The organism is Paraburkholderia aromaticivorans (genome assembly GCF_012689525.1).
Taxonomy (GTDB): Bacteria; Pseudomonadota; Gammaproteobacteria; order Burkholderiales; family Burkholderiaceae; genus Paraburkholderia; species Paraburkholderia aromaticivorans_A.
The window spans coordinates 1,554,441-1,669,783 of the sequence record NZ_CP051516.1 but is presented as its reverse complement, the minus strand read 5'-3'; the positions used below and the strand labels follow the sequence as shown (position 1 = coordinate 1,669,783).

Here is a 115,343-nt window from a genome sequence, read left to right as displayed (position 1 = left end):
CGGCTTTGCCGGTGGGCGCCGCGAGTGCGATGCGCAAATCCGCGCGTGTATCGAGCAGGCAGGCAAGCACGCCGACCACGGTGGTGGTCTTGCCGGTGCCAGGTCCCCCGCTGACGATGGTGAGTTGCCCCGACAGCGCCATGACCGCCGCGACGCGTTGCCAGTCGACTTCGTTGTCCTTCGGTGGACCGAAGTAGCGCAGCAGACGCTCGTGCAGTGTTTGGGCGTTCACATTCATGCCGCCGTCTGCGCTGGCGAAATGGCCAGCGCCGGTGCTCACGCTGGCGTTGGAGTTCGTGCCGGTGTTCGCAGCCGCTCCGGCGCGCGCGTCGGCGTTAGCGTCGGTTCCAGCAAGAGATCCCGCGTCAGCACCGCTCCTGCCAGCATCACGCCCACGAGCCTGAGCATCGGCCAATCGCTCGTCACCTAAACCCGCCCCCGCATGCGCCACCAACGCGCGTGCAAGCCGCCTCTCGTAGTCGTAATAGCGCGCCAGATACAACCGCCCTTGCCCATCGACCACCAGCGGCCGCAACGCCGCCGCGCTTTGCGAACCATCACTCGCCATACCGCTGGCGAACAGCGCCGCGCGCACTTCGGCGCTCGATGCCTCGAAGCGTCGCGCCAGCAGCGCAAGCGGCACGCACACGTGGCCTTCGGCCGTCGCGCGGCTCGCGGCGAACGCGCCCCGCGCCGCCCACTTGACCGCCTCGGCCGACGCGCCGCCACGCCGCGCCAGCGCACCGATGCGGCGCGCGAAACCTTCGGCGAGCGCGATACTGAAATCCGCCGGCGCGGGCAAATTCACACCGATGTCGTCGAGCTCAGGCGGCGCCGATGCGCTCTGTTCGAACGTGCTCATGCAACACCCCCGATCATGGCTGCATCGAGCAGCGCGACCAGTTCGAATGCGGGCCGCCGCCTATGCACGCCCGCCGGTCCTTCGGCGTCGCGCCAATGCGGACGCACACCGCGCACGAACAGATACAGATAGCCGCCGATATGCGTGTCGTACGAATAATCGCGCACCCGCGTTTTCAGATAACGATGCAGCGCAACCGTATAAAGCAGCGCCTGCAGGTGATACGCGTGGCTTGCCATGGCCGCTTCGAGCGGCGCGGCGGCGTAGTCGGCAGCGGTATCGCCCAGATGGTTCGACTTCCAGTCGACGATCCAGAAACGCCCGTCGTACTCGACGATCATGTCGATAAATCCTTTGACGAACCCGCGCAACACGCCGGGTTCCAGCGCGACGTCGGGATAGCCATGTTCGATCAGCAGTTCGCGCAACGCAGGGAAATCAAGCGACGGCGCGGCGAACAGAAACTCGAGTTCGTTCAGGCGCCGGCGCGGGTTCAGCTCGGCGAGCGCCATGCCGGGCTGCAGCTCGGCGGTGACCACGTCCCTGAGCAGGTTGTGCATCATCGCGGGCAGACGTGCGGCGAGTTCAGGCACAGCCGGCGCTGGACGCTCGCGCAACGCGCCGCGAATGGCGTCGGTCCATGTATGCGGCTCGGTAAAATCAGCGAGTTCGAACATGCGATGCAAACAATCGCCCGCAGCGGCGCCGCGCGGAAACCCGAGGATGTCGTCTTCGGCGTAGGCCGGAGCCTGCGGCGCGGGCGTCGGCGCGACGACGAGCGCATCGGCAATCTCGTCATGATCGGGACGCACCTCTTCCACCCGCGCGTGCATCTCTTCGCTTTTGCTACCGGCGGCAATCAGCCCGCTGAAACTCGCCATGCGCCACTGATCGCGCAACGGCCTGCGATTGGCTCGCGCCTGCATTCGCGCGCCGCGGTCCTGAAGGCTTTCGAGCGGCATGCGGCGCTGGGGCCTCGGCAGTGCCTGCAGCGTGATCGGGCCACCCGCCAACGCTTGCCAGCGCGCCGACAACGCGGCTTCGTCGGGCGGCTCGGCGAGCCAGTCGCCGAACTCATGGCCGCCGCCGGCCACGAGCCAGTTCAACACGCTGCGGCGCGACTCTTTGGTGGAGCGCGACGACTGATACGTGCCCGCGACCAGATAGCAACGGTACACCGCGCGCGTCAACGCCACGTAGACGAGCCGCGCCCGTTCCGCAGCCTGTTCGCGCACCGCGTAACGCGACGCATGCTCGGCCTCTTCGTCGTCACAACCATAGTGCAGCACCGCGTCGCCCATGTCGTCGTGATACTCGCGCGCATCCGGCAAACCGGACGACGGCGGCTCGCGCAACGCGCCATCGTTCAGGAACGGACAGAACACCACCGCGTATTCGAGCCCTTTCGATTTGTGGACCGTGACGATCTGCACGAGGTTGCGGTCCGACTCGAGCCGCAACTGCGCGTCTTCGCCACCGCCCTGGGTGCGTTGCGCGGCGAGCCAGCGCAAGGTCGGCGCGATACCGGGCTGCGTCGCGGCGCGCGCCTGCACGAGTTCGGCCAGATGGTTCACGTTCGTCAGACGACGTTCGCCATCCGCTGCGGCGACCAGCCGTTGCGCGACGCGCAGCTCACGCATCAGCGTGCGCCACATCACCGCGAAGCCGCGTTCATGCCACAGCGTGCGATAGCGCGAGAAACGTTCGACCCAACCCATCGCGTCGGCGGCGTGCGCGGGATCGTCGGCAACCGATGGGGCGTCGGCGACCTGCTCGAGACGCCACAACGCCGCGGCGTCGAGGCCGAGCCAGTCGGTGGCCAGCGCGGCGCGCAGACGGCGCAGATCGCCGGGCGTATCGACGGCGGCCAGCACGCGTTCGATCTGCTCGGCGTCGAGCGTCGCGAACACCGACGCCTGCGCCAGTTCCACGCTGCCGACTCCCCAGGCAGCCAGCACGCGTTTGATCAGACTGCCCTGCTTGTGCGTTTGCACCAGCACCGCGATGTTGCCCGGCGCGAGCGGCACGTCGCCGATCGTCACCGTACCTTCGCGCGCGCCGCGCAGCAGCCGCACGATCTCGGCGGCGCACGCTTCGCTCGCTTCGCGCTGAGCCTCGCGTTTGGTCAACGCGGCGTCGCCTTGCGGCAAGGTCCAGATACGGAAGTCGCCGGCGCTCGTATCCGGATCGGCGAATGGCGGCCTGCGCCGTTCGCCCGCGCGCACCGGCTGATAGTCGAGGCCATCCAGCACGAATGCCTGGCGGTTGGCTTCGAAGAACCGGTTGCACGCCTCGACGATGGGCGCGGTCGAGCGCTGATTGACGGCCAGCGTGTAGCACGCGGATGCCGCCTCGCGCGCCGCCAGATAGGTATGCAGATCCGCCGCGCGAAAACTGTAGATTGCCTGCTTCGGATCGCCGACCAGAAACAGCGGGCCGGCCGGCGCGAAGATGCGGCTGAAGATCGCGAACTGCAGCGGATCGGTGTCCTGGAACTCGTCGATCAGCGCGGCGGGATAACGCGTGCGCAACGCATCGGCTAACCACGGATGCGCGGCGAGCGCGCGATACAGGTTGGACAGCAGATCGTCGAACGACACTACGCGGCGCGTGCGTTTGCGCGCCACCAGTTCGGCGGGCGCGTAGTCGAGCCAGGTTTGCACAAGCGAGAGCCAGCGCGCGCGTTGCGCGGCTTCTGCCGCGACCACGGCCGCCGCCAGCGCTTCGGCATGCTCGAAGAATGCATGCTCGGGCGGCTCGAACTTGACCTTGGTGGCCTTCTTCAACGCTGAAGCCGTCAGTTTCAACGCGGCCTTCGGCGGCGGCGCGTGGCAATCACCCAGCGCGAAGTACTCGGTCCATGCGGCGATAGCGGCGCTCACATGATCGGGCTTGTGCGACGTCTTGCTCAGACGTTCTTGCGCCTCGGCCAACAACCTGACGATCGCATCGCGCTCTGCATGCCAGAGATCGCAGGCGGCGTCGAAACCGGCCTGCGGATCGGCGCCATTGCCGCTTGCGTCGACCTTGCCCCAGCGCAACTGCGCCAATGGCTTTTTTAAACGACGCGCGAGTTGCTCGTCGAATGAAGCGGGACCCGCACGTTTGGCCACCAGCCACGCGGCGAACGCAGGATGCGCATGCGCCACTGGTTCCACCTGCTCACGCCAGAAGTCAGCCGCCATTTCGAAGCGCAACGCCGCGTCGTCGGCTTCCATTTCGAAGGCGAACGGCATGGCGGCGGCGAACGGCGCCTCCTGCAACGCGCGCTGACAGAATGCGTGGATGGTGTGGATCGCCGCCTGGTCGAAGGTGCGCAGCGCGCGCCGCACCACCTTCAAGGCGGCCTCGCGCTCGATGCCCCGCTCCGGCGCCAGCGTCGTTTCAAAGAGACGGCGGATGAACGGATCCCCGCCGTCGTCATCCATTTCGATGGCGCGGTGCAGTTCGGCGAGACGGCCACGAATGCGCTCGTGCAATTCCGCGGTCGCCGCCTTCGTGAAGGTGACGACGAGAATCTGATCGGCGTTCAGGTTCTTTTCGAGCAGCAGCCGTACGTACAGCGCGCAGATATTCCAGGTCTTGCCGGTGCCCGCCGACGCCTCGATCTGATTTACGCCGTCGAGCGAACAGGCGAAGACATCGAGCTCTTCGGCAACCAGCGCGTAATGCTTCGTGGCTCCGCTCATGACGCGCTCCGCAGATGTTGCATGAGCGGCTTGAACACGATCGCGGCGAGACTGCCGAACGGCTCGTCGAGCGTGAGCGGCGTGCCGCGCAACGCGATGCGCAAGGCGGGGTCGTCGGACTCGCCGCGCACGCGGTCGTTGATCCAGACGCCCTGCGCCGCGGAATCGCTTTCGCTGACTTTGGTCCACGCGCTCTTTGGGAAGAAGCGCAGCGGCAGAGTGCGCCCTGCCTTGAACAACGCGGCGAGCGGCGCCAGTTCGTCGAGCGGCGCGGCGACCGGCGCGAGTTCGAAACTCTCGCCGTTGCCATGCCATACGGTGCGGCGCGGACCGTTCGGCCGCGCGGCGCAATAGACCAGGTGCGCGAGCCATGCCGACAGATAGTCGCGCGCGGTAGGTTTGGCGTAGCGGAAAATCACTTGTCCTGTTTCGGTGAGCAGGTTCAGACTGCCGTGCAGTTGCAGCGGCGTTTCGGCCGCTTGCCTGAGCAGCGCGTCATGCGGGCCGAACAGCGCACCGGCAAGCTCATCGCTTTCGGGCCAACGAGGCACGATGTCGAGCACGAACGGCAAACGCTCGACACCCGAAGCGACCTCGCGACGCACGCTGTCGGCGAGCTGCCGCAACGCGCCGAGCTCACGCGCGCGCCACACCGCGCCGGTCGCGCCGCCCGGCAATTCCGGGCTCGCTGCCGCTACGCGGCGCACGCGTTCGAACACGACATCGTCGTCCGTATCGACGTCGAGCAGCACCGGCAAAAGACGGTCAGCCAATGCGTCGCGCCCCGCGTAATCCAGGTCGAACGGCTCGGTATCGAGCAATTCGCCTTGTGCTTCCGACAACACGATGCCCAGGCGGTCGCGCAACAACGCTCGCGCCGGATGACGCCAGAACCGCACGAATTCGTCGAAGGCAATCGGCGCTGGTTCTTCGGGAGGCAACGGTTGATCGAAGAACGGCGCCGCAGCGGCGTGTGTAGGCGCGGCCAGCAACGTGGCCAGCTCGGCGCGATCGGCGTCGTAGCTGAACAGCCCGGATTGCGATGAGAAATAGTCCGACGCAAACGCCTGCAACGGATGATCGACGACGAACGCATGCCGCGCGCTCTCGACTTCGGCGGGACTCGCGCCCTCGCCCGCCGACACCTGCGCGAGATGGTCGAGCAGTTCATCGACCAGCGCGGCCGGCGGCAACGGCGCGTTATCGCGAATGCTGCGGCCCGTATAAGCGATGAAGAGACGATCGCGCGCGGCAAGCAGCAAGTCGAGGAAAAGATTGCGTTCGTCGTCGCGGCGCTGGCGGTCGCCGGCTTTGCCGAAGGCGGCCATCAGATCGAACTCGTCGGCGCGCGCGAGACTCGGCAACACGCCGTCGTCCATGCCGAGCAGGCAGACGACGCGATACGGCAAGCCGCGCAGACTGGTCAGCGACGAAAACGTCACGCTGCCCCAGGGCACGCCGCCGCGCGCGGGGTCGTCGAGTGCTTCGGTGAGCGCGCCGCGCACCACCGCGGCGGGCATCACGACTTCTTGTGCGCCGGCTTGCATCGCGTCGCCCATCTTGTCGATCGCGTCGCGCACGGCGGCGAGCGAATCGGAGAACTCGACGCCGCCGTCGAAACATTGGGCGAGCGTTTCGAGCAGCAGTTGCGTCCATTCGGAGGGCGTGCGCTCGATCGCGCATTTCGCCGCGAAGCTGTCGATGTCGTCGACGAAACGCGACAGGCGGCCGAGCAGTTCCGCATCCGAACCGTCGGCGCCTTCGACCGGCAGCCAGGCGTCGACCGGTTCGCCGCCGTCCGGCATCGCGTAGCCCAGATACAGACGCGTGAGCGCATCCGCGAACGTATGACGGGCGATCGGCACGTGTTCGCCCGTCGGCTCGACCGGCGCGAGCCCGCGACGCGCGCCGGCTGCGGCCAGCCATTCCTGCGCGGCTTCGAGCGAACTGGCGTCGATACCGTAACGCACGGCGATCGCGTCGACGCGCAGCCATTCGATCAGATCCGGCGCGCCCACGCTGCGCTCGGGCAAGGCCAGCCAATCAAGCAGCAAACGTGCAACCGGATTAGCCTGCGACGGCGGCAATCCCGTAATCCGATACGGAATGCGGCGCGTGTCGCCGGGAGGCGTGGTGCCGAACACGGCGTCGATCAAAGGACCGGCCGCCGCGAGGTCGGACACGGCGACCAGCACGTCGGACGGCTGCAGGTCGTCGAACTCGTCGAACCAGCCTAGCAGACGATCGTGCAGCACTTCGAGCTGCCGCGACAGGCTGTGGCAGACATGGACTTCAATGCCGCTCTCGATCGGCAGTTCGTCAGCGTCGGCCTCGTCACGCAGATCGAGGATGCCGTTCTGCACGGCGGCAAGCCAGCTCGGTTGCGGATTTTCGGTGAAATCGCCGGTCTCGCCAGAAGCGGCGCTTTCGGTCAACTCGTGCAGCATGTGCAACTGCGCCTGGGTCTGGCGACCCCACTCGGCGAGCAGTGGATGGCCGACTTCCTGATAGTCGAGCTGGCCGGCGGCGTCGAGCGCTTCGACGCGCCCCGCGCTGACGACGTCGAACCAGAACTCGCGGCACGGATTCATCACGTACAGCCGCACGTCGACCCAACGCGAGAGCGCGCGCAGCAACGCCACGTGCAACGGCGGCATGGTCGGCAGCGCGAACACGCTGACCGCTTCGGGCCACTGCGCGTTCGAGATCGCCTCAAGATCGAGCGTGCCGATTTCGTCCAGAAAACGATAAGCGGGCGGCAAGGCAGCCGCGGGCATTTGCGCATCGCCCGACAGTTCCGTGAGCACGGCGCGCCACAACGCCGCTTGCCAGCGCTCGTCCTCGCGCGCCGCTTCACTCGCGCCGACAAGGCGCGGACCGGTGTCGCCGGCGGTGCCGCTCGCGAAGATCGAGCCGCCCTTCTGCCATTGCAGGAGCCATTCCGGGCGATAGGTCAGATAGTGGTCGAGCACGGTCGCCACGCGCCGCGCGAGTTCATAGCGCATCGACGCGTCCGCCGCGTCGAGATACGTGCGCAGACGCGGCGACGCATTCCAGGGCAGCGCTTCGTCCACATCGTCCACTTGGCCCAGCAGCCGGTAGCAGCGCCACACGAGCCGGTCCGGCGCGAACGGCGAATGCTTCGGCACCTCGATCACGCCGCCGATCTGCGCCCATAGCCATTGCGCGAGATAACCAAAGTTGACATTCGCGCAGATGCCCTGGCGCGCGGCGATATCCAGCTCGAGCCGGCGCCGCACCGCCGCGCTCGGAACGATCACGGGCTGCGCGGTCCAGGGATCGGACGGCGCTTGTGCCAGGTCGTCGAGCAGCGCACCGACAAGGGTTTCGTAGCGATTCGAGTAGAAGAGCTGGAGCATGGATCCTGAGGCTTGCGGGCGGCACGGGCGGAACGCCCCGAGCCGCGACAGACATTGAAGCGACAGCATAACAAACGCATCCCCAAGGCAGAACCTGGCCGAACGGACGAGGTCAGATCAGCCATAAAATCAGTTAGACTCGACGGCAGTTCGGGTCTGCCCCTTCAACCGCGGTTTTCTTAGTGAATGGAATCCAGGCAGTCGATGCGCTATTCGGTTGAAATAAAAAAATTCCTCTACAGCCAGTACTTTTATGGCGGCCTGCGCATCGCAGTCGGCGTGTCGTTACCGGCGGTACTGTGTCTGATCGTGTTTCACGATCGCGAGCTCGGCTTCACGATCGCGACCGGCGCGCTCGGCGCGTGTGTCGTGGACATGCCGGGCCCGCTCAAGTACAAGCACAACGAAATGCTGGCGTGCACGGTGATCGGCTTCCTGTCCGCGCTCGCCACCGGGCTCGCCACGGTGAACGCGGTGACGCTGTGGTGCACGGTCGTGCCGCTCACCTTCCTGCTGTCTTTGATCGTCGTGTACGGCAACCGCTGGCCGCAGATCAGCTTTGCCACGCTGTTCATGATGATCATGACGCTGGAAGAGCGCTTCACGCCGATGCAGGCGCTCGTCAACGCGTCGTGGATTCTGGTGGGCGGCCTCTGGTACACCTACTGGTCGACCTTCGTGAGCCGCTGGATGATGCATCGCATCGAACAGCAGGCGCTGGCCGAAAGCGTGTTCGCGTGCGCCAACTATCTGCTGGCGCGCGCCGAGTTCTACGACCTCGATAGCGATCTCGACGAGTGTTATCGCAACCTGGTCGACAAGCAGATCACCGCGGTGGAACGTCAGGACGCCGCACGCGACATCGTGCTGCGCAATCTGCCCAGGTTCAAGAGCGGCAAGCTCGAACCGCGCCGCGCCATGCTGTTCAATCTGTTCATCAATACCGTCGATCTGCACGAGCTGTTCGTCGGCGCGCATACCGATTACCCGCTGGTGCGCAGCACGTTCGGCGGCTCCGATCTGCTGGTGTTCTACCGCGATCTGATTCGCAAGGCGGCCGCCGATCTGGAAGAGATCGGGCTTGCGGTGCTGCAAAACCATGCGCCGCGTGGGCGCGTGAACGTCAAGGCGGAATTGCGCGCCATCGAGTTCGAAATCGAACTGATGCGCAAGCAGGATCTGCCGGCAAAAAACCACGAAGCTTATTCGGCGATCTCGTCGACTTTCCGGCGCGTCTGGAGCGCCACGCGTCTGATCGACAAGATGCGCAAGAGCCTCTCGAGCGAACCCAGCACGAGCGAGACCGAATTGCGGCTCGACCAGGCGCTCACGCGTTTCGTGTCGAGCCGGCGCGTGCCGTTCGGGCAGATCTTCTCGAATCTGACCATGGCCTCCCCGAGCTTCCGTCATGCGTTGCGCGTGACGATCGCCGTCGCCGTGGGCTTCTGGCTCGGGCGTCTGCTGCCGCTCACCAACGCCTACTGGATCGTGATGACCACCGTCATCATTCTGAAGCCCGGCTATTCGCTCACCAAACAGCGCAACGGGCAGCGGATCGTTGGCACGCTGATCGGCTGCGCGGCGAGCATCGCGCTGATGATCTTCGTCAAGGAGCCGCACATCCTGCTGGTGGTGATGTTCGCGTCGATGGTGATGAGCTACAGCCTGCTGCTGTTCAATTACACGGCGAGCGTGGTGTTCACCTCGTCGTATGTGCTGCTCATGTTCCACCTGCTCGCGCCGGGCAGCATGCGCATCATCGGCGAGCGCGCGATCGACACCGTGGTGGGCTGCGCAATCGCGATCGCGGCGAGCCACCTGTTCCCGTACTGGGAATATCGATTGATGGGCAAGCTCGTCAACAACATGATCAGCGCGACGCGGCAGTATCTGGAGGCAAGCTGGTGGTGGAGCGGCAAGCCGGCCGCCGCGGTGGTGGCTACCGTGACCGAAGCCGGGGCGCGTGCGCCGGCGGCGGCGATGGCCGATCCGGCGATTGACTTCGGTAAGCCGGTGTTGGCGGCGGCTAGTGGTGGGGCACGCGGTGGCGCAGGCGGTGTTGCAAGCGGTCACGCGAACGTCGGTGCAAGCGGCGGCGCGAACGCCGGTGCAAGCGGCGGCGCGAACGCTGGTGCAAGCGGTCACGCGAACGCTGGCGCAAGCGGCGGCGCGAACGCTGGCGCAAACGGTGTCGCTAACGCGGCGGCTACGGCGTCCGCCGACGCAACAACAAAACCGATTGCCGACGCCGGCGCCAGTGCGGGAACGACCACGGTCAGCAACCCGACCGCGAAGCCGGCCTCCGGCGCCTCCGCTGCCGCAGCAGCGGCGGCGACTGCGCTCGATCGCGACTATCGCTACCGGCTCGCCCGCAAGAACGTTCACGTGGCGTTCGCCAATCTGGGCCAGGCATTTCAGCGCATGATGCTCGAACCGAAGTCCGCGCAGAAGTTCGTGCCGGAGCTCAACGGCCTGCTGGTGCGCAGCCACGTGCTCGCCTCGCAGATCACCGCAGCCGCGCCGCTGCTGCGCACCTCCGCGCAACAGCAGGTCGACGGCGTCTCGCTACAGCCGCTGCAACGCGCGCTGAGCGTCGTGCGCGACAATCTCACCGAAGCTGAAACCGGCACCGCGCCGGCGGCCGATCAAAGCGAGCAGATCAAACTGCTGGGCCGCGAACTCGATGCGATGGTGGTCGAAACGGAGAAGTCGCCGGACTATTCGGCGGATGCCGTGCATGACATGAAATTGCTTGCGCATCAATGCAAGCAGATGCTGTCGGCAGCGGCGCAGATTCGCAAGGATGCGAGCGTGATTCGTCTGCCGGACGAGTGAAATGGCGTCGAGGGCCGACCTTGCGCGTCGCGCGGTCAGCATGCTTTCATGCTTTTTCGGATGTAGCCGCCTGGTGCGTAGCGGCGACTGCGTTTTTGATGTACCGCTAGCTCCGCGTTGCGGCGAGCGCCGCCGACGAGTCGAGCGCTACGCCACCCACGTCGATGTGCATGTCGCTCTACTGAGCCACGCCGCTTGCCGGTTTGGCGGCATTGGCCGCTGCGGCCGCATCCGATGTAATCGACGGCGCCGGTGCATTCTGGCTGTCGAAATCGTGCTTTTCCTTGATGGCGTTATAGAAGAGCGTGGCGATCACCAGCAGCACCGCGACCACGATGAAGACAGCAATGCCAAAGGTCGGGTTCTTCTTGCGCGGCGGTTTGTTCATGAGGCGGGCTCGGTTCGCGAGGCAGTCGCGGATGGTGTCTGGGAAGGCGGCATTCTACGCCCACTGAGCTTGCACACGGCTTGCAGTGGGCGGCCTCAGTGGCATGACGCGCGAGCTTGCCGGAAAGCTTCAACGGCCAACCAGGCGCGCCATACGACTCGCTGTCTGAAGAGCAGCAAACGACGCACCCGCCCCCTTCCACCTACCTCACCACGGCGGGCCGCACCGGCAGCGCCGTCGAATACTTGATCTGCTCCATTGCAAAACTCGAACTCACGTCATACAGCGGCACCGCGGCGATCAACTGCTTGTAGACACGGTCGTAGTCGTCGATATCGGACACCACCACGCGCAGCAGGTAATCGGTCTCGCCGCTCATCCGGTACACCTCCACCACTTCCGGAATCTCCTGCACCGCACGTGTAAAGGTTCGCGCCCACTCCTCCGTGTGCTGATTGGTGCGTACCGCGACGAACACCGTCGTGCCCACGCCGAGTTTGCGCGCGTCGCAAAGCGCGACCTGCGCGCGGATCACGCCCGCCTCTTTCAGACGCTGCAGCCGCTTCCAGCAAGGCGTTTGCGACAGATTCACGCGTTGCGCCAACTCGGCGATCGGCATGGTCGCGTCCTCCTGAAGCAACTCCAGCAGCTTCCGGTCGATGATATCCATTCCCATCATGACACCCCCATAGGAAATTATTCTACTTTTCAGATTCCAAGGGGAATTATATGGAAACTCTTTCTCCAGGCAAACCGGTATAAATATCGCTATCCGAAAATAACCGATGAGCAGCCCTGCCGCTGCCTGACCATCATGAGCCAAGACCTCCGCTCTGCATCCCTCGAACGCCTTCCAGTCCAACGCGTGCAGCCCGTTAAAACGGCTCTGGCGGGCTCTCGTGAACAGGTGGACATGCTGTTGCGCGCCGTGCGCAACGCGCCGCTCGCGCGCCTCTGCGATGCCCTGGACGCGATATTCGACGCCTGCGCCCACTTCCCCGAACCGTCGGATTCGACCTTCTTCGCGCGCAGCATGCGCATCGCGCTCGCCGACGCGGCGGCGAACCCCGATTTACTCACGCCGGCGCAGCGCGAAGGCTCGGTCGAGAAGTACCGGCGTCATCTTCTGGCTGCCGATCCGCACGGCCGTTATGCGATCGCCGCGCTGGTGTGGCTGCCGCAACAGGCGAGCCCCGTGCATGCGCATCACACGTGGTGCGGCTACGCGGTGGTGGACGGCACGCTGAGCGAAACGGTATTCGAATGGAACGGCGCGCAGCATTGCGCGAGCGCCTCGCGTACGCAAGCGCGCAAGCCGGGCGCGGTGTCGTTCGTGCGCGGCGGCCGCGGCGGGATTCATCAGTTGGGTAATCGCAGCGATGCCCCCGCCGTTTCGCTGCATATTTACGGCGTCGCAGGCGCCCAGATCGCGACGCACGTCAACGACATCGTGCGTGCGGCGAATGTGCCGGCGTTGGCCTGAAGCGATACGGCGCGCGTGCCTGACACCGTGCGCCTGACGATCTAGTGATGCGGGGCGGAGGCCTCGCACCCTTCCAAAAAAGCCACGCAGCCTCACGCTCTACCGGTGCTAGGCCAACGCCTCGCGCCTTTCCTCAAACGCCACGCATCGCGTGCGCAATCAACTCTTCCCACCCGCCTCGCCTGCCGTCGGAATCTGCGGCGGAATCGGCGCGCTTTGCCCGGTCGGCGGCGGCGCCGGCCGCGGTTCATGCGACACATCGCGCGCCACCGCAAGCGGCGCATGCACCGCCCGCGCCGCCGACGCCGCCCCGGCCTGCGCATGCTCACGCGCATGCGGAGCGAATCCCGACACTTCGTCGTCCTGCAAAGGCTGCCCTTCGCTATCCTTCGACGACGTGTACACACGCATCTGCGGCACCGGAATCTCGATGCCCGCTTCGTCCATCTTGCGTTTGAGACGCAAATTGAAGGCGCGCGCCACGCTCCACTGCTGCAACGGCCGCGTCTTGATCTGCCCTTTCACGACCATCCAGTTCGGATCGAAACGGTCCAGCCCCCACACCTCGATCGGTCCAAGCATCTCGCGCCGGTAACGGAAGTCGGCCATCAGATCGGCGCCGACTTCGCGAATCAGTTGCGTGATCTGATCGACGTCGGTGGTGAACGACATGCGCACTTCGAATACCGCATACGCGAAGTCGCGCGACAGGTTCTTGACGATCTTGATCTGCGAAAACGGGATCGCGTGAATGGCGCCCTGGCCGTCGCGCAGCCGCACGGTACGGATCGACAGATGCTCGACCGTGCCCGCATGGCCGCCGTCCACGTCGATCCAGTCGCCCACCGAAATCGTATCCTCGATGATGATGAACAGCCCTGTGATCAGATCGGTCACGAGCGACTGCGCGCCGAAGCCGATCGCGAGGCCGATCACGCCGGCACCCGCCAGCAGCGGCGTGACATTGATGCCGAGATTCGCCGCCGTGACGATGCCGGCGATCGTCATGATCGAGACCAGCAGCACGTTGCGCACCAGCGGCAGCATCGTGCGGGCGCGCATGCTCGGCGCGCGCGCCTTGTTGCGCGGCCCGGCGGGATTAAGCGCCTCGGTGATCGCGGTGTCGACCAGAATCCACAGCAGCCAGGCAATGAACACAGTGGCGACGATCGCCGTCACCGCATGCGCGATACCGCGCGCGGCGACGTTTTCCTCGACCACCTCTGCGAGCGACACGCCCCACAAACGGGCCGCGAGTTCGAAGAAGAAAAGCCAGATGAAGAGCGTCAGCAGCGTGCCGAAAAAGCGCAGCAAACGCGTCAGATATGGCGAGCGGCGGCGCGTGCGCGCACTGCGCGGACGCGTCAGACGCAACACGACGGCCGACAGGAAAAACGCCAGCACCAGCAGGGCCGCGGTTACCACCGAAATCTGCAAGACGTTTTCGCTGGAGCCCGAACCGCCGAGCGTAGCGACCACCGAGGCGGTCGCCAGCACCAGCACGGGCACGTGCCACAGCGCGGCGAGCACCTCGAAGGCGTCGGTCGCGGCCTTGTGATTAGTGCGTTGCTCGTAAGGGCGGTTGCGAATCAGATGCGCGACCGGCCGGCGAAACGCGAGCGCGAAATAGCCGGTAAGCACAGCGGCCGTCATGTTGGCCGCTGTCGAAATCAACGCGGCGAGGTTCGAGCCGAGCTGATGCGCGACGTCGTAATTGACAGCGGCGTCGCCGAGCGCGCCGCACACGCCGACCACGAACAGCACGCGCCGTGCATGATCGATCAGCAGGCGCACCGCGATCCGCCGATGCCCCGAGCCGAACAGCGAAAACATGATCAGACAGATCGCCGAAAACACCGCGCCGGCGACGATCGCATAGGCGACCACCATGCCGAGCGTGCGGCCAAGCGCGTCGGGCATGGCGCGCACGAACAGCAACGCGGCCACGAAGGCGATGATCCAGGGTCCGACGCGGCGCAGCGCGAAGATCAGCAGTTCGCGCGTGGTGGGATTCGGCTGCAGTCCCATGACGATGCCGAAGCGCCGGTACAGGCGGTGCTGCACATAGATCAGCGCGCCGGCACATGCGCCCCAGCCGGCCAGCATTGCCGCCATCGAAAACAGAATCCGCCCGAAGCTCTCATGCCCCTGCCCCGAAATGATCGTGTAGAGCTCGTTGCCGGCCGCGTTAAAGCGGCCGCCCCAATAGCGGACCGGCGTGCGGCCCTGATGCACATCGGATTCGAACGACGCGATGCCCGACGCGATCGCGCCGAGCAGACCGGGGCTCGGTTGCGCGGGCGCCGGCGGCGCGACGTTTTTCGAGACGTCGCGCAACTTTTTGAGCTGGGCGACGAGCGCGCTGCGCTGGCGATCGTTGTCGAGCGTGGAGATCACGCTGTCGAGCGAGCGCGCCAATTCCGCCTGACTCGCCGGCGACGGCGCGGACGCCGCCTCCGCCGCCGAAGCGCCTGAAGCGGAGGACGCTGGCGTCGCCGACACCGTCGCGCTGTTGATCAGGCTCTGCAAGGCCGGGATGACAGGCGTGCCGGTGGCCGCGCCGGCGGCAAACGCCTTCGCGGGCAACCAGCCGACGCACAGGATCAGCGCGACAAAGACCGCGGCCGCCCATGCGCCGAGCCGCGCGGCGAGTGGCGGACGCGCGCCGCGGCGGGCATCGCATGCGCTACGGTCAGAAGAAAAATGAAAGGCGGCGTGGGTCGCCGGCTGCTCGCCGTTGGACGGCGCAGCCCCGGACTCAGGCCGCGACGGGCATGACTGCATGGCAATCCGTAAGAAAACGGGAGACGCCAGTGTATCCGCAGTTTTATCGGGAGCGACCGAACTTGCGTAACCGAATGTTAGGACGCTTGCGCGGGCTCAAGCGACGTGGGGACCGCGCGTGGGTCCTGACGTCGCGCTTGCAGCTCCCGCGCGCGGTCCGTTCAGCCTCGTTTCAAGCTCAATAAGCGACCGTTGCGATCTGGCGGATGAAATGACCCTGCTCCAGTTCATCGACGAAAGCAATGGCGTAATCTTCCGCGGAAATGCGGCTATTGCCCTCGGCGTCGGCCAGCAGCGTGTTCGCGCCCGTGCGGAATTTGCCAGTACGCTCGCCCGGCGCGATGATCGCGGCCGGCGCGAAAAAGGTCCAGTCGAGGTCGGTCACGCCGCGGTAGTCGTCGAAGACCTTCCGATGCGCGAGCGCGATAGGCTTGTAGGCGTCAGGAAAACCTTCCGAATCGACCAGTTGCTTGCCCGGCGCCACTTCGAGCGAACCCGCGCCGCCCACCACGACGAGGCGCTTCAGGCCCGCCGCGCGCACGCCTTCGACGAGCGCGTGAGTCGCTTTGTCGAGCGCTGCGAGATCGTCTTGCGGCGGCGCATAGGCGCTCGCCACCACGTCGTGACCGCGCACCGCCGCACCGACACTCGCGGCATCGAGCAGATCAGCTTGCGCCGCTTTCAGGTTCGCCACATCGGTCGGCACGCGCGCCGGATTGCGCGCCAGCGCCGTCACCTGATGCCCACGGCGGGCTGCTTCGGCGGCGATCCGCGAACCAACCATGCCGGTGGCGCCGAACAACGCGATCTTCAATTGTTTGCTCATTTTCACTGCTCCTGTCATTAGCTTATGTGTAACTACATCGATTACATATTACGAGGAAAAAAGAGGGGCTTGAGCCCCCGTTCGTTGAGAAGCGCGTGTTGCGATTGACCGCCACGCGCCCTTCCGTACTGCTTTTTTGCTACGTCACGCGTGCGAGCGCTTCTTGCGTTCGCGCAGCTTCTCGGCACGCACCACGTCAGCCGTGGCATCGGCCAGCGTGCGCGCGCCGAGCGAGGCTTCCATGGCTTGCTGCGCTTCGTCGATGATGCCGCGCAGTACGCCCTGAATGTTGCGCCCGACCATGCACGCCGGATTCGGCTCTTCGCGATGCAACGCGAATAACTGCGCGTCGTCTACCGCACGATACACCTCGAGCAGCGTGATCTGCTCAGGGGCCCGGGCCAGCAGCGCGCCGCCGCCCGCGCCGAGCTGCGAAGTGGTGAGGCCCGCCTCCGCCAGCATGCTCAGAAGCCGCCGGATCAGCGCGGGATTCGTGTTCACGCTGCCCGCGATCATGTCCGACGATAACGGTGCGCCCTCCTGCAACGACAGCAGCGCGAGCACATGCACCGCGAATGCAAACCGGCTACTCGTGTTCACAACAAACCCGCCCGGCGACGACAATGTGTAACCATGGTAATTACATTTAATCGAACTGTCAAACGATGTGGCAATCCCGCCGGCATGTCACTTGTCCATCTGCTTTTGTGCATCGCCCGAATCGCCCGATGACGACGAAGCCGAAGCATTCGCCGACGACGCCGAGCTTTGCGCCGACCATTCCTGGAGCTTGCGCCCCGCCGATTCGAGCCCCTGCCCGGTCAGCGACGCAGCCTTGCCGAGTTGCGCATTGGTGGCGCTCGCCGCGCTTTGCAGATTGGCTTGCGCGGTCGAAGCCAACGCGTTGGGGTCGATATTGATCGTGGGCGCCGAGGCCGATTCGAGGTTCTGCTGCGCGGCGGACTTGGTTGCGTCGACCTGCTGGCCGACGTAGCTGGCTGCCTGATCGAGCTTCTGACCGGCGACCTGGGCCGCGTCGTTGAGCTTGCCGGCAACCTGCCCGGCGGACGCGTCGTTCTTCTGACAGGCGGCGAGGCCGCCGAACACGACGGCCACGAACGCGGCACGGCGCAGCAAGGATGAACGGATGGACGAAATCATGATTGTGTGTGAGCCGCGTCGAGCGGCTTCCGCATGCGAAAACGCGCCAATGATACGCCGTTGCGCTGCACGTGCTCCTTAACGAGCACCTGGAAGCCCGCTGGCTCGAAGCAGCGCCGCGCTCAGCCTTACGCCGGCGCTGAGTTCCACGGGGCCGGACGCGCGCCGTTCGATCGTGTCCATTGCGTGATCCGTCGCGGTTTTGTCAAACGTAGTGGAGTAGACTGCCTGAGCTTAGGTACTTCAATGAGTGAGCGTCAAAGAGCATTCGCTGTGTTCCGTTGATCAATTGGAGGCATACGATGGCGGCAAAGAAGATTCTGTTTCTGACCGGCGACTTCGCCGAGGATTACGAAACGATGGTGCCGTTTCAGGCGCTGCAGGCAGTCGGCCATGTGGTCGACGCAGTCTGCCCGAACAAGAAGGCGGGCGACCGGATCAAGACCGCGATTCACGATTTCGAAGGCGATCAGACCTACACTGAAAAACCCGGCCATCAATTCACGCTCAACGCCACCTTCGACGACGCCGACCCGCGCCAATACGACGCGCTCGCGATCGCCGGCGGCCGCGCGCCGGAGTATCTGCGGCTCAATCACAAGGTGATCGAACTCGTGCGGCAATTCGCCGAAGCCGGCAAGCCGATCGCGGCCATTTGCCACGCCGCGCAACTGCTGGCCGCCGCCGACGTGATCCGCGGCAAACGCATTTCCGCCTACCCGGCCTGCGCGCCCGAAGTGAAGCTGGCGGGCGGTGAATACGCCGACATTCCCGTCGACGCCGCGATCACCGACGCCAATTTCGTCACCGCACCGGCTTGGCCCGCGCATCCCGAGTGGCTGCGCCAATTCCTCGTGCTGCTCGGCACGCGCATCGAACTCTGATCTGTCTGCCTGATCCATCGGCGAGCGCCTTGTCCTTGCGGCAACGCGCGCTCGCCAAAATTCCCCTTATTTGAGACTAGTCCGATAGTTCGTAGCGGAAGGCTTTCCTATAGTCGCGGACTGACTTGGGAGTGTTTTTCTATGGAACTGACCGACTGGATCGTCATTCTCGTCGTCGTGTTGATGGCGATTGCCTTTTTCTGCGGACGCACGCCGGCCAACTGGTCGCGCGAAAACCGCGCGCGTCGTCTGGCAGGCACGCGCATGCTGTTTCAGGCCGCGTGTTCGGTATGGGCTGCGCTGCTGATCGCCGCGCGCGGCCTCTTTGCGCTGGACGGGCTGCTCGGTCTGCGCCCGGCGCCGCTGGAAGCCCTGACGGGCGTTACGATCCTGATAGCCTGCGGCTGCTACTGGTCGATTCGCGGCAGCAAACTGCTCAAACCACGCCGTCTCTTTACCGCGTAACGACTACGGCGTACTGATGCCGGGCCGCGCATCCGCCGCATGCGCGGCGCCGCCACTTCCACTCCTTCGATCGCGATCTTCCGGGCTCGGGCGGGCATCACGAATGGTTTGAACACTCGTCACCACCAGTGGCGCTGGCGCGCCGCCAGCCTGCTTCGCGATCCGCGCTTCGGCTTCAGGCAGCGACAGATAGAACGTCGTGCCCACACCTTCTTTCGACTCCGCCCACACCCGTCCGCCGTGCCGCTCCACCACGCGGCGCACGAGCGCGAGGCCGATGCCCTCGCCCGCCGCCACATTGCCGTGCAAGCGCTGAAACGCGTTGAATAGCCGCGGCAAGGCGACCGCCGGAATCCCCAGGCCGTTGTCCCTCACGTAGAAGATCCGCAGCGAGTGCACGCCCGGCGGCGCCGGTGTCGTACCGATCTCGATTCTGCCTTCCCGCGATGGGTCCAGATAGTTCACCGCGTTGCCGATCAGGTTCGCGAACACCTGCTCCAGCGCGGTGGGGTCGCCCCACACGGCGGGCAATTCGTCCACCCTGACCAGAGCCCGGCGCGCGCGGATCGAACCTTGCATCGCGTCGATGACGCGCGGCACGATATCGCGCACCTCGACCTTCTGCTGCCGATACTCCACCCGGCCGACGCGCGACAGCCGCAACAGCGCGTCGATGATGTGCGAAGCGCGCAGCACCGCCGTCTGCAAATAGTGCAGCGCTTCGCCGATGTCCTCGTCGACCACCCGCTCGATGCGCTGCCGCGTCTCGGCCGCGAGCGACGACTCGCGCACCGCGGCGCGCAGTTCGTCGCACGAGCGAATCAGTTCCTTCGAGAAGCCTTGCAGATTCACCAGCGGCGCACGCAGATCGTGCGACACACTGTAGATAAACATTTCGTTTTCCTGAGTCTGCTGGCGCAAGGTCTCGTTGATCCGCGCCAGTTCGCCGGTGCGGCGCGCAAGATCGGCCCGGAAGCGCGCCTGGATGCGCTCGGCTTCGAGCAGGCGCCGGCTGGTCTCGTGCAAGGTCAGATCGAGGCGCGCGATCTCGTCGCGGCCGGGGCCGATCGGCGCCAGCGGTTCATTGCCCGCGAGGCGCCCGGCGTTGTCGGCGAGGACTGCGAGCCGGCCGCGCACGCCGCGCGTGAACAACCAGACGGCCAGCGCGACGAACAGCAAGGAGCCGAACACAGCCGCGACCACCAGGGTCTGCTGCCGCTCGCGGGCGGCGTCGGCGGCATTCGAACGCAGTGTGTCGAGGCGCCGCTCTTCCGCCTGAAACGCCGCGAGTTGCTGACGAAACCGGTCGAGCACATCGGACGGCGCGAGGTCGCGGAAGCGCGCGAGCACGTCGCGCCGCCGGCCCGAATGCAGCATGTCCTGGATGCGATCCGACCATTGCCGGTAAGCCTGCACCGCCTGACGCACCTGAACCACGCGTTCGACTTGCGCCGGATTGTCGGCGACCAGTTCGGCCAGTTGATCGATCCGCCGGTCGACGTCCATCCACACCGACACCGGCGTGGTGAAACGGGCGTCGTTCGCGAGCACCGCGCCGCGCAGCGCCACCGACTCGCCCAGCACCGGATCGAGGATCGCGGTGGTCTGGCGCAGCACGTCCTGGCTATGGATGGCCCAGCGCTCCGCCTGTGTCGCATCCGACTGCGCCTTGACCAGTCCGGACAATAGCGCCAACTCGAAGAGGGCCGGAATCGCGATCAGCAACAGGCCTTTAGTGGTCAGTCTCATGCGTGCGCATTGGAGGTCGGTGGCCCGGCAGATCATGCTCGGGGACGGGACATTATGTCGGCGATTGTGCAGGAAAACAAAGAGCGCACGCCATCCACCAGGCATGCGCCGCCAGCGTGCACACCAGGCGCGCGCAAACGTCAGGTTTTTGAATTAAACGTAAATCAAATCGAATAATTCGCCCCGCTTTGGGTCGCACCGTCCGTCGCGGAAAACTTATGCACATTAATTGTGCGTTCTCGTGCGAGTTCAGGTGCAGACGGGGCCAACTGCACGTTGCTCAGAGTGGACGCTCACCCCCCATCCCGGTGCCGATTTGCACCTTGCCGACGCGCTACAGCACAAGTTTGGCCCACTTCTTGCATTCATTGCCCGCTTTTTTGGCATAAGCAGGACACATCGATGGAAAGTTTGAAAACCGGCACCGATACCCTCTTCCTTTTGCTCGGTGCCGCCATGGTGCTGGCCATGCACGCAGGGTTCGCGTTTCTTGAACTTGGGACGGTACGCAAAAAGAATCAGGTCAATGCACTGGTCAAGATTCTGGTGGATTTCTCGGTCTCGACGATCGCGTATTTCTTCATCGGCTACACCATCGCGTACGGCGTGCAGTTCTTCGGCAGCGCCGAGTCGCTGGCAGCCCACAACGGCTACGCGCTGGTGCGGTTCTTCTTCCTGCTGACGTTCGCCGCCGCGATTCCCGCGATCGTGTCCGGCGGCATCGCCGAGCGTTCGAAGTTCAACCCGCAACTCTTCGCGACGTTCGTGCTGGTCGGCTTCGTCTATCCGTTCTTCGAAGGGATCGCGTGGAACAACCGGTTCGGCATCCAGGACTGGCTCGCCCATGTGTTCGGCGTGCCGTTCCACGACTTCGCCGGCTCAGTCGTCGTGCACGCGTTCGGCGGCTGGGTCGCGTTGCCGGCCGTGCTGCTGCTGGGCGCCCGTCACGGCCGCTACCATCGCGATGGTGGTATTGCAGCGCATCCGCCTTCGAATATTCCGTTCCTCGCGCTCGGCGCCTGGGTACTGGCGGTCGGCTGGTTCGGCTTTAACGTGATGAGCGCGCAGACCATCGACAAGATCAGCGGCCTCGTCGCCGTCAATTCGCTGATGGCGATGGTCGGCGGCACGCTGACCGCGTGGCTCGCGGGCCGCAACGACCCCGGCTTCACGTACAACGGGCCGCTGGCCGGACTGGTGGCGGTCTGCGCCGGCTCCGACGTGATGCATCCGCTCGGCGCGCTGGTGACGGGCGGCGTCGCCGGGGTGCTGTTCGTTTATATGTTCACCTGCGTGCAGAACCGCTGGCGCATCGACGACGTGCTGGGCGTGTGGCCGTTGCACGGTTTGTGCGGCGCGTGGGGTGGCATCGCGGCAGGCATCTTCGGGCTGCGCGCGCTCGGCGGCCTGGGCGGCGTGTCGTTCGGTGCGCAGCTGGTGGGCACGCTGGGCGGAATCGTCGTGGCCACGCTCGGCGGCACGCTCGTGTACGGTGCGATCCGGCTGACCGTGGGGCTGAGGCTCGATCAGGAAGACGAGTACAACGGCGCCGATCTGTCGATTCATAAGATCTCGGCGACGTCGGAGTGAGGTCCGACCGGGAGCGCCGGCTGGCGCTTCCGGTGCGTGAACGAGTCGCGTCGGCGGCGTGCCAGTCGGATCCGAGTCGGAGCGTCTGTTGGCACTCTCGTCGCGTGAGCGGGTCGCACTGTGGCGTGCCGCTAACGTCAGGTCCGAGTGAAAGAGCATCGGCCGGCACTTTTCGCCGTGCGTGCGCGTCGCGCCGAGGGCTTTCTAAACCCGTCGCGTGAATCTCTTCAGCGCCGGACATGCAGCAATGCATCGGACAGCACATGCCAGCACCCCGTCCGTGACCGCCCCAACCTGTCCCCACATGCACGTGCCGATGTTAGACTTCCGCGCTGGAGATGGCATTCTCCCTTAACCGCCCTCGTGGCTGATGATGCCTGCTTCGTCCGGATGAACGCGGAGGCGGCATCGCGCTCCTCGCTCTGCCCGGTTTGTCGACACTCCGGTTTTGCCAGGCCTCCTCCCATGTATTGGTCCATTCTCGCTGTCGGCATCGGCGGCGCGCTCGGTTCGTTATTCCGCTGGTTTCTGGGCATTCGCCTGAACGGCGTCTTCAGCGGCATGCCGCTTGGCACTTTCGCCGCCAACGTCATTGCCGGCTATGTCATCGGCGTCGCGGTCGCAGGCTTCGCGCGGGCGCCGCAAATCGCGCCCGAATGGCGCCTGTTCGTCATCACCGGCTTGATGGGCGGCCTGTCGACTTTCTCGACTTTTTCAGCGGAAGTGGTGCAGCGCCTGCAGGACGGCCGGCTCGGCTGGGCGGCGGGCGAGATCGTGATTCACGTGGCCGCGTCGCTCCTGATGACCATTCTCGGCATCGCGACCGTGTCGCTGCTGTCGCGCTGAAATCGCGGCGAGCTGCGGCACTCGAGGCGCACGCCCCGCCGCCTCGCTTCGTGAAGTTCAGACATGCCCCTGCCGGCGCGACACGACCCGGTTCCTGCCAGCGCGTTTCGCCGTGTACAGCGCGCGATCCGCGCGTTCGAGCGCCGCACTGATGTCGTCGGTCGATTCCACGCCGCACACGCCGACGAGAACGAGTGAGCAATCGACCAGCGCGACGCGATCCCGCCGACAAGCGCTGACAGTTGCGAGCGCGGCCCAATGCTGGCGACCGCCTCCGGACCCACTACGAACGTCGGACCGCCCCCTACGCAGGTTCGCAAAATCACGCTGGATCAAACCCGCCGCCGTATCCTTGGAATCGATCGCTTCATGTCCGAAGCGCGCGCGTTGACGAATTTCATCGGCAATGCTGCGGCGACATTGGTGGTCGCCAAGTGGACCAGCGAACTGGACCGTTGCGGTCCGTCGAAACGGACGCGAACTAGCGTTGGTCGGCAAGTTGATTCGAATACAAGTCGATCAACCAGTCGATAAAAATGTCGACCCGCCTCGGCTTGGTCCGATTAGGCATATACACGACGGACACAGGGCGGGGATTCGACGGATAGTCTCTCAGCACCTTGTTCAGTCGACCGGATCGCACATGCGGGTCGAGCACAAAGGTACCTCCCTGTATCAGTCCGAGGCCCGCAAGCCCACATGCCACATAGGTATCTGCGTCGTTCACCAGGATCGAACTCTTCAGCGCAACCGAACGGACCTCGTTTCCCTCGAGAAACTCCCAACTTCTGATACGACCTGACTTCAGGGCGTAATTCACGCCGATGTGATTGCCGAGGTCATCCAGGGATAAGGGCTCGCCATGGGCCCGGATATAGTCGGGCGACGCGTAGGTCAGCGTCTTGTAATAGCCCACTGTCTTGGCGACTGCCCCGAGTTCGCTCACCGTTCCCACGCGCACAGCGCAGTCCAGCCCCTCTTCGATCAGATCGGGATGATGATCGGCAATGCTGATGTCCAGTTGAATTTCAGGATTGTTGGCGAAGAAATTCGGTAACTCCGGGATAACGACCGACTTCGCGACTAATGAAGGCATGCTGACGCGGACTATTCCGCTATTGCTTCCTTTGGAAGCCTGAGCGTCGGCGTCCATTTCGTCCAGATCCCGCAGAAGCGCGACGCAACGTTCGTAGTAGCGAATGCCTGCATCTGTCGGCTTGCTTCGACGAGTTGTTCGGATAAGAAGTTTCACGCCCAGGTCCGACTCGAGCGCCTGAACCATACGGGTAACATAGACTGTCGACGTATGCAGGACTTCAGCGGCTCTCGTGAAGTTAGTCGATTCGACCACCTTCACATACGCCTTCATTGCGGAAATCTTGTCCATTGTTTGTTGTCACGTCCTTCTTTGCATGTCGGGATTCGTTATTGGCACGGGGAAGGTCTGCACGGCGGGCATGTACGGATATTTAAGGATCGATTGTCGACCATCCGGACACCGCTGTCGAACGCCCGAATGGGGCCGCGACGCGGTCTGAAACCGCAGAATCCATTGACCATCCGTCTACGCCAGTGAGGTTGCCGGGTAAGGCTCGATCAATTCCGCGAAGCGGTCGGCGAGCGTCTGCCTCGCACGTGCAGGCCAGATCGCGCTGAGTTCGAAACGCGGCAGCGCTGCGCCGTCGATGATCTCGCACAACCTTACTCCGCTAAATTGCAAAGCCCGCACCGAACGCGGCAGCAGCGACACACCGCACCCCGCCGCGACGCACGCGAGCACGGTCAATGACCGGTTCGCGTCCTGCACGATCTCCACCGCGCAATCCGCCTGCCGGAACGCGCTCAGGATGCCGGCGCGAATGTTGGGTAACTGGCCCTGCGGAAACCATACGAGCCCGTGCTGCGCGAGATCGCGTAACGACACACTTGCGCCGGCCTCCAACGGAAACGTCGCCGGCAACACTGCGATCAATTGCTCCCGCGCGATCAGCTTCTCCCGCATCTTGCCCGCGACCGCCACCGGCGTATGCAGCAAGCCGATATCGATCTCCCCTTTCTCGAGCGCACTTGCCTGCTCGGCGTTGCTCATCTCGCGCAGCACCAACTCGACATCCGGCACCGAGGCGCGCAACGCCGCAATCGCGCGCGGCAGCACCTCGAACAGCGCCGCCGACGCGAAACCCACCGTCAGACGCCCTGCCCGTTGCGCGCCGATCTCGCGTGCGCGGTGCGAGGCGGCGTCGATTCTCGCGACGCTCATCCGCACGTCCTCGACGATCGCCAGCCCGGCGGCGGTCAGGTCGGCACCACGCCGCGTCCGGTTGAACAGCTTGACGCCCAGTTCCTTTTCCATGCGTGTGAGCGCCTGACTTAGCGCGGGTTGCGCGATGTTCAGCCGTTCGGCGGCGCGCGTGACGCTGCCCGCATCGGCGACGCAGAGGAAGTACTTCAGGTTGCGCGTGTCCATATTAAAACGATATGAAAAATGATCATTTGCATCATATATCTTTATCCACCCGCTCACTAGAATGGCTCCACGTGCGATGCCGCAAGCAGACCATCGTCACGAACAAATATCAGCCTTGCATGGGACCGGAGTAAGGCGCTAAAGCGCCAACTCTGATCGACAGGAGACAAAGATGAACTGGTACCGCGAAATATCACCGCTGGAAAAACGCACCCTGTGGAGCTGCTTTGCCGGTTGGGCGCTCGACGGCGTGGACACGCAGTTGTTCAGCCTCGTGATCCCGACCTTGCTCGTCACGTGGGGCATCGGCAAAGGCCAGGCCGGCTTGATCGGAGGTGCGACGCTAGTCGCCGGCGCGTTGGGTGGACTGCTTGCAGGCGTGCTGTCGGATCGGTACGGCCGCGTGCGCGCCTTGCAGATCACGGTGGTCTGGTTCTCACTCTTCACCTTTCTCAGCGCCTTCGCGCAGAACTTCGAACAGTTGCTGGTTCTCAAGGCTTTGCAAGGCGTGGGCTTTGGCGGCGAATGGACCGCGGGCGCCGTGCTGTTGAGCGAGACCATGCGCGCGGAGCATCGCGGCAAGGCGATGGGCATTGTGCAGAGCGCGTGGGGTTTTGGCTGGGCGGGCGCAGTGCTTCTGTACACGCTGGTTTTCTCGTTCGTGTCGCCGGATTGGGCGTGGCGCTTGCTGTTCGGCATCGGCGTGATTCCTGCCGGGCTCGTGCTTTATCTGCGCCGTAACGTGGTGGAACCGCCACGAGCCGCCGCGCCGGTGGTGTCGCCGAGACAGGCGCTCCCCGCCGCACGGAATATCTTCGACCGGTCGGTGATCCGCACGACAATCGTGGGCGCGCTGATCGGCGTCGGGGCGCACGGTGGCTATCACGCGATCACGACATGGCTGCCGACTTACCTCAAGACCGAGCGGCATCTGTCGGTGCTCGGCACCGGCGGGTATCTGGCCGTCATCATCACGGCGTTCATCTGCGGCTGCTTCGTGAGTGCGTGGCTCCAGGACCGGATCGGCCGCCGGCTCAACGTGATTCTCTTCGCCGTGTGCTGCATCGCGACGGTCAATCTCTACGTTTTCCTGCCGATGGGCGACACCGCCATGCTGTTCCTCAGCTTTCCGCTGGGCCTCTTTGCAGCCGGCATCCCCGCTACGCTCGGCGCACTGTTCAACGAACTTTACCCGCAAGGTATTCGCGGCACCGGCGTGGGCTTTTGCTACAACTTCGGACGGATCGTCTCGGCAGGTTTTCCGGTGCTGGTCGGACACATGGGCAACTCGATGCCACTCGGCTCGGCGCTCGGCATCGACGCCGGCATTGCCTACGGACTCGTGGTCGTGGCCGCGCTCATGCTGCCGGAAACGAAGAACCGCCGGATCGCGACGGTAGCGGCCAACGCCGCGAGCCGCGCCTAACGGGGATACCCATGATCGACGAACAGATTCAAACGATGCGGACACAGGACACTGCGGTGGCGGACAAGTGGTACCACACCAAAGATCTGCGGATCACTGCCATCGACGCGCACGCCCATGTATTCGTGCGCGGCTTGCCGCTTGCGCAGCAGCGCCGCCACGCGCCGGATTACGACGCAACGGTGGATGCCTACGCCGGTCACTTGCTGTCGAACGGCGTCTCGCACGCCGTGCTCGTGCAACCCAGTTTTCTCGGCACCGACAACTCCTTTTTCCTCGAGGTGGCGAAGCGCTATCCGCGACGTTTTCGCGGGGTGGCGGTCGTGGATTGCGCAGTCACCGATAGCGAGCTTGCACGGTTGAATAGCATGGGCGTGGTGGGTATCCGATTAAATCTCGTCGGCCTGACGCTTCCTCAACTGACTGCACCCGACTGGCAGCGGCTGTTCGCGCGTGTCAACGCGCTCGGCTGGCATGTCGAGGTTCACCGTCAAGCCGTGGACTTGCATGCCGTTGTCGGGCCGCTGCTCGAACAAGGCTGCACAGTCGTCGTGGATCACTTCGGCCGGCCCGATCCGCGCAGCGCCGCCGCCGATCCGGGCTTCAAGTACCTGTTGTCGCTTGCTGCTACCGGACGCGTCTGGGTGAAGCTGTCGGCGGCTTACCGGAGCGCGGTGAACGATGACGGTACAGCGTTGGGCACCGCTCTCGCGAGCCAGCTTCTCGGCGCTTACACGCCCGCGCGACTGGTCTGGGGCAGCGACTGGCCGCATACACAGCATCAGCAGCTCGTCGATTACACCGCTACCCGGCGGGCACTCGATCAATGGGTGCCGGACGCGGCGCAGCGCGAGTCTATTTTGACGAACTCGGCGCGCACGCTTTATCGATTCGAATGAGCGCTCGATCGGGCGGCGGCCAATTCGCCGGAGCGGCGCGGCGGCGACATTGTCGGCCGCAGGGCTGAATCCAAGAGTCCGGCGGCTATTTGCAGAGCATTGCGAGTGGTCAGGCGACCAATCCATGCTCGTGTTAAGGCCGGTCCCGGTCAGCAAAAATTGAACTGAAGCGCGCCTTGCCTACGGTTGAGGCCGCTCGGAACTTGCGCATTGGCCAATGTTCTTTAGCGGTCGTTCGGTCTTCCACCACCCTTCGCTCTTCGCCTGAAGAGCACACCGAATCCAAGCGCGACGAGCAAGGCCACCATCAGACCGGCGCTCATGCCCGTCGCGCCGCGCTTGTCATCCGGACCGGAAGCAGCGGAAGCGACAGCCGGTGAAGCGCTCTGCGTTTCAACCGGCTTCGGGAGCGCTACGCCAGCGGCACTTCCCTGGCGAACAAGAGAGGCCTCCGACGTTGGGGAGGCCTGAGATGCTATAGAGGGAACGGCGTCTGAAATCGGACCGACAGGAGCCATGTCAGTGGATGAAGCCATTGCCGGAGCCTGCGCAGCGCTAGAACTCGCTTCGGCAGACCTGGCCAGCGCCTTCCACTTTGCGAATACCGTATCAATGCAGTGAACGTCCGTGCAGGCGTTCCGCGATTGTCTCCACTGAGCGACTCGTTCGGGTGAGAGCTTTCCACTGCTCAGGAGAGCCTGTTGTTGCGCGGAGATATCGTCGTATTCATTGTTCAGGATGGCGTGGTCGCATATAACGCGTTCAGCCGGTTGTCGCGTGGTTGCACATTGAATATCGCTTGCCCATGCTCCGGTTGGACCAAAAGCCGCCATTGACAGCAGCACTGGCCAAAATCGCTTTAGATACACCGGCCCTCCTTGAATGTCGTTGCCTTGCTAAAAGTGCGGTCGCTCGTGAGCGAAATTCTAGATGCCTGTGACAGCGTCACGAGACCCCCGACAGTGCCGCCGCACGAAGCGGCACTCGGAGCAGATCACCGACTCTGGCTGCAGCCGCTGTTTTCATGCCACGGTTAAAAGAGACTTCGCCTGTTCAAGAAGAGCGTGTGACGCGGCAAACTCATTGCGTCCAGCCATTGTCAGCGCGACTTGACCCGTACGCACAAACAGATCGTCGTCAGATGTCGCGACGGCACTCACCTCGGGACCGAGACGGTCATATCGGCGAAAAAATGAGAGCATTTGCGACGCATCCGATCGCGAGTCCTTAGGACCCGCCTGGGCTAGAATCTCGGCGGCTGCAGCCAGTTGTCGCGTGGCCTGGAGGAATTCAGTACGGTCCATGACACTTGCCCCATGAGTCACCGTGGTCGATTGTTCGAAGAGTTTAGCGCAAGACTTTCCAACGCTGCCGACAGCGGTGGCTTGACGAGGCGATTGAGCTCCATCGTCCGCTTCGAATCCTCTCGCGGCCCCGTTGCGTCGCACACGTTTATGGTCCCTCCTGAGGCATATGGGCCGCTGCCTACACCATCGCCTCTTGACTGACGATTGCCGACCTGACTAGCCCCGCGCTTCACGCAAGTGTTGGCTTTGGAGGCAACATATAAGCTGAAACGTTCGTCTAAACCCAACATCGAGTCGTTCTTTCGCCCGCCCAAACCGGGCATCAACAAGGCGGGCGGCCCGGCTCGAATGGCAGCCCGGAAACTACCCTCTCCGTCGGCACGATCGTTGCAACTATGGCTGCCTCAACGGGAGGTTGCCATCATGTGCGTTTTGCAGGGTTTCGTTAATTCCATTCCGCTGCGTGCGTCTTCACTTGTCGCCGCCGCTGCTATCTCTATTGCGGTGGTCTGCGGCACTGGCATCGCAGCATTTGCTGGGTTGCTGCCCGAGTCGGATGATGTTGCCGTCGCAGTGACTGTGACACCGTTAATCGACATGCAAGTCGACGCTTATGTGCAGCGTGTCGCAACCGCGCATTGAACTGCCAGCCACAAAACAGGCGAGAACGCCGGAGACATGCACTGCTCAATCCGTGCGAGCTACCACGACGTCGGTGTTAGACAGCGGTCAGGAGCGCAGCACTCCTTTCAAGCGTCCCAGCTCAGCGGGTCTCGTATATGACCGATACAGTTCGCCAACTGTGCCGAATGCCAGTGCTGGTTTGAGAGTCGCACCGGGAAGTGCGTTAGTAATCCAGTCAAAGGCATTCATTTCACGTTGAGCAGCATGCACCGCTGCAGTGAGCACAGTGAGGGCTCGCTCTGCGGAGTGCCCACCAAGGTCGACGAAGCAACTCTCAAATGGATGCTTCGTTGTGCTCTCGACGTGTAACGCTGACTTTCGAACGTCCAAATCAACCTCCTTCGCGGATGCCCATCCTGTATATCAACTGAATGTGACAATACATCGCGTTGTCCCGCCAACGATGCGACTCGGCTCGCGCGAGCGTTCCGGATGGGCGCGCTAACCGTCCAGGAGAATGGCACGCTGCAACGCGACGTGAACAGGCGCGCATCCCGTTTTCGAATCCAGTCGCGAGTATTCCCCGTATATGCGGTCAGACCCACGCAATTACGCGTGGCAACTCTGGAGGAGTACACCATGAAATACAGGACTATGTTCGTCGCTGTCGCGCTGTCTGCAGCGGTATCAGGCGCCTTTGCTGCCAGTGACACGGTCACGGTCGGCGGTCAGGCCATGTACCCGAGCAAAGACATCGTAGACAACGCGGTCAACTCGGCCGACCACACCACCCTCGTTGCAGCGGTCAAAGCCGCAGGTCTCGTCGAGACGTTAAAGGGTCCAGGCCCGTTCACGGTGTTTGCGCCAACAAACGAGGCTTTTGCTGCGTTGCCGGCTGGTACGGTCGATACGCTCGTCAAGCCTGAAAACAAGACGATGCTGACCAGCATCCTGACGTATCACGTCATTCCGGGGCGCTACGACTTCCGCAAGCTCGACCAGGCCATCAAGGCTGGAGGCGGCAAGGCGGAACTGAAGACGGTCAATGGAGAAGACCTGACATTCACGGAGAACGGTCCGCACAACATCGTAGTCATGGATGCCAGTGGCCACACTGCCGACATTTCCACCTATGACGTCACCCAGAGCAATGGGGTCATCATGGTCGTAGACAAGGTTTTGATGCCGAAGTAATAGGCCAGGCAATCAGCGTCAGGCGCTCGAATTCAGCATAACGCTGTCATTTTCGGTGCCGGGCCACGACTCACCTGCATGCCTCGCATCTGGACGCAGCCAATGTCTGCCCCGTTTGCGTTGGAGTGACTGCTTGCGATTCGCCGCTGCGCAACCAGTCAGCCTTTTGCGGCATACGAGACTTCGGCGTGGCTAACGCACGCGCCTGCATCAAAGGAGAAATACCATGGAGAAGTTGACGATGAAGGTTCTGTTCGCGCGTGTCGCTGTCGTGTCACTCTGCGCGTGCGCCGCGACGCTTGCGCAGGCTGGCGGGAATGGCAACGGTGGATCTGGCGGTGGTGGTGCTCACGGTGCCGCGACCGCAGGCATGACGTACCACAGTGAGCCCGTCTCGAGCCCCTGGAACCGGGTTCCTGGCGACATGAGCAAGAGCGCGGACACAGCGCATGCGGATATGCCCGGCATGACTCCCGACGACAACGCGGTGCCTAAAAAAACTGTGCAATGAATGCCTGAAAGTTTGCCGGCGCGAGAAGGCTCATTGTCTGCGCGCCCGGCAACATGATCGCAAGGACTCGCTACGTCAGGTGTGGATGCCGCTGCCCGTGGTCGGCTTCGCATACCGAAAATTCGCGGCGCTGCCGGGCCAGAAGAACCCTACCTACGACCAGTCGAAGGCGTAATCGCCGGTTGCGCTCGCCGCTCTGTTCATATCGCCAATTGCCCTGGTGACCGCATGAAGCTTTCGATGAGCCGCAGCAAGTCCGTCTCGTCCGGCCGCGTACCCCATCGGCTGTATCCCGCAACGGATGCAATGGCAAACCAGGAATGCGGCGGAAACCATTCTGCTCGCACTGTCACGCCGCCGATAATGCGCAGTCGCCCCGTATCGCTGAGGAACTCAGCGTGAATCTTTTCGCCGCCGACGGTTTTACTGGCGATTACTGGCGTGGACCGAAGCATAAAGCCCTCCTGCGGTTTCTGGCTGCCAAAAGTGGATGCTCGTGAGCTGGCTCTCCCGAAGAAAACGAACATAGCGTGGGCGTTTGCATCAACCCGTCGAGTCAGCGACAAAGACCTGGGTTTCTGATGACACTGGGTGTTGATAGGCAAGTTGCATGCCGAGCAGAGCAAACGCCCGATAATCGATCTTTTGCCCGATTTGCACTTGCTGTCCGCCTGGTTCGGGAGCAATCGCGTCTGTCGGATGCACGAACGTGAACAACGAGGCACCCGTTCTGTGCTGAACAGCGAGCCTGGGAAATGCAACACAATGACCTCGCACATCCCGCAGCACACTCCGTCGATGTTCGAAACAGACGGCGCGAGACGTGTACTCTTACGATTGAGCCGCCAATTCATTTGTAAAGCCGGCTCTCCGCCGACAATAAATGGCCTACACACGAGCCAACGCATAGAAACCGTGGTCAAGTTGCAGCAGGTCCGAACAACTACATAGCGCCGGAGCCCGGCTCCACGGTGCGGTTTGGAGACATCATGAGCGCAGGCTTTCAACATCCGTTTCTCGCCACTGCAAACAACGTCGGGCGAAGCAAAATCGTCAGCGCCCAGCAGGCCGTCAGACTGATTCGTCCGGGTAACACGGTGGCAACGGGCGGCTTCGTCGGCATTGGCTTTGCAGAAGAAATTGCGGTCGCACTGGAACAGCTGTTCCTCGACTCAGCCGCTGACGATAGCGAGGCCCCTCGAAATCTGACGCTGGTCTACGCGGGCGGTCAGGGCGACGGCGCCCGCAAGGGCCTGAACCACTTTGCCCACCAGGGTCTGGTTCGGCGGGTCATCGGTGGTCACTGGGGGCTCGTTCCGGGGCTTCAACGCCTGGCCGTCGAAGGCCACATCGAGGCGTATAACCTTCCCCAAGGTGTCATCTCCCAGCTGTTTCGCGATATCGCAGCTCATCGGCCCGGTCATTTGTCCACGGTCGGACTCGATACGTTCGTCGACCCGCGCAACGGTGGCGGCAAGCTCAACGCCCGCACAACGGAGGACCTGGTTAGCCTGATATCGGTCAACGGCGCTGACTGCCTCCTTTATAAGACATTTCCGGTCGACGTAGCCATCGTGCGCGGCACCACTGCCGATGCAAACGGTAATGTGACGATGGAAAAGGAAGCGCTGACTCTTGAGTCGCTTGCCATCGCAATGGCCGCGCGTAATTCCGGCGGCATCGTGATAGTTCAGGTCGAGCGCATTGCCGAGTCAGGGACCTTGAATCCACGACAGGTCAAAATACCCGGGATTCTGGTCGATTGCGTTGTGGTCGCAAAACCGGAAAACCACTGGCAAACCTTCGCTGAGGCCTACAGCCCCGGTTTCGCGAGCGAGCTTCGCATTGCGACAAGTTCGATTCCAACCATGGCACTGACTGAACGGAAAGTCATCGCACGGCGCGCTTCGTTCGAACTGATGGCCAATAGCGTCGTCAACCTTGGGATTGGCATGCCGGAAGGGATTGCTAGCGTCGCGAACGAAGAGAAGGTGTGCGACCTTTTCACAATGACAACCGAGCCGGGCGTCATTGGAGGTATCCCGGCCGGGGGTTTGAATTTCGGTGCGGCAACCAATACCGACGCCATCATCGACCAGCCCTACCAGTTCGACTTCTACGACGGCGGTGGCCTGGACATTGCGTTTCTCGGGCTCGCGCAAGTCGACCGGGAAGGCAACCTCAACGTGAGCAAGTTCGGGCCAAAGCTTGCGGGCGCAGGTGGTTTTATCAACATCTCGCAGGCGGCAAAGAAGGTGGTGTTTGTCGGAACGTTCAACGCCGGCAAACTGGAAGTCAATATCAAGGACGGTCGCCTGCAAATTCTTAAGGATGGCCTCTGCCAAAAGTTCGTGGACGCAGTGGAACACCGAACCTTCGGCGGTCGTTACGCCAACGAACGGCAGCAGCCCGTGCTCTACATTACGGAGCGATGCGTCTTTACCCTGACGCCCGACGGACTCGAACTCGTCGAGATTGCACCGGGGGTCGATCTCCAGCGAGACATCCTTTCCCAGATGGGTTTCGCTCCCGTCATCAAATCACCGCCGCGTCTGATGGACGCCCGCATTTTCGACAATAAGCCGATGGGTTTGCGAGCCATGCTGTTAAGGCTGACGCTCAGTGAGCGGTTCAGCTACGACGCCGATAAAAACATGTTGTTTATCAACTTCGAAGGGCACAAGGTCATGACTGTCGACGACGTTGAAGCCGTCAGAGCCGAGGTCGAGCGGGCCCTGTCCGACCTCAAGGTGCGGCCTCACGCAATCGTCAACTATGACAATTTCTCGATAGCGCCCGAAGTCATCGATGCCTATTCTGAAATGGTGACCGGCCTGGTCGCCCGATATTACTCAGACGTGACGCGTTACACGACAAGCAGCTTCCTTCGCATGAAATTGGGGGACGCGCTGCAGCGGCGCAGTGTCGCTACGTACATTTATGAGAGCCCCGAGGAGGCCTCGTCTCACGAGGCACGTTAGCGCATCAGATGGTGAGAGGAAAGCTTTCCTGAATCGCGGACCGGACCTTGACCACCGCGGAATCGCGCATCGAGCTAGTCCGCCATGCAAGTACGATCGGGTAAATCGGGAGTTTTACCGGGCACTCGACAAGCGTCAGCCCGGTCAGTCTGGAAATCGCCAGCGCCGCATGCCTCGGAATGGTCGCGACCGCGCGGGAGCCCTTCAGCAGATGCGGCAGGGAAGCAAAATGGGTCGTTGAGGCGATGACGTTACGCCGTCGACCGAGTGCCGACAGCCCCTCATCCACGATCCCTACTACCCCGCCCGAAGAGACGAGAATGTGTCCTCGCGACACGTATTCATCCAGCGTCAGAGTAGACGCCGCGCGACGTTTCTCATCCAGCAGACATGCGTAATCTCCTTCGCCCACAACCCGCTGGTTGAGCCCTCGGCCGGACGATGCATCCGCGAACAACGCGAGGTCCATTTCGCGATTTGCCAGCGCGTCGCCGACAATCTGACTATGGGTTTGCCGGAAGATGAGCCTCAGTGCCGGTGCGCTCTGCGCCAGGCGTTCAATCAACTGTCGCCCCACCGCAATCTCAAAGTCATCGGACAGCCCGATCGAAACTGAGCGGCCATGAAACGAGGTCGCATCGGGCCAGGCAATAGCGACGGTCTGACGGCATTTGCCGAGCGCTTCGCTCACCAGCGGTTTCAGCTCTTTTGCACGGGATGTCGGCGCAAGGCCCCGTCCAGTACGCACGAACAGAGTGTCGGAGAACACTTCGCGCAGCCGTCCGAGCGCCGCACTCACTGCGGATTGGGTCAGATTGAGGCGAATTGCAGCCCGGCTCGCGCCCCCTTCCTCGAACAAAGCTTCAAAGACCTTGAAGAGGTTCAGGTCGACAGCATCGATATCGATTTCGTTCATATCAGATAGTGGCGATATGCGTTCACACGATTTTACATCCGCGTAAAGATGCAGCATCAACGTTCCTCAAGGAAAACGCCATGTCCACGTCAACAGTCGCCGCGCTGCAAATCGGTTCCTCTGCAGCAGGAAAAGCCCAGACCCTGCAGCACATCCTTTCTTTCGAAGAGCAGATTCGCGCCTCCGGCGCCAAGCTCGTGGTCATGCCTGAGGCGTTGTTGGGCGGCTACCCTAAGGGTGAAATTTTCGGGACTCGTCTTGGCTATCGGTTGCCGGAAGGTCGCGAGGCATTCGCGCGGTACTACGACAACGCCATCGACGTGCCTGGCGAGGAAACTCAAGCGCTCGCTGATCTTTCGGCCAGGTGCGGCGCTTCGATCGTCATCGGCGTGATCGAACGAGGGGGCAACACGCTCTACTGCACCGCGTTGTTCTTCAACCCTGACGACGGCCTGGTGGCGAAACACCGTAAGCTGATGCCGACGGGCACGGAGCGACTCATCTGGGGACAAGGCGACGGATCGACCTTGCCTGTCGTGAAGACCGAAGCCGGCGTGGCCGGGACGGCAATCTGCTGGGAAAATCACATGCCGCTCCTGCGCACGGCGATGTATGCGAAGGGTGTGCAAGTTTGGTGTGCGCCAACGGTGGACGAGCGAGACATCTGGCAGTGCTCGATGCGGCATATCGCTCACGAAGGCAGGTGCTTCGTTATCAGCGCATGTCAGGTGCAAGCTTCGCCGGCACAACTCGGCATAGAAGTGCCGGGGTGGGACGAAAACCGGCCACTTATCAACGGTGGCAGCCTCATCGTGGGCCCTTTGGGCGAAGTTCTGGCAGGTCCGCTCCGTGGCGAGACCGGATTAGTGGTCGCTGAAATCGACACCGATGAACTCGTCCGCGCACGATATGACTTCGACGTCGTGGGCCATTACTCGCGGCCCGACGTGTTCTCGCTGTCCGTCGACGAGCGCGCCAAACGAACTGTGGAGTTCAAGTCGTAGTCGAAATGCTTCCACGTATGCCGGTTGAACGCCGTGCTCATGAATCGAGCCTCCATCCGCCGTAAGCGTTAGTGAGGCTCTTCCCGCCGCCGGTCTTCTTAGTTGTGTGAGCCAGTTGGCTGGAAAGAGTATCGAATCAGCCCGTGTCGCCGCCTGCTACTGGCAACACAGTGCCGGTGATATAACCCGCCTCGTCCGACGCGAGGAACAGAATCGGCGCGGCCTGCTCGTCGATGCTGCCGTAGCGTTTAAAGAAGGTCGATTCAGTGACCTGCTTAACCGCTTCGCCCATCCAGATTTTTTCCTGCTCGCTATCGCCGACCGAGTTACGCGGGACACGTCGCGGAGGCGCATCAGTCCCACCCGGCGCGGTGGCGACCACGCGGATGTTGTGCTCCGCGTATTCCATCGCCAGCGACTGCGTCATCGCGTTGACACCGCCCTTCGCCGCCGAATACGGAACGCGGCGGATACCGCGAGTGGCATTCGAGGACACGTTCACGATAGTCCCGCCTCCGCGCTTGAGCAGGTACGGCAGGACTGCATGGCAGGCGTACAGCGTCGGCATGAGGGAGCGACGGATTTCCGCATCGATCTGTGCGGGCTCGAACTGGGCGAACGGACGCATGCGAATCGCGCCACCCACGCCATTGACCAGAATGTCGATGCCGCCAAAGGTGCGCGCGGCGAAGGCCATCGCCGACGCAGCGCCATCGTACGTCTCAAGGTCAGCGACAAACCCTGCTGTTTCCGCGCCGTGCGCTTCGGCGGCGACTTCCGACACGAAGTCGGCGCGGTCCACGAACAGCACCTTGCCGCCTTCGGCGGCTGCGCGAAGCGCTACCGCGCGACCGATGCCCTGCGCGGCGCCGGTGACCACCATGACCTTGCCAGCGAATCGTTGCGTGCTCATGCTGCCCTCGGTGCTGCGTTAGCGGTGAACTTCTCATAGTGGAAGCTGTTGGGCTTCACACCGTTGTCGTCGAAATGCTTACGCACTGCATCGACCATCGGCGGTGGCCCGCACAGGTACACGTCCACGTCACCATCATTGACGGCCTCCGCCGGCATATGCTGCGTCACCCAACCCTTGCGAGGATGGGTCGACTCCGTGTCGGCCACGACGGTGCTGTAAGTGAAATTCGGCAACTTCGCCACGTAGGTTTCGATTGCATCGACCTGCACGAGGTCGAGGTCTCGCGTTACGCCGTAAATCAGATGCACTTTTTGCTGCGAATTCGTGCGAGCCAGCACTTCAAGCATCGACAGGAACGGTGCGAGGCCCGTGCCGCCCGCGAGGAACAGCAACGGCCGCTCAACCGCGCGCAGATAGAAGCTGCCGAGCGGTCCGGTCAACTCCACCTTGTTGCCTGCCTGCGCGGATTCGAGCCAGGTGCTCATCACACCACCAGAAATTTTCTTGATCAGAAAACTGATTTTCGATTCGCCCGGTGCCGAAGAAAAAGAATATGAACGGTGCTGACCGCTGCCAGGAACGTCGATGTTGACATACTGGCCGGGCAGGAATACCGGCGCGGCCGCCTCCACATCCAGTTCGAGCACGATGGCCGCATCGTTGTGCGCCTCGACCTTCGATACGGTCGCGGCGAACTTGCTTTGCTCAGTCTTGCATGCAGTGGAAGATGCCGGCACCGCAATGACACAATCGCTTTCTGGCACCATCTGGCAGGTGAGCACGAGACCGCCCTCCTTCTCATCCTCGGTCAGCGCATCTTCGATGTAATCGTCGCCCAGGTCGTAGCTTCCGCTCTCGGCGCGGCACTTGCAGGTACCGCACACGCCATCGGAGCAATCCATCGGCAGGTTGATTTTTGCGCGAAAGGCGGCGTCGAGCACCTTTTCGCCCGCCTTGCAGGTAACGAAGCGGGTCACGCCGTCTTCAAAATTCAGTGCAATGTTGTAGCTGGACATCTTGCCTCCTGTACTTCTCATTTCCGCGGTGATTGCGCTCAAACGTGATAGACGTCGAGTACCTGGCGGATGTAGTCGTCCTTCAACACGATGCGCTTGTAGCAAATCAACAGTTCATCGTTGACCTTGCGCAGAGTGACGAACATCGTGCCGAAAAACTGGTCGGTGGTTCTGTAACGGTGGCTGAGCGTGTTGAAGTTGTAGCGCACGTCCACTTCGCTCTCGCGCTCGGCCAGCACTTCCACATTGGTGACGTTGTGACTGGTTCGCGGTTCAGGCATCGAGGCACTGCTGCGCTCGGTCTTGATGCGGAACACACGGTCTTCCAGGCCGCCACGGTCCGGGTAATACATCAGCGAAATCTGACTCTCGTGGTCGTCGGTGAGCTGATCATCGTCATCCCACGCCGGCATCCAGTACGTGACGTCCTCGGTATAGCAGGCAAGCCAGTCGTCCCATTGACGGTCGTCGAGCAGGCGCGCTTCACGGAACAGCACGGCGCAAATTTTCTGGTGATCGAAGCTCATGCCAGGGCCTCCCCTTGTTCCTTTTTGAGTGCGTCGCGCATCACATGGACCCAGTACTCGTGCTGACACACAAACAGGCCCTCGTCTTCACTGCGCTCGCCAGAAATGAGTGGCTTCAGACCCATATTTTTTGCATTCGTGTCGGCCCCTTCGACCCACAGCGGCGCGCCGCGCGACAGGTCGTTCCACATTGCAGTGGTGCCGGCATAGCCCGCCTGGCAGGCACGGAATTCTTCGAGGTCATCCGCGGTGCCCATGCCCGAGACGTTAAAGAAGTCTTCGTACTGGCGGATGCGGGTAGCCCGGTCGGCTGCGCTCTCGCCCTTCGGCGCGAAACAGAAGATGCTGACTTCGGTCTTGTCCACGCTGATCGGACGGACGACGCGAATCTGCGTGCTGAACTGGTCCATCAGGAACACGTTCGGATACAGACAAAGATTCCGGGTCTGGTTGACGATGAAGTCTGCCTTCACCTCGCCCACACGTGCCTTGATTTCGTCCCGGTATTGATAGACCGGTCGCACTTCCGGGTTCATCGTCTTGGTCCACAGCAGGATGTGGCCGTGCTCGAACCCGTACACGCCGGCTACCGACTTGCTCCAGCTGTTCGCATCCACGGCCTTGGTGCCCTCGACCTTGCGCCGGTCCATCGTCGCAGCGTAGTTCCAGTGCACGGTGCTGACGTGGTAGCCGTCGCAGCCGTTCTCCATCTGCATCTTCCAGTTGCCGTCGTAGACGTACGATGAATTGCCGCGCAACACTTCCAGCCCGTCCGGGGCCTGGTCGACGATCTGGTCGATGATGACCCTGGTCTCGCCGAGGTAGTCCTCCAGTGGAATCGCGTCGGCGTTGAGCGTGCCGAACAGGAAGCCGCGATAGCTCTGGAAGCGTGCGACTTTTTTCAGGTCATGCGAGCCGTTGGTATTGAATTGCACCGGGTATTCGGTGGTCTTCACATCTTTCACTTTCAGCAGCTTGCCGGTGTTGGCGAAGCTCCAGCCGTGGAACGGACACGTGAAGGTGCCTTTGTTGCCGTGCTTTTTACGGCACAGCATCGCGCCTTTGTGCGCGCAGGCATTGATGACCGCGTGCAGTTCGCCGCTTTTGTCGCGAGTTACCACGATAGGCTGGCGGCCAATCCAGGTGGTGTAGTAGTCGTTGTTGTTGGGAATCTGGCTTTCATGCGCGAGATAGACCCAGTTGCTCTCGAAAATGTGCTTCATTTCGAGCTCGAACAATTCAGCGTTCGTGAAGATGTCGCGGCGGCAACGGAATACACCGTTTTGCTTGTCGTCCTGAACCGCGGTGTGCAGCAGTTCATCGAGTTGCGAGGCTTTGTCGATAGTTGCAGACATGAGTGCTCTCCTACGCGTGCTCCAGGTCATGGGGCACGCGCATCAGTGTCGAAAGATTCTTGCGAAGGATTGAGCGGCAGCAGTGCTACGACGCAGCGGCCGCGTTCAGAAGTTAGGCGGTAGCAGACACACGCAGGCGATGCACGAGCTGGTTATCCTTGCCCTGAATCAGCGGAGTCAACTCGATGTCGAACGCGATTTCCTTATACGCATCGGTCTTCATTCCCAGCGCAGTGCCGCCGGTCTTTTCAACCACGTGGGGAATCAGATCCTCGCGGGTGGCGTAAGCGAAGTCGTCCCAGATCAACGGATCACCCTCGATGTTGATTTGCGTCGTCAGCTTGCGGGACTTGTCGGAGGAGACGAAGAAGTGCACGTGCGCCGGGCGGTTGCCATGGCGGCCGAGCACGTCCAGCAGTTGCTGGGTCGCGCCATGCGGCGGACAGCCATAGCCGACCGGCATGAGCGTACGGAACTCGTACTTGCCGTCGGAGCCGGTGCTGACCGCTCCGCGCAGATTGAACTCGCTCTGTGCGCCGGTCGGGTCGAAGTGCGAATAGAAGCCTTTCGAATTGGCGTGCCAGCATTCGACCAACGCCCCTGCTACGGGCTTGCCATCCGGGCCGGTTACCGTGCCGCGGATAACCAGTGGGCCGGCATCTTCGTCCGGATTGATATCGATTTTCGACACGCCATCGCGCACGGGCGCACCGGCGACATACAGCGGACCCTCGATGGTACGCGGCGTGCCGCCGGTAATTTCAGCCGCTTTGTCTTCCGCGTCCATGCGGATGTCGAGGTATTTCTCCAGACCGAGACCCGCAGCCAGCAGCGCGGCTTCGCCGTCCTGGCCGAGCTTGTTGAAGTAGTGGACGCCAGCCCAGATTTCGTCGGGCGTTATGTCGAGGTCGTCGATGGCCTTGAACAGGTCGCCCAGCAGACGATTGACAATCTCTTTTGCGCGAGCACCGCCGTCCTGGCTACCCACGTTGGTAGCAGCCTTCAGCAGGTCTTGCACTTCCTTCGTATCGAACACTTTGACGCTCATGTCTGCTCCTGAATCTCTATTTTCTGATGGGGTAAACCCTTGGTTTAGCGCCTGCTTGAATATGCCTGAGAGGTATAATGGGTGCTGAAACAGAGTGTGAATGCAGAATAATGGACGTCGGAAGGCCTCGTCCAACACTGATTTAGTATCGGTCTATATCCATGAGGTATTGAAATGGAACTGCGGCATCTTCGCTATTTCGTCGCCGTGGCCGAGGAACGCAATTTCACGCGCGCGGCACAGCGACTGAACATGGCGCAACCGCCTTTGAGCCGTCAGATTCAGCAGCTCGAAGAGATTCTTGAGGTGCAGCTATTCCAGCGCGACTCGCGCCCGTTGAAGCTCACCGAGACGGGTAAGTTCTTCTATGCTCATGCCGTCCAGTTGCTGGCCCAAACGTCCGAACTCGAATCAATGACGCGGCGCGTGGGCAACATAGAGCGCAGCCTCTCTGTTGGATTCGTGGGCTCGACGTTGTATGGAATGCTGCCCAAAATCATCCGGCGCTTCCGCGATGAAAACACGACCGTCGAACTCAGCCTCCACGAGATGTCGACGATGGACCAGATTCGAGCGCTAAAGGACGGTCAGATCGATGTCGGGTTTGGCCGTATTCGGCACGAGGACGCGAACATCCGTCGGGTGATTCTTCGCGAGGAGAAGATGATTGTTGCCCTCCCGGAGGGCCATCCACTCTCACTAGCCAAGCCCGTCCTCGCTCTCAGCGACCTGGTCAACGAAACGCTGATTATTTTCCCTAAGGCGCCGCGCCCCAGTTATGCAGACCAGGTGCTGTCGGCATTCGAAGACCGCGGCCTCAAGCCTCGCCGGATCTATGAAGTACGGGAGTTGCAGATTGCGCTAGGCCTCGTCGCAGCGGGGGAAGGAATTTCCGTCGTTCCGAGTAGTGTGTACGGCCTGAAGCGAGACGACGTAAGTTACAAGGAACTGGACGACCCCACTCTGGTTTCCCCAATCATCATGAGCATGCGTGCGCTCGACGAGTCGCGCGACATTCGGGAAATGCTTGAACTCATCTATCGGCTGTACGAGGAGGAAAAGATAACCTTTGCGCCCCGTAACGATTCGGGGCGGTGATACCCGCTATACCCCGGAGGTATGGCACTAGACGTCGACGGTGTTGGACAGGCGGTTATTGGGCACGCAATACTTCAGCAACCCCTCCACTCCAACATTCCAGGTATGAACGCCCAAATCACCTCTGTCGAAGCGATTCTGGTTGACCTCCCAACCATTCGCGCGCATCAGCTAGCCATGGCGACGATGCAGCAACAAACCTTAGTGATCGTCCGTCTGCGCTCGAGCGATGGTATCGAGGGCCTAGGCGAAGCGACCACGATTGGCGGTCTGTCGTACGGCGACGAGAGCCCCGAAGGCATCAAGCTGACCATCGACACTTATCTTGCACCGGCGATTGTTGGGCAAGACGCGACCAACATCAACGACGCAATGCTCAAGCTGAACAAGGTTGCTCGGGGCAACCGGTTCGCCAAGTGCGCAATTGAGACGGCTTTGCTGGACGCTCAGGGCAAGCGCCTGGGCGTTCCCGTTTCGACGCTTCTTGGCGGCGCTGTCCGCAAGACGCTTCCGGTCCTGTGGACGCTCGCAAGCGGCGATACCCAACGCGACATCGATGAAGCAGAAACGCTGCTCGCCGAACGTCGCCACAATACTTTCAAGCTGAAGATTGGCCGACGTAGCGTGCGTGATGACGTAGCGCACGTGTCGAAAATCAAAGCCGCGCTCGGCGACCGTGCCAAAGTCACCGTCGACGTGAATCAGGCATGGAACGAGGTTGACGCAGCGCTGGGAATCGAAGCGCTTGAAGCTGCCGGCATTGACCTCATCGAGCAACCCACTCCGCGAGAGCAGCGCGGAGCACTCGCGAGACTTGCATCGCGTTTCATCGTACCTATCATGGCCGACGAAGCAGTGACAGGCCCGGAGGATGCCCTTGAACTTGTGCGCGGCGCCTGTGCGGACGTCTTTGCGCTGAAGATTGCGAAGTCCGGCGGAATCTACGGAATGATGCGTACAGCCGCCATTGCGGATGCAGCCGGCGTGTCCCTGTATGGCGGCACGATGCTCGAAGGCAGCATTGGGTCAATTGCATCGGCACACGGATTCAGCGCTCTCCCCCAACTTGCCTGGGGTACCGAACTATTCGGACCGCTCCTGTTGAAGGACGACATCGTCACTGCGCGCCCCCAGTATCGGGACTTCGACCTTCATCTGCCAGAAGGGCCCGGTCTGGGCTTGCATATCGATGAAGAGAAGCTCGCTTTCTATCGTCGCGACAAAAATAGCTGAGCGCAAAGTCAATCCAGCACCGGGCACATCGACCCATTACGACTATTGTGCTGGCGGACCTGAGAGACCCCTACTTTTTTGAATGAGAAACACATGCTATATCTCGTAAGAATGGATGTACACCTGCCACACGATATGCCGGTGGCTCAGGCTGACGAAATCAAGGCACGAGAAAAAGCGTACTCACAAGAGCTCCAGCACCAGGGCAAGTGGCAGCAACTCCATCGCGTTGTCGGTGAGTATGCGAACTACAGCGTTTTCGATGTCGATTCGCATGACGAACTACACACCATCCTCTCCGGTCTGCCGCTGTTTCCGTATATGACGATGAAGGTGACCTCGCTCGCGCGCCACCCGTCGTCCATCCAACGCCAGCACGCCAGCGGCGGAAAGTAAAAGCGGGGTAATAGCAAGGCGTGGCGATTTCTCCGGCACGCTGCGTGGGCCTGAAAATCGCTACGGATAACGATGGAAAGATACGCGCCACCAAACACGTCTCCGCTTTATTGTGAAATGATACTTTCGGGAGACGGGCAGCCAGAAGATGGGGAAATACTGCGGCGAAAGCCCGGCTTTCACCGCAGTCGGTTGAGTTCAACTTCCGAGTCGTTTCAGACGTGACTGATCGATTCAACCTTCGCTCGGATCATAGGGCGACGCCCGGTTTTCAAGCTTCCATTTCTTCTCAGCTTCCGTATCAGGCCGAGGTGGTCGAATATTGTCGATCAACCACAGTTCTTGCGGCGTTTCGCCAACATGCAACTCGTAGTGGTAGCCTCGATCCTGGACAAATGGCGCGATCGCAGCGTTCGCCTTGAGCAGCCAGGACGCCGTCCACTCGACGTCCTTGGCGATGTGTCTGGCGAAATGGTCCAGTCTGATTCTGACGAAGTCGCCTCGCGGCACGCCCCCCATGTAGAAGGAGTCTTTCGGCTGTTCATGAAACAGAACGCCTACGTAAAAGGGAGGAATGATGTAAATGTCGGTGATTCGCTTTGCCATCTCCTGCTTGTCATCTGCCGTGTAGGCGCCGACCGGATGATAGATATTCCACAAAGGCATTTTTGTCTCCATGCATCGATAGATGCCGCGTTTCTTATGTCAGAACACCCAGGTCTCCTTGCAGGAACAGGATGAACCAGACATGAATGAGGCGGCGGTGTAGATAGCCCAAGAATAGGCTACCGGTTAAAACCTCTCCACCCGTTCTATTGGCGACGGGGAAGGCCGAGTATGCTGCGAGCCTCGTCAGGCGTTGCCACGTCTGCGCCGATGCTTTTAACGATACTGACCGCACGTTTGACCAGCGCTGCGTTGCCTGGCGCCAGTTCGCCTTTGGCAAGATAAAGATTGTCCTCGAGACCGACGCGGACATGTCCGCCGAGAATCACGCTTTGCGCCACCATCGGAAATTGCGCGCGCGAGATGCCGAACGCCGACCAATGGGCGTTCTCGGGCAGATAGCGCTTCATCTGAAGAAGGCTCTCGGTGTCGGCGGACGCTCCCCATGGCACGCCAAGACATAACTGGAACAGCGGCGCCTGCAAAATCCCCTGCGTTTCGATCAGGTGGCGCGCGAGGCGCACATGCCCGAGATCGAATACCTCGATTTCCGGCTTCACACCGGCTTCCTCGATCAAGGTTGCCATTTTGACGAGATGGTCGGGTACGTTGACGAATGCGCGATTGCCGAAGTTCATGGTCGCTACGTCCAGCGTGCAGATTTCCGGACGCAACTCGAGCACATGCTGGACGCGGGCCTCAGGCGTCATCATCGTACTCAATTCACTCCCCCGGTTCGGGTCTTCGTCGCTGGGAACGAAACGTGCACCTGGGCCCGTCGTCAGATTGATCAATATCGGGCACCCACTATCGCGGATACGCGAAACGACTTCTCTGTAGAGCGACAACTCAGTGCTCGGAACGCCAGTCCTGGGGTCCCGTACGTGAATGTGTGCGATGCTCGCACCGGCTTCACATGCAGCAATAGCCTCATTGGCGATTTGCTCGGGCGTCACGGGCACGGCAGAGCTCAGCCGCGGCGTATCGTCGCTTCCAGTGATTGCACAACTGATAATCGTCTTGCTTGTCATAGGGTTCGTTCAAAGGAAAAAAGAATCAAGCGCCACAATCGCGCGCCTTGCCATGTGACCAGCGTCGGGCGCCCGTCGACGGACATGACAAAGAGTGGACGGCGCGCCGAGGTACGTTCAGGCGACCCGCGCGGGGCCGAACGGTGCCGCCCCGACGGGGGCGACCCTGATCAGCTTTTTGTTGACAAATTCGTCGAAGCCCAACTGAGAAAGCTCCCGGCCGAAACCTGAACGCTTGACGCCACCGAACGGCAGTTCCGCCGCCGTGCCGAACGGCTGATTGATGAACACCATGCCGCTGTCGATCTGCGCGGCGACCCGCTCGCCGCGTTCGGTATCCGCGGTGAACACCGACGCACCGAGACCGTACGGCGTGCCGTTGGCGAGCGCAATCGCGGCAGCTTCGTCCTCGACGACGTGGAACGCGGCGACCGGCCCGAACAGTTCTTCGGCGAAGACCGGATTTTGTGGCGAGATGTCGGTCAGAACAGTCGGTTGCAAGTAAAAGCCTGGGCGCTCGACGCGCGTGCCGCCACACACGATGCGTGCACCGTGCGAAGCCGCGCGATCGATCTGCTCAAGCAGCAGCATCAACGCGCGCTCGGACGAAAGCGGAGCGACGGCGGTCGCCGGATCGGCTGGATCGCCCGTCTCGAGCGCTGCCATCCGCTTCGCGAAGCCTTCTAGGAAGGCGTCCCCGCGCGGCTTGCCAACCACGATGATGCGCTTGGAACCCACGCAGCATTGCCCCGCGTTGAGCATGCGGCCCGCGACCGCGCTTTGGATCGCCCAGTCGAGCGGCGCATCCTCGAGCACGATGAGCGGGTCGCTGCCGCCCAGTTCGAGCACGACCTTCTTCAGATTGCGGCCGGCACGCTCGGCGACGGCGGCGCCGGCGCGCTCGCTGCCCGTCAGGGTCACGCCCTGGACGCGCGGGTCGTCGATGACACGGCCGGCCTGCTCGATCGAGATAAACAGATTCGTATATACGCCTTCGGGTGCGCCTGCCTCCTCGAACAGTCGAGCGAAAGCCAACGCCGATTGCGGCACGCTTTCCGCATGCTTGAGCAGCAGGACGTTGCCCACCATCAGTTGCGGCCCGGCTACACGCGCAATCTGGTAGTACGGAAAATTCCACGGCTCGATGCCGAAGAGCACGCCGATTGGTTCGATGTGCACGGCTGCGCCGGGCGCTTCCGCGAGCGGGCGCGGTTGCAGATAGGCCTGCGCATGCTTTGCGTAGTAGTCGAGAATACTCGCCGCCGATTCCACTTCCTTGCGCGCTTCGCCGACGCGTTTGCCCATCTCCAGCGTCAGGTAGCCCGCGTATTCGTCGGCTTTTTCCCGTAACAGCGCAGCCGCCCGCGACACAATGCGCGCCCGGTCGCTAACTGGACGGCGGCGCCAGTCAGTTTCAAAAGCGCGCTGCGCGGCAGCGAGCTTCGCTTCGAGCAACGCGTCGGATATGTCGTCATAGGTGGCGAGCAGTTCGCCGGTAGCAGGATTGATAGTCGTGTACGGCATGAGGTTCTCCGCGGAAAGGTTGGCACTGAGTCATCGCATCAATTTATGTTAACACCGTTATCACCTCCTCCGGTCACCTTTTTTTGACCAGGAATAACCCTCATTGATATTGATGTTAACGGCGTTACTATAGTCACGTACTTTTCAACTGAGGTAGCGAAATGGCAAAGGGATATTGGGTGGCAGCGTATCGAGCGGTCCATGACGCAAGCAAGCTCGCGGCGTACGGCGTCCTCGCGACACAGGTGGTGAAAGCGGCGGGCGGAAAATTCCTGGTGCGAGGCGGCGAGGTCGTTGCGTTCCAGGCGGGTCTCAAGGAACGGACCGTCGTGGTCGAATTCCCGAGCTTCGAACAGGCTCTTGCCACGTTTCAGAGTGAGGCTTATGAGAAAGCGCTGGCTGTACTCGGGGACGGAGCCGAAAGGGACGCGCGCGTCGTCGCAGGTGTCGACGACTGAGACACTTTCAGGAGGCTACCAAGGCCGCCGCCCGTATTGCATGACAGCGCGGGCGCTCTTCACGATGGAGCAGCCAGCATTCCATCAGTGTGACGTCTCTTCAGAACCTGGCGGCCGGGAACGTCGAGGCAGCCAGGCCGCCCCTCCCCGCTCAGCTTTGTTCTTCGAAGGAGACGCTGGTATCCCTACCTCACTCATATGTTATGCTTGTTAACATATAAATTGAAAAACGTCTGAACCTGACGAAATGGAGCAAAAATGGACGAAGCAATTGTTCTGAGTGAACTCAAAGGTCATGTAACGGTTCTTACGATGAATCGTCGCCCACATAACCTGATGGGTCCGACGCTGTATCGCGCGCTACTCGATGAATTCGACGCGGCGGTGAAACGCGGCTCGCGCGCCATCCTGCTGCGCAGCGGTCTGCGGCACTTCTCGGCCGGTGCCGAAGTGTCGCTTTTTCCGGATCGCATCGCCAGGCAAGGCAAAGCGCTGATGGATCCGCTTGAGGTGCTTCGCGGCTTCGAGACACTACCTATCCCGATCGTCGTCGCGGTGAACGGTACATGCCTCGGCGGTGGCTTCGAAGTGGCGCTCGCCTGCGACTTCAGCGTTGTCGCCGAATCGGCCAAGATCGGTTCGGTCGAGGTCGCACTTGGCTTGCATCCGTTACTCGGTGGCATCCAGCGTCAGGTGATGCGAGCCGGTCCAGCACGTGCGAAAGAACTCGCGTTGCTCGGTCGTCGTTACGACGCGGCCACACTCGAACGCTGGGGCCTGATCAATCTCGTTGTGCCCGACGACAAACTCGATGAAGTCGCGCTGTCGGTTGCGCAGGAACTGGCGGCCGGGCCGACCATCGCGCATGCCGCGACCAAGCAGCTCGTGCGAGTCGCAGTCAACGAGGGGGTCGCTGCCGCCGACGAAGCGATGCTGGAACTGCAAAAGCCGATCTGGGCGTCGCAGGATCTCAAACGTGGACTGGAGGCCTTCGATAAGGCTGGCCCGGGTACCGCCATTTTCCAAGGGAACTGACATGGCCGGACCGCTCGAAGGACTGAAGGTCGTCGATTTTTCGCGGGTGCTAGCGGGTCCGCTGTGCGCCCGGACGCTTGCGGATCTCGGTGCAGACGTGATCAAGATCGAGCCGCCGCGGCCCGATGTGTCGCGAGCTGCGTTCCCGAATCGCGACGGCATGTCCGGCTACTACGCGCAGCAGAATAGCGGCAAGCGCAACGTCAGCATCGATCTGAACGCACCGCACGCACGCGAGCTCGTGCTACGCCTGTGCGACGAGGCGGACATCATCGTCGAAAATTTTCGGGCCGGCACGCTCAAGGGGTTCGGACTCGACTACGACACGCTCTCCCGGCGCAATCCAAAACTGGTCTACGTATCGATTACAGGCTATGGTCAGCGCGGCAGCTGGGCGTCGCGCATGGCCTACGCGCCGACTGTGCAGGCCGAAACGGGATTCACGCACAACACGCTGCGCCATTTCGACAGCGCGGGCGACGGCCGCAGGTGGACCGATCCCCTGTCGCACGCGGACGTCTACGCGGGCCTGCAAGCGACGATCGCCGTGCTCGCGGCGGTGCGCAAACGTGAAGTAACCGGACGCGGCCAATACATCGACGTCGCGATGGCGGCCGTGATGCTATCGATCAACGAACGCGCTCACCTTGATCTCGCGGGCATCGATACGGGCGCCGAGCCAGGCATCCTCGGTGCCGCCGACGGCCCGCATTTCGTTGGCCCCGGCGGCGAAGAGTTCGTGGCGGCGCAAAGCATCGTGGGCAGCAATACGTTTCCGAACTATTTGCGCGCCATGCGCCGTATGGACCTTGCACAGGATCCGCGCTTCATTACCGCCGAGCGCCGCCTGCAGAATTACAGCGCACTGCATGCTGTGATCCAGACGTGGATGCTGTCATTCCGCGATCTCAAGACGCTCGATGCGCAGCTCGACGAGGCCAAGATCGCGATGGGCCAGATCCGTACGCTGAAGGAATTCGCCGGGACCGATTGGGCCAAGCAGTGGGGTGCGGTGCACGAGATCCCGGATCGCCGTGGCGGCTCGTATCTCATCCATGGCTATCCATGGCACTTTTCCGACGACGAGCTTGGAATGCGCAGCGCGCCGGCGTTTCGCGGCGAACACAACGAGCAGGTGTTCCGCGAAGTGGGCCTGGCGGATGTCGAAATCCGCAAGGCGGTCGACGCCGGCATTCTGGTCGGCGGGCCCCCACTGTCCGCGAAGGAGATCGACGCCCCTGTTCTTGCGGAAGCACGGTCCGACTAAACGCCTCCACGTGTCGCGGCGCGCTCTCAGTGTATTTCGTACAGAGGCAATCCTGATGCCGCGAATCGGTGTGCGTATCGGTGATGCTGTTCTCGATGTGCATCGATTGACGCGCCGCCGCTTGCGGAACAACTTACGTCGGCTTCTCACCCAACCTCGGCAGCAATCGACATCTCCCTGCGCGCCACGCTGCAAAGCCGAAGCATAAAGTTGGCGGGCATAGCCGGCGTCGATATGGTGAACCCCAACTTTTGTGACCGGCGACCTTTGATAGCAGCAGTCCACCTTGTATTACCGGTATCAATACAACACGTCGGAGGACCGAATGGAAGTGGTGAAGCAAGCCTGTGTAGACGGGTCATCGTCGGATGACAACGCCCTCTTGCGGAAGGCCTACGCTTCGGCGCAATGGAGGATACTGCCGATACTGTTTGGCTTATGGATGCTGGCGTGGGTCGGTCGTTCCAACGTTGCTTTTGCGAAGTTGCAGATGGTCGTGGATCTGCGATTCAGCGAAACGGTATATGGATTGGGCGCCGGGCTCTTCTTCGTCGGCTATGTGCTGTTCGGCGTGCCTACGACCCTGTTGCAAAGGAAGTTCGGTGCACGCGCCGTGCTTGCCGGCATCGCCGGCGGCTGGGGCATGACAAGCGTTGCGATGACGTTCGTTAATAGCGCACCGACGTTCTACGCGTTCAGGTTCCTGCTCGGTGTGTTCGAGGCCGGTTTCTACCCAGGCGTTGTGTTGTACTTCAATGCGTGGTTCCCGGGGAAAAGGCGTACCCGTAATTTCAGCATCTTCCACTCAGGGTCGCTCTTCTCGCCGGTCGCGATTGGCTTGACAGGGGGATTCGTGCTCGATCAATTAAACGGCCTGGCCGGCTTTCAGGGCTGGCGATGGATGTTCTTCACTCAGGCTATCCCTACGATCGTGCTGGCGTGCGTCGCGTTCGTGATACTGCCGGATCTGCCCGGCGGCGCAAAGTGGCTTTCGGCGCGACAGCGTAAGCTCATTGAGGACGATCTCAGGAAGAATGCCGAAACGATGGATGACATCGGCGTAGACGAGCGTCCGCTGCTACTCAACCCCGCTGTCTGGATCCTGAGCGCCGCCTACTTCTGCCTTCTTGCCGCCACGGCGGCACTGTTTTTCTTCTCCCCGACGATACTTCGTGAGGCGGGATTCGGCGGGTACAAAGAGATTGGCCGTGCAGTTGCCGGCGCCTGCATTCTGGGAGCACTGGGCAATGTGCTCATCTGCAGCATCGGGGGCGCCCCGCATCGCCGCCGGCTCTTCTGTGCGCTGGCGTCGCTCTTCACCGCGGCAAGCCTCTCGGCGCTCGTCTTTGTTTGGCACAGTAGTGCCACCGCGACTTTCTTCCTGCTTGTTCTTGGCTTCGCGGGAACGGGGGCTGGTATAACGCTCTTCTGGCAGATGTCTGTCGGCCTGCTCAGCGGTAAGTCGCTGGTGGTTGGCGTGCCGTTAATCAGTTCCGTCGCCAATGTCGCCGGCTTCGTTACGCCCTTTCTGATCGGGTATGTTCGCGACGCAACGGGAACTTATGCGAGTGGATTCATCATGGTGGCCTGTGTCCAGGCACTTGGCGTCGTTGTTCTTCTGTTCGGCGTGCAGCGCATTGTCAGGAGGCAATCGCGCGTTGGAGATATACCGGTTCGAAGCGCAACGTGATTAGTCGATGCCGACGTGGGCGCGGCAGGTGCTCGTGGCAAGTGCCCGCGTTGTGCACCGAAAAGCCGCTCCGGCACTGCGCATCTCTGAGCAGCCCGGCCTGCGATATATTCCGACGCCCCGCCGCGCAACTGAACCGCTAGAATGCGTGTAGCGACACGCGCTCGTTTGGCGCGTGATCCGCGATATTGCGTGCCTCTCTGCGCAGAATTTATAATCATTTCCTTGTTTTGCTCCTCGAACGAAGGTCACGTGAGTCCCAAGTCATCTATCGCGAAGAATGCGGATTACCACCACGGCAATCTGCGCAACGCGCTCATCGAAGCGGGGCGCAGCGCGCTCATGGAGGTATCGGCACAAGACTTGAGCCTGCGTTACCTCGCGCGCATGGTGGGCGTGTCAGAAGCCGCGCCCTCGCGACATTTTGCGGGTATCGACGAACTGCTGGCCACGATCGCGGCGAGCGGTTATCGTGACCTCGCTGCGCTGCGCGTTGCTATCCGTGACAGCGAGGATACGGCGCTTGCCAAAGCGTACCGGATGATGCGGGCGTATGTTGAGTTCGCGCAGCGCCACAATGGGCTGTTCAGTCTGATGATCGGGCCACGCATCGTGGCGCATCAGGCGTATCCAGAACTCGCCGAGGAAAGTAACAGGTCTTTTGGGTTGTTTTCCGAGACGATCGAGGCGCTGGCTATCGAGAGTGGCTGGGCCCACTCCGATCTCAAGCTCGTGACCCATACCGCGTGGAGTATGGAACACGGTCTCGCCACGCTGATCCTGGCGAACCGCGCACCGCGCGCGGACACGAAAGTGGCGATACCGAAGTTGATCGACTTCGTTGTGATGATGCTACTTGGCGCCATCACTGCCGGTCCGGATCATCTCCAGAGCGTGATTCAGCAATGCGCGCTCCTTCAGAAGCCAGTGGTTACGCGCGCAGTTCGAAAGCGCGTAAAAGCGTAGTCGCTGTTGCTGTGGAGAACGCGGCACCTGTGACGCGCTCTGGACTATCGTTCTGAACGTGTACGGAATGCTGATCAATGGTTCAAGGTCAGCAAATGGTGTGCCTTGTCGAGGTGTGCAACGCGAGGGAGTAAAAGCGTTCGACAGTCGCCGCGGGATTGAGCTTTAGCGACGTTGCCGGCCCCGACTGACCCGACAGCTATCCCGCTTCGCTTTCGACAGCCCGTGTCGCAGACCGACCGACAGCACGAAACCAAGCTAACCGGAAGCGCTTTAACGCCCGGGAACCAAAGATCATCTCGGGAAAAGCGGTCGCATCTGCCTGTACAGAAATCTGTATGACGCCAACCGCTCCAGGAGTATTTGACGCCGTTCGTCGTCAGGGAAGAACTCTTGCGATAGCGACTGCGTACGGACGACAACCGGAAAGTCACCGCCAGCGGCGAGCCAGCCTAGACGGGCGGCGCCGAGCGCAGCGACGCATTGTGTATCTAACGGACGGCGTAAGGTTATCCCGAGTGCGTCGACGAGCAATTGTGCCCAAAAGGTGCTGCGTGCGCCTCCGCCTACAAGATTCACCGATGTTTCCTGGGTGCCATCCGCACGCAGGGCATCGAGTCCATCGGAAAAGGCAAACGTGACGCCCTCAAGCAGGGAATAGGCAAGCGTCGCACGGTCCGTTGATTGACTGAAGCCGCAGAACACGCCTTGTGCATATGGGTCATTGTGAGGCGTCCGTTCGCCGGAAAGATACGGCAGGAACAATGGCGCTTTAGCGCGAGCGCTCGCGCTGACACTCTCGACCTCGGCTAACAAAGTAGTTTCGTCAGCCGAAGTCAGCTTGCAAAGCCAACGGACACAGCTAGCCGCAGACAACACGACGCTTGTTCGGTGCCATCTGTCTGGAATCGCATGGCACAGCGCGTGAAGTCCTAGTTCCGGGCTCGGCCGAAAGTGCTCGGTGATTACGGACAGCACTCCCGACGTACCGAGCGACAGAAAGCCCTCTCCCGCTTCTGCTGCGCCCACGCCGAGCGCACTCGTCGCAGTATCACCTCCGCCCGCCGCGACAAGTACGTTTGCGGGCAAACCAAGCTCGCTAGCGACACTTGCGAGCACAACGCCTGTTGCCTGGCAACCTTCCACAATCGGAGGAACCTGCGTGCAGGTCATGTCACATGCATGTAGAAGCTCGTCGGACCACTGCCGGCGTCCGACGTCTAGCCAAAGTGTTCCCGACGCATCCGACGCATCCGTAGCCTTGAGGCCGGTCAAGCGCAGACGAAGATAGTCTTTCGGAAGAAGGACGCATGACAACTGTCGAAAACACTCCGGCTCATGCCGCGCCAGCCATAACAACTTTGGTGCCGTTAGTCCCGGCATCGCGCAGTTGCCTGTTATCTCGCGCAGTCTCGGTGCGCGTGCCTCGAGTTCTGCGCATTCGTTGGCGCTGCGCATATCGTTCCAAAGTATCGCGGGGCGCAGCGGTTCGTCATTCGCGTTGAGCAAGATGGCACCGTGCATCTGCCCCGACAGACCGATGGCATGTACGCAGGCAAACGCTTGGTGATGGTTAGCGCGCAGCGTAGATAGCGCAATTTTTGTAGCTCGCCACCAATCTTCCGGGTCTTGCTCTGACCATCGATGTCTCGGCCGTGAGATTCCCAACGGATGATGAGCGGTCCCGACGATACTTCCATCGCTTGACAGCAAGAGGACCTTCAATTCGGTCGTGCCGAGGTCAATGCCAAGAAACATCGCTGATACCTTGGATGAGGCCGGCCTGAGTCACCTATAGGTCGAAGTTGGTAGGCATCAAGACCACGTCTCGAATCGTCAGGCCGCGTTGCCGCGTCAGCATGAACATGATTACGTCCGCGACCTCACTAGCCTCAATCAGGCTTCCGGATTCTTTGGCTTCTTTCAGTTTTTCTTCTGGCCAATCGGCAAGTAATGCGCTGATGACTGGGCCGGGCGACACAGAGCCGACGCGGAGCCCGTGTTTAAAAACCTGGCGCCGCACCGTCTGGACAAAGCAGTTAATCGCCCACTTGGACGAAGCATAGACCGGCTCCCACGGCGTCGGGAAGTGGGCCGCCAGAGAGCTCGTCACGACTATATCGCCGGTTCGGCGGGCAATCATGTGGGGCAGCACGTCGTGAACGTTTTTCATCACGACATTGACGTTGAGATTCAGCATCCGGTCAATCGCTGCAGTGTCTGACTCGACCAACTCGCCACCCACATAGGTGCCAGCGTTCGCGTGCAGTATGTCGATTTGCCCAGTGATGTCCAGCACACGAGGTACGAGCGCCGAGCAGGCTGCTGGATCGAGCAAATCCACGACTAAAGGAATGGCCGCGTCGCCGAGCTCGCCACAGATTGACCTCAATGCCGCCTCATCGCGGTCGACCAGCACGACGCGAGCACCGGCAGTCAACATCGCCTGGGTGCTCGCCAAACCTATCCCTGAAGCAGCGCCAGTCACAACAGCGACCTTGCCCTGAAGTTCTCCGGCCATAACATTGCCCTCCTGGTTGCCCTCATCGCAGTTTTGCGAGGGTTGGAAACGTCCCGCTCACTTTGCCGCTCACGGAAAAGCCCGGCGCCGCATCTCGACTTCATTATTTATCGATTTCCGGCGTAAGCGCGCGCCACGCGCGTGATGCCTTTACAGCATTGGTTGGCGCCCGAAAATGCGATAGTGAGCAAATGTTCGACGTGAGAGCAAATAATCGGATGCCGAGTTGCCCCTGTCAAGGCGATTTCACGAGGGAAAACCCCAGCGACCCGTCCCGCGAACGGGGTAATGAAGGTTCCGGCGCGAGGACAAAGAAAGGTGCGCTGCTAGTCAATTGGTGCTGCACGGTGGGTCAACCTCGCACCGTCGGGCCGCTGTAGCTTAAGGGGCCGCAACTTCACAACAGAGTCTCGCACTGGACGCACTCCTTGGCGAACCTACAGACGAATATGGCAAACAGCCTTGAATACATCCCGGTGCCCTTCAACAAGGACAATTACGCGTGGGTGATTAAAAGTGATGAACGGGCACGCAACAAGGCGAGTCAAAGTGAACGTCGATTGAATTTGAGCATTCGCAGAACTACTTCTCAGACAGATGCCTGACAGAATCAAGCCCTGCCGCACTCAATCCAGAGCCAACGGCCGGTCGTCTGCGGCTTCGCTAAGCTATTTCTTAGAATGGGTAAATGATTGGTTTGTCGAGTACGCTTACCCATTGCGTCTGAGTGAATTCGTGGAAGTTAGCCGCCCCTCCAAATCTCCCTCCGTTGCCAGACGCACCCATTCCCCCGAACGGCACGTGGAACTCGTTGTTTACCGTCTGGTCGTTGATATGCACCATGCCCGCTTTGATACGCGCTGACAGGGCCAGTCCACGCGCCAGGGAGCGCGTATGGACGGCGGCAGCCAGGCCATACGGCGTCCCGTTGACCAGTTGAACCGCCTCGTCATCTGTATCGAACACAGTGATGGGTGCTACCGGCCCAAAGATTTCTTCCTGGAACGCAGGCATGTCAGGGGTCACATCGGTCAGCACAGTCGGCGAATAGAAGAGCTTCGAGAATTCACCGCCAGCCCGCAGCGTTGCTCCAGCCGCCACGCTCTTGCGCACAATGTCGTCGATTCTGTCGAGTTGCTTTTTGTTGATGAGCGGCCCGAGGTGAACCTGTTCGGTATGCGGGTTGCCGACACGCAGATTTTTTGCGCGCTGAGCCAGCTTGTCCGCATACTCATCGGCGACCGAACGATGTACGAGATGTCTTCCGGTCTGCATGCAAATCTGCCCCTGGTGAAGAAACGAACCCCACGCTCCGTTCGAACTGGCAGCATCCAGGTCCGCGTCTTCCAGAATGACAATGGCGTTGTTGCCACCCAACTCAAGTGCAACTTTCTTGAGCATCTCACCGCAGATGCGGCCGATTGAGCGCCCAACGGCTGTCGAGCCCGTGAACGAAATCATCCCGACTTGTGGATGACGCACAAGCGCATCCCCGGCTTCGGCAGCGCCCGGTATAACGTGTAGAACGCCCGAGGGCAAGCCGGCATCTTCAAAGACTTTCGCGAGCAGCAGTCCGCCGCAAACCGCGCTTTGCGGGTCCGGTTTCAACACCACTGCGTTGCCAAGGGCAAGTGCGGGCGCAACTGAACGCATCGAGAGCAGGATGGGGAAATTCCATGGAGCGATGACACCGACAACTCCGACTGGTACGTGCCGGCAAACGTTCGTGCGACCAGGCATCGCCGACGGGTACAGCGCGCCGTCGGGCTGCATGGGCATTGCTGCCGCTGCCAACAATTGCTCAAACGTGGCATGCAGTTCCCACTGCGCTTTGGCCGGTGTGGACCCACACTCTCTAACGTTCCATTCGTTAATCTCGGGCGCACGTTCCTTAAGCAATCTTGCCGCTTCGCGCAAGATTGCAGCTTTCTGGTCAAACGAGGTGGACGCCCACGCCTCCTCCGCGGCCGCTGCAGACTTTGCCGCACGGTCAACGTCCTCGGGGCCGCCTAGTCCTACGTTGGCCAACGTCTCCCCGGTTGCGGGTTCGGTTACGGGATGGACGCCACCGACCGCGTTCGTCCATCCATCGGAAAAGATACGTCCGTTCCACAGGGCCTTGCTGTCGATGCTGCTCATAACTACCTCTTTCAGGAGCGGGTTCAAATTGAGGGTGAGTGCTGTCAGTCTGCCGCGGAGACGACGATTTTTGCGTTCTCCGCCGATGGCTTCCTTGCCCGCGAAGTCAACGATATGGCGATTGCCGCGATGACGCCAGGAACCGCGAACACCATGAAATTGAAAGTGATTGGAAGATTCATGCTGACAAGGTAACCCCCTAAAGCGGGACCGGCGACGGCGCCAAATCGACCTGCCGCGGCAGCCCAACCGACCCCGGTTGAGCGGACACTCGCCGGATAGAACTGCGCGGCGAATGCGTGCACGATGCACAAGGTCCCGATAGTCGTTGCGCCTGCCAGCATCAGCAGAACATTGAGGATAAGAGCGCTCTGCTTATAGCCGAGGAGGCTGATTGAAACTGCGGCAACCAGAAAGAAAAGGATAAGCGTGCCCTTACCACCCCACCTGTCCGCGAGCCAACCGCTCGCAAGGCCGCCCATAATTGCACCGGCGTTCAGCGTGATAAGGAAGGTGAGACTGGAGCCAAGCGAATATCCATTCGCCGTCATCAGCTTGGGAAGCCAGGTGTTCAGGCCATAGACCATCAACATGCACATCCCGAATCCCACCCAAATCAGCAACGTATCTGCTGCTCGGCCGTCCTTGAAGATTTGTACAGTTCGGGATTGCGTCGACTTTGCCGATGTCGTCGACTGCGTCGATGCGAGCGACTCGGCGCTGCCTTGGTAGCTCGGAGAAAGTTTGCGTAGAACGCGGTCGGCCTCGACGAAGCGGCGATTTGCGAGCAAAAAGGCAATCGACTCCGGCAGCCAGCGGAACAGGATGGGAAGCGTGAGCAGGGGCAAACCTGCAATCAGAAAGTTGGCTCGCCATCCAAAGGTGGGGGTGATGACTTTTCCCATCACCGCGGCGATGACTCCGCCTACCGAGAAGAAACTCAACATCACGGTCACCATGATGTTGCGCTTTGCCTTCGGTGACATTTCGGTCACGAGGGCGACGATGTTCGGCACCATGCCGCCCAGACCCACCCCGGTAAAGAAACGGCAGATGACAAACTGCGTGGAGTTTTCACAGAAGCCATTGCCGAACGCGGCAAGTCCGAAGACGACCAGGCACGCGAGAATCACGCGTCGACGTCCAAATCTGTCCGATGAGCTACCCAGCGTCAGTGCACCTCCCATCATTCCAAACAGTGCGCTGCTGCCGATGAAGCCAGCGGTCACCGCAGGAAGCTTCCATTCGACCATCAGTTGCGGAAGGACCGAGCCGTAAATGACCAGATCGTACCCGTCGAAAAGCATCAACATCGAGCACCAGAACATAATCATCAGGTGAAACGAGTTGACGCGTGTTCCGTCGACGACGTTGTCGAAAACGTTGGTGCTCATATCTGTCTCCAAAATTGTTTGATTAATGCCGGTCTTTTGTCGGCTTTTCGGTTAGCAGTGCTTATATTGATTCGCTGCACCGTCCATATAGGACGACGCGTATGACAGGTTTAAACCAGGTACCGCTGGACTTCGTGCGCTCGCCAGACAATACCTGCACCCGGTAGTTCGCCGAAGTGCGCTTTACCGTCTTTGAACTTGAGGGTCGGCTCAAGGATTGGGCCCGCAAGGTCCATCCGTTCGAGCCAGTGACACGTGGGGCTGACGGCCAGAAGATGTGCGCTAAATTCCTGGAAAATGTGGCTCGACATCGGCAGTCCATGTTGTTCAGCGAGCGCGCTTGCACGGAGCCACCCTGTCACTCCGCCGATTTTCATCAAATCGGGCATGCAAAGGTCGCAGGCCCCTGCGCCAAGTGCGAGACTCATTTCATCGGGTCCAAACCAGTTCTCACCCATCTGCACCGGCACATTCAGTGCATTACGCACCTGTGCATGTCCTGCATAGTCTTGCTGCAACGTCGGCTCCTCCACCCACGCGATGCCTTCCTGCTCCAGCACCAGGCAGCGACGGATGGCTTCCGGAACCGTTAGCCCCTGGTTGTAGTCGACCATGATTTGAACGTTGTCCCCGACAACCTCGCGGATGCTCCGAATCACCTTGATGTCGTCCTGCAGAGTCGGATAGCCGATTTTTGTCTTAATGGCGGAGAAACCCGCCTCGGCTGCGCCCTTTGCCCGATGCGTCGCAAGCTCAACGCCGTCCATGCTGTGGCTGTCGTACGCAGGCAATGGCCGGGCGACTCCACCAAGCAACTCAACAAGCGGCACTCCATGCAATTTGGCCTTCGCATCCCACAGCGCCATATCAATGCCGGCCGTCGCCATCCGGACGAGGCCGGTATTTCCAAGTAGCCGGAATTTGGACTGAAGCAACTGGTCAATATGGCGGGGTGCGAGTGGCTGCCCGACGATAACTGCCGCCAGCTCATTCACCATCTGCTGCACCGGCTTCAAGGCCATGGGCGTGTATGTGAAAAGGTAGGCATGCCCTGTAACTCCTCCATCCGTCTGCAGGTCGAGCAGAACGAGCGGCGAGCTTGCCACGGTGCCCACAGCTGTCTTTACGGGGTATTCCAACGGAACGTTCACTGCACGCGTGCGCAGTCCGACGATTTTCGTGTCGCTCATCACTTCTCCATCACTTCAGTTTCGTAGTTCGGCGCCGCTGCCCACAGAGAATCCTGTGTGTCGCCAGGCCAGACATAATCTTTGGAAAGTTGCGAAACGGAGGGACAACCGATTTGAGCGAGCGTCCTGTCAATCTCATCCCTCATGATTTCCAGCACCGCGTCTACACCACGCGCACCATCCGCAGCAAGTCCGTAAAGGGTTGCGCGACCGAGGAGTACGGCGCTCGCTCCTTTCGCTAGTGCTTTGACGACATCCGAACCCCGGCGGATTCCGCTGTCGAGGAGAACGGGCGCACGAAGTCGGGTGGCAGTCGGCTCGAGTGCATCCAGCGGCGCGATGGCGCTGTCAAGCTGGCGGCCGCCGTGATTCGAGAGAATGACCCCGTCTGCGCCGAGCGCTATGCATCGCTCGGCATCGTCGGCTCGGCTAATCCCCTTGATAAGCAGTTTGTGTGGCCACAGGTTTCGCAGCCACACCAGGTCGTCCCAAGAGAAGCTCGCATCCATCTGCCGGCTCATCAATGCGGCTTGCAGTTCAGTGTCCTGTACGTCATCGCTTGCAAAGTTCGCGAGCTGAGGCACGCCATTGCGCACCAGGTCGAATGACCAGCGGGGATGAAGAGCGCCGTCGAGAATCGTTTTGGGGCTGTAGCGCATCGGCAGCCCGAACCCGTTCCTGATGTCCCGCTCACGTTTCCCATTGACACCAACGTCGGTAGTCAGAATCAGCGTAGTGTATCCAGCGTTCAACGCGCGCTTGACGAGCAGCTCCGCCAGCTTGCGATGCACGACATAGAGCTGGAACCAGAGGTCGCCTTTAGATGCCTTGGCGACAGACTCGATTGACGCTGTAGACGCGGTCGACAACGCGAAGGGAATCCCAAACTTTTCCGCCGCACGAGCAAGCACAAGGTCGCCATCTGGCCAGAGAATGCCGTTCAGCCCGGTCGGGGCAATGACGAGCGGCGCGCTTAACGCCTTGCCGAATAGCGTTGTTTCAATGCTCCGCTTGCTGACGTCGACGAGACGACGCGGCTGGAACCGAACATTTTCGAAGACCTGGCGGTTGTGCTTTAAACCGGATTCGTCCTCTGCGCCGCCTTCGAGATAGTCAAAAACCATACGCGGCAGGCGCTTCTTCGCCAGAAGACGAAAGTCGGCTACGTTAACAGGCTTGCTCATTTCGCTTTCCTCTGCTTGCTCACGCGGCGCGCGTCTCTACTTCGATAAGCACTGGCCTTTTGCTGGCAAGAGCCTGCCGTAGGGCAGAGGTCAGGCTGGCACTGGAATCCGCATGCAAAGCATCCACGCCATAGCCACGTGCGAGAGCGCAAAAGTCGAGACCCGGCACATCGAGCCCAGGTACGTCTTCGACCTGAAGGACGCCGGCGAACCAGCGCAGCGCACCATACGTGCCATTCTTCATGATGATGAAAATCGCCGGGATTTCGTACTGAGCCGCAGTCCATAGCGCCTGGATGCCGTAGTTGGCAGAGCCGTCGCCAATCACGCCGATGACCTGGCGTTCCGGCTTCGCCAGTTGAATCCCAACGGCAGCCGGCAACGCGAATCCGAGACCACCTGCTGCTGCGAAGTAATAGCTGCCCTGCTCAGTCATGCGCAGGCGCTGCCACAGGATGTTTGTAGTCGACGTTGACTCATTTACGTAAATGGCATCACGCGGAGCCATCTCATCAAGGATGTCGAAAACGCGCTCTGGCGTCAGCGGACCAGGCGCTTCGGTCGCCGGCTCCGGACGACGCGTCGCGGTGGGACGCGGCCGGGTGCTCTGCGAAACGTTTTCACTGAGCGCGCGAAGCGTCAGCGCGACATCTGCAATGATTGCGTCACCCATCGGTGCGCGAGTCGCTTCATTGATGTCGCAGGTGATAGCGATAAGGCGAGTGCCCTTCGGCAGGTAGTCGCCCGGTTCGTACTGGTGATACCGGAACACTGGCGCGCCGACGACGAGCACGAGGTCATGGCCGTCGAGAATGCGGCTGATGCTCGCGATACCAGCCGGCAACAATCCACGGAAAGATGCATGTGTAGTCGGGAAAGCGCAGCGAGGCGCTGACGGAGCCATCCATACCGGCATCGACAGTTTCTCTGCAAGAGCGACAGCGAAGGCGTTCGCATTGCTCGCATCAACGTCAGGGCCGACAACCATGGCCGGGTTGCGAGCGCCGTCTAGCAACGCAACCAAATCGGCTAGCGCTTCTTCCGACGGCAACCCCGCGAGCGTGACACGCCGCTTCGCCAGATGCTCGACGCCGGGGCCTGCCTCCTGTTTCCAGTCGTCGTAGGGCACCGAGAGGTACACCGGACCTGCAGCCGGCGTAGCGGCCGTATGAATTGCGCGGCTCAATGCGAGTGGGACCTCTTGTGCGCAGCTCGGCTCGCAACTCCACTTAACCAGCGGACGAGGAAGCGTCGCCGCATCCACGTTTGCCAACAGCGCTTCGACGCCAACCATTGCACGGGTCTGTTGCCCGGCCGTAACGACCAGCGGCGTATGCGAATTCCACGCGTTTGCGAGCGCGCCCATTGCGTTGCCTGTACCCGCTGCCGAGTGCAGATTCACGAAACCCGGGCGGCCGGTCGCCTGCGCATAACCGTCCGCCATGCCCACGACGGCAGCCTCCTGCAGACCCAGGATGTAGCGGAAGTCCTTCGGGAAATCCTTGAGGAAAGGCAACTCGTTCGAACCTGGGTTGCCGAAAAAAGTGGTCAATCCTTGTTCGCGAAGGATTTCATAGCATGCTTGATGAACGGTGGTCATGAGGGTCTTCCTAATCGATATATCGATGCTAGGACCCGGCCCAAAATAAATCAAATCATCCATTTTTCTATCCGATAATAGATGACGTCTATATAGGGTGAAAGCCTTGACCACAACCGACCTGAACCTCATTCGCGCCTTTGTAGCAATCTACGAGACGGGCACCGTGAGTGCTGCGGCCAAGCGCCTTTACATCACACAGCCATCTGTCAGTCATTCGCTTGGCCGGCTGCGCGACCTGCTCCAGGACCCGCTTTTCACCCGGACGCGCGAAGGAATGATTCCTACGTTCAACGCCACGCAGCTGTTTAACGCATTCAAGCTTGCGCTCGACAACATCGAGTCAGCGATTGCGGCCACGCGCAACTTCGACTCGACGCAGTCGACCCGATGCTTCCGCCTGGCGTTGTCCGACCTGGGCGAGCTTTATTTCCTGCCATTTCTCGTCAAGGAACTGCAGACAATCGCACCATCGGTGGGACTTGAAATCGTGCAACTCGAAAGCGAGCGGATTACCGAATGGCTGAGTACTGGGAGCGTTGATGCTGCCGTCGGTAATCTGCAGCTCATTGGTGGCCAGGCGAGAAAGCGGACGCTGTTTACAGAGACCTACTCCTGCCTGCTCAGCGCCACACATCCGGCTATTGGCGACATGCTGACACTCCAGGACTATGTATCCGCTAACCATGCAGTAGTCGCACCCTTCTCGGGGCATCATCTGGTGGAGGACGTAATGACAGAGATGGGTCTATCACGGCGAATCGCGCTACGCGTGCCCCACTTCACGAATATCGTTGCAGTTATTGCGTCGACCGACCTCATCCTGACGCTGCCAACTCGCGTCGCGCGTGCTTTCGCAAACGACGGACGAATGCGAAGCCTGCCGTTACCGTTTCCCATATCGTCTTTCGATGTCAATCTTTACTGGCAGCCGCACGCGGAAGACTCAGCGGCTCAGCAATGGTTCTGCGACACGATTACGCGTACGCTGAGTGGAGTCTGAAATCCGGCAATCGGCGGGCCGAGTCGCCGCTCACAGTAGGCGTCTGTCAGTTCCGGGTCCAGCTTGCTCGCCAAGCGGCGCAAACCTCGTTATAAGTTCTTCCAGCAAAGATTCCTGCTCGAAGTGGCGCACGCGCGCCGACGGCTTGCGATTGAAGAGCAGGCGCAGGACGTGAGGCCTCCTTTCGATAGCAGCGGGGCTTTCGCCGGCGTGTCGATGAGCATATCAAGCATCCCCTTCGACACGGTGGCACATGGCGCCAGCACGAAGCATTGACCTTCCAGTGCGACCACCTGACTTGCAGCATTGTTCGCCTCTGCACTGAGCTGAAACGCACACCGCGACAGACCGAAAAACTCGGCGATGCCGCGGCATGTAACTGCTCGTGCTTCGGCGAATGCATCGGCGGATAAATGTCGCCACCCGCCGAGCTGTCACCATGCAGTGCTAGCGCGCAACCGCGTCAGAGAGAACCGGCACGACCTCGACTAAAGAGACGTAAGAGCGCAAGCAGGATGACGGCACCGATAAGAGCTGTAATAAGTGACCCGATAATGCCACTACCCAAGTGCAGTCCGAGCGCTCCTCCCAGCCATCCTCCAATGAAGGCGCCTACAATCCCGACGATGATGTCGACAAGTATGCCGAAGCCGCCACCGTCAACAATCCGGCCCGCCAATGCGCCAGCGATGCCGCCGATAATCAGCCAAAAAATGATTCCATGTGAAACAGGGTCCATGTTTCTTCTCCGATAGAACTAAATCCGCGTTAACGGCGAGCAAGCATTCCTATGATGAGTCCGCCGATGAGTGCCATCGTTACTGCTTTCCACGGAGCCTCATGAACATAGTCGTCAGTCGATTCAGAGACGACACGGTACTTCGTCCTGACCGCCTCCTTTGCGCCAACAATCTTGTCCTGCAGGTCGGATAACGTCCGGGCACCGGTTGCTCGGTCTCCGTCGCTGTCGCTGGACTTCGCTGTAGCGCCGTTGCCCTGTTGAGATGAACCGACGGAACTGGCCGGGTCAGACGCAACGGGCGAAAATCCGGCTGCCGGGGCAGTGGGTTGATGCGACTCGGTCATTTGAACCTCCCTATTTCGTTTGGATGGTCCAAGCACTGAGCAAGTGGCGTGCCCCACAGAGAATATTGAACGTGAGCGGAGGTCGCCATCAGCGGCGCTCACGGCGATTCGGTGTCGCGACGGTTCCGGGTGCATGCTTCGGACAAGACTGAGATGCGCGGTACCGATGGCCGCGCTGTGCAGACGTCGTTCGTCTGAAGGCATGCGTGCTCAGCGAACCGTGCCGGATTTATGCGTCCGTCCGAAAAAAAACAACGCGATGTTCAGGACGCAGAAACCTGCTGCCGCGTAGAAAATGGCGGCTGCACCCAGGCGGTCCGAAAAGGCACCGGCGATAACACTGGACACAAGCGTAACGATGCCGCCAAGCAGGTTGACGAAGCCGAATGCGGTTGCCGCACAGTTGTGCGGCGCGATGTGAGTAACTTTATGCTGGGCAGTCGGCGCCGCTTCTCTGTTCCTGAAGCCGCAATACGCGCGACCGCCTGACACCGTCGAAACATACCCTTCAACTGCCGCCCGAGCCCGGATTGGTGGCCGAAGCCGGCATGGCGGTGCTGGGCTTCTTGTGCATCTTCTTGTTCGAAGTACCACCAGCGGGTGCCATGCTATTCGACCCGGACGCGCCCGACACAGTACCGGTCGAACCACCCGCGCTCGGTTTGCTCATCCCCGTGCCGCCTTGACCGCTGGCTGCACCTCCGCCACCCGCGCCTTGAGCGTAGACGGCCCCTGATATACCGAAAATCAATGCCGAAATTAAAATTCCTCTCGTTGCGACTCGCATGGCTGTCTCCTCAAGTAAAGCGGTCGTTACCACCGGAAAGTGTGAGCCCGCATCCTGTCCCGCGCAATTCGCATGCCTCCGGTGGTCTAGCCTCATGGTGGACGCTACAGGCTGTGGCGCGCCGTCGCAGCGCGACCTCGAGCCGGATCGCCGCGTCCCGGGATTTCCTGACTGGACCGCTGTTCTATTTTTGGCCGTGGGACCTCAAGGTTTGCGTCGGGCCCCTGACGTTTTCCCGCACGGATACGCGTTTCTGCTGCAGTTGGTTAACCTTTGCCTGCAATTTAGTAGCGGTGATAGTAGCCGCCTGCAGGCACGACAATGCAACCACCCAGCGCACTTCCGAGACATATGGCCATCAGCATTAACACAAGAATTCGTTTCATAAAGCGCCTCACTTGTCAGTTGTGAACGCACTATATTGAGCCGGTAGATTACCGGTGTTTTGGTGTGTAACGAGACGTGTAGTTTGAAACACCCCACACGTTCGAATAACTCTCTGAAGTCCAGCCATCACGAAATATTTGGTTTCAGAACTCACAACTGCGCGGTCAGCACCGTGGTCGTCCTGGACGTTAAGCAGAAGAACGGCCAGAAACCGTCCCTTCAACTGAACCGGAGACGAACATGCACAAAGCTGCCTACAAAATCGCCGCTGCTGCTGCACTCACCTTGTCATTCATCGGCACCGCGTCGGCGCAGACCGGCTGGGATGCAACGCACCCACGCCGCGCTGAGGTCAACCATCGCCTGACGAATCAGGACCGTCGCATTCATCAGGAAGTAAGGGATGGCGAAACGTCCCACGCCGAGGCGGCGAGACTGAATCGCGATGACCATCAGATTCGCCAGGAAGAGCGCGACATGGCGAGCCAGAACGGCGGTCACATTACCAGGCGTGAAGACTACGCGTTGAACCAGCAGGAAAACCGCGTAAGTCGGCAAATCGGGCAATAACGCCTGACGTCAACGCCAGCGACAACTCGAGAGAGGCTGTCGGCGTCGGCGTTGGCGTTGGTGGTCTGCGTTCTGCCTGGATTTGGTGGTCTTTAGAGGTGCTGGAGGGCGACATGAAGAGTACGAGTGAGCAATCTCTGCGTGGTCAGGTCGAAAAATGGCTCGCGCCGGCGCCCGCAACGCCAGTTCGCGTGACCGCGTTCAGCCGCACCCCATTGGGCGGCCGACGTTACGTGTGCGTCGAGACGTCGTCGCCATCAGGAGCGCGCGCACTGTTCTTCTTTAAGCATGATGACGGCAGTTGGTGCGTGTTCCCCCAGACTGCCAACAGGCGGAAGTTGGCAGCAGCGCGGCCCGTCATGCCAGTGACGCTTGTCGACCGTTAGCGAGTCCGTTCGCGAACAACACTTCGCACCGGACAGCGACGAACAAGAGAGCAAATTTCGGAAGCGTTCAGCCCGGTGATGACTGAGGACCAGTCCCGACGCAGCGCGTGCACCATGGATACATGCTGAACCAGGCAACCGGTTTCTCCTGTTCGCGCCACGCATAGCTCATAAGCTGATGTGCGTGTATTCGACAGCGAACTCGCGGCGTGTCGGATCCGGATGGATTGAGCGTTATAACGAAGTCCTCAGAAGCTCTTTCATCGCGTCGGTCGGTCTCGCCATCTGGGTGTTTGCGGTCCAATAGGCCAAGCGGATAAGAGGACCTTCTTTACTGCCTTTTTACTTGCCGCCGGGTTTGAAGCGCGCCAAAATTTGAAGAACGTCAAATAAAGGAGTGACGCCTTGCGCAATCGATGTCGTCGACCTTCGAACTGTTTCACTGCCTAACCTGCAGGACGTCTGCGCTCCCTTTTCCCAGCCGCCGTCTTGGCGGCAGGCAGGCGGTGCGCGCCGTAGTCACTCTCTCCGTGCACCTTGATTAGCGCCATGAGGACACAGCGGTTGCGCGCGTCCACGTGGTCCCCTGTCGCGAGCGTCGACTCGCGGATGCGTCTATTCGCGCCTGTTCGATTGCGCGAGCGAACGCGTGACTAAACACGAGCGTATCAAACGCCGATAAGGAGCCGCCATGCCGGACAGTGACCGTTACCCCATATGCCGCTCACTCTCACCTTTGCCTAAGGGAAGCGAGTAGACGTTCGTCGCTGCGCGCATGACGCCCAGGCTTCGCGTCTGCTGGTTTTCCGTGAATCGCGTTGAACCAAACGCTCGGAGAAATATCATGAATTTCGGTCTCCTCGTGTCGCAACTGCCCCACGTCCAGGAATCGCGCGTCCACTATGACGCCATGCTCGCGCTGCAAACCCGCGAACCGCACAGATTCGCCGCCTTCTGGCAGCGTCTCAAAACCCTCCTTTCATAATTTTTCCGTTCAATCGGCACACGCAAGAAGGTCACGTGCAAATTAGTGTAGTCGGCAGACAGCGAGTGCCGGAACCATCCGAACGTGCGCGCCGTCGTCGCAACGATGACGCGCATACGGGCATTTGACACGCAATGTGAAAATCGTCTACACCAAACTGCGGGCTGGCCATGAAGATTATTGAACGCAATGATGCAGCCGAAGCAGTGCGGTGCCTGAGTGCACATGAACTGGCGACGCTCCTGGTGCTACTTCAAGCACCCGTCGATGTAATGACCGCAACGCCGGACGTAATGGCACTTCGCGACGCCGGCTTCGCCCAACTGGTTGACTGTGGACAAGGCACAACCAGATTCGCGATTACAGACGAAGGAAATGCCGTGTTGCGGATACTAAGCGCTGGATGATTCGGCGGCTGGAGCCGCAAGCCTGGTGCCTGTGGTCACGCTGCTACCAAACGAATGGGCGCGTTAATTTTCTGAGCCTGCGGCGCCATGACTTATGATAAGGCTAGTACTGCGCGAGTCCCGCCGGGGCAATCCGGCGGTCGGATCAACAAAAAGCCGATGAACCATGGACAGCACTCTCGCCGCAGAAGCCAGCGTTTCCTCCGACGGAAAGCTAGTCATTTTTGTCGCACACATTCGTGGCCGTGCCGTGCAATGCTCGATTACTCGCGAGGCGCTGGAACGACATTTCTGGGCGCCCATTGGCGCAAACGAAGCACGCTTGCTAAAAGCTTATACGGACGGACACAACCGGATTGCGGCGGCCGTTGAGCGAAGGATGCTGCGGGCCCCTGACGAGTCAATAAAGCTGAACGCCGCAGATTTTTCTCACTGAACGTTGCGTTACCCCGTTTCGCGCAGACAAAGAAACCTATTGTCGTGCAGCGAGCTTTGGCAGGTGCATGGCCGGTGGGGCGCCGTTAGCCGGTGAGTAGCGCCGACGCGATAGCTTCCCGCCTTCGCAATAGGCGCGTTCATACGGAGCCGTTCGGCGCGCAGGACATAATGACAACCAACGCTGGAATCACACAGATGGAAGACGACCGGAACGACGGGATGCTTGAGACGCGGCTGGTGAGGGTGCGCGGCCTCGTGCAGGGCATTGGCTATCGGGAAGCCTGTGTACGCCGCGCCCATTCACTGAGCGTCACCGGCTGGGTCCGCAACCGCATGGACGGCTCGGTGGAGGCGATGATTCAGGGCTCGCCGGCGCAGCTTGCAGAAATGTGCGGCTGGCTAAGCGAGGGCATGTCCGCTGCGCTTGTCGACAGGCTTGAGGTGACCGAGGTCCAGCCACCATTCGCCCGCTTCGAACACTTTGAGCGATTACCGACATTGTAGGTGCCACGGTTTACTGCATAGCATCTCCACGGCGCATAGGCCTGGCGTGCTAACTTTGAACGACGCCCTCTCCTCGACCCGGCGGCTCAATATTCATTGCCTGAGATGCTTATTCGAATGCAATTGCTAGTTGAGGTTAAAGTCGGCTGGAGCCTGACGTTCTGTGGCGTAGCGGAAAACGTTCAGGTCGTCATGCTTGATAGCTGGTTCTTTTCCGGATATCAAGTCCGCAAGAAGCTGTGCCGAGCCGCATGACATGGTCCAGCCGAGCGTGCCATGACCTGTATTCAGATAAAGGTTGGGCAGTGCGGTGCTGCCAACAATCGGCGTCCCGTCGGGCGTCATGGGACGCAGTCCGGTCCAGAAGGTGGCGTTCGACGTATCGCCGCCACCTGGGAAAAGGTCGTTCACACACATTTCCAACGTCTCGCGACGGGCTTCGCGAAGACGTTTATCAAAGCCGACGATTTCAGCCATTCCGCCAACACGGATGCGCTTATCGAACCTTGTGATAGCGATTTTGTAGGTTTCGTCAAGGACGGTTGAAATCGGAGCACGTTCCTCATCGAGGATTGGCGCAGTGATTGAGTAGCCTTTGAGTGGATATACAGGAATCTTGACGATTCCAGAAAGGAAGTTCGTCGAGTATGACCCAAACGCCACTACGAAGGCATCGGCATGAATGAGCTTGGCACCATGCCGCACGCCGGTAACCTTGCCACCCTCGACAACAAGACCTTCGACATGAGTGTTGTAACGGAACCTGACGCCAGCCTGCTCAGCCAGAGCTGCAAGCCGAGTCGTGAATAACTGACAATCGCCGGTCTCGTCGCCGGGCAAGCGCAATCCACCTGTCAACTTATGTGAGGTGGCTGCGAGTGCGGGCTCAATCCGGGCGAGCTCGTCTCTGCTCAGCAACTCGTACGGAACGTTGGCCTCTTTAAGTACGGCGATATCCTTGGCCGCGCCATCAAATTGCTGCTGGGTGCGAAAAACTTGCAGAGTGCCGCCTGTGCGCCCTTCGTATTCGATACCTGTCTCGGCTCGCAGAGCCTTCAGGCAATCGCGACTATATTCCGCAAGTCTGACCATGCGATTCTTGTTCACTGTGTAGCGTTCGGCAGTGCAGTTTTGAAGCATCTGCCACATCCATTGAAGCTGAAACTGCTTGTCTTCGTCGTCTGGCCTGATCGCAAGCGGCGCGTGCTTCTGAAACATCCACTTCACTGCTTTAAGTGGCACGCCAGGAGCTGCCCATGGCGCTGCATAGCCAGGCGAAATCTGCCCTGCGTTTGCAAAGCTCGTTTCAAGCGCCGGACCTTCTTCACGGTCGATGACAGTCACTTCATGGCCTGCACGCGCAAGGTAGAACGCACTTGTTACGCCGACGACACCGCTGCCCAATACGACGACTCGCATAGATACTGACTCCGCAGCCAAAATGAACGCAAACAGCTTGAAAATGCTTAAAAACCAGCCAATCTAAGTTGATGTATGAATAGTATCCGGGATGCGGCAGTTGTCATTATTATTTACAGAAATGTTTTTGGTTTAATCAACTGTTTCTCCAATGAGCGAGCGTGCGTAACGCTTCAGACGGTGTCGGCGCGCCGATGCCAAGACCCGTCACGAGGGTTATGGCAAACAGACGACTACATGTGATGTTCATTCTGTCCTCCCTTCCCATAGGTATGCACAGGTGAGTCCAGCCGCACCCATGCAGCAACAGCTTCAGTTAGTAACGCCCATAGTCTTCGTGGTGATGGTGATAGTCGCCGCCCTCGGGAACAACAATACAGCCGCTCAACGCGCTTCCCAGACATATGGCCACTAGCGTCAATACAAGGATTTTCTTCATACAATGCCCCACTCGTTGTTCTCGAAACCGCGCTATCGAGAGAGGGAATTACCGACGTGTTTATGTGTAACGAAACGTGTCGCATAAGCCTGCCGCCGCACCGGCGAAACAATGAGACCGGCGCATCTCAACCGCACGCAATGCGCATGCCTGGACTAGCAGTCTCGGTGGAACACCACTGACGTTGTTCACGCGAGTCTCGGACCGATGCGCATATGCAGCACCCAGCATCGCAAAGTGTTCTGAGACGTGAGTCTGAGCGCTGGGCGTGTTGGCTCGCGCCTAGCCGCACAACTGGGCGCTCCTGCAATCGAGTCCCCTTCTTATCGTTGCGTGAACCAGCTTACCCTGTGCGCAACCGGGATGGACTCCAACTCTCGGCTCCCGCAGTCCCGCGCGATAACAATGGCGCCAAGCGGCGGCGCGTTGTCCCGATTGAGGCGGCGAGGTGCTGAGAATGTCGCCCCCACGCTGTGCAAGAGAACTCGGTCATTGCCTTTCTCTCCTGGAACAATTGCTTTAATGCGCAGCAGTCGTTCCCAAGCGCACCGGCTATGTTTTCGAGCCAGTCCAACGAAGCCTCCCAGGGAAAATCTTCATCGAATTTTGCACGAAACACCCGGATTCTCGGATGGAGCAGACTCCTCCGCTCTTGCTGCTTAGCGTCCCCGTTCCCGACGACGTCCTCATTCTCGCTGGGCGCCAGAAACGCCTGCCGTGCACGAACCGCAGCAGAAAACTCGTTAACGATTTTTGCTACCGGATTTGCGGACGCCACGACTTCTAGCGCCTCGTCACGTCTCTCGTTGGCTACGAGGTCAATCTTGGTAAGAACAATCGTGTTGGCTGCCGCAAGTTGAGCTGCAGCGTCTTCAAAGTCGGCAGTCTGCAACGCACGTCGACTGCAATCGTAGGTTGTAACCAGATGGAGCTTGAGCCGCACCGAACTTTGCGCGATGCAATTTGTCGTGCCAATCAGCAACGCGGCACACAACATTTCACGTTTCATTTGTCCCCTCTGATAGATATAGGCGTGTTGACGGCGACGCTGAAGTTGGCGTGCCATTGAATGCAGAGAATTCGGGACGCGGTGAAATCAGATGAAGCGTTAGCCGCTAAATGACATCAGGCCGCGTGCCGACCCAAGCCAGTATTCATGCAAGTCTTTTTGACACCAATCGACGAAACATAGGAAACGGCGTCGTCTGATTTAGACGTTGCATACGGCTCGACATCGGAGAAGGGAGGGGGTCGTCAACCGTCGCCGGCAACATCAAATGGCTGCGAGCAATGGGGTTGCACGGTGCCGGCAGTTGCCGCGGAGGCACCTCAGCTGTACGGCTGAGAAAGTGTTCGACGGGATTCTGTCGAACTACCGATAAGAGGAGAGAGATTTAACGGAACAGGGCCGTCAGGCCCGAGGCGCACCAAAGACGGAACGCTGTCGCCCGACCAAAGTTGACGTGATATCCGACGGCGACGACTGCCCGGTGGCTTAACAGGCATTTGCAACGGTGGGACGACCTTACGTCTTTTGAAGGGTTAATGTCGCCGGTCGCGCCAGCTTGCCGAAGTAACTTCGCGGCCTGTTCGAGACTCATGCCGAACAGATGGGCAACCTGATGAAACTCGAACCACGCAGTGTTCTCGTCAAGGCTTCCATTGATTTTCCTGCTGCTCGCGGAGCAAACATACTGAACGGTCCTCATCGTGCACGCTCCTCCTGATCGTCGTCGGATAGCAGCTTGTCGAGCGGCATCGTCTGTTTGACGAAGGGCGACCGAATGACGATGTAGCTAAAATATTTCTCGATTCCGAGATTGCGGTCGACCAGCTTTTCGATGACTTCCTGGTAATGGCCAATGTTTTTGACGATGGACTTAAGGAGGTAGTCGTAGCCTCCACTGACGAGATGGCACTCGGTAATCTCATCAAAATCACGCAGGTTCGCTTCGAAGCGCGTGAAATCTTCACGCCTGTGGTCGTGAAGCATGATTTCAGTGAAGACCGTGACCGTGCTGGTTAGTTTGGCCAGGTTCAAGTGCGCTCCGTAGCCGGATATGATTCCTGCGGCTTCAAGACGCTTCACACGCTGCAGGCAAGGACTCGCGGACAACCCAACGGCGCTCGCGAGATTTGCGTTCGTCATGTTGCCGTTCTTCTGCAGTTCGGCGAGGATTTTTATATCGGTCCGGTCAAGCTTCTGTCGCATATCGTGCGTGCTCGAATTGGCTGCTGTGTCAGTTGAAGGCGACTGCACTATCCGTTTGCCAAGTCCTCGTGATGCGCCTTGACCAGCTGCGCCATGCTGGTAAATTTGTAGTCGACCGATGGTTCGACAGTAGTCTTCGCCGTTGCGCCGAATCCGCGCTGCTCATAGCGCCGGTGAATCCAGCATGAACGAAGCTGCAGCTCACTCGCAGGCTCATGGTCGTGGTAAATGCTGTCGGCGATATGGAGTGTATCGTCCTTTCCTATGCCCATCGCCGACAGCGTCGAGAACAGATATTCGAAGATATTCCGCGACGGCTTGTACGAACCTACATCCTCTGCTGTCACGATTGCATCGAAGTCGACCGCCAGCTTCGCGTTGCTCGCTCTGAAGCTTCGGTTATCCACATTGGATACGACCACCAGCTTGAAATACTTCTTGAGATATTGCAGCGTGCTCGCCGAGTCCGGAAAGGCGGGCCAATCTCCCACCGAGGCGCCATACGCAACCGCCTCGGCCCAGCTGTAACGCAGGCCCCACTCCTCCGCCAGGCGCTTGTACACAACCCGAAGGAGCTGGTCATAGGGCATCGCGGGCGTCATCTTCTGTTGATACGACTCATGACGTGCATGGGCCTCAAGGATTTCATCACGTGCTAAAGGTTCGGGCGCCCGCGAGGCAAGCTCCGACAGACCCGATGCGATGCCTGACTCCCAGTCAATCAGCGTTCCGTAGCAGTCAAATGTGAGTGCCTTGAAATCTGTCAAAGCCACAACGCCCCCTATGTATCAGTGCCTTCATACGCCCCGTTGCGCAGCAAATGTCATGTCAACATCCTCAGCGCGAGGATAGCCCGCGCCTCGGTGACGCTGACAAGACATCAATGACTTACTTCTTTGCCCGTGCTTCCTGGTGTGCTTTGGCGAAGTCGGCCATGCTGTTGAACCGGAAGTCGATGTTCGGCTGCATGCGGGGGTTCATCGTCGCACCGAAGCCCGTCTGCGAATGCCGGCGATAAATCCAGCACGATGCCAATCCGAACTCGTTTGCGGGCTTGTGGTCATGAAAAAGACTTTCGGCCGTGTGAAGGATTTTTTCTTTCTTGATGCCGCGGTCACCGAGCTTCTCGAGCATGTATTCGAAATTTCGCGGCGACGGCTTGTATGAGCCAACGTCTTCCGCCGTGATGATTGCGTCAAACTCGACCTGCAGTTTGGCGTTGCTGTACGTAAAGCTCTCATTGTCGATGTTCGACAAAATGACGAGCTTGTAGTGCTTCTTCAGGTACTGCAGCGCTTCGGCGCTGTCCTCAAACGCAGGCCAATTTTGCACCGAGCGACCGTAGGCCACGCATTCTTCGTAAGTGAACGAGAGGCCCCATTCTTCGGCCAGTCGCTTGTAGACGATGGGCAGCAGTTCCAGATAGCGCTTCGCCGGCGTGTACTTCTGCTGCGACGATTCGTGGCGAGCATGGGCCTCCAGAACCTGGTCGCGCGTGAGCGGCGTCCTGGCACGCTCGAGCAACGGCTTCAGGCCTTGGAAAATGCCACTCTCCCAGTCAATCAAGGTGCCATAGCAGTCAAAGGTAAGGGCGTCGAAGTCGGTCAGTTCCACGGTTACTCCTCTCGTATGTCCAGATGGAGACTTAAGTGTATTGAGCAGATGCGGCAACCAGAACTTTAATCGAGCGGCCGAACAGCAGCTTTCACCGTCTCTGCTCGGCTCGACAGCAATTTCTGCTGCGGCCTCCGATTGGCTTATAGACCTACGTGTTCTCCCGTATACGGATGACCCGTTAAACGGTGCAAAGGCTCCGCAGAAAGTGAATCTCCCGGGGTTCGGTTTTTTTCGCGGCATAGCCCGCTCGCGATTCACGCAATTTCAAACGTAGGAAACTGGGCCGACCATTTCCCACTTTGAGAAGGAAGACAGCCGCAGTTGCATGCTGCAGATCCGGTCTCTTTGGAGAGATGAGATGGCCGTATTAGGTGTGGTAGTGACAGTGCTGTTGTGGAGCTCGCTTGCAACCAGCGTTAACCTCTTGCACGGCGCGCCCACCTTGTTCGTCACCCGACCACTCCGGGATACTGTGCAGGTCTTGCGCGGGTCGAATGACCACCTCTCCGGGCAAATCCTCGCCGGCTGCGGCCAAAACTCCAAAGTCGTTCCGGTCGACCGGATTGTGTCGGGTCGCCTCGTGTCGTTCTTGGATATGGTCAATCGGCTTGCCATAGCCCTGAGCGTCGACCCTTGTCTTCTGCTGTCATCTGACCCGGCGGAAGCGCCTGGAGACTACGTCGATCGCCGCCTTGGCGACTCAGTAGCCTGCGCGTCAGGTCGGTCGGCATCAAGGGCCGGCGCAACATCCTGATTTGCTGCCGCGCATCATCCAATTGAGCAAAGCTGCAGACTTTGTTGCACGCAAAGGGGCGTTTAATGAATGCCGCAAACTTTGTTGTGCGCCGACAAGCCGAAAAAAAAAGGCGTCACGTTGCCGTGACGCCTTAAAAAGTTCTAGCCATTCCGAGGGCCGTGCTAGAACCTGAGAGACGGTATTCGAAAGTTTGGCCTGCGATGCGGCGCCTGTACAGAGCGCGACATGGACTGTTACGGTGGACTATGAGAAGACACTCGACACAGACATTGTGCGGGCCACGGCAGGTTCAAAAACTTCAAAATGCAGAACCTGAAACCGTCTTTCGAAATGAGATTCCATTTTTTATGGTTATGCTGACTAAGTCAAGCAAAATCTAAAGAGGCTTCATCCGTCGCGGAAAAATATTCCGATACAATGAATCTTCTGATGAAAAATCACTTCGATGCCCCATTTTGGGGCCGCCGCCCGCGCTTTGAGAGACGACCGCCAGCAAGGCTGCGAAGAAAGAAATTGAAATAAAGTTCCAAAAAAACACATGAACCGACCCACGCCCTCCCGAACCGCCGCAGATCCGGCCAGAGACAAAGACGGCCCCGGCGACGAAGTGACCGCCCTCGCGCGCGGCCTGACCGTACTGCGCTCCGTCGCAGCCGCCGACGCGCCGCTCAGCAACCGCGAACTGACCGAGATGACCGGCATTCCCAAGCCCACCGTGTCGCGGATCACCGCCACCCTGGTCAGCGCGGGCTTCCTGTTCCGCCTGCCCGACAGCGAGCGTTTCGTACTGACCTCGTCGGTGCTGGAGTTGAGCAATGGCTTTCTGCGCAACTTCGATATCCGCGCTCGCGCGCGGCCGTTCCTGATCGAACTGGCCGAACGCACGGCGTTGTCCGTCCATCTGGCCGTGCGCGACCGCCTCGACATGGTGGTGATCGACGCGATCCGGCCACGTTCGGCGGTGCTGGTGTCGCGCCTCGAGATCGGCTCGCGCATGAATCTAAGCCGCACCGCCATCGGCCGCGCCTATCTGGCCGCGCTCGAAGCGCCGGAACGGGAAAAATTGCTGATCGGCTTGCAGGCGGCTGAAGGCGACGACTGGGGCCACGTCAGCAGCCGGCTCGACAGCGCATTGCAGGAAACCATCGAGCGCGGCTTCGCGATTGCCACGGGCGAATGGTACGACGGACTGAACGCAATCGCAGTGGGTTTCACAGGACCGTCGGGCGAACGCTATGCGGTCAATTGCGGCGGCTCAGCCGACCAATGCCCGCGCGACTGGCTGATCTCGCGCGCCGCGCCGGCGCTGCTCGAGTGCGTCGCCAAAATCGTGCTGGAGATTGGCGGCACGCCGGGGCGCCGCCTCGATACCTGAACCGGCCGCGGGTTCGCCGGCCGGCGGCGAAGGTTATTGCAAGACATCCTGTAACCTTCGTAATCAAAAGAAAAATACGCGGGTGGACTGTTACAGAGCCCGCGACGTACGATCATGCCTTTCCGTCGCGGGACGCGCGCCCGGCTTGCCGTTTTCCCCTGCGATAACGTTCCGGCCGCCTGTTTCAATGCCGCATTGCGCTAACATCTCTGTCCCGCGCCTCGGGTAGCATCGCGCTGAACGAGCGCGGCGCACCCGTTGTCGAAACCGCCTGTCATGCCACTCGCGCGCCGGTCCGCCGAACTGTCGAAACGGCACGAACGCGCGAGCGGCTCACATCCAAGCCAGTCACCTGACCGAACCGATGGACGAACAACAAAAGCATTCGGAAACCACACGCCCTGTTCCTCCGGCTTCCCAACCGTCCTCCAGCGGCGGCCCCGCCGGCACATCGAACCAGCCACCAGGCATGGTGAAGCGGCACCGCGGCCGCAATCTCGCGTTGATCATCGCGGCGCTGGTCATCCTCGGGGTCGTGCTGTGGCGCTGGCATCCGTGGGGCGGTCCCGGCGGCGACGCGAGCGGCGCCGCCGGCGCCAGCGACGCGAGCGGCGCCCGGGCCGGCCGCGCGGGCCGCGGCGGTGCCACGGCCAATATGCCGCAGCCGGTTCACGTGGCGGCCGCGACACAGGGCGAAATGCCGGTAGTGCTGACCGCGCTCGGCACGGTCACGCCGTTGGCCAACGTCACCGTGCTGCCGCAGTTGAGCGGCGTGTTGCAGGACGTGTATTTCAAGGAAGGCCAGATGGTCAGGAAGGGCGACGTGCTGGCCCAGATCGACCCGCGCCCGTATCAGATCTCGCTCGACAACGCGCAAGGCACCCTCGCGCGCGACGAGGCCCTGCTGCAGACCGCCCGCCTCGACCTGAAGCGCTATCAGACGCTGCTCTCGCAAGACTCCATCGCCAGCCAGCAGGTGGATACGCAGGCCTCGCTGGTGCGGCAATACGAAGGCACGGTGAAGTCCGACAAGGCCAATATCGACACATTCAAGCTCGACCTCGTGTATGCGCGCGTCACCGCGCCGGTGTCGGGACGCGTCGGTTTGCGCCAGGTCGATCCGGGCAACTACGTGACGCCAAGTCTGACCAACGGCCTCGTGGTGATTACGCAGTTGCAGCCGATCAGCGTGATCTTCACCACCTCCGAAGACAATCTGCAGCAAATCATCCAGCAGACCCAGTCGGGCATGAAGCTCTCGGTCACCGCGTATGACCGCAGCAACACCACGTCGCTCGAAGGCGGCATGCTCGAAACGCTGGACAACCAGATCGACACCACCACCGGCACGGTCAAGCTGCGCGCGATCTTCCAGAACAACAAGAACCTGCTGTTCCCGAACCAGTTCGTGAATACGCGCCTGCTGGTCGATACGATCAAGGACGCCGTGATCGTGCCGACGCCGGCCGTGCTCAACGGCTCGATGGGCCCGTTCGTGTACGTCGTGAACGCGGACAACACCGTGACCGTGCGGCCGGTCAAGATCGGCCCCGTGGATGGCGAGCGCACCAGCATCAAATCCGGCCTGGCCGTCGGCGAGCGCGTCGTGATCGACGGTTCGGACCGGCTCAAGGAAGGCGCGAAGATCACCATTCCGGCCGACAAGCCCCGCGGCGCCTCGGACGCTCGTGGCGCGGCCGCTGCGTCGGGCGCATCCGGCGCCCACGCGCATCATGGCAAACACGCGGCGCAAGCCTCGCAATAAAGGCACGGCACTTACCGCATGAATCCATCCCGCGCTTTTATTCTGCGTCCCGTCGGCACCGCGCTGCTGATGGCGGCGATCATGCTGGTCGGTCTCGTCGCGCTGCGCTTTTTGCCGCTCTCGGCGCTGCCCGAGGTCGACTATCCGACGATCCAGGTGCAGACCTTCTATCCGGGCGCGAGCCCGGACGTGATGACGTCGTCGGTCACCGCGCCGCTCGAACGCCAGCTCGGGCAGATGCCGTCGTTGAATCAGATGTCGTCGCAAAGCTCGGCCGGCTCGTCGATCATCACGCTGCAGTTCAGCCTCGATCTGCCGCTCGATATCGCCGAGCAGGAAGTGCAGGCCGCCATCAACGCGGCCGGCAACCTGCTGCCGTCCGACCTGCCCGCGCCGCCGATCTACGCCAAGGTCAATCCGGCCGACGCGCCGATCATCACGCTCGCGATCACCTCGAAGACGCTGCCGCTCACGCAGGTGCAGGATCTGGCCGACACGCGTCTCGCGCAGAAAATCTCCCAAGTGGCGGGCGTGGGTCTGGTGAGCCTGTCGGGCGGCCAGCGCCCTGCCGTGCGAATTCAGGCGAACCCGCGCGCGCTCGCCGCGTACGGCCTGAATCTGGACGACTTGCGCACCACGATTTCGAACCTGAACGTCAACACGCCGAAGGGTAACTTCGACGGCCCGACGCGCAACTACACGATCAACGCGAACGACCAGTTGACCGATGCCGACGCGTACAAGAGCGCGGTAGTCGCGTACAAGAACGGCCGCGCGGTGATGCTGACGGACGTCGCCACCATCGTGCAGGGCGCGGAAAACACCAAGCTCGGCGCGTGGGTCGACGGCACGCCCGCGATCATTCTGAACGTGCAGCGTCAGCCGGGCGCGAACGTGATTCAGGTGGTGGACAGCATCAAGAAGCTGCTGCCGCAATTGCAGCAGGCGCTGCCCGCCGCGCTCGACGTGGAAATCGTCACCGACCGCACCACCACGATCCGCGCTTCCGTGCGTGACGTGCAGTTCGAACTGGCCATGTCGGTCGTGCTGGTCGTGCTGGTCATGTACCTGTTCCTCGCCAACGTCTACGCGACCATCATTCCGAGTCTCTCGGTGCCGCTCTCACTGATCGGCACGCTCGCCGTGATGTACCTGTGCGGCTTCTCGCTCGACAACTTATCGTTGATGGCGTTGACCATCGCGACCGGCTTCGTGGTGGACGACGCGATCGTGATGATCGAGAACATCGCGCGCTACGTGGAGGAAGGCGAAGCGCCGCTCGAAGCCGCGTTGAAGGGTTCGAGACAGATCGGCTTCACGATCATTTCGCTGACGGTCTCGCTGATCGCCGTGCTGATTCCGCTGCTCTTCATGGGCGACGTGGTCGGCCGCCTGTTCCACGAATTCGCCATTACGCTTGCCGTGACGATCGTGATCTCGGCGGTCGTGTCGCTCACGCTCGTGCCGATGATGTGCGCCAAACTGCTGCGCCACACGCCGCCGCACGAAAGCCACCGTTTCGAAGCCAAGGCGCACCGCGCGATCGACTGGGTGATCGCGCGTTACGCGGTCGCGCTCACGTGGGTGCTGAACCGGCAACGCTCCACGCTGGTCGTCGCGCTGATTACACTGGTGCTGACCGGCGTGCTGTATGTGTACATTCCGAAGGGCTTCTTCCCGGTGCAGGACACCGGCGTGATCCAGGCGATCACGCAGGCGCCGCAGTCGGTGTCGTATGCGTCGATGGCCGAGCGCCAGCAGGAACTCGCGGCGCAGATCCTGAAGAATCCGGATGTGGAGAGTTTGACTTCGTTCATCGGCGTGGACGGCAGCAATATCACGCTGAACAGCGGCCGCATGCTGATCAACCTGAAGCCGCGCGACGACCGCAGCAACACCGCGAGCGACGTGATCCGCCAGTTGCAGCGGGATGTCGCGCATATTCCCGGCGCGTCGTTGTACATGCAGCCGGTGCAGGACTTGACGATCGACTCGACCGTGAGCCCGACGCAGTACCAGTTCATGCTGACCGATCCGAACATCAGCGAATTCACTACGTGGGTGCCTAAGCTGGTCGACCGGTTGAGGCAGTCGCCCGAACTGGCCGACGTCGCGACCGATCTGCAGGACAACGGCCAGTCGGTGTACATCGAAATCGACCGCGCCACCGCGTCGCGTTACGGCATCACGCCGGCCACCGTGGACAGCGCGCTGTACGACGCGTTCGGCCAGCGCATCATCTCGACCATCTTCACGCAGTCGAACCAGTACCGCGTGATTCTGGAAGCGCAGCCGGAGATGCAGCATTTCACCGAATCGCTGAAGTCGATCTATCTGCCCTCTTCCACGTCCACGGGCGGCCAGGTGCCGCTGTCGTCGATCGCGCGCTTCATTGAGAAGCCCGCGCCGCTGCTGGTCACGCACCTGAGCCAGTTCCCGGCCACCACGGTGTCGTTCAACCTCGCGCCGGGCTCGTCGCTCGGCGCAGCGGTCAAGGCGATCGACCAGGCGGAGAAGGACGTCGGCTTGCCCGCGTCGTTCCAGACGCGCTACCAGGGCGCGGCACTGGCGTTCCAGGCGTCGCTGTCGAATGAACTGTTCCTGATCCTCGCGGCCATCGTCACGATGTATATCGTGCTGGGCGTGCTGTACGAGAGCTTCATCCATCCGATCACGATTCTCTCGACGCTGCCCTCGGCCGGTGTCGGCGCCTTGCTGGCGCTGCTGATCACCGGGCACGATCTCGACATCATCGGCATCATCGGGATCGTGTTGCTGATCGGTATCGTGAAGAAAAACGCGATCATGATGATCGACTTCGCGCTCTACGCCGAGCGCGAGGAAGGCAAGCCGCCGCGCGAAGCGATCTACCAGGCGTGTCTGCTGCGCTTCCGCCCGATTCTGATGACCACGCTCGCCGCCCTGCTCGGCGCACTGCCGCTGATGCTCGGCACCGGCGCAGGCTCCGAATTGCGCCGTCCGCTCGGTATCGCGATTGCAGGCGGGTTGATCGTCAGCCAGTTGTTGACGCTGTTCACCACGCCGGTGATCTACCTTGCGTTCGACTCGCTGGGCCGCCGCGCGCGTGAGCGCTTCAATCGTGGCAAGCCGACGCCGCCCGTTACCGACGCAGGGAACTGAGCGATGAATCTGTCGCGTCCGTTTATTTCCCGCCCGGTCGCCACCACGCTGCTGGCGGTCGGCATCGCGCTGGCCGGTGTTTTCGCGTTCACCAAACTGCCGGTGGCGCCGCTGCCGCAGGTCGATTTCCCGACCATTTCGGTGCAGGCCACGTTGCCGGGCGCGAGTCCGGATACCGTGGCGACCAGCGTCGCCAGTCCGCTCGAACGGCATCTCGGCTCGATCGCCGACGTCACCGAAATGACCTCGCAGAGCTCGGTCGGCTCGACGCGCATCACCATGCAGTTCGGCCTGAACCGCGACATCGACGGCGCCGCGCGCGACGTGCAGGCCGCCATCAACGCGGCGCGCGCTGATCTGCCCGCAAGCTTGCGCAGCAATCCGACGTACCACAAGGTCAATCCGGCCGATGCGCCGATCCTGATTCTGGCGCTCACGTCGAAAACGCTCACCGCCGGCCAGTTGTACGATTCCGCGGCCACCGTGCTGCAGCAGTCGCTGTCGCAGGTGGACGGCGTCGGCGAAGTCGATGTGAGCGGCTCGGCCAACCCGGCCGTGCGTGTCGAACTGGAGCCGAATGCGCTCTCGCACTACGGCATCGGTCTCGAAGACGTGCGCGCGGCGCTTGCCGCCGCGAACGCGAACAGCCCGAAAGGCTCGATCGAATTCGGCCCGAACCGCGTGCAGATCTATACCAACGACCAGGCCAGCAAGGCGTCGCAATACAAGGATCTGGTCATTGCCTATCGCAACGGCGCGGCGGTGAAGCTCTCCGACGTGGCCGAGGTGGTCGATTCGGTCGAAGATCTGCGCAACCTCGGCCTCTTCAACGGCAAGCGTTCGGTGCTGGTGATTCTGTACCGCCAGCCGGGCGCGAACATCATCGATACCATCGACCGTGTGACGGCGATGCTGCCGCAACTGCACGCGTCGCTGCCCGCGGACGTCGACATCGCGCCGGCCGCCGACCGCTCCACCACGATCCGCGCCTCGCTGAAAGACACCGAGCGCACGCTGGTGGTCGCGGTCGCGCTGGTGGTGATGGTGGTGTTCCTGTTCCTGCGCAACTGGCGCGCCACGCTGATTCCGAGCGTGGCCGTGCCGATCTCGATCATCGGCACGTTCGGCGCGATGTACATGCTGGGTTTCTCGATCGACAACCTCTCGCTGATGGCGCTGACCATCGCGACCGGCTTCGTGGTCGACGACGCGATCGTGGTGCTGGAGAACATCTCCCGGCATATCGAGAACGGCGTGCCGCGCATGAAAGCGGCCTTCCTCGGCGCACGCGAAGTCGGCTTCACCGTGCTGTCCATCAGCATCTCGCTGGTCGCCGTGTTCCTGCCGATTCTGTTGATGGGCGGCATTGTCGGGCGCCTGTTCCGCGAGTTCGCGCTGACGCTCTCGCTGGCTATCGGCGTGTCGCTGATCGTCTCCCTCACGCTCACGCCGATGATGTGCTCGCGCCTCCTGCGCGAGCCGCACGAGCAGAAGGAAGAAGGACGTTTCGGCCGCTGGCTGGAACGCGGCTTCGCGTCGATGCAGCGCGGTTATGAACGCACGCTCGGCTGGGCGCTGCTGCATCCGCGCCTGATCGTGACGATCCTGCTGCTGACCATCGGCCTGAACGTCTGGCTGTACATCATCGTGCCGAAGGGCTTCTTTCCGCAACAGGACACGGGGCGGCTGGTGGGCGGCATTCAGGCCGACCAGGCCACCTCGTTCCAGTCCATGAAAGGCAAGTTCGCGCAGATGATGGAGATCGTCGGCAAGAATCCGGCAGTGGAGAGCGTGGCTGGTTTCACCGGCGGGCGGCAGACCAATTCCGGCTTCATGTTCGTGACGCTGAAATCGAAGTCCGAGCGCAAGGAATCCGCCGATGAGGTGATCCAGCAACTGCGTGCGCCGCTCGGCGACGTGGCCGGCGCGCGGACTTTCCTGCAAGCGGTGCAGGACATTCGCGTCGGCGGACGGCAATCGAACGCGCAGTACCAGTTCACGCTACTGGCCGATTCGACGCCCGACCTGTACCTGTGGGGACCGAAGCTCACCGAGGCGTTGCAGGCGCGCCCCGAACTCGCGGACGTGAATTCCGACCAGCAGCAAGGCGGCCTCGAAGCGATGGTGACGATCGACCGGGCCACCGCCGCGCGCCTCGGCATCAAGCCGGCGCAGATCGACAACACCTTGTACGACGCGTTCGGCCAGCGCCAGGTGTCGACGATCTATAACCCGCTGAATCAATATCACGTCGTGATGGAAGTCGCGCCGAAGTACTGGCAGAGCCCGGACATGCTGAAGCAGATCTACATCAGCACGTCGGGTGGCAGCGCGAGCGGCGCGCAGACCACCAACGCGCCGGCGGGCACGGTGACAACCGCGACCGCCGCCGCGACAACCACGGCGACGAGCGCGACGACGGGCGGCACGGCGGGCACGACTGCTTCGAGCGCGGCGAGCATCGCCGCCGACTCCGCGCGCAACCAGGCGATCAATTCGATTGCGGCGAGCGGCAAGTCGAGCGCTTCGTCGGGCGCGGCGGTGTCGACGGCGAAGGAAACCATGGTGCCGCTGTCGGCGATCGCGAGTTTCGGGCCGGGCAGTACGCCGCTCTCCGTGAATCACCAGAGCCAGTTCGTGGCCTCGACGATTTCGTTCAATTTGCCGCCGGGCGTTTCTCTATCGACGGCGACCCAGGCGATCTACGACACGATGGCGCAGATCGGCATGCCGGGGACGATCCACGGCAGTTTTCAGGGGACGGCGCAGGCGTTCCAGCAGTCGATGTCCGATCAGCCGATCCTGATTCTGGCCGCGCTGGCCGCCGTGTATATCGTGCTGGGGATGCTGTATGAGAGCTATATCCATCCGCTGACGATTCTGTCGACGCTGCCTTCGGCGGGCGTGGGCGCGTTGCTGGCGCTGCTGCTGTTCAAGACGGAGTTCAGCATCATCGCGTTGATCGGTGTGATTCTGCTGATCGGTATCGTGAAGAAGAACGCGATCATGATGGTGGACTTCGCGATTGAAGCGTCACGGCATGGACTGTCCTCGCGGGATGCGATTCATCAGGCTTGTTTGCTGCGGTTCCGGCCGATCATGATGACGACGTTTGCTGCGTTGCTGGGGGCTTTGCCGCTGGCGTTCGGGCGGGGTGAAGGGGCTGAACTGCGCGCGCCGCTTGGGATAGCGATTGTCGGTGGGTTGATTGTGAGTCAGATGCTCACGCTTTATACGACGCCGGTCGTGTATCTTTATATGGATCGGATTCGGGTGCGGTGGGAGTCAAGGAAGGGTCGCAGGACAGGGGTTGCGCCTTCCTGAAGCTACTGGGGTTTCGCTGCGTGTTGTCGCAATGTGGCCGACAGCGCCGCGAACCCTGTTTGCAGAAACTCATCGCGTTCTCCGGCATTGCTGACGCTCGCGCGCACGAACTGAGGCACGGCGCTCTGACCTACCGCGAACAGTTCGGCGGCACTGACAAGACAGTTCTGCTGCTCCAGAGCCACCTGCACATCCGACGCGCGACCTGGTGCCGGAACCTCTATCCAGAAGTGCGGACTCTGCGGGTGCGTCATGTAGTTCAGTCCGGCAAGATAGCTCTCGACCCGATGCTTTCGACGTTCAAGTTCAGCCGTGTGCTGACGCACGAGCGTCTGCGCCACCCCCTGCTCGATCCAGCGGCATGCGAGTTCCATCGGCAGAGGCGTCGCCATCCAGCAGGTGGACCGCACCGCGGCACCGAAGCGACCGATCAACGGCAAAGGCGCATGGACATAGCCGACGCGCAGGCCCGCCGCGACAACCTTGCTTAAACTGCCAATCACGATGCCGCGCTCTGGCGCAAACAGACTGATGGGCGGCGGGCGGTTTGCCATCAACACGCCGTGCGCTTCGTCTTCGATAATCAGGACATTGTGGTCCCGGCATATCCTCGCAACGGCCTCGCGGCGTTCGGCCGAAAGGACGGCGGTGGTCGGATTCTGAATGCTCGGCGTGCAGTACAGGGCAGAAACACGATGGGCGCGGCAAACCTCCCGTAGCGCTTGAGGCATGAGTCCCTCTTCGTCCATTTCGATCCCGATCAGCTTGATGCCGAGCAAGCGCGCCGCGCTGATCAATCCCGGATAAGTGAGGCGTTCGGTGACCAGAATATCTCCCGCGCGAAGCAGAGCCATTAGCGCGCAAACCAATCCGTGCTGGCCGCCGTTGACGCATACGATCTGATCCGGCTCGGCCGTGAAGTCGCCGTGTGTCAACCATCGCGCGCCGGCCTGACGATGTCGCGCCGAACCAAGGTCCGGCGTATAAAGCGTAAGCTCACGCAAGATCCCGGCATCTCCGGCCAGCTCCTCCAGGCTCCGTGCGAGCATGGCGGCTTCCTGCCCAGGAATGTGCGTACTGCGGCGCATGTCGATGCACCGATGCGGCTCGTCGATAAAGTTTTTAAAGCCGTGGTCGCGTGAACGCTCCAGGCCACGTTTGCGTACGAACGTGCCATCTCCCACCCTCGCGACGACCAGTCCAATGCGCTCCAATTCTGCGTATGAGCGACTGACCGTACCGGCGGTCACACCGAGCTTGTCGGCCAGCAACCGGTGCGGTGGAAGCTTGGCTCCGCTCGCGATCGAACCGTCGTGAATCCGTGCCGCCAGGGCCTCTGCGAGGCGCTTGTATTTGGCTGCCTGCCCGCCCTCGAGCGCCGGCCTCAGAATTGAAACCATGTCAATAATTGGTTTGACTGTCATTAGGCATCCTAATACGATTATTGAGCCGATCAATGCTGATTTTACTGATTCATGAGATTTAAATTAAGATAAGGGATCAATTGACACCATGCCGATAACGGCCACTATCGAAAGTCCACCAAAGGCACTCGGAGGTTGGCGGACTGGGTTCGTGACGTCCCTCCTCTTTCTGATCGTCTGTCTGAGTTGGGGCACCACCTGGCTCGGCATCAAGATAACCGTGGAAAGCGCGCCGCCGCTGACTGCCGCCGGGCTTCGCTTTCTGATCGCTTTTCCGCTGTTCCTGGTCTTCGCGCTGGTGCGCAAACAATCGCTTTTGTTCCCACGCGAAAAGAGCGGTTTTTTTATTTTCGTCACCGTGGGCTACTTTAGTGTTCCGTATTATTTGCTCAACTACGGCGAGATACATGTCGCATCGGGATTGACGGCTCTTTTGTTTAGCAGCATGCCCGTCTTTATCCTGATATTTTCCGCCTTATTTCTGGGGGAAAAAATCTATCTGTCGCAATGTATCGGCATCGCAGTCGGTTTCGGCAGCCTGTACATGATCGTGAAAACTCAAGGCATGCACATGGATCGCGCCGAACTCCTCGGCGTTCTGGCGATTCTCGCTGCCGCAGTCATGCATGCCTTGTGCTACGTCATCACCAAGCGTCAGGGCGCACACATCAGCGTGATTACCTTCAACACGCTGCCGATCGGAATCGCCGGGTTAATGCTGTTCATCGCCGGCACGTTCCTCGAACACCCCAGACTTTCCGACATCACACTTCGTTCGTGGAGCGCGTTGATCTACTTGGGATTGGCGGCTTCTGTCGGTGGATTCATCGTCTATTTCTTTTTGCTCAAGCGACTCAGTCCGGCCATTCTGTCGTTCGTGTTCATCATTTTCCCCGTGTTTGCGGTCGTGATCGGCGCCTGGTACGAGGGGATGGCGATTTCAAAGAACCTTTGCTTCTATTCAGCGTTGTTGCTGCTCGGCTTCGCCATCACAAAGTTGCCCGTGGAGAAACTCACGGCGAAAAACAAACAGATGTCGTCGTGAGGCCGATATGGACACGCTCAATCACAAAAATCTGCAGCGCATTTACACCCACGCCTGCAGCACGTACCCCGAGGAGTGTTGCGGCTTTATTTTCGCCGATGGCACCGTGCACCACGGCGTCAACATCCAGAGCGAGTTGAATCGCCGCCAGCCCGATATCCACGCGCGCACGGCTGCAAATGGCTACACCTTCTCCGTCGCGGACACCCTTGCAATGAACCGAAGCTTTCGAAGCGGCAACCCCGTCACAATCATCTACCACTCGCATCCGGATGTCGGCGCCTACTTCAGCCGTGAAGACGAAAACAAGGCGCTTTTCATGGGTAAGCCCGCCTACCCGGTCGCCTACCTGGTCGTGGATGTCCGCAACGCTCAGGCAAAAGCGGCGAAGCTTTTCCAGTGGAACGGCAAAGGGTTTGCGTGCATTCACGAGTTTCACGTCAACGAAGAAAACTTAACGACACACCCCAGGAGCTGACTCATGAACGTAGTGACCTTCCCGGAAGTTCTCGCCCGAGCCGCACGCCTGCCATCCCATCGTATAGAAGCCAGCGGCAGCACATTGCGCGAGTTGATCGAGCACGTTTGCGCGCGGCACCCGCCGCTTCGTGCTCATCTGTTCTATGAAAATGGCTCCTTCAAAGAACACTTTCTCCTGACCTGTTCGGGTGAACTGGCGGACCTCGAGTACGTACCGGCGCCCCGCAAGGAAGTCGAGATCATGCTGGCCACGTCTGGCGGTCTCGATACCGACCACCTTTCGAACGACGAGATCCGCCGCTACGTGCGTCACATCACGCTGCCAGGCGTTGGACGTGCGGGCCAATTGAAGCTCAAGAAGGCGAAAGTGCTGATTATCGGCACCGGGGGTTTGGGCTCGCCCGCCTGTCTCTATCTGGCCGCCGCTGGTGTAGGCACCCTCGGCCTGATCGACTTCGACGTGGTGGAGAGCAGCAATTTGCAGCGCCAGATCGTGCATGGAAACAGCACGCTCGGCATGCTCAAAGTGGAATCAGCGAAGCAGCGGCTGCATGATCTGAACGCAGGCATCGAGATCAACACTTATGCTGCCGCGCTCGACGCGGATAACGCGCGGCATCTGATCGGACAATACGACGTCGTGGTCGACGGTACCGACAACTTCGCGTCGCGCTACCTGGTGAATGACACCTGTGCGCAGTTGGGCAAACCGCTCATCTACGGCGCGATATACCGCTTCGAAGGGCAAATGAGCGTTTTCAATCATCGCGGAGGGCCCTGCTATCGCTGCCTGTTTCCGAAGAGTCCGCCTCCGGAACTGGCGCCAAACTGCAGTGCCGGCGGAGTCATTGGTGTCCTGCCCGGCGTCGTCGGTCTCATTCAGGCAACGGAGGCAATCAAGCTGATTCTCGATATTGGCGAATCACTATCCGGGCGATTGATGCGTTTCGACGCGCTGACCATGAGATTTAACGAGGTTCGGTTCTCGCGTCGATCGGACTGCCCGTCGTGCTCCCCAAATCGCAAAGGCAAACTCTCCGAACCCGATCAGTTACTGTGCGCAAGCGCAAACGTGGGCCGTCAACGACTGGCGCCTGAATTTTTCATCGAGCCGCGCGCACTCAAAGCAATCATGGCGCGTGCAGACAGTAACGCTGTACTGCTGGATGTGCGCGATGCGAATGAACTGGAAGTCTGTCGACTGCCCGGCATACTGCACATCCCTCTGGATGAGTTGAACGAGCGCACTGCCCTGCTGAATTCGCGCCGGACACATTATTTGATCTGCTATGGCGGTCTGCGGGCCGAGCGCGCCGCGGGCATTCTTCAGGATGCCGGCTTCACTGATGTAAAAGTGCTGGAAGGCGGAATGAAGCGCTGGGTACAGGATGTCGATCCCGACATGCCCATCTACTAGTCTTGAACCTGGCACCGATGCGATGATTTATCAGTCGATACTCGAAGTCATAGGCAACACGCCGATCGTTCGTCTGGGAGCGCTCTCAGGCGAACTTGGGCTGGATGTCTATGCGAAGCTCGAATCCTTTAATCCGGGCGGCAGCCACAAGGCGCGAATCGCTTTGGGTATGATCCTCGACGCTGAGCGTAAAGGCATTCTTGTACGAGGCAGGCAGCAAACGATCGTAGAACCTAGCGGCGGTAACACCGGTATTGGACTCGCGATCGCAGGCAATATTCTCGGCTACAAAGTGGTGCTGGTGATACCTGACAATTACAGTCCAGATAAACAACGACTGCTGCGGCTCTATGGTGCCAAGGTGGTGCTCTCAGACAGCCGCTTGGGAAACAATTCTCACGGTCAACGTGCGACAGAATTACAGTTGGAGAATCCCCATTATGTGATGCTTAATCAGCAGCGCAACCACGCCAATCCAGAAACGCATCGACAGTCCTCGGCTCAGGAAATTATTCGTGATTTCGGCGAGCGTCAAGTGGACTGCTTCGTGGCAGGCATCGGCACCGGAGGGCATATCACCGGCATTGGCGAGACGCTCAAGCGGCATTGGCCCGGTATTCACGTGTTCGGCGTCGAACCGGAGCAATGCGATCTGCTGACCGACCGGCATGCTCCGCATGAAATTCAAGGATTGTCGATCGGCGTTGTTCCGGCAATCTTGAACCTGTCCGTACTTGACGGGATGATCAAAGTTTCAAAACCCGACTGCCAGGAGATGGTTCGGCGAACCATGCGGAGCGACTCGATCAGCCTTGGAATGTCCTCCGCAGCCAACCTCGTCGCAGTCTCCAAACTGAAAACAACGCTACCCAAAAGCGCTGTCGTGCTCACCATGATTTACGACGGTGTCGAGTCTTACCTATCTTACTTCGAATAACGGCAACGATTACCCCGTTGCCGTCGTTTCCTTTCGCACTCTGGACAACCCGCTTCGATGCAAGCAAACGGGCTTGTGTGCGTGCGATCGGACAGATTTCATGGATGAAAGACGTCAGTCGCAAATGCGGCGTCGTTGAATGAACAGGACAGACGCTCTTTTCCTGCGCCCATGCTCTTACGACGTATCTCCATCCGTCCGATCCGCCTTGTGTTGTCAAGATGAGTGCCGCCACAGGGGATCACGTTGCCCTCGCACTCCCAATATCGGGCGTCCGGATGAATGGAATGAGGATAGACACGCACATCGCAGGCTCGCAGGACGAATGCGTTGGCAATGTTTTCTATCTCGATGATTTCTTCGGGGGTGATACGCTCGTCGACGGCAAAATCGAGCCGCGCTGCGTCAGTCCTAATATGACATCCGAGTATCCAGGCAGCTGCGTCCGGCCTTATTTGCTGCACGCCAATCAGGAGCAGGTGGCACGCCGTGTGGCTTAGGGAAAGTTGCGCACGGCGCAAGCGGTTGATTCGCACCTCGACCCGGTCATGCACCCGCACGTTAGCAAGATGCCCGATGTCATCAGGATGAACGATATGTTCAATCACCCCGCCGACCTGAATGTCAGGAAAATCCGCGATTGTCAGATGATCGCCATACATCTTCTTTGCATGGTTGAAACGAATTTCGACGCCACTCTCTGAAACGATGACTCCATGGTCGGCATCCTGCCCTCCGCCCTCTGGATAGGCCACGGTGGCATCGAGCTCCACATAGCTGGCACCGACCTTGACTACCGTTGCGACGCAACGGTCCAGATGGAGATCTTCGTAGTAGCGCTTGCTGGTCTTTCGATTCAATGAAAACATGGTAGTCAGAATAGATCTAGCAGAGTGGTGGCGGGGCGTTGGGACTTTTTCTTCCGGGTCAGTTGAAGTGCGGATTTGAGTGTGACGATCGAATCAGACGGAATGTCCTCTGTAATCACGCAATGCGGCGAGATGAACACATCGTCGCCGATCACAACGTCGCCGAAGATTCGCGTGAAAGCACCCACTTCGGCGCGATGTCCCAACGTCGGATGTCGTTTTCCTGACGGATTGGCGGATATGCCCGCGGCGCCCAGCACGACGCCGCCGAGGATGTAACAGTCGTCGCCGATGCGGGACGTCTCACCGATCACCGTGCCCCACCCGTGGTCCAAAACGAAGCGCTGCCCGATATGACAGCGCGGATGAATCTCGGCGCCTGAGAGCAGCTTGCCTCGCGCCGATACGAGGATAGCGACACTTTCGATTTCCCTGTCGGGGTCGCGGTCGAGCGAGGCCATGTCGAGAATTGCGTGAGCGAGGCGGTAGTGAAGTACCGCTTTGTAGGACGAGTATCCGAATGCGATATCTTCCACCGACCCACGGGATGCGGGGTCCTTGGCGGCGAAGCAATTCAGATCGTGTTCGGCCGCTCTGGCTGCCGCAACATACTGAGCGTGCGTTGCAATTTTATTGACCCGAGCGGGTGAGCAGCATTCCATCAATGCCGCGCGGAGGAGGTTTTGAACGATCTTTTTTGGCATTTAAACGTCCACGTTCGCGAGAACTATCGTTATGCCAACGGGTGACGTATGCGGCTATGGGACAAGTCCGAAATCAGCACGGCTATCCTGCAGCCGGCTTTGCGATGCAGCGGTCAATGCGCTTCTCTGTACAGGCCTTGCTGCCGAATAGCAGACAGCCGTTTTCAAAGCTTCTGCTGCATCGCAAGCAAAAAAATCCGCTGCCATTGCCTCGCCTGCCGCTCGCTAGACATGGGCACTACCCACACCCCACGCTTCGCGTCTTTGACCTTCAGCGCGACCTGGGCCTCGCGGCCCTGCACCTCGGCCGCGAGCAAATCGGCAAAGATATAGGCGCCCTGCTCGTCACCAAGATGAATCTCACACAGCCGCTTACCGGCAGCAAGCCGCACCGACCCCCAACTCCCCTTGAGTTCGTGAGTCCAGTCTCCATCCCGAACGTTCGCCGCGACTTCTTTCCGACGACGCCACCAATGAGCCAGCGCGGCAATCAGCAGTAGAGCGACCACTACGGCAACGCCAACCGCTACGGCGAGCCCAAAGGCCGCCTCCAAGGCATAAAACGCCCGCACCGCGCCATACACCAGCGCGATGAGCGCAATCAACGCAACGAGAATCGGCATCGCTAGCTCACAGGGCAAAAAACTCAGCCTAGCACGAGCGATGCTCACCGCTCGCAGCAAGAACACCGCAAAAAGCCATTGCGAAAATTGCGCGGACGCCCAGCTTGACCTTAAGGCTGCTTATGCGCCGCCGCCCAATCCTTCACGGCCTTCAGCGTATTCTCGACATGCTTCTCCGGCGAGAGGCTCGTGTACTCGTAAATGATCTTGCCATCCGGCGCGATCACATACGACACGCGATTGGCCATCGACGCATGCATCGGCAGGCCCGCATCGTATTCGCCGATCACCTTCGAATCGGCATCAGCCGCAACCGGGAATTTGCTGCGGCATTCGCTCACCGAAAACTTCGTCAAGGTGTCGATGTTGTCGTGCGACACGCCGATCACCGTCGCGCCATACTTCTTGTACTCATCGACGGCTTCAGCGAACTCATGGGCTTCGATCGTGCAACCCTTGGTGAAGGCCGCCGGATAGAAATACACCACCACCGGCCCTTTCTTCAGCTCGTCGGCCAGCGAATACGTATAAGTCTTGCCGCCCAGCGAAGCCTGCGCGGTGAAGTCCGGCGCGGCATCGCCCGGCTTGAGGGTCGCCGAGGCCGTCAGCGAATGCATGGCGAATCCCACCGACACGGCGGCGGCCAGCGCGGCCGATATGAATTTCCTCTTCATCTGCTTTTCTCCAGGCGTGGATGCACGCGGTTCGTCCAATGAACCCAGGGCCGCCGCGTTCAGGCGAACGCCGGCCAACTTCGCTATTGGACCACGTACTCACAAGGTACGTAACAACCAGCCTGAAGGATTCAGAAGTCGTTGCCGCGAACCCCGCCACGGCAAGCACACTGAAAGCGCGCGACGGCGCCGACCCGCCCGTCAGGCGACCGCTTCCTCGATATGCGCGCCGAACCACGCCGCGGCCGACAGGTTCAGCTCGGCCAGCACCTCGGGCGTAAAGACCACGAAGCCGGCCGGCGCATCGGGGCCCAGCGCGATCGATGCGGCGTCGACGCCCTCGCCGGCTGCCTCGGCGAGGCGCAGCAAAGTGCCCAACTCGTCGCGCCGCGACACGATCGCTTCGCGAATCTGCGGCGCGAGGCCGAGTTTCTCCAACGCCGCGCCCGGCGAGCTGCCGAGCACCACGTGGATCAGCGAAAAAATTCCGGTCATGAAGGCCGCATCGGCGAATTCGTCGTCGGCGGGACGCAGCCACGCCGCGGCCAGCTCCATGAAACGCGAGCGCGTGCCCGCCAGTTGCACCAGCGGATCGGCGCGCCACGGCAGATCGCCGCTGTCGGCGTACAGCAGCAGTTGCGCCCAGCGCGCGATTTGCCGTGTGCCGGTGGCAATGATCGCCTCGCGCAACGACGCGATATTGCGCCCCAGTCCGAATGCGCTCGAATTGACAAGGCGCAGCAGCTGCACCACCACGCTCGGATTCAGCTTGAGCTCCGCTTCGAGTTCGACGATGCCGGCATCGCGCGACAGCAAGGCCAGCAGGCGCAGCAGGCCCGGCCGCGGCGAGCGGTTGCGCGGCGCGGCCAGCACCTGCGGCCGCGCGAAAAAATAGCCCTGAAACAGATCGAAGCCGAGGTCACGCGCGAGCGCGAAATCTTCGCGCGTCTCGACCTTCTCGGCGATCAGCGTCTTGCCCTGCGCGCGCACCAGCGCCGCCAGCTTCGGCAACACGGCGCGGTCGGTCTGCAGAAAGTCGATCTTGACGATGTCGGCATGCGGCAGCGCGCCGATCAGCTCGTCGGACAGTTCGCTCACGTCGTCGAGCGCCACCTGAAAGCCGGCGCGGCGCAACTCGCCCAGCCGGCGGACCAGTTGCGCGTCGAATTTCACGGTCTCGAGGATTTCGAGCACGAAGCGCTCGGGTGGCATCAGATGGACGATGTCGTCAAAGAGCAGCGCGCGGTCGATATTGACGAAGCCGCGATGTTGGCCCAACACCGTCGGCACGCCGATCCCGCCGATCGCGCGCGCCACCACCTGCGCGGTCGCCTGGGCGTCGTCGGTGACTTCGGCGTAGTTATGCGCGCCGGCTCGAAACAACAATTCGTAAGCATTGAGCGCGCCGTCGCGATCGAGGATCGGCTGACGGCCCAGATAGACGAATTGCGTGGCGGTCCACGGTTCGGCGCCTTCGGCAGTTGCGTCGAGCACCTCGATATGCCGGGCAGTGGCCTTGGCTTGATGGCGTTCAGACATGGAGCATCGGGGGAAGTGTTCGGTAAGCTACGCAGCAGCGACGTCTCAGCCGGTACTGCACAACGCGTTTGTCCTATTAACGGACGTCGAATAGCCGCACTTTAACTGAATCGGTCCCCGGTCGCCGCCAGGCCGCACAAGCGTTTCCTTACCGGATGTTTTTTACAGCAGGCGCTAAAGATTTCGCCGCAAGGGTCGTTATCTCGTTCTGATGGGGCGGCCTGATACCTCTCGACCGCCCTGATTGGCGGGCAAGTGAGCCGCCCGCCTGCAGACGAATACAGGTTGCCAGCGATAAACATGGAAGCGAACAGGATCACCGCGCCCCGCCGGGGCTCCTTGCGCACGGTCATCGACCGGCTTCGTGCGTTCGGCCGGCGCGTGGACGGCAAACCGCAGACGGCCGCAAGCCGCGCTGCGCAACTGGAACAGGTGGTCGGCGCCGTCGATCTGCTGGCGCACGTCGACGACGAGCTGCGCTTCATCTATGTGTCCGAAGCCAGCCTGCGCTTCATCGGTTATCACCGCGAGTATCTCGAGACCATCACGCTGCACGACCTCATGGCGCCGGCCGACGTGCCGCGCCTCGACACCCTGCTGACGCGCGCCGCCGTCTCGGGCAACGTCGAGAAGGCCACGCTCAGCCTCATCAAGTCGCTGACCTACCCGATCACCGTCGAGCTGCGCGTGGTGCGCAGCAGCCACGACGGCACCGCGGGCTATGCGATCGCCGGCTTCGACGTGTCGGCCTGGCGCGCCACCGAGGAACGTCTGACCCAGGCGCTGCATCTGGACCGCCTGACCAATCTGGCCAACCAGTCGGCGCTGATTCCGGCGCTCCTCGACGCCCAACAGCAAGCCGACGCGCACGGCACGCCGGCCGCGCTGCTGCTGCTCGACCTCGACGACTATCAGCGCGTGAACCGCGCGCTCGGCTACGACGCCGGCGACGAAATGCTGCGCGACACTTCGCGCCGCATCCTGAATATGACGAGCCCGAGCGAGACCGTGGCGCGCGTGGCCAGCGACGAGTTCGCGATCCTCGTGAAGCCCGCCGCCAGCCGCACCGACGCGGCGGCCGCCGCCGAAACGCTGGCGCGGCGCCTGCTGACCGCGATCCAGCAGCCGTATGTGTTCAACGGCCAGCAGGTGCATCTGTCGGCGAGCATCGGCATCGCGCTCTATCCCGACGTGCGCCACGCCAACGACACCGCCGGCCACGACACCCATCTGCTGCGCTGGGCCGATCACGCCCTCCTGCAGGCCAAGGCGGCCGGCGGCAACACGCTCGCCTTCTACGTCCCCGACGACAACCCCGCCGACGCCGAACGCCTGAAGCTGGAGGCCGACCTCTACGACGGTGTGCGCAACGGCGAGTTCTCGCTACACTTCCAGCCGATCACGAGCAGCCGCACGCACGGCGTGGTCGGCGTGGAAGCGCTGATCCGCTGGTTGCATCCGGTGCACGGACTGGTGCCGCCGTCCATGTTCATCCCACTTGCTGAGTCGATCGGCCTGATCAACTTCCTCGGCAACTGGGTGTTGAAGGTGGCCTGCATGCAGTTGATCCAGTGGGATGCGAAAGACATCTCCCTGCAATACGTGGCCGTGAACGTGTCGCCGCAGCAGTTCCGCGATCCGCGCTTCAAGGACTCCGTGCGCGAGGCGATCGAACTGACTGGCATCGATCCGCGCCGCCTCGTGTTCGAGATCACCGAAAGCCTGCTGATGCACGACCCGGCGCATGCCAAGGGTCTGCTCGAAGACCTGACCGCCATGGGCATCCGCTTCGCGGTCGACGACTTCGGCACCGGCTATTCGAGCCTGGCTTACCTGCAACGCTTCCCACTGGCCAAGCTCAAGATCGACAGGAGTTTTGTCGAGAATCTGCTAACCTCCCGGAACGATCAGGCAATCGTTAGCGCCGTCGTGGGCCTCGCTCAGACACTGGATCTCGAGCTGGTGGCCGAGGGCGTCGAAACGGAAGCGCAGCGCACCCTGCTCACCGAGATGGGATGCGACCACATCCAGGGGTGGCTCGTCTGCAAGGCGCTGCCCTCCGACGAACTCGCGCAGCGTTTCGAAGCGCGCACGCTTCATTTGCACAGCGCCTAGCCATGCAGGCAAAGCGCTCATGTAGTGGATCATGCAGCGGAACAAGCCGGCCTCTGGCCGGCGTGGCACTCATTGGAACATGTATGGCTTTGGCGGGACTCACATGGTAAAGGCGGCGGTGCTCGACCGGCTCTGGACGCGAATGAGCGAGCGCGGCGATTTCCCCATGCTGTCGCAATCGCTGCGCTCTACCATGGCGGCGATGAACAATGACGACCTCGACTTCACCGGCCTCGTGCAGGTGGTGTTGTCCGACTTCGCCCTGACGCAAAAAGTGCTGCGGCTCGCCAACTCGGCCATGTACATGGCGTTCGGCGGCAACATCACGACCGTGTCGCGCGCACTGATGGTGCTCGGCATGGACGCGGTCGGCCATCTCGTGGTCGGCCTGAAGATCGTCGATCACTTTCATCACAGCGCGCCGCGCCGCATCGACGCGAAACTCGAACTGAACCGCACGCTGCTGTCGGGCTGCGTCGCGCGCAAGCTGACCGAGCGCGGCGATCTGCGCGCCGGTGAGGAAGCCGTGGTCTGCACGCTGATGCGGCAGATCGGCAAGCTGCTGGTGGTGTTCTATCTCGACGCCGAATGGGACCAGATTCGCCGCCATATCGACGACGGCACGCTCGAAACCGACGCCTCCATCCTGGTGCTCGGCGTCACGTTCGACGAGATCGGCGCCGAAGCCGCCGTGCGCTGGCGCCTGCCCGACATGATCCGCTCCGGCATGGGCGAGTTCGACCCGCAGGACGTCACGCAGCCGCGCCAGGTGCAGTGGCTGCGCGCCATCACCAATTACTCGACGGCGGTCGCCGACGTGCTCACCCAGCAGAACATGCCGGACTGGGAGCGCGAGCAACGCATCGCCGAACTGGCGCAGGAATATAGCGGCGCGCTGAACACCGATCCCGAAGTACTGCTGGAGATGAGCGTGGCGCTCGCCCGCGAAGAAGGCGGCGATGGCGTGATGCGCGAAATCGTCGAGCTGCGCGCCAATGCGGACGCGATCGCGCGCGAGGCGCTCAATCCCGAGGCACGCATCGCGGTAGGCGTCGAAGATCTGCGCGGACTGCCGCCCGGCAGCCCGCTCGCGCCGGCGCTGGCGATGGCCGCGGAAACGCTGCTCGCCGGCCTCGGCTTTGCGCGCACCGTGGTGTTCGTCAAGCACAGCAACGGCACCTTCAAGGCGCGCCTCGGTCTCGGCCCGAAGATCGACGCCGCGTTGCCGAGACTAACGTTCAACACCGCCTTCGAGCCCGACGTGTTTCATCTGGCGATCGCGAACTCCGTGGGTATCTTCATTGAGAATGCACGCGACCCGAAGATGGTCGCGCGGCTGCCCGAATGGTTCCGCCGCTCATTCGACGACGCCCGTGCCTTCGTGCTGCTGCCGGTCGTCGACGAAAGCGACACGACCGTGGCGCTTCTCTACGGCGACTGGTCGCATAGTCAGGAGCCACGGCGCATCTCACAGAAAGAGATGAGCGTGTTGAATGAACTGGCCAAGGAGTTAGGCCGTTTTTTCGGCTTGGGGCAGATGCGGGAAATGGAGATGATGTGAAGACCTGGCGTGATCGTTGATCACGACGCTTCATTCTCCCCTGTTCTGTATTTGCCCTACGTCAAATTGAAGTCGAGTTAATCCGCGGGGACCGCCATGCCTGGGCATGCCGCGGTCTCCGGCCGAATCACTGATCTCAATCCTCGATTCTTTCCAGCCCTTGCGCGCTACGGTCCGCGACACCGGCCCACGCGCCGGCCGCCAGACCCAGTTCCGCGACCTCGTCCACCGTCAACGGCTGCAAGCGTTCGCACAGCGTGTCGATCTCATCCCACGCGCCGCGTTCGAGCGCTTCGACCGCGGTCAGCAGCAACCCCAGCACGCCCTGTCGATGCAGGATGCCCGCCTGGATCGGACGCGACAACGTCAGCACGTTCAAAGTGCTTTCGAGCGAGCCGCCGAACACCGCGTCGACGAACGAAAACACGCCGGTCAGAAACGCCGCATCGGCTTCGTCGCGGCCGGCTTCGGGCAGGCGCTCGATCGCCAGTTCCATAAAGCGCGCGCGAGTCGCGGCGAGTTGCAGCAAGGGATCGTCCTCGAGGGCGACCTTGCGGCCGTCGGCATAGAGCAGCAGCTGCGTCCAGCGCGCGATGCGGTTGGTGCCGGTTGCGTTGATCGCGTCGCGCAGCGTCGTGACCTTATGGCCGAGGGCAAGACCGCTCGAATTGGCGAGCTTCATCAGATGCATCACCAGCACCGGATTCAGCTTCAGTTCGGCTTCGAGCTGCGCGACGGTCGGATCGCCCGAGAGCAGTTGCAGCAGGTTCAGCAAGGCATGGCGTGGCGCGCTGACGCGGCGCGTCGCCGAAGTCTGCACGCGCGCGAAGAAGTAACCCTGGAAGCGATCGAAGCCGAGTCCGTGGGCCGTTTCGAAATCGGCTTGCGCGTCGATGCCCGAGGCGACCAGCAGCTTGCCCGCCGACTTGAGCACGCTCGCCAGTTTCGGCAGCAGCGCGCGCGGCGCGTGCATGAAATCGATCTTGACGACTTCGGCGTAAGGCAGCAGTTTGGCGAAGGCTTCGTTGGGCTGGGTCACCTCGTCGAGCACGAAGCGATAGCGGCGCCCATGCAACTGGACGATGCGCGCCACCAGCGCCTCGTCGATCTCGATGGTGGGCGCCAATTCGAGCATGAAGCGCTCGGCGGGCAGCCGCAGGATCGCGTCGTCGAATAGCATCTCGCGGCTGACGTCGACATAGGCCGGATGCCCGGTCAGCGCGCCGCGCACATTGCCCTGAAGCAGGCCGTGAAGGATGGCTCGCGCCACGCGTTGCGCCGGATCGGGCGCGCGGCCCGACGCGTTGGCATCGGCCTCGCTGTTCTCATGCCCGGCGGCACGCGCGGCGTCCGCCGTCTCCGCGGGCCATTCCGGTGCACGCACCTTGATCTCGTAGCCGCACAGCATGCCGTCCCGATTCAGAATCGGTTGCCGCGCGAAGCTGGCATTCAGTTGCGCGTCGTCCTGTGCACCCGTTTGGCCCGTCCGGCCCGGGTTCTCGATTGCGATGGTGGTCATTGCACTCCCCCGCTAAGCGCCGCCCAGGCGCTTACTGCTGTATTTGGTTTTCGCTGCACCGTCAGTGCGCGGCCCTGGCGTGAAGCCCGTGGCGCCTGCGGTGCGCTCGCCGATTTTAGCTCAGGCCGCCATGCCCGGACACGTCTATGAAGCAATATCTGGAAATAATTGGAGACACGTCTGAAAGCGACCCTGCGCAAAATCGCCGATACTCTTGTGCAGTGCAGAAGCGTTCCCACCGCGTTTAACCACTTAGGAAAAACATGGACGTCAAAAGCGTGTTGTCAAATGCCTTCGCCATGCCGATCACGAGCCCGGCATTCCCCATGGGCCCGTACCGGTTCATCAACCGCGAATTTCTGATCATCACCTACCGCACTGATCCGGACAAACTGCGCGCCGTGGTGCCCGAGCCGCTCGAGATTGGCGAGCCGCTGGTGCATTACGAGTTCATCCGCATGCCGGATTCGACGGGTTTCGGCGACTACACGGAAAGCGGCCAGGTGATCCCGGTGTCGTACAAGGGCGTGGCGGGCGGCTACACGCTGGCCATGTATCTGGACGACCACCCGCCGATCGCCGGCGGCCGCGAACTGTGGGGTTTTCCGAAGAAGCTCGCGAACCCGGTGCTCTCCGTCCATACCGACACGCTGGTCGGCACGCTCGACTACGGCCCGGTGCGCATCGCCACCGGCACGATGGGCTACAAGCACCGGCAGCTCGATCTGGCGCAGCAGAAAAAGCGCCTCGAAACGCCGAACTTCCTGCTCAAGGTGATTCCGCACGTGGACGGCACGCCGCGTATCTGCGAGCTGGTGCGCTACTACCTGCAGGACATCGATCTGAAAGGCGCATGGACCGGCCCGGCCGCACTCGAACTGGCGCCGCACGCGCTCGCGCCGGTCGCGGAATTGCCGGTGCTGGAAATCGTCGAAGCGCGTCATCTGCTTGCCGATCTGACGCTCGGTCTCGGCGAAGTGGTGTTCGATTATCTCGATCAGCCGGAAGCGAACGTGCGTTGATGAGATAGCGCTCGCCGCTCGCGCCGCTTCAAATGCAAACGGCCGCAATCAGCGGCCGTCTGCATCATCTAAAACGAATCGCGCAAGACGCGCGTTACTTCAACACCACCTTCACGTCGAAGTACTTGGCGGCGAAACGGTCGATCGTGCCGTCCGCCTTCAGTTCCTTGAGCGCCTGGTTCAGCGCGTCCTTCAAGGCCTTGTCGCCCTTGCGGATGCCGAAGCCGACGCCCGCGCCGAGCAGTTTCTCGTCGCTGACGGCCGGACCGGCGAACTCGAAGCCCGCGCCTTGCGGCTTCTTCAGAAAGCCCTTCGAGGCCGCTTCCGCGTCCTGGAACGCGGCGTCGAGACGCCCCGAAGCGAGGTCGGCGTAAATCTGGTCCTGCGTCTGATACGGCACGACATCGACGCCGGCCGGCGCCCAACGCGCCTTCGCGTAGGTTTCCTGAATCGTGCCTTGCAGCACGCCGACATGCTTGCCCTTGAGCGAAGCCGGCGTCGGCAGCAGACCGCTGCCCTTCTTCGCGATCATCTGATTCGGGATCGTGTAGATCGGATCGGTGAAGTCGACCGCCTGACGGCGCTGATCCGTGATCGTCATGTCCGAGTTGATGGCGTTGAACTTGCGCGCCTGCAAGGCCGGGATCAGACCGTCGAACGAGTTCTCGACCCACACGCATTTGGCCTTCAGCTTCGCGCACACGGCATTGCCGACGTCGATGTCGAAACCTTGCAACTCGCCCGACGGCGACTTCGATTCGAACGGCGCATACGACGCCTCGACGCCGAAGTGCACTTCCTTGATATCGGCAGCCGATGCGGTGCCGGCCGTGGCCGACGCCGCTGCGAACAGCGCGAGCGCAGCCATGTTTCGCCAATTCATCTTCATTACGGGTGTTCCTCTACGGTATTGAATAAGACGGAGCCGAATCCGGGCAAGCATGATTGCCGCGCCAAAATTGCGATTCAAACTCGTGCGGCCGCTGTGGTGCAGCGCAACAGCCGCGGGGCCGCGATTGTACAGGCTCCGTCTGCCGTGCCTGCGGGCGCGCCGCGTGGCGCGTTATGCAACGAACGCCGCGAGCCCACGCTTGAATGTGTAATTGGCTGTCGCGCTCAGGCAAAGCCGAACGCGTTAGCGCGCACCGTCGCCGGCTGCAAAATCGCCGCTGAGTTGCTGCGACAGATGCGTATAGACGGCAGCCACATGCGGCAAATGACGGGACTCCGGATGCGCAAGCACCCACACCTGCGACTCGGCTTCATCGAGCGGCGGCGTCAATTGCACGAGATCGTCGCGGCCGCGTGCGAGAAAGGTCGGAAAGATGCCGACGCCGAAACCGCGCACCACCAGTTCGAACACCGCCATCACGCTGTTGGTCTTGTAGCGCGGCTCGACCGTCGGGCAATGACGCTTGCGCCACAGCACCGAAGGATGATCGCCGAGCGAGGCGTCCGGTGCCGCCCAGTCGCAGCGCGCCAGTGTATCGACATCGCTCGCATGGATGCCGCTGCCCTTGGCGGCAAACACCGCGATACGCAGCGGCCCCACGTGCTTGCCGACCAGATGATCCGGCGCGCGGCGCGTGGCGCGCACGGCAATATCGGCATCGCGTTTGGTAAGACTCGCGAGACTGTTGGTCGCGGTCAGTTCGAACGACAACGCCGGATGCAGCGCCGCGAAATCATGCAGCGCAGGCAACACGAGGCCGTACAGCACAGTATCGGTGGTCGTCACGTGGACGCTGCCGGACACGCGGTCGCTGCTTGCCTGCACCGTGGAGCGCGCCGCCGCGAGTTCGCTTTCGATGCGCTCGGCATGCCGCGCCAGTTGCGCGCCGAGCGGCGTGGCGCGATAGCCGCTGCGCGAGCGCTCGAACAGACGTTGTCCCAGCCCGCGTTCGATCCGCTGCACCGAGCGAAAGATAGTGGAGGCGTCGATACCCAAACGCTGCGCGGCTTCCGCCAGCGTGCCGGCGCGCACCAGCGCGAGAATGGTCTGCGTATCCGCCGAAGTCAGTTCGTATTGCGTTTTTGCACGCATGGTTTGGCAAGCCGCCTGTTTATTCCAAATGCGATCCGAGCTACTTTTACCACATGGACTTGTCGGCCGACGAGCTTTGCCACCGGCATCTGCCGGGACTTCATCCTCATCTATAGCGGTGAAAACATGAAACTCTATTACTCGCCGGGCGCCTGTTCGTTGGCGGTTCACATTGTATTGCGTGAAGCGGACCTCGACTTCGAAGGCATCAAGGTCAATCTGCAAACGCACCAGCTCGCCAACGGCGACGACTATTACGCGATCTCGCCGCGCGGCTATGTGCCCCTGCTCGAATTCGCCGATGGCTCGCGCCACACCGAAGGCGCAGCGCTGCTGCAATACGTCGCCGATCTTGCGCCCGAGTCGGATTTGCTGCCGCCCGCGGGTTCGCCGCAGCGGCTCGAAGCGCTCCGATGGCTCACGTATATCAGCACGGAATTGCACAAGACGTTCAGTCCGTGGCTCTGGCATCAGGAGACGGCCGAATCGACGAAGGCCGAATGCCGCACGAAACTCGCCACGCGTTTTGGTGAACTGGAACGTGTGCTTGCGGCGCGCGACTATCTGACGGGACAGTTCTCGGTCGCCGATGCGTATGCGTTCACCGTGCTGAGTTGGGCACGCATGCTGTCGATCGATCTCGGCGCTTATCCGAAGCTGGAGGCGTATCTGGAGCGCGTTGCGGGACGACCGAGGGTGCGTGAGGCGATGGTGGCGGAAGGCTTGCTCCGCGCGAATGCGGCTTAAGCGACCTCGCGCGCTGAAAACGTTGCGCGTCTTGGCGCGCAACGTTTTCGGTCTTGCGTGGTGAACTACACGAGTTTCGACAGCGTGTCCTGCGTCGTCTCGATGACCATCAAGCCGGCGCGCAAACCGGGCTTGACGGTCGCGTTCGGGAACACGAGCCGTTCCTCGCCGTGCTGCACGACATAACGGTACTCGCCGTCGCGCGCGAGCACGGTGTCTTTTGCGAACGGCGTGAAATTCGCCACATCGGCGGCGACCAGCAATTCGAACGCATCGCTTTGCTTGGTGATCTGATCGATGACCGTGAACGCCCGCGGCATAGTCCCCTGCACGTCGCCACGCATGCCGGCCAGCAGGTGACGCACCGCGTGATCGGCGCCGGCGAAACGCGTCAGATCGTTCTGACCGAACGGACGCACCTTGCCGAGTTCCAGCGTGCACGCTTCAGCGCCGCACGCCTGCGCGGTGAAATGCGAATACGTATTGCCCTTGGTGGTGTGCAACAGCACCGCACTAATATGCGCCTCGCCGAGCCATTCGAACATCGCGCGCGAAAACGGCTTGCCGGTATGCGGCACCAACGCGAACTGTTCGAAGGCGGACGCGCGGATCGCCGTGTGCATGTCGATATGCCAACGCGCGCCGGGCTCGCTCGATGCTGCCGCGAAGAATTGCGTCGCAGCCTGTTCGAGCGCAGCGGCACGCGGTGCTTCGTAACTCTGCGGCACTTGCAGATGACGGCCGCTGAAAAGGCGGTTCAGATCATCGTCGCGATAACGGCACGCGTCGCGCATGGCGTCGACGTTGCCGAGAATCACCAGCAGGCGGCAAGTCAGCGCGGCTGTGCCCCGTGCGATGTCGCGCACCAGAAACGCCAGCAGTTCGATCGGCGCGGTTTCGTCGCCGTGCACGCCGGCGGAGACTAGCACACTGCGCACGCTCTCTTCCTGCGCCGCCGGTTCCATCAGCAGCACGCCGTCGTCCAGCCACGACCAGCGCACGCCGCCGGCACACGTGCCTTGTGCTTCACTCGCGGCCGGCCGCGTGCCTGCCAGCGTGTAGGCGAGGAAATCGTCGAGCAGCGAAACCGGCATATCGCGCTCAGCGCTGGAAGTCATACAGCGAACCCAAGCCGAGAATCTGCGTCAGTTCGTCGAGCGCGGTGCGCGACTCGGCGAGCAATTGCGGATCGGTCAGATCGGCCGGCGCGAGGCGGTCGCGATAATGTTTTTCGATCCACGCATCCAGACGGCCGAACAACGTGTCGTTGATCCACACGCCTTGCGTGACCGCCGCGCGCTCCGCGTCGTCGAGTACGACGCGCAGACGCAGACACGCCGGGCCGCCGCCGTTCTTCATGCTTTCGCGCAGATCGAACACCAGCACGTCGTCGATCGGGCCCGCATGCGACGCCAGATCGTCGAGATATGCGGCCACGCGCGGGTTTTCGCGGCATTCCTGCGGCACCACCAGCACCTGCTTGCCGTCCGGGCGCGTCAGCAGCTGGCTGTTGAACAGATACGACGTGACGGCGTCGGCCACGCTCACCTGCGCGTCCGGCACTTCGATCACGTTGAAGTCCGCTTTCAGGCCAGTGAGCTTCGAGCGCAATTCGTCGTACACCGCGTTCTGTTCGACGAACGCCAGTTGATGACAGAACAGCGTATTGCGATTGCCGACCGCGATCACGTCGTTATGGAACACGCCCGCGTCGATCACGTCGGGATTCTGCTGCGCATAAACCGTCGCCGCCTCAGCAAGGCCATGACGATGCGCGACCGCACGGCTCGCTTCGAAGGTTTGACGTGCCGGGAAGCGCTTCGGCTCCGGCCCGCGACGATACTCGCTGCGCCCATACACGAAGAATTCGACGCCACGTGCCGCATAGTCCGCGCAAAAGCGCGTGTGATTCGCTGCGCCTTCGTCGCCGAGCGCGGGCGTGCCCGGCAGCGCCTCGTGCACCACGAAGCGGTCGGTGTCGTTGAAAATAGCGCCCAGCGTGCGGCGCGTCGACTCATGTTCGATCGCGCGATGCAGCTTGCTGCACAGATTGGCCGGCGTGAAGTGCACGCGGCCGTCGTGCGTATCCGCGGACGGACTCACAGTCGCCGCATTCGCAGTCCACATCGCCGAAGCCGAACTCGCGGCGGCCAGCAACTCGGGCGCGTCTCTTGCCACGCGCGCGATCACGGTCGCGTCGTCGCCGGAAAAACCGAGATCGCGCAACAGACGCATCGACGGACGCTCCTGCGGCGGCAACACGCCCTGATGAAAGCCGAGATCGGCCAGTTGCTTCATCTTGCGCAGGCCCTGCCGCGCCGCCGCCTTCGGATTCGCAATCGACTTATCGTTGTTCTGCGACGCGACGTTGCCGAACGAGAGCCCCGCGTAGTTGTGAGTCGGGCCGACCAGGCCGTCGAAATTAGCTTCAGAGGCTTGCATCGTCGATCCTTAGAATTGAAGGCCCGGCGAAACGCTCGCGGGCATTTGCAGTTGCGCGCTTTCGACGGACGCCATCGGGAACGCGCAGTAGTCGGCGGCATAGTACGCGCTCGGCCGATGATTGCCCGAGCGGCCCGGCCCGCCGAACGGCGCGCCCGACGAGGCGCCGTTGGTCGGCCGGTTCCAGTTGACGATGCCGGCGCGGATGGTGCGCTGGAAGTGCGTCCAGAGCGCTTCGTCGTCGGCGAGCAGGCCGGCGGAGAGGCCAAATTCAGTGTCGTTCGCCTGCTCCAGCGCTTCGTTGAAGCTGCCGTAGCGGATGATTTGCGCGAGCGGCCCGAAGTGCTCTTCGTCCGGCAGATTCTTCACGGCGGTCACGTCGAGAATCGCCGGCGTGACGAAGCCGAGCTTCGGATCGCGCTGCTCCATCTTCAGCAACGCCTTGGCGCCATCGGCCAGCAAGCGTTCCTGCGCGGCGACGAGGCGCGACGCCGCGCGTGCCGAAATCACGGCGCCCATGAAGGGCTGCGGATCGGCGTTGTATTCACCGACGGTGATGCGCGACGTGACTTCGGTCAAGCGTTCCAAGAAACGATCGCCGAATGCATCGTTCGGCACGAAAATGCGACGCGCGCACGTGCAGCGCTGCCCCGCCGACAGAAACGCCGACTGGATCGTGTGATGCACGGCGGCATCGACATCGGCCACCGGTCCGATCACGAGCGGATTGTTGCCGCCCATTTCCAGCGCCAGCACGATTTCCGGGCGGCCGCCGAATTGCTTGTGCAGCAATGTTCCGGTATCCGAACTACCCGTGAAGAACAGGCCGTCGATCTGCCGATGATTCGCGAGCGCAATGCCGGTGTCCTTCTCGCCTTGCACGAGGTTCAGCACGCCCGCGGGCAAACCGGCGTCGCGCCAGATCTGCACGGTCAGCGCGGCGACGCCGGGCGCGAGTTCCGACGGTTTGAACACGACCGCGTTGCCCGCGATCAGTGCCGGCACGATGTGTCCATTCGGCAAATGCCCCGGAAAGTTGTAAGGCCCAAACACGGCCACCACGCCATGCGGACGATGCCGAAGCACGGCTGTGCCGTCCGCCATCGCCGAACGCTTCTCGCCGGTTCGTTCGTTATAGGCCTGAATCGAAATCTCGACCTTGGCCGCCATCGAAGCCGCTTCAGTGCGCGCTTCCCACAACGGCTTGCCGGTTTCGCGGCCGATCGCTTCAGCCAGCGCTTCCTTGCGTTCGGTCACGAGCGCGGCGAAGCGGCGCACCACGCCGCAACGCTCGTCGAGGCTCAACGCCGACCACGCGGCGAAGGCGCGGCGTGCGCTGCGCACCGCACGATCGACGTCGTCCGCCGAGGCGCTGTTGCCTTCCCACACTGTCGCGCCCGTGCCCGGGTTGTGCGACGCGAATGCGGGTCCTGTGCCGGCGGCCCATTCGCCGTCGATGAAAAGCTCGCTCATGATCATCCCTGTTTGTGTTTCTGCGGCAGCACGCGCACGAGGTCGCCTGCCTTGACGTCGAGTGCCGCGGCTTCGGTTGCGCTCAGGCGGAACACGCCGTCCCGCGGCACGCCTGCCACCACGCCGACGCGAAAATCGCCCAACGACGTATTCGATACCATCGATTTCGGCCCATCCTGCGGCGCGCTCGACGCGCCGATCTCGACCTGCACCACCACGCTCTCGCGCACCGTGCGCAAGTCGGCGATATGGCATTCGAGCACCGGACCCGCGTCGAAGATATCGACGTGATTCTCGTAACGCAGCCCTTCCGATTCGAGCATGCGGCGCGCCGGAATCGTGTCGTTATGCGTCAGGCCGACGCATTGCTGCGCCTCTTCCGGCAACAACTCGACATACACCGGATAGCGCGGCATCAACTCCGCGAGAAACGCCTTGCGGCCATGCGAGCTCAGGTAGTCCGCCGCGTTGAAATCGATCTGGTAGAAATGCGAGCCGACCGCGCGCCAGAATGGCGAGGTGCCTTCGGCGTCGAAATGGCCGCGCAATTCCGCGCACAGACGCTGCGGAAAACGCTCGCGAAACTGCGCGAAAAACATGAAGCGCGAACGCGACAGCAAGCCACCCACGCCACTCGTGCGATAACGCGGACTGAGGAACAGCGAGCACACTTCGGCATAACCCGTCAGGTCGTGCGAGATGTTCAACGCGCGCATGCGCGTCCAGATGCCGAGGTCCTGGCTCGCGTGCACCACCGTGCTCACGCGATAGTTGTAGAACGGTTGTTGCAAACCGACCGCGGTTTCGATGCCGCACACGCCGGCGACGTCGCCCGTGTCGGTGTCTTCCATCACGAAGAAGTAGCCGGCTTCATGCGGCTCGGCCTTGTCTTCCATCGTGCGGCGCGCGCGTTCCACGCGTGCCGCGAGTGCCTCGCGGTCCGGCTTGAAAGTGGTGAGACCCGGACCGGTTTCCTGCGCGAGCCGCATGAGCGCGTCCACATCGCCTCGTTGCACAACGCGAACCACGATCATCGTGCCTCTCCCGAATGTTCATCCTGATGCGGCTGGTGCAGCGGCACGCAGCGCACCGTGTCGCCTTCTTCCACGCCGAGCGCAGCACGCGCCGCATGCGGCAACGCCGCGCCGGCTTCCTTGCCGGCCGCCAGGTCGCCGAGCACGCAACGGAACTCGCCGTCGGCGCCGTTATGCGCGATCAGATACGTCGAACCGTTAGCGGCCGCATTGATCTCGTGCACCACGCGTGTTTCGTTGCGCGTCACGCAGGCGCTGCGATCCACTTGCGCGGTCAACACCGGACCCGCGTCGAAGATGTCGATGAATCGGTCCGTCTCGAAGCCTTCTTCGAGGTGAATGTCATAAGCGAGCAAGGCCTTCGAATCCGGCTCGCCGAGCACGCGCTGCGCCGCCTCGGGCAGCAACGGCACATAGATCGGATACGTGGGCATCACTTCGGCGATGAACGTGCGGCTGCGACCGCCCGATTCGATCTCGATGTCGGCGAAGTCGCGGCCGAAGAACTTGCGCCCCACCGCTTCCCAGAACGGCGACACGCCGTTTTCGTCAGTCACGCCGAGGAGCAGCGAGAACACCTCGGGCGTGAAGCGCTTGCGATTGGCGGCGATATACATCATCCGCGCGCGCGACATCAGATGCGCGGCAGCGTCGCCACGCAGCGACGGATCGATGTAATAGCCCGCGAGGCGGCTCTTGCCGGTCAGCTCATGCGACATGGTCAGCGCGTGAATCTTGCGGTTCACGTGCAGTTCGCGCGACGCATGAATCAGCGCGTCGTTGCGAAACGCGTAGAACGGGTCCGAATAACCGGCCGCGGCGACGATACTCGCCGTGCCCATCAGCTTGCCGCTCTGCGCATCTTCGAGCACGAACAGGTAGAACTCCTCGCCCGGAAAATCGACTTCCGCGCGAAACGAGTCTTCCGACAACGCAACGCGCGCTTCGAGCGCACGCCGGTCGTGCGGCAGGGAGTGCAGCACCGGTTGCGCGGTGCGCGCCATATGTTCGAGCGCGTCGAGATCGGCGAGGCGGCCTGGGCGTACGAAGAGCATCATCGTTCCTGTTGAATGTGACGCATGATCAATGCCTTGGATCAGTTCGATGCGGCTTCGGCCTTCGCGCCGACAATGCTCTCGATGGCCTTGGCAAGTCGCTCGAAGCCTTCGTTCATGTCGTCGAGCGGCATGATCAGCGACGGCACGAAACGCAGCACGTCAGGGCCGGCCATCAGCATGATCACGCCATGCTGACCCGCTGCCGTGACGAAATCTTTCGCGCGGCCTTTGAATGCGTCGGTCAGTTCCGCACCGATCAGAAGACCCCGGCCGCGCACTTCCGTGAACAGGCCGAAGCGCTCGTTGAGCTTCGCCAAATGGCCCTTCAACGCTTCACTGCGAGCGCGCACGCCTTCGAGCAGCTTCGGATCGCTGACCAGCTCGACCACCTTTTCAGCGATCGCCGAGCCGAGCGGATTGCCGCCGTATGTCGTGCCATGCACGCCGACCTTGAAATGCGCGGCCAGTTCGTTGGTGGTCAGCATCGCGCCGATCGGGAAACCATTGCCGAGCGCCTTGGCGGTGGTCAGGATGTCCGGCGTCACGCCGGTTTCCTCGTACGCGTAGAAATAGCCGCTGCGGCCCACACCCGTTTGTACTTCGTCAAAAATCAGCAGTGCGCCGTGCTGATCGCAGGCTTCGCGCAGCGCCTTCAGGAACGCCGGATCCGCCGGGATGACGCCGCCTTCGCCCTGAATCGGCTCGACGATCACCGCGCAGGTTTGCGCGCCGATGGCTTTCTTTGCTGCTTCGATGTCGTTGTACGGCAGATGCGTGATGCCGGCCGGCACCGGGCCGAAGCCTTCCGAATATTTCGGCTGGCCGCCGACGCTGACCGTGAAGAACGTGCGGCCATGGAACGACTGCGTGAACGAGATGATTTCCGCCTTGTCGACGCCGTGGCGATCGAACGCGACGCGGCGCGCCAGCTTCAACGCGGCCTCGTTCGCTTCCGCGCCCGAGTTGGCAAAGAACGCGCGGTCGGCGAACGTCAGGTCTTCGAGGCGTTTGGCGAGACGCAGCACCGGCTCGTTGGTGTAACCATTGCCGATGTGCCACAGCTTGCCGCCTTGCTCATGCAGCACGTTCAGCAACTCAGGATGCGCATGGCCCAAAGCGGTGACGGCGATGCCACCGGCGAAGTCGATATAGTCGCGGCCTTGCGTATCCCAGACGCGTGAGCCGAGACCGCGATCCGGCACGAAGGCGGCGGGCGAAAACACCGGCACCATGACTTCGTCGAAGGTCTGGCGTGTCACTGTCAGGTCGTTCATGGCAAATCCTCGTTACAGGTGAGAGGTAATACAGGTAGTGTAGGAAACCGCACGCGATACGTCTTGCGCATACGCGACGCTTTCTATGAGGTTCCACGCGAATCGGCAGGCGTTCAGGCCGAGCCGACGCGCGGCGGTCCGCGCCTGGTGCACCTTTCAGTCCGCGCTTCAGTCCGCGTTCCGATCCGCGATTCAGTCCGTTTCTGTCCGTTTCAGTCCGCCTGATCCGGCCGTTCGATCAGCGCGCCCGGCCGTGGCTCGCTGGCCGTGGCGCCGCTTGCGCCGGTCTGCTTGTCGATCCAGTTACGACGATCCTCTCGCGGTGTGACATCAAAGCGTTCACGGTACGCATTCGAAAAGTGCGCCGCCGACGAAAAACCGCAAGCGAGACTGATCTGCACCACCGACTTGCTGGTGCGCTGCAATTGCGTGCGCGCTTTCGAAAGCCGCAGTCCCAGATAGTATTTGGACGGCATCGAGCCGAGATACTGGCGAAACAGGCGCTCCAACTGCCGCCGCGACACGCCGACAAGGCCCGCGATCTCATCGGTGGTGAGCGGGTCTTCGATATTCGCTTCCATCAGCAGCAACGCGTCGTTCAGGCGCGGATGACGCTCGCCCGGCGCGGTCACGAACGGAATGCGCTGCCGCTCCTCGCCCGCGCGCAACACGCCGACGCCGAGTGTGTCCGCGATGCGATCCGCGAGTTCGGGACCGTGCTCGCGGCCGATCATCGCCAGCATGAAGTCGACGGTCGCCTGACCGCCCGCGCAGGTCGCGCGATCGCGGTCGATTTCGAAAATCTGTTGCGTGACGATGGAGCGTTCGAACTGCTCGGAGAACTGCTGATAGGTTTCCCAGTTGACGCTCACGCGATAGCCGGACAACTGCCCTGCCATGGCGAGCCACCAGACCCCGTGATGAATGCCGGTAACGAGCGGCGTGCGCTGCCCAACGCGCGACAGGCTGGCGAGAAAGAGGCGATAGTCGGCGAATTGCTGAAAGCGCTCGCTGACAATGATCAGCCAGTCGCACGCAATCGCATCGCCGAAGGCGGCGTCGGCCGGCCAGTGCGCGCCGCCCGCGAGCGGCACCGCGCGGCCGTCCCACGAGCACACCTGCACGCGGTACAGCGCGCGGCCGTCGATTTCATTGGCAAGATTGAGCGCGTCGACAATCGGCCCGACGCCCGACATCGACACGGGCGGCAAGGCGACGATGGCGACCTGCGTGGTGCGAGCCGGGCTGGACGTGCGGGGCATCGAGTGAATCCGCGCGAGCCGCGCGTTACTTCAGGCTACCGGACAGGAACTGCTTGAGCCGCTCGCTGCGCGGCGTGGTCAGCACTTCCGCGGGCAAGCCTTCTTCTTCGGTGCGGCCTTGATGCAGGAACATCACATGGTTCGACACGTTGCGCGCGAAACCCATTTCGTGCGTGACGACGATCATGGTGCGGCCTTCTTCGGCAAGCTTCTGCATGACCTTCAGCACTTCGCCGACCAGTTCGGGATCGAGCGCGGAAGTCGGCTCGTCGAACAGCATCACGTCGGGGTCCATGGCCAGCGCGCGGGCAATCGCCACACGCTGCTGCTGCCCGCCCGACAGATGCGACGGATACTGCTTTTCGAGGCGCGGCGCGAGACCGACCTTCTCGAGATATTCACGCGCGCGGTCTTCGGCTTCCTTGCGCTTCAGGCCCAGCACATGCATCGGCGCCTCAATGATGTTCTCGATCACATTCATGTGCGCCCACAGGTTGAAATGCTGGAACACCATGGAGAGCTTCGTGCGAATGCGCTGCAACTGCTTGTGATCGGCGACTTCGAGATTGCCGGCACGATCGACTTTCGTCTTTACCATCTCGCCGTCCACCACGATCTGCCCGGCGTTCGGCCGTTCGAGAAAATTGATGCAGCGCAGGAAGGTGCTCTTGCCCGACCCGCTCGCACCGATGATGCTGATCACGTCGCCCTTGTTCGCATTGAGCGACACGCCCTTGAGCACTTCGTTGTCGCCGAAGCGCTTGTGGATGTCCTGTACGGCGAGCTTGCAAGCTTCGGTCTGAGTCGTGTGGAGCAAGATGCTCTCCCTTTGAAAATACGGATCAATCTTCGTGACGGCGCGAGGATAACGTGCCACACACTACAAACACGGCGCGTTTCAATGCGTACGCACCGCCAGGTAACCTAGCCAATGACGCTCAGCGCGGCGAAATAAAGCCACCAGCCCGAACGACACCACCAGGTAAATCAGCGCCGCGAGGCCGAACGCGTCGAACGACTGGTAGGTGGCCGAGTTCGCGTCGCGCGCCACCTTCAGGATGTCCGGCACCGTGGCCGTGAAGGCGACCGTGGTGGCGTGCAGCATCAGGATCACTTCGTTACTGTACAACGGCAAGGCCCGGCGCAGCGCGGACGGTATCACAATGCGCCGGTACATCGTGAACCAGCTCATGCCGTAGGCGCGGGCCGCTTCCACTTCGCCGTGCGAGGTCGAACGGATCGCGCCGGCGAAAATCTCCGTGGTGTACGCGCAGGTGTTCAGTGCAAAGGCGAGAATCGCGCAGTGAAAACCGCTGCGGAAAAACGCGTCCAGCACTTGATGCGAGCGCACGAATTCGAGGCTATACATACCGGTGTAGATCAACAGCAACTGCACGTACAGCGGCGTGCCGCGAAACACGTAAGTGTAGAGACGCACCGGCGTGGAGAGCCAGCGCTTCTTCGACACGCGCGCCACCGCCAGCGGAATCGCCGCGCAGAAGCCCATCCCGACCGATGCCACCAGCAGCCACAGCGTGACCGCTAAGCCGGACATGCGCTGGCCGTCCCAGTACAGGAACGCGCGCCAGAATTGATTGAGGATGTCGATCATGGTCTCAGAGCTCCGCGTGCCGCACGCCGATCGAGTAGCGCTTTTCCAGCCAGATCAGCACGAGATTCGACGCGGTGGTGATCGCCAGATAGATCAACGCGGCGATCAGGATGAAGAAGAACATGTTGAAGGTGCTTTTGCCGGCGTCCTGCGCGGCTTTGACCACGTCGGCGAGACCGATGATCGACACCAGCGCCGTCGCCTTCACCAGCACCTGCCAGTTGTTGCCGATGCCCGGCAGCGCGAAACGCATCATCTGCGGGAACAGGATGCGCGTGAACACGCGCGCGCCGCTCATGCCGTACGCGCTGCCCGCTTCGAGCTGGCCGCGCGGCACCGCCAGAAACGCACCGCGAAAGGTCTCGGTGAAGTACGCGCCGTAGATGAAGCCGAGCGTGAGCACGCCGGCCACGAACGGGTCGATATCAAACTGCGGCAGATTCAGCGCGTCGGTGAGATTGTTGACCGCGATCTGGATGCTGTAGAACAGCAGCAGCATCAGCACGAGGTCGGGCACCGAGCGGATCAGTGTCGTGTACCCGGTCGCGATTGCCCGCAGCGGGCGGTTGAACGAGAGTTTCGCCGCCGCGCCCGCGAGGCCGAGCAGCACGGCGGCCGCCAGCGACAGGACGGACAGCTCGATCGTCTGGATCGTGCCGGCCAGCAACACCGGACCAAAGCCGTATAGGAACACGCGTGTCTCCATCCAGGTTTGTTTGAGGATGTGTCGGACGGTGTCGGCTTGTGTCTGCCCCACTCGTCCAGCATGGCGCGGAGTCTCGCAAGCGAAAATTAATTTCTCAAAGGCCTGCGGAAGCTTTGTTGCGATGCAGCAAGACGTGCTTTGGCGCGCTGCGCAGCTTGCAGAGCTTGGTTTTGCGGGGAATTGGGATTTGTAAGGCGGGAAGCGCGCGGCGAGCGCCGCCGCGATTTAGCAAGTTTCGGGTCGCTTTTTCGATAGACGCTAATCAATCCCCAGCCTTGCCCGAATCGCCGGCAGCATATATTCCACCGCCGCGCGCCCTTCCTCGATGGCCGGCGCCGCGCGATGAAAGTCGAAAATCCCCATGCCGCCGAGTCGCGGCTGGATCAGGATATCCGCCGGTTCGCCCGCGAGGCGGCTGCGCGAAATCCGCACCTGCATGATGTCGATGCTCTGCGCGATCGAACTCAGCATGGACGGCACGCGTGCGCTCGGCGCGGGCGGCACGCGCACGTCGTCGGTGGCGCGCGCCTCGGCGGGCGCGAGCCAGCTCGGCCAGGGCTTGCCGTTGCGGCGCAGCGCGAGCGGCGGCGGCGCCGTTGGATCGATGGCGGGCGTGTCGACCACCGCGCCGCCGA

At 61.4% G+C, this 115,343-nt stretch carries 100 protein-coding genes, 1 pseudogene and 1 riboswitch (2 of these 102 cut by a window edge); of the genes and pseudogenes, 42 read left to right on the top strand and 59 right to left on the bottom strand.

Features of this window, described 5'->3' with window-relative positions:
* The 3 genes in view from HF916_RS35350 to recC are tightly spaced (each overlapping or abutting the next) and all read right to left on the bottom strand, a layout consistent with a single transcriptional unit that may run on beyond the window.
* Positions 1-862, bottom strand: the beginning of a protein-coding gene (locus HF916_RS35350; protein ID WP_168793438.1) for an AAA family ATPase. The gene continues 1,406 nt to the left of window position 1, outside the view; only the first 862 of its 2,268 coding nucleotides appear in the window; its start codon is at positions 860-862; its stop codon lies beyond the left edge, outside the window.
* The gene (gene recB, locus HF916_RS35345) at positions 859-4,551 is read right to left on the bottom strand and encodes an exodeoxyribonuclease V subunit beta (RefSeq protein WP_168793437.1); all 3,693 of its coding nucleotides are present in this window, start codon (positions 4,549-4,551) and stop codon (positions 859-861) included. Before recB ends, HF916_RS35350 begins: the two co-directional genes overlap by 4 nt.
* Positions 4,548-7,931: an exodeoxyribonuclease V subunit gamma gene (recC, locus tag HF916_RS35340; RefSeq protein ID WP_168793436.1), complete on the bottom strand. Its 3,384-nt coding sequence runs from the start codon at positions 7,929-7,931 to the stop codon at positions 4,548-4,550. The genes recB and recC overlap by 4 nt, the downstream gene beginning before the upstream one ends.
* Positions 7,932-8,135: 204 nt before the next feature.
* Between recC and HF916_RS35335 the strand changes: the two genes are divergently transcribed.
* Complete coding sequence (locus HF916_RS35335; protein WP_168795758.1) at positions 8,136-10,766, top strand: FUSC family protein; 2,631 nt, start codon at positions 8,136-8,138, stop codon at positions 10,764-10,766.
* A 178-nt stretch (positions 10,767-10,944) separates the two neighbouring features.
* Here HF916_RS35335 and HF916_RS35330 read toward each other — a convergent pair whose 3' ends face one another.
* Positions 10,945-11,154: a hypothetical protein gene (locus HF916_RS35330; protein WP_168793435.1), complete on the bottom strand. Its 210-nt coding sequence runs from the start codon at positions 11,152-11,154 to the stop codon at positions 10,945-10,947.
* 202 nt (positions 11,155-11,356) lie between these two features.
* Positions 11,357-11,830: an Lrp/AsnC family transcriptional regulator gene (locus tag HF916_RS35325; RefSeq protein WP_168795757.1), complete on the bottom strand. Its 474-nt coding sequence runs from the start codon at positions 11,828-11,830 to the stop codon at positions 11,357-11,359.
* Positions 11,831-12,067: 237 nt separating this feature from the next.
* Here HF916_RS35325 and HF916_RS35320 point away from each other — a divergent pair, with 237 nt between their 5' ends.
* Positions 12,068-12,637 carry a cysteine dioxygenase gene (locus HF916_RS35320; protein WP_431311463.1) on the top strand — a complete coding sequence of 190 codons (570 nt, stop codon included), beginning with the start codon at positions 12,068-12,070 and terminating at the stop codon, positions 12,635-12,637.
* 159 nt (positions 12,638-12,796) lie between these two features.
* Here HF916_RS35320 and HF916_RS35315 read toward each other — a convergent pair whose 3' ends face one another.
* The 4 genes from HF916_RS35315 to HF916_RS35300 form a co-directional block, all read right to left on the bottom strand.
* Positions 12,797-15,421 (bottom strand): mechanosensitive ion channel family protein, encoded by a 2,625-nt coding sequence (locus HF916_RS35315; protein ID WP_168793433.1) that lies wholly within the window; start codon positions 15,419-15,421, stop codon positions 12,797-12,799.
* Positions 15,422-15,599: 178 nt separating this feature from the next.
* Positions 15,600-16,247: an NAD(P)-dependent oxidoreductase gene (locus HF916_RS35310; RefSeq protein ID WP_168793432.1), complete on the bottom strand. Its 648-nt coding sequence runs from the start codon at positions 16,245-16,247 to the stop codon at positions 15,600-15,602.
* 144 nt (positions 16,248-16,391) lie between these two features.
* The gene (locus HF916_RS35305; protein WP_168793431.1) at positions 16,392-16,847 is read right to left on the bottom strand and encodes an Rrf2 family transcriptional regulator; all 456 of its coding nucleotides are present in this window, start codon (positions 16,845-16,847) and stop codon (positions 16,392-16,394) included.
* A gap of 87 nt (positions 16,848-16,934) precedes the next feature.
* Positions 16,935-17,408: a hypothetical protein gene (locus tag HF916_RS35300; protein WP_168793430.1), complete on the bottom strand. Its 474-nt coding sequence runs from the start codon at positions 17,406-17,408 to the stop codon at positions 16,935-16,937.
* A 302-nt stretch (positions 17,409-17,710) separates the two neighbouring features.
* On the opposite strand from HF916_RS35300, the gene HF916_RS35295 reads away from it, so the two are divergent.
* Both HF916_RS35295 and HF916_RS35290 read left to right on the top strand, forming a co-directional pair.
* Complete coding sequence (locus HF916_RS35295) at positions 17,711-18,292, top strand: DJ-1/PfpI family protein (protein ID WP_132374971.1); 582 nt, start codon at positions 17,711-17,713, stop codon at positions 18,290-18,292.
* A gap of 141 nt (positions 18,293-18,433) precedes the next feature.
* Positions 18,434-18,757, top strand: coding sequence for a hypothetical protein (locus HF916_RS35290; protein WP_168793429.1), 324 nt, complete (start codon positions 18,434-18,436; stop codon positions 18,755-18,757).
* A 3-nt stretch (positions 18,758-18,760) separates the two neighbouring features.
* Here the strand turns inward: HF916_RS35290 and HF916_RS35285 are convergent, their stop codons facing one another.
* Positions 18,761-20,506, bottom strand: coding sequence for a sensor histidine kinase (locus HF916_RS35285; protein ID WP_168793428.1), 1,746 nt, complete (start codon positions 20,504-20,506; stop codon positions 18,761-18,763).
* Between the two features lie 402 nt (positions 20,507-20,908).
* On the opposite strand from HF916_RS35285, the gene HF916_RS35280 reads away from it, so the two are divergent.
* From HF916_RS35280 to HF916_RS52145, 3 genes and pseudogenes are all read left to right on the top strand, one after another.
* Positions 20,909-22,096: an ammonium transporter gene (locus HF916_RS35280; RefSeq protein WP_168793427.1), complete on the top strand. Its 1,188-nt coding sequence runs from the start codon at positions 20,909-20,911 to the stop codon at positions 22,094-22,096.
* A gap of 325 nt (positions 22,097-22,421) precedes the next feature.
* Positions 22,422-22,483: riboswitch (Fluoride riboswitch) on the top strand.
* 78 nt (positions 22,484-22,561) lie between these two features.
* Positions 22,562-22,942, top strand: a complete 381-nt coding sequence (gene crcB / locus HF916_RS35275) for a fluoride efflux transporter CrcB (protein WP_168793426.1) — start codon at positions 22,562-22,564, stop codon at positions 22,940-22,942.
* Positions 22,943-23,290: 348 nt separating this feature from the next.
* Positions 23,291-23,476, top strand: a pseudogene (locus HF916_RS52145) (hypothetical protein); the annotation flags it as partial.
* Here HF916_RS52145 and HF916_RS35270 read toward each other — a convergent pair.
* A complete protein-coding gene (locus tag HF916_RS35270; protein ID WP_168793425.1) occupies positions 23,424-24,329 on the bottom strand; it encodes a LysR family transcriptional regulator in 906 nt (301 codons plus the stop codon). The pseudogene HF916_RS52145 and the gene HF916_RS35270 sit on opposite strands and share 53 nt — an antisense overlap.
* Before the next feature lie 177 nt (positions 24,330-24,506).
* Positions 24,507-25,409 carry a LysR family transcriptional regulator gene (locus HF916_RS35265; RefSeq protein WP_168793424.1) on the bottom strand — a complete coding sequence of 301 codons (903 nt, stop codon included), beginning with the start codon at positions 25,407-25,409 and terminating at the stop codon, positions 24,507-24,509.
* Positions 25,410-25,581: 172 nt separating this feature from the next.
* Here HF916_RS35265 and HF916_RS35260 point away from each other — a divergent pair, with 172 nt between their 5' ends.
* Together HF916_RS35260 and HF916_RS35255 are read left to right on the top strand one after the other, a co-directional pair.
* A complete protein-coding gene (locus HF916_RS35260) occupies positions 25,582-26,835 on the top strand; it encodes an MFS transporter (protein ID WP_168793423.1) in 1,254 nt (417 codons plus the stop codon).
* An 11-nt stretch (positions 26,836-26,846) separates the two neighbouring features.
* Positions 26,847-27,734: an amidohydrolase family protein gene (locus HF916_RS35255; protein WP_168793422.1), complete on the top strand. Its 888-nt coding sequence runs from the start codon at positions 26,847-26,849 to the stop codon at positions 27,732-27,734.
* 1,022 nt (positions 27,735-28,756) lie between these two features.
* On the opposite strand, the gene HF916_RS35250 is transcribed toward HF916_RS35255, so the two are convergent.
* A complete protein-coding gene (locus HF916_RS35250) occupies positions 28,757-29,038 on the bottom strand; it encodes a hypothetical protein (protein ID WP_168793421.1) in 282 nt (93 codons plus the stop codon).
* Positions 29,039-29,464: 426 nt separating this feature from the next.
* On the opposite strand from HF916_RS35250, the gene HF916_RS35245 reads away from it, so the two are divergent.
* The 3 genes from HF916_RS35245 (at position 29,465) to HF916_RS35235 (ending at position 31,370) form a co-directional block, all read left to right on the top strand.
* Positions 29,465-29,683: a hypothetical protein gene (locus HF916_RS35245; RefSeq protein WP_168793420.1), complete on the top strand. Its 219-nt coding sequence runs from the start codon at positions 29,465-29,467 to the stop codon at positions 29,681-29,683.
* Positions 29,684-30,304: 621 nt separating this feature from the next.
* Complete coding sequence (locus HF916_RS35240) at positions 30,305-30,859, top strand: fasciclin domain-containing protein (protein WP_168793419.1); 555 nt, start codon at positions 30,305-30,307, stop codon at positions 30,857-30,859.
* Positions 30,860-31,085: 226 nt separating this feature from the next.
* The gene (locus tag HF916_RS35235) at positions 31,086-31,370 is read left to right on the top strand and encodes a hypothetical protein (protein WP_168793418.1); all 285 of its coding nucleotides are present in this window, start codon (positions 31,086-31,088) and stop codon (positions 31,368-31,370) included.
* Between the two features lie 200 nt (positions 31,371-31,570).
* Here the strand turns inward: HF916_RS35235 and HF916_RS35230 are convergent, their stop codons facing one another.
* Positions 31,571-31,825, bottom strand: a complete 255-nt coding sequence (locus tag HF916_RS35230; protein ID WP_168793417.1) for a hypothetical protein — start codon at positions 31,823-31,825, stop codon at positions 31,571-31,573.
* A 534-nt stretch (positions 31,826-32,359) separates the two neighbouring features.
* Between HF916_RS35230 and HF916_RS35225 the strand changes: the two genes are divergently transcribed.
* A complete protein-coding gene (locus HF916_RS35225) occupies positions 32,360-34,351 on the top strand; it encodes an acyl CoA:acetate/3-ketoacid CoA transferase (RefSeq protein WP_168793416.1) in 1,992 nt (663 codons plus the stop codon).
* A 4-nt stretch (positions 34,352-34,355) separates the two neighbouring features.
* On the opposite strand, the gene HF916_RS35220 is transcribed toward HF916_RS35225, so the two are convergent.
* Positions 34,356-35,267, bottom strand: coding sequence for a LysR family transcriptional regulator (locus HF916_RS35220; RefSeq protein WP_168795756.1), 912 nt, complete (start codon positions 35,265-35,267; stop codon positions 34,356-34,358).
* Between the two features lie 80 nt (positions 35,268-35,347).
* On the opposite strand from HF916_RS35220, the gene HF916_RS35215 reads away from it, so the two are divergent.
* Positions 35,348-36,271, top strand: a complete 924-nt coding sequence (locus tag HF916_RS35215; RefSeq protein ID WP_168793415.1) for a carbon-nitrogen hydrolase family protein — start codon at positions 35,348-35,350, stop codon at positions 36,269-36,271.
* Between the two features lie 136 nt (positions 36,272-36,407).
* Here HF916_RS35215 and benD read toward each other — a convergent pair whose 3' ends face one another.
* From benD to catA, 5 genes are all read right to left on the bottom strand, one after another.
* Positions 36,408-37,184 carry a benzoate diol dehydrogenase BenD gene (gene benD / locus HF916_RS35210; protein ID WP_168793414.1) on the bottom strand — a complete coding sequence of 259 codons (777 nt, stop codon included), beginning with the start codon at positions 37,182-37,184 and terminating at the stop codon, positions 36,408-36,410.
* Positions 37,181-38,203, bottom strand: a complete 1,023-nt coding sequence (benC, locus tag HF916_RS35205; RefSeq protein WP_168793413.1) for a benzoate 1,2-dioxygenase electron transfer component BenC — start codon at positions 38,201-38,203, stop codon at positions 37,181-37,183. The genes benD and benC overlap by 4 nt, the downstream gene beginning before the upstream one ends.
* Before the next feature lie 38 nt (positions 38,204-38,241).
* On the bottom strand, positions 38,242-38,730 hold the full coding sequence (benB, locus tag HF916_RS35200; protein ID WP_168787393.1) for a benzoate 1,2-dioxygenase small subunit: 489 nt from the start codon (positions 38,728-38,730) through the stop codon (positions 38,242-38,244).
* Positions 38,727-40,085 (bottom strand): Rieske 2Fe-2S domain-containing protein, encoded by a 1,359-nt coding sequence (locus HF916_RS35195; protein ID WP_168787392.1) that lies wholly within the window; start codon positions 40,083-40,085, stop codon positions 38,727-38,729. The genes benB and HF916_RS35195 overlap by 4 nt, the downstream gene beginning before the upstream one ends.
* Positions 40,086-40,197: 112 nt before the next feature.
* Positions 40,198-41,133: a catechol 1,2-dioxygenase gene (catA, locus tag HF916_RS35190; RefSeq protein WP_168793412.1), complete on the bottom strand. Its 936-nt coding sequence runs from the start codon at positions 41,131-41,133 to the stop codon at positions 40,198-40,200.
* Between the two features lie 174 nt (positions 41,134-41,307).
* Here catA and HF916_RS35185 point away from each other — a divergent pair, with 174 nt between their 5' ends.
* The 3 genes from HF916_RS35185 to catC all read left to right on the top strand — a co-directional run bounded on the left by HF916_RS35185 (position 41,308) and on the right by catC (position 43,860).
* Positions 41,308-42,231 carry a LysR family transcriptional regulator gene (locus tag HF916_RS35185; protein ID WP_168793411.1) on the top strand — a complete coding sequence of 308 codons (924 nt, stop codon included), beginning with the start codon at positions 41,308-41,310 and terminating at the stop codon, positions 42,229-42,231.
* A gap of 105 nt (positions 42,232-42,336) precedes the next feature.
* The gene (locus HF916_RS35180; RefSeq protein WP_168793410.1) at positions 42,337-43,464 is read left to right on the top strand and encodes a muconate/chloromuconate family cycloisomerase; all 1,128 of its coding nucleotides are present in this window, start codon (positions 42,337-42,339) and stop codon (positions 43,462-43,464) included.
* 93 nt (positions 43,465-43,557) lie between these two features.
* Complete coding sequence (gene catC / locus HF916_RS35175; RefSeq protein ID WP_168793409.1) at positions 43,558-43,860, top strand: muconolactone Delta-isomerase; 303 nt, start codon at positions 43,558-43,560, stop codon at positions 43,858-43,860.
* Positions 43,861-44,094: 234 nt separating this feature from the next.
* Here the strand turns inward: catC and HF916_RS35170 are convergent, their stop codons facing one another.
* The 3 genes from HF916_RS35170 to HF916_RS35160 all read right to left on the bottom strand — a co-directional run bounded on the left by HF916_RS35170 (position 44,095) and on the right by HF916_RS35160 (position 47,081).
* Positions 44,095-44,526: a tautomerase family protein gene (locus HF916_RS35170; protein ID WP_168793408.1), complete on the bottom strand. Its 432-nt coding sequence runs from the start codon at positions 44,524-44,526 to the stop codon at positions 44,095-44,097.
* 146 nt (positions 44,527-44,672) lie between these two features.
* Positions 44,673-45,557, bottom strand: a complete 885-nt coding sequence (locus HF916_RS35165) for a 3-keto-5-aminohexanoate cleavage protein (RefSeq protein WP_168793407.1) — start codon at positions 45,555-45,557, stop codon at positions 44,673-44,675.
* 117 nt (positions 45,558-45,674) lie between these two features.
* Positions 45,675-47,081, bottom strand: coding sequence for an NAD-dependent succinate-semialdehyde dehydrogenase (locus tag HF916_RS35160; RefSeq protein WP_168793406.1), 1,407 nt, complete (start codon positions 47,079-47,081; stop codon positions 45,675-45,677).
* Between the two features lie 161 nt (positions 47,082-47,242).
* Here HF916_RS35160 and HF916_RS35155 point away from each other — a divergent pair, with 161 nt between their 5' ends.
* From HF916_RS35155 to HF916_RS35135, 5 genes are all read left to right on the top strand, one after another.
* Entirely contained in the window at positions 47,243-47,539 is a 297-nt protein-coding gene (locus HF916_RS35155) for a DUF1330 domain-containing protein (RefSeq protein ID WP_168793405.1), read from the top strand.
* Between the two features lie 258 nt (positions 47,540-47,797).
* Positions 47,798-48,574, top strand: a complete 777-nt coding sequence (locus HF916_RS35150; RefSeq protein WP_168793404.1) for an enoyl-CoA hydratase/isomerase family protein — start codon at positions 47,798-47,800, stop codon at positions 48,572-48,574.
* Position 48,575: 1 nt separating this feature from the next.
* Positions 48,576-49,841 carry a CaiB/BaiF CoA transferase family protein gene (locus HF916_RS35145; protein ID WP_168793403.1) on the top strand — a complete coding sequence of 422 codons (1,266 nt, stop codon included), beginning with the start codon at positions 48,576-48,578 and terminating at the stop codon, positions 49,839-49,841.
* Between the two features lie 325 nt (positions 49,842-50,166).
* Positions 50,167-51,531, top strand: coding sequence for an MFS transporter (locus HF916_RS35140; RefSeq protein WP_168793402.1), 1,365 nt, complete (start codon positions 50,167-50,169; stop codon positions 51,529-51,531).
* A 168-nt stretch (positions 51,532-51,699) separates the two neighbouring features.
* A complete protein-coding gene (locus HF916_RS35135) occupies positions 51,700-52,497 on the top strand; it encodes a TetR/AcrR family transcriptional regulator (protein WP_240975810.1) in 798 nt (265 codons plus the stop codon).
* A 294-nt stretch (positions 52,498-52,791) separates the two neighbouring features.
* On the opposite strand, the gene xylB is transcribed toward HF916_RS35135, so the two are convergent.
* The 7 genes from xylB to mdlC all read right to left on the bottom strand — a co-directional run bounded on the left by xylB (position 52,792) and on the right by mdlC (position 62,639).
* Positions 52,792-54,255, bottom strand: coding sequence for a xylulokinase (gene xylB, locus HF916_RS35130; protein ID WP_168793400.1), 1,464 nt, complete (start codon positions 54,253-54,255; stop codon positions 52,792-52,794).
* A 34-nt stretch (positions 54,256-54,289) separates the two neighbouring features.
* Complete coding sequence (locus HF916_RS35125) at positions 54,290-55,018, bottom strand: SDR family oxidoreductase (RefSeq protein WP_168793399.1); 729 nt, start codon at positions 55,016-55,018, stop codon at positions 54,290-54,292.
* Between the two features lie 675 nt (positions 55,019-55,693).
* Positions 55,694-57,157, bottom strand: coding sequence for a benzaldehyde dehydrogenase (locus HF916_RS35120; RefSeq protein WP_168793398.1), 1,464 nt, complete (start codon positions 57,155-57,157; stop codon positions 55,694-55,696).
* Between the two features lie 44 nt (positions 57,158-57,201).
* Complete coding sequence (locus HF916_RS35115) at positions 57,202-58,551, bottom strand: MFS transporter (protein WP_168793397.1); 1,350 nt, start codon at positions 58,549-58,551, stop codon at positions 57,202-57,204.
* A 110-nt stretch (positions 58,552-58,661) separates the two neighbouring features.
* Positions 58,662-59,741, bottom strand: coding sequence for an enolase C-terminal domain-like protein (locus tag HF916_RS35110; RefSeq protein ID WP_168793396.1), 1,080 nt, complete (start codon positions 59,739-59,741; stop codon positions 58,662-58,664).
* Positions 59,741-60,925 carry an alpha-hydroxy-acid oxidizing protein gene (locus HF916_RS35105; protein WP_168793395.1) on the bottom strand — a complete coding sequence of 395 codons (1,185 nt, stop codon included), beginning with the start codon at positions 60,923-60,925 and terminating at the stop codon, positions 59,741-59,743. The genes HF916_RS35110 and HF916_RS35105 overlap by 1 nt, the downstream gene beginning before the upstream one ends.
* A 19-nt stretch (positions 60,926-60,944) precedes the next feature.
* On the bottom strand, positions 60,945-62,639 hold the full coding sequence (gene mdlC, locus HF916_RS35100) for a benzoylformate decarboxylase (RefSeq protein WP_240975809.1): 1,695 nt from the start codon (positions 62,637-62,639) through the stop codon (positions 60,945-60,947).
* Here mdlC and HF916_RS35095 point away from each other — a divergent pair.
* Both HF916_RS35095 and HF916_RS35090 read left to right on the top strand, forming a co-directional pair.
* Complete coding sequence (locus HF916_RS35095) at positions 62,632-63,528, top strand: LysR family transcriptional regulator (RefSeq protein WP_168793393.1); 897 nt, start codon at positions 62,632-62,634, stop codon at positions 63,526-63,528. The genes mdlC and HF916_RS35095 overlap by 8 nt on opposite strands.
* A 63-nt stretch (positions 63,529-63,591) precedes the next feature.
* Positions 63,592-63,804: a hypothetical protein gene (locus tag HF916_RS35090; RefSeq protein WP_168793392.1), complete on the top strand. Its 213-nt coding sequence runs from the start codon at positions 63,592-63,594 to the stop codon at positions 63,802-63,804.
* A 187-nt stretch (positions 63,805-63,991) separates the two neighbouring features.
* Here the strand turns inward: HF916_RS35090 and HF916_RS35085 are convergent, their stop codons facing one another.
* A complete protein-coding gene (locus tag HF916_RS35085; RefSeq protein WP_168793391.1) occupies positions 63,992-64,267 on the bottom strand; it encodes a GlsB/YeaQ/YmgE family stress response membrane protein in 276 nt (91 codons plus the stop codon).
* Positions 64,268-64,296: 29 nt separating this feature from the next.
* Positions 64,297-64,614, bottom strand: coding sequence for a DUF883 family protein (locus tag HF916_RS35080; RefSeq protein WP_168793390.1), 318 nt, complete (start codon positions 64,612-64,614; stop codon positions 64,297-64,299).
* 231 nt (positions 64,615-64,845) lie between these two features.
* Between HF916_RS35080 and HF916_RS51770 the strand changes: the two genes are divergently transcribed.
* Positions 64,846-65,103, top strand: coding sequence for a hypothetical protein (locus HF916_RS51770; protein WP_168793389.1), 258 nt, complete (start codon positions 64,846-64,848; stop codon positions 65,101-65,103).
* Between the two features lie 19 nt (positions 65,104-65,122).
* On the opposite strand, the gene HF916_RS51130 is transcribed toward HF916_RS51770, so the two are convergent.
* Positions 65,123-65,284, bottom strand: a complete 162-nt coding sequence (locus tag HF916_RS51130; RefSeq protein ID WP_240975808.1) for a hypothetical protein — start codon at positions 65,282-65,284, stop codon at positions 65,123-65,125.
* A 744-nt stretch (positions 65,285-66,028) separates the two neighbouring features.
* Here HF916_RS51130 and HF916_RS35065 point away from each other — a divergent pair.
* The 5 genes from HF916_RS35065 (at position 66,029) to HF916_RS35050 (ending at position 69,078) form a co-directional block, all read left to right on the top strand.
* A complete protein-coding gene (locus tag HF916_RS35065) occupies positions 66,029-66,358 on the top strand; it encodes a hypothetical protein (protein WP_168793387.1) in 330 nt (109 codons plus the stop codon).
* Positions 66,359-66,471: 113 nt separating this feature from the next.
* A complete protein-coding gene (locus HF916_RS51125) occupies positions 66,472-66,744 on the top strand; it encodes a hypothetical protein (RefSeq protein ID WP_240975807.1) in 273 nt (90 codons plus the stop codon).
* 844 nt (positions 66,745-67,588) lie between these two features.
* Positions 67,589-67,729, top strand: coding sequence for a hypothetical protein (locus HF916_RS35060; protein ID WP_168793386.1), 141 nt, complete (start codon positions 67,589-67,591; stop codon positions 67,727-67,729).
* A gap of 573 nt (positions 67,730-68,302) precedes the next feature.
* Positions 68,303-68,572: a DUF1488 family protein gene (locus HF916_RS35055; RefSeq protein ID WP_168793385.1), complete on the top strand. Its 270-nt coding sequence runs from the start codon at positions 68,303-68,305 to the stop codon at positions 68,570-68,572.
* Between the two features lie 197 nt (positions 68,573-68,769).
* Positions 68,770-69,078: an acylphosphatase gene (locus tag HF916_RS35050; protein ID WP_168793384.1), complete on the top strand. Its 309-nt coding sequence runs from the start codon at positions 68,770-68,772 to the stop codon at positions 69,076-69,078.
* 126 nt (positions 69,079-69,204) lie between these two features.
* Here HF916_RS35050 and HF916_RS35045 read toward each other — a convergent pair whose 3' ends face one another.
* The 6 genes from HF916_RS35045 to HF916_RS35025 form a co-directional block, all read right to left on the bottom strand.
* On the bottom strand, positions 69,205-70,497 hold the full coding sequence (locus HF916_RS35045) for a D-amino acid dehydrogenase (RefSeq protein ID WP_168793383.1): 1,293 nt from the start codon (positions 70,495-70,497) through the stop codon (positions 69,205-69,207).
* A gap of 316 nt (positions 70,498-70,813) precedes the next feature.
* Positions 70,814-70,936, bottom strand: a complete 123-nt coding sequence (locus HF916_RS51565) for a hypothetical protein (protein WP_277352300.1) — start codon at positions 70,934-70,936, stop codon at positions 70,814-70,816.
* Positions 70,937-71,279: 343 nt separating this feature from the next.
* Positions 71,280-71,945: a GTP-binding protein gene (locus tag HF916_RS35040; protein ID WP_168793382.1), complete on the bottom strand. Its 666-nt coding sequence runs from the start codon at positions 71,943-71,945 to the stop codon at positions 71,280-71,282.
* Between the two features lie 696 nt (positions 71,946-72,641).
* Positions 72,642-73,148: an Lrp/AsnC family transcriptional regulator gene (locus tag HF916_RS35035; protein WP_168793381.1), complete on the bottom strand. Its 507-nt coding sequence runs from the start codon at positions 73,146-73,148 to the stop codon at positions 72,642-72,644.
* Positions 73,149-73,195: 47 nt separating this feature from the next.
* Complete coding sequence (locus tag HF916_RS35030; protein WP_168793380.1) at positions 73,196-73,921, bottom strand: haloacid dehalogenase type II; 726 nt, start codon at positions 73,919-73,921, stop codon at positions 73,196-73,198.
* A 115-nt stretch (positions 73,922-74,036) separates the two neighbouring features.
* The gene (locus HF916_RS35025; protein ID WP_168793379.1) at positions 74,037-74,762 is read right to left on the bottom strand and encodes a haloacid dehalogenase type II; all 726 of its coding nucleotides are present in this window, start codon (positions 74,760-74,762) and stop codon (positions 74,037-74,039) included.
* Between the two features lie 1,298 nt (positions 74,763-76,060).
* On the opposite strand from HF916_RS35025, the gene HF916_RS35020 reads away from it, so the two are divergent.
* From HF916_RS35020 to HF916_RS35005, 4 genes are all read left to right on the top strand, one after another.
* Positions 76,061-76,897: an IclR family transcriptional regulator gene (locus tag HF916_RS35020; RefSeq protein WP_168793378.1), complete on the top strand. Its 837-nt coding sequence runs from the start codon at positions 76,061-76,063 to the stop codon at positions 76,895-76,897.
* Between the two features lie 364 nt (positions 76,898-77,261).
* Positions 77,262-78,662 carry an MdtA/MuxA family multidrug efflux RND transporter periplasmic adaptor subunit gene (locus HF916_RS35015; RefSeq protein ID WP_168793377.1) on the top strand — a complete coding sequence of 467 codons (1,401 nt, stop codon included), beginning with the start codon at positions 77,262-77,264 and terminating at the stop codon, positions 78,660-78,662.
* Positions 78,663-78,680: 18 nt separating this feature from the next.
* The gene (locus tag HF916_RS35010) at positions 78,681-81,803 is read left to right on the top strand and encodes an MdtB/MuxB family multidrug efflux RND transporter permease subunit (protein WP_168793376.1); all 3,123 of its coding nucleotides are present in this window, start codon (positions 78,681-78,683) and stop codon (positions 81,801-81,803) included.
* 3 nt (positions 81,804-81,806) lie between these two features.
* Positions 81,807-85,127, top strand: coding sequence for an efflux RND transporter permease subunit (locus HF916_RS35005; protein WP_168793375.1), 3,321 nt, complete (start codon positions 81,807-81,809; stop codon positions 85,125-85,127).
* A gap of 2 nt (positions 85,128-85,129) precedes the next feature.
* Here the strand turns inward: HF916_RS35005 and HF916_RS35000 are convergent, their stop codons facing one another.
* Positions 85,130-86,551, bottom strand: a complete 1,422-nt coding sequence (locus HF916_RS35000) for a PLP-dependent aminotransferase family protein (RefSeq protein ID WP_168793374.1) — start codon at positions 86,549-86,551, stop codon at positions 85,130-85,132.
* Positions 86,552-86,702: 151 nt separating this feature from the next.
* On the opposite strand from HF916_RS35000, the gene HF916_RS34995 reads away from it, so the two are divergent.
* The 4 genes from HF916_RS34995 to HF916_RS34985 are packed head-to-tail and all read left to right on the top strand — an operon-like array spanning position 86,703 to position 90,430.
* Positions 86,703-87,596 carry a DMT family transporter gene (locus HF916_RS34995; RefSeq protein ID WP_240975806.1) on the top strand — a complete coding sequence of 298 codons (894 nt, stop codon included), beginning with the start codon at positions 86,703-86,705 and terminating at the stop codon, positions 87,594-87,596.
* A gap of 7 nt (positions 87,597-87,603) precedes the next feature.
* Positions 87,604-88,074: a Mov34/MPN/PAD-1 family protein gene (locus tag HF916_RS49980; protein WP_206002037.1), complete on the top strand. Its 471-nt coding sequence runs from the start codon at positions 87,604-87,606 to the stop codon at positions 88,072-88,074.
* 3 nt (positions 88,075-88,077) lie between these two features.
* Positions 88,078-89,493 carry a molybdopterin-synthase adenylyltransferase MoeB gene (moeB, locus tag HF916_RS34990; protein ID WP_206002036.1) on the top strand — a complete coding sequence of 472 codons (1,416 nt, stop codon included), beginning with the start codon at positions 88,078-88,080 and terminating at the stop codon, positions 89,491-89,493.
* A 22-nt stretch (positions 89,494-89,515) separates the two neighbouring features.
* Positions 89,516-90,430: a PLP-dependent cysteine synthase family protein gene (locus tag HF916_RS34985; protein WP_168795755.1), complete on the top strand. Its 915-nt coding sequence runs from the start codon at positions 89,516-89,518 to the stop codon at positions 90,428-90,430.
* 98 nt (positions 90,431-90,528) lie between these two features.
* Here HF916_RS34985 and HF916_RS34980 read toward each other — a convergent pair whose 3' ends face one another.
* The 5 genes from HF916_RS34980 to HF916_RS34960 form a co-directional block, all read right to left on the bottom strand.
* Positions 90,529-91,299: an alanyl-tRNA editing protein gene (locus HF916_RS34980; RefSeq protein ID WP_168793372.1), complete on the bottom strand. Its 771-nt coding sequence runs from the start codon at positions 91,297-91,299 to the stop codon at positions 90,529-90,531.
* Between the two features lie 5 nt (positions 91,300-91,304).
* Positions 91,305-92,003: a serine O-acetyltransferase gene (locus HF916_RS34975; RefSeq protein ID WP_168793371.1), complete on the bottom strand. Its 699-nt coding sequence runs from the start codon at positions 92,001-92,003 to the stop codon at positions 91,305-91,307.
* A gap of 164 nt (positions 92,004-92,167) precedes the next feature.
* The gene (locus HF916_RS34970; RefSeq protein WP_168793370.1) at positions 92,168-92,626 is read right to left on the bottom strand and encodes a hypothetical protein; all 459 of its coding nucleotides are present in this window, start codon (positions 92,624-92,626) and stop codon (positions 92,168-92,170) included.
* A 110-nt stretch (positions 92,627-92,736) separates the two neighbouring features.
* Complete coding sequence (locus HF916_RS34965; RefSeq protein ID WP_168793369.1) at positions 92,737-93,300, bottom strand: peroxiredoxin; 564 nt, start codon at positions 93,298-93,300, stop codon at positions 92,737-92,739.
* Between the two features lie 201 nt (positions 93,301-93,501).
* Complete coding sequence (locus tag HF916_RS34960) at positions 93,502-94,839, bottom strand: EAL and HDOD domain-containing protein (protein ID WP_168793368.1); 1,338 nt, start codon at positions 94,837-94,839, stop codon at positions 93,502-93,504.
* Positions 94,840-95,139: 300 nt separating this feature from the next.
* Between HF916_RS34960 and HF916_RS34955 the strand changes: the two genes are divergently transcribed.
* Positions 95,140-96,954, top strand: coding sequence for a putative bifunctional diguanylate cyclase/phosphodiesterase (locus HF916_RS34955; protein WP_168793367.1), 1,815 nt, complete (start codon positions 95,140-95,142; stop codon positions 96,952-96,954).
* A gap of 103 nt (positions 96,955-97,057) precedes the next feature.
* Positions 97,058-98,515 (top strand): HDOD domain-containing protein, encoded by a 1,458-nt coding sequence (locus HF916_RS34950; protein WP_168793366.1) that lies wholly within the window; start codon positions 97,058-97,060, stop codon positions 98,513-98,515.
* A gap of 136 nt (positions 98,516-98,651) precedes the next feature.
* On the opposite strand, the gene HF916_RS34945 is transcribed toward HF916_RS34950, so the two are convergent.
* Complete coding sequence (locus HF916_RS34945) at positions 98,652-100,034, bottom strand: EAL and HDOD domain-containing protein (RefSeq protein ID WP_168793365.1); 1,383 nt, start codon at positions 100,032-100,034, stop codon at positions 98,652-98,654.
* Between the two features lie 263 nt (positions 100,035-100,297).
* Between HF916_RS34945 and HF916_RS34940 the strand changes: the two genes are divergently transcribed.
* A complete protein-coding gene (locus HF916_RS34940) occupies positions 100,298-101,056 on the top strand; it encodes an acetoacetate decarboxylase (protein WP_168793364.1) in 759 nt (252 codons plus the stop codon).
* Positions 101,057-101,150: 94 nt separating this feature from the next.
* Here HF916_RS34940 and HF916_RS34935 read toward each other — a convergent pair whose 3' ends face one another.
* Both HF916_RS34935 and HF916_RS34930 read right to left on the bottom strand, forming a co-directional pair.
* Positions 101,151-101,945, bottom strand: a complete 795-nt coding sequence (locus HF916_RS34935) for an ABC transporter substrate-binding protein (RefSeq protein WP_168793363.1) — start codon at positions 101,943-101,945, stop codon at positions 101,151-101,153.
* Positions 101,946-102,191: 246 nt separating this feature from the next.
* Positions 102,192-103,100 carry a LysR family transcriptional regulator gene (locus HF916_RS34930; RefSeq protein WP_168793362.1) on the bottom strand — a complete coding sequence of 303 codons (909 nt, stop codon included), beginning with the start codon at positions 103,098-103,100 and terminating at the stop codon, positions 102,192-102,194.
* A gap of 126 nt (positions 103,101-103,226) precedes the next feature.
* On the opposite strand from HF916_RS34930, the gene gstA reads away from it, so the two are divergent.
* Positions 103,227-103,847, top strand: a complete 621-nt coding sequence (gene gstA, locus HF916_RS34925) for a glutathione transferase GstA (protein ID WP_168793361.1) — start codon at positions 103,227-103,229, stop codon at positions 103,845-103,847.
* Positions 103,848-103,912: 65 nt separating this feature from the next.
* On the opposite strand, the gene astE is transcribed toward gstA, so the two are convergent.
* The 11 genes from astE to HF916_RS34870 all read right to left on the bottom strand — a co-directional run.
* A complete protein-coding gene (gene astE, locus HF916_RS34920) occupies positions 103,913-104,965 on the bottom strand; it encodes a succinylglutamate desuccinylase (RefSeq protein ID WP_240975805.1) in 1,053 nt (350 codons plus the stop codon).
* Positions 104,949-106,289, bottom strand: coding sequence for an N-succinylarginine dihydrolase (gene astB / locus HF916_RS34915; RefSeq protein ID WP_168793360.1), 1,341 nt, complete (start codon positions 106,287-106,289; stop codon positions 104,949-104,951). Before astB ends, astE begins: the two co-directional genes overlap by 17 nt.
* 9 nt (positions 106,290-106,298) lie before the next feature.
* Positions 106,299-107,762: a succinylglutamate-semialdehyde dehydrogenase gene (astD, locus tag HF916_RS34910; protein WP_168793359.1), complete on the bottom strand. Its 1,464-nt coding sequence runs from the start codon at positions 107,760-107,762 to the stop codon at positions 106,299-106,301.
* Between the two features lie 2 nt (positions 107,763-107,764).
* A complete protein-coding gene (gene astA, locus HF916_RS34905) occupies positions 107,765-108,796 on the bottom strand; it encodes an arginine N-succinyltransferase (RefSeq protein WP_168793358.1) in 1,032 nt (343 codons plus the stop codon).
* Complete coding sequence (aruF, locus tag HF916_RS34900; RefSeq protein ID WP_168793357.1) at positions 108,793-109,851, bottom strand: arginine/ornithine succinyltransferase subunit alpha; 1,059 nt, start codon at positions 109,849-109,851, stop codon at positions 108,793-108,795. Before aruF ends, astA begins: the two co-directional genes overlap by 4 nt.
* A gap of 41 nt (positions 109,852-109,892) precedes the next feature.
* A complete protein-coding gene (locus HF916_RS34895) occupies positions 109,893-111,128 on the bottom strand; it encodes an aspartate aminotransferase family protein (protein WP_168793356.1) in 1,236 nt (411 codons plus the stop codon).
* Positions 111,129-111,340: 212 nt separating this feature from the next.
* Positions 111,341-112,390 (bottom strand): GlxA family transcriptional regulator, encoded by a 1,050-nt coding sequence (locus tag HF916_RS34890; RefSeq protein ID WP_168793355.1) that lies wholly within the window; start codon positions 112,388-112,390, stop codon positions 111,341-111,343.
* Positions 112,391-112,415: 25 nt separating this feature from the next.
* Positions 112,416-113,207, bottom strand: coding sequence for an ABC transporter ATP-binding protein (locus HF916_RS34885; RefSeq protein ID WP_168793354.1), 792 nt, complete (start codon positions 113,205-113,207; stop codon positions 112,416-112,418).
* Between the two features lie 81 nt (positions 113,208-113,288).
* Positions 113,289-114,002: an ABC transporter permease gene (locus tag HF916_RS34880; RefSeq protein ID WP_168793353.1), complete on the bottom strand. Its 714-nt coding sequence runs from the start codon at positions 114,000-114,002 to the stop codon at positions 113,289-113,291.
* 4 nt (positions 114,003-114,006) lie between these two features.
* Positions 114,007-114,696, bottom strand: coding sequence for an ABC transporter permease (locus HF916_RS34875; protein WP_168793352.1), 690 nt, complete (start codon positions 114,694-114,696; stop codon positions 114,007-114,009).
* A gap of 270 nt (positions 114,697-114,966) precedes the next feature.
* On the bottom strand, positions 114,967-115,343 hold the end of the coding sequence (locus HF916_RS34870) for a patatin-like phospholipase family protein (RefSeq protein ID WP_168793351.1). 577 nt of this gene lie beyond the right edge of the window; the window shows 377 of its 954 coding nt (coding positions 578-954); the start codon falls outside the window, past its right edge; it ends in the stop codon at positions 114,967-114,969.

Bases quoted from the DNA above. Each gene is read 5' to 3' on its own strand.
- benC (WP_168793413.1), bottom strand. From the start codon at position 38,203: ATGTCCAGCTACAACATTGCACTGAATTTTGAAGACGGCGTGACCCGC.
- HF916_RS35220 (WP_168795756.1), bottom strand. From the start codon at position 35,267: ATGAACGAAATCGATATCGATGCTGTCGACCTGAACCTCTTCAAGGTC.
- HF916_RS35245 (WP_168793420.1), top strand. From the start codon at position 29,465: ATGTGCGTTTTGCAGGGTTTCGTTAATTCCATTCCGCTGCGTGCGTCT.
- HF916_RS34880 (WP_168793353.1), bottom strand. From the start codon at position 114,002: ATGATCGACATCCTCAATCAATTCTGGCGCGCGTTCCTGTACTGGGAC.
- astD (WP_168793359.1), bottom strand. From the start codon at position 107,762: ATGAGCGAGCTTTTCATCGACGGCGAATGGGCCGCCGGCACAGGACCC.
- HF916_RS35255 (WP_168793422.1), top strand. From the start codon at position 26,847: ATGATCGACGAACAGATTCAAACGATGCGGACACAGGACACTGCGGTG.
- crcB (WP_168793426.1), top strand. From the start codon at position 22,562: ATGTATTGGTCCATTCTCGCTGTCGGCATCGGCGGCGCGCTCGGTTCG.
- HF916_RS34935 (WP_168793363.1), bottom strand. From the start codon at position 101,945: ATGAAGATGAATTGGCGAAACATGGCTGCGCTCGCGCTGTTCGCAGCG.
- HF916_RS35170 (WP_168793408.1), bottom strand. From the start codon at position 44,526: ATGCCTTTGTGGAATATCTATCATCCGGTCGGCGCCTACACGGCAGAT.
- HF916_RS35050 (WP_168793384.1), top strand. From the start codon at position 68,770: ATGGAAGACGACCGGAACGACGGGATGCTTGAGACGCGGCTGGTGAGG.
- astA (WP_168793358.1), bottom strand. From the start codon at position 108,796: ATGATCGTGGTTCGCGTTGTGCAACGAGGCGATGTGGACGCGCTCATG.
- HF916_RS34930 (WP_168793362.1), bottom strand. From the start codon at position 103,100: ATGCGTGCAAAAACGCAATACGAACTGACTTCGGCGGATACGCAGACC.
- HF916_RS35115 (WP_168793397.1), bottom strand. From the start codon at position 58,551: ATGAGCACCAACGTTTTCGACAACGTCGTCGACGGAACACGCGTCAAC.
- HF916_RS51770 (WP_168793389.1), top strand. From the start codon at position 64,846: ATGCGTCCGTCCGAAAAAAAACAACGCGATGTTCAGGACGCAGAAACC.
- HF916_RS34965 (WP_168793369.1), bottom strand. From the start codon at position 93,300: ATGAAGAGGAAATTCATATCGGCCGCGCTGGCCGCCGCCGTGTCGGTG.
- recC (WP_168793436.1), bottom strand. From the start codon at position 7,931: ATGCTCCAGCTCTTCTACTCGAATCGCTACGAAACCCTTGTCGGTGCG.
- HF916_RS35290 (WP_168793429.1), top strand. From the start codon at position 18,434: ATGGAACTGACCGACTGGATCGTCATTCTCGTCGTCGTGTTGATGGCG.
- HF916_RS34890 (WP_168793355.1), bottom strand. From the start codon at position 112,390: ATGCCCCGCACGTCCAGCCCGGCTCGCACCACGCAGGTCGCCATCGTC.
- HF916_RS35145 (WP_168793403.1), top strand. From the start codon at position 48,576: ATGGCCGGACCGCTCGAAGGACTGAAGGTCGTCGATTTTTCGCGGGTG.
- HF916_RS35035 (WP_168793381.1), bottom strand. From the start codon at position 73,148: ATGCGACAGAAGCTTGACCGGACCGATATAAAAATCCTCGCCGAACTG.
- HF916_RS35125 (WP_168793399.1), bottom strand. From the start codon at position 55,018: ATGGCCGGAGAACTTCAGGGCAAGGTCGCTGTTGTGACTGGCGCTGCT.
- HF916_RS51565 (WP_277352300.1), bottom strand. From the start codon at position 70,936: ATGAAGAAAATCCTTGTATTGACGCTAGTGGCCATATGTCTGGGAAGC.
- HF916_RS35150 (WP_168793404.1), top strand. From the start codon at position 47,798: ATGGACGAAGCAATTGTTCTGAGTGAACTCAAAGGTCATGTAACGGTT.
- HF916_RS35055 (WP_168793385.1), top strand. From the start codon at position 68,303: ATGGACAGCACTCTCGCCGCAGAAGCCAGCGTTTCCTCCGACGGAAAG.
- HF916_RS34955 (WP_168793367.1), top strand. From the start codon at position 95,140: ATGGAAGCGAACAGGATCACCGCGCCCCGCCGGGGCTCCTTGCGCACG.
- gstA (WP_168793361.1), top strand. From the start codon at position 103,227: ATGAAACTCTATTACTCGCCGGGCGCCTGTTCGTTGGCGGTTCACATT.
- HF916_RS35010 (WP_168793376.1), top strand. From the start codon at position 78,681: ATGAATCCATCCCGCGCTTTTATTCTGCGTCCCGTCGGCACCGCGCTG.
- HF916_RS35315 (WP_168793433.1), bottom strand. From the start codon at position 15,421: ATGCAGTCATGCCCGTCGCGGCCTGAGTCCGGGGCTGCGCCGTCCAAC.
- HF916_RS35185 (WP_168793411.1), top strand. From the start codon at position 41,308: ATGGAACTGCGGCATCTTCGCTATTTCGTCGCCGTGGCCGAGGAACGC.
- HF916_RS35180 (WP_168793410.1), top strand. From the start codon at position 42,337: ATGAACGCCCAAATCACCTCTGTCGAAGCGATTCTGGTTGACCTCCCA.
- astE (WP_240975805.1), bottom strand. From the start codon at position 104,965: ATGACTTCCAGCGCTGAGCGCGATATGCCGGTTTCGCTGCTCGACGAT.
- HF916_RS35335 (WP_168795758.1), top strand. From the start codon at position 8,136: ATGCGCTATTCGGTTGAAATAAAAAAATTCCTCTACAGCCAGTACTTT.
- recB (WP_168793437.1), bottom strand. From the start codon at position 4,551: ATGAGCGGAGCCACGAAGCATTACGCGCTGGTTGCCGAAGAGCTCGAT.
- HF916_RS34960 (WP_168793368.1), bottom strand. From the start codon at position 94,839: ATGTCTGAACGCCATCAAGCCAAGGCCACTGCCCGGCATATCGAGGTG.
- HF916_RS35250 (WP_168793421.1), bottom strand. From the start codon at position 29,038: ATGGACCGTACTGAATTCCTCCAGGCCACGCGACAACTGGCTGCAGCC.
- HF916_RS35195 (WP_168787392.1), bottom strand. From the start codon at position 40,085: ATGTCTGCAACTATCGACAAAGCCTCGCAACTCGATGAACTGCTGCAC.
- HF916_RS35300 (WP_168793430.1), bottom strand. From the start codon at position 17,408: ATGATTTCGTCCATCCGTTCATCCTTGCTGCGCCGTGCCGCGTTCGTG.
- HF916_RS35165 (WP_168793407.1), bottom strand. From the start codon at position 45,557: ATGACAAGCAAGACGATTATCAGTTGTGCAATCACTGGAAGCGACGAT.
- HF916_RS35285 (WP_168793428.1), bottom strand. From the start codon at position 20,506: ATGAGACTGACCACTAAAGGCCTGTTGCTGATCGCGATTCCGGCCCTC.
- HF916_RS35020 (WP_168793378.1), top strand. From the start codon at position 76,061: ATGAACCGACCCACGCCCTCCCGAACCGCCGCAGATCCGGCCAGAGAC.
- HF916_RS35120 (WP_168793398.1), bottom strand. From the start codon at position 57,157: ATGAGCAGCATCGACAGCAAGGCCCTGTGGAACGGACGTATCTTTTCC.
- HF916_RS35080 (WP_168793390.1), bottom strand. From the start codon at position 64,614: ATGACCGAGTCGCATCAACCCACTGCCCCGGCAGCCGGATTTTCGCCC.
- HF916_RS51130 (WP_240975808.1), bottom strand. From the start codon at position 65,284: ATGAGCAAACCGAGCGCGGGTGGTTCGACCGGTACTGTGTCGGGCGCG.
- HF916_RS49980 (WP_206002037.1), top strand. From the start codon at position 87,604: ATGGACACGCTCAATCACAAAAATCTGCAGCGCATTTACACCCACGCC.
- astB (WP_168793360.1), bottom strand. From the start codon at position 106,289: ATGCAAGCCTCTGAAGCTAATTTCGACGGCCTGGTCGGCCCGACTCAC.
- HF916_RS35215 (WP_168793415.1), top strand. From the start codon at position 35,348: ATGTCCACGTCAACAGTCGCCGCGCTGCAAATCGGTTCCTCTGCAGCA.
- HF916_RS35295 (WP_132374971.1), top strand. From the start codon at position 17,711: ATGGCGGCAAAGAAGATTCTGTTTCTGACCGGCGACTTCGCCGAGGAT.
- HF916_RS35240 (WP_168793419.1), top strand. From the start codon at position 30,305: ATGAAATACAGGACTATGTTCGTCGCTGTCGCGCTGTCTGCAGCGGTA.
- HF916_RS35060 (WP_168793386.1), top strand. From the start codon at position 67,589: ATGAATTTCGGTCTCCTCGTGTCGCAACTGCCCCACGTCCAGGAATCG.
- HF916_RS34985 (WP_168795755.1), top strand. From the start codon at position 89,516: ATGATTTATCAGTCGATACTCGAAGTCATAGGCAACACGCCGATCGTT.
- HF916_RS35320 (WP_431311463.1), top strand. From the start codon at position 12,068: ATGCTGTTGCGCGCCGTGCGCAACGCGCCGCTCGCGCGCCTCTGCGAT.
- HF916_RS35330 (WP_168793435.1), bottom strand. From the start codon at position 11,154: ATGAACAAACCGCCGCGCAAGAAGAACCCGACCTTTGGCATTGCTGTC.
- HF916_RS35235 (WP_168793418.1), top strand. From the start codon at position 31,086: ATGGAGAAGTTGACGATGAAGGTTCTGTTCGCGCGTGTCGCTGTCGTG.
- HF916_RS35005 (WP_168793375.1), top strand. From the start codon at position 81,807: ATGAATCTGTCGCGTCCGTTTATTTCCCGCCCGGTCGCCACCACGCTG.
- HF916_RS35065 (WP_168793387.1), top strand. From the start codon at position 66,029: ATGCACAAAGCTGCCTACAAAATCGCCGCTGCTGCTGCACTCACCTTG.
- moeB (WP_206002036.1), top strand. From the start codon at position 88,078: ATGAACGTAGTGACCTTCCCGGAAGTTCTCGCCCGAGCCGCACGCCTG.
- HF916_RS35015 (WP_168793377.1), top strand. From the start codon at position 77,262: ATGGACGAACAACAAAAGCATTCGGAAACCACACGCCCTGTTCCTCCG.
- HF916_RS35000 (WP_168793374.1), bottom strand. From the start codon at position 86,551: ATGACAGTCAAACCAATTATTGACATGGTTTCAATTCTGAGGCCGGCG.
- catA (WP_168793412.1), bottom strand. From the start codon at position 41,133: ATGAGCGTCAAAGTGTTCGATACGAAGGAAGTGCAAGACCTGCTGAAG.
- aruF (WP_168793357.1), bottom strand. From the start codon at position 109,851: ATGCTCTTCGTACGCCCAGGCCGCCTCGCCGATCTCGACGCGCTCGAA.
- HF916_RS35230 (WP_168793417.1), bottom strand. From the start codon at position 31,825: ATGCTTCGGTCCACGCCAGTAATCGCCAGTAAAACCGTCGGCGGCGAA.
- HF916_RS35325 (WP_168795757.1), bottom strand. From the start codon at position 11,830: ATGGGAATGGATATCATCGACCGGAAGCTGCTGGAGTTGCTTCAGGAG.
- HF916_RS35225 (WP_168793416.1), top strand. From the start codon at position 32,360: ATGAGCGCAGGCTTTCAACATCCGTTTCTCGCCACTGCAAACAACGTC.
- HF916_RS34945 (WP_168793365.1), bottom strand. From the start codon at position 100,034: ATGACCACCATCGCAATCGAGAACCCGGGCCGGACGGGCCAAACGGGT.
- catC (WP_168793409.1), top strand. From the start codon at position 43,558: ATGCTATATCTCGTAAGAATGGATGTACACCTGCCACACGATATGCCG.
- xylB (WP_168793400.1), bottom strand. From the start codon at position 54,255: ATGTTTCTTGGCATTGACCTCGGCACGACCGAATTGAAGGTCCTCTTG.
- HF916_RS35260 (WP_168793423.1), top strand. From the start codon at position 25,582: ATGAACTGGTACCGCGAAATATCACCGCTGGAAAAACGCACCCTGTGG.
- HF916_RS35040 (WP_168793382.1), bottom strand. From the start codon at position 71,945: ATGAAACGTGAAATGTTGTGTGCCGCGTTGCTGATTGGCACGACAAAT.
- HF916_RS35110 (WP_168793396.1), bottom strand. From the start codon at position 59,741: ATGAGCGACACGAAAATCGTCGGACTGCGCACGCGTGCAGTGAACGTT.
- HF916_RS34950 (WP_168793366.1), top strand. From the start codon at position 97,058: ATGGTAAAGGCGGCGGTGCTCGACCGGCTCTGGACGCGAATGAGCGAG.
- benD (WP_168793414.1), bottom strand. From the start codon at position 37,184: ATGAGCACGCAACGATTCGCTGGCAAGGTCATGGTGGTCACCGGCGCC.
- HF916_RS35270 (WP_168793425.1), bottom strand. From the start codon at position 24,329: ATGGACAAGATTTCCGCAATGAAGGCGTATGTGAAGGTGGTCGAATCG.
- HF916_RS35310 (WP_168793432.1), bottom strand. From the start codon at position 16,247: ATGAGCAAACAATTGAAGATCGCGTTGTTCGGCGCCACCGGCATGGTT.
- HF916_RS34940 (WP_168793364.1), top strand. From the start codon at position 100,298: ATGGACGTCAAAAGCGTGTTGTCAAATGCCTTCGCCATGCCGATCACG.
- HF916_RS34970 (WP_168793370.1), bottom strand. From the start codon at position 92,626: ATGCCGATTCTCGTTGCGTTGATTGCGCTCATCGCGCTGGTGTATGGC.
- benB (WP_168787393.1), bottom strand. From the start codon at position 38,730: ATGAGCTTCGATCACCAGAAAATTTGCGCCGTGCTGTTCCGTGAAGCG.
- HF916_RS35265 (WP_168793424.1), bottom strand. From the start codon at position 25,409: ATGGACACGCGCAACCTGAAGTACTTCCTCTGCGTCGCCGATGCGGGC.
- HF916_RS35085 (WP_168793391.1), bottom strand. From the start codon at position 64,267: ATGGACCCTGTTTCACATGGAATCATTTTTTGGCTGATTATCGGCGGC.
- HF916_RS34895 (WP_168793356.1), bottom strand. From the start codon at position 111,128: ATGAACGACCTGACAGTGACACGCCAGACCTTCGACGAAGTCATGGTG.
- HF916_RS35045 (WP_168793383.1), bottom strand. From the start codon at position 70,497: ATGCGAGTCGTCGTATTGGGCAGCGGTGTCGTCGGCGTAACAAGTGCG.
- HF916_RS35280 (WP_168793427.1), top strand. From the start codon at position 20,909: ATGGAAAGTTTGAAAACCGGCACCGATACCCTCTTCCTTTTGCTCGGT.
- HF916_RS35140 (WP_168793402.1), top strand. From the start codon at position 50,167: ATGGAAGTGGTGAAGCAAGCCTGTGTAGACGGGTCATCGTCGGATGAC.
- HF916_RS35155 (WP_168793405.1), top strand. From the start codon at position 47,243: ATGGCAAAGGGATATTGGGTGGCAGCGTATCGAGCGGTCCATGACGCA.
- HF916_RS34980 (WP_168793372.1), bottom strand. From the start codon at position 91,299: ATGTTTTCATTGAATCGAAAGACCAGCAAGCGCTACTACGAAGATCTC.
- HF916_RS51125 (WP_240975807.1), top strand. From the start codon at position 66,472: ATGAAGAGTACGAGTGAGCAATCTCTGCGTGGTCAGGTCGAAAAATGG.
- HF916_RS35160 (WP_168793406.1), bottom strand. From the start codon at position 47,081: ATGCCGTACACGACTATCAATCCTGCTACCGGCGAACTGCTCGCCACC.
- HF916_RS34975 (WP_168793371.1), bottom strand. From the start codon at position 92,003: ATGCCAAAAAAGATCGTTCAAAACCTCCTCCGCGCGGCATTGATGGAA.
- HF916_RS35105 (WP_168793395.1), bottom strand. From the start codon at position 60,925: ATGAGCAAGCCTGTTAACGTAGCCGACTTTCGTCTTCTGGCGAAGAAG.